Genomic DNA, 110,944 nt, shown 5'->3' with positions numbered 1-110,944 from the left:
GACGGTGTTTAATTGCAGAGGCGTCCGCTTTTGGGCGGGAAGCCAAAGCGTGCTTTCGACCCATTGCGGACCTTGGCCGCTCCGCTACGGTCGAGCGATGAGCACCGCATACGATAAGCTGCTGGAAGACGTCTGCGTCCGCCTCGGGTTCTGCGGGTCCGTGGTCGATAACCAGCCACTGCACGTCGATCAGTTCATCCCTCAAACCGGCCCCCTGACCGATCAGGACTTCGCCGACGCCCTATTCAAGGCGGAAGGATGGGACCCGGATAGTTCAGAGGCTCGAAAGTTCGGTCCCAGCGTGCGCGATGCCTTCGTTCGACATATGGGCGGGTCGGAGATCGACTCCAGCTTGGCTGCCCGAATGGTCACGGAAGAAGACCTTCGTCTCGACCGGGAGCATGTGGCGCACCTGCTCTACGAGTGCCGCGATGGCCGCCATCCCGCCACGCAAGAAAAAGAGGCGGACCTTCTGCGCGAGTTGGCGGAGCTGGATGCGAAAATCGCTCGCGTGAGCAGCCAAGCCTAAGGTCAGTTTCCCACCCTAGTCGGACCTTGAAAGCGCCCGCGACCCGGCCCAAACCTTGTGTCTCGGAGGGTGCATGAAGTTTCTCGAGCTGCAAAATGTCGGTCTAATCGCCTTCACTGGCCTAGCAGCTGTCGGCTTTGCAGGCGCTGCGCTAACCCGCGTCAGGCTCGCGATGCATAGCCATCGTTCTGGCAATCGGACGGAGCTAATCCGCTCGTCCGCCGTGGCGCTCGTCATGTCGCTATTCACCGCACTCGCAGCCTACACAACGATAGCTCGCATTGTAGTTTCTCTCGGCGCGAACCGCTGAACGTCCGCAACCCACCCCAAACCGACCCCGGGCATGTCCGCTTCCGGAGCGCGCTGCGCCAGCCCCGGACGGTTTGTGCGGGCAGGCGCCGCAAAGGCCTGCGCCTGATGTCCTAAGCCGCCGCGATGATCGCCAGAAAGTCAGCAGCCTTCAGCGACGCCCCGCCGACCAGCGCCCCGCCGACCTCGGCCGCGCGCAGGATCTCCACCGCGTTGTCGGGCTTGACCGAACCGCCATACAGGATCGGCGGCGCCTTGCCGGCTTCACCGAACATCGAGACCAGCTGGGCCCGGATCGCCGCATGCATCTCTTCGATGTCGGCGACCGTGGCGGTGCGACCGGTGCCGATGGCCCAGATCGGCTCGTAAGCCACCGAGAAGGCCTGGCCCGCCAGAACGGCCGGCAGTGATTCGCGCACCTGGGCCGTCACGACCTCGAGCGCCGAGCCGGCTTCGCGTTGCGCCAGGCTTTCGCCGACGCAGATGATCGGCTCCAGCCCCGCCGCCAGGGCGGTCTCGACCTTGGCGGCCACCAGGGCGCTGGTCTCGCCATGATCGTCGCGGCGTTCGGAGTGGCCCAGGATCACCAGCGCGGCGCCGGCGTCGACCAGCATGGCCGCGGCGATATCGCCGGTATGGGCGCCGCTGGTCTTTACATGGCAGTCCTGTCCGCCGGTCAGCACGCTGGAGCCTTCCAGCGCCTGGCTCAGGCGATCCAGCAGGGTCGCCGGCGGGCAGATCGCCACGCGGGCGGCCGCCGGCGCGGCGTCCAGGCCGGCGACGATCGCGCGAGCCTCGTCCAGGGCCTGGGCGAGGCCGTTCATCTTCCAGTTGCCGGCGATCAACGGCCGGGGCGTCAGGCTCGAAAGGGTCATAATGGGGTGTTGAGCTTGCGGTCCTTCGGGAAGTCAAGGCCGCCGTGGCTTGCCCCCCCACCATAGGCTCAACTATACCCGCTGCTCGCGTCCGCCGCGTCGCCTTCAGGGCCGCGCGGAGACGTCACGTCAGGAAGGTCTTCGCAAGTATGCTCGCCGGTTTCCGCACCTTCGCCAAATCGCCCTTCGCGGTGATCCTTTTCGGCCTGCTGATCCTCAGCTTCGCTGTGTTCGGGATCAGCGACGTGTTCAACGGACCGCGCCTGTCGGGCGTCGTCGCCGCCGGATCGCGTTCCGTCTCGGCGGCGGACTTCAAGACCCGCTACGAGAACTACCGCAAGGAAACCGAGCGTCGCTCGGGCGAGAGCCTGACGCCCGACCAGGCCGTCGAGCGCGGCGTCGACCGCCAGATCCTGCAGGAAGTGGCGCTGCAGGAATCGATGTCCGAGGTGATCCGCAAGTTCGGCATCCTCCCGTCGGACAAGCTGATCGGCAACGTCGTGCGCGAGCAGATGAGCAACCTGCATCCCAACCAGCGCCCGTTCGACCCGATCACCGGCAAGTTCGATCCGAAGATGTATGAGGCCCTGCTGCGCGAAAACGGCATGACGCCCGACAGCTATCAGGCCTCGCTCAGCGACGAGATCGCCCAGACCCACGTCTTCACCGGCGTCGCCAATGGCCTGCATGCGCCGCGCATCTATGGCGCCCTGCAGGCGGCCTATGGCCTGGAAAGCCGCGACCTGGCGGCCTTCGCGATCAATCCGGCCACCGTCGAGCGTCCGGCCGATCCGACCGACGCCCAGCTGAACGCCTTCATGAAGCAGAACGCCGAGCGCCTGACGCGCCCCGAGACCCGCGTCCTGTCGATCATGCGCGTCAGCGCCCAGGCGCTGGAGCCGTCGGTGACCATCAATCCCGCCGACGTGCAGAAGACCTTCGATTTCCGCAAGGACACCCTGGCGACCCCGGAGACCCGCTCGCTGGTCCAGATCGTCGCCCCCGACGCCAAGGCCGCCGCCGTCATCGCCCAGCGCCTGGCCAAGGGCGACCAGCCGGCCGTGGTGGCCAGCGCCTATGGCCAGCAACCGGTGATCATCAACGACAAGCCCAAGTCCGCCCTGCCCGACCGCAAGGTCGCCGACGCCGCCTTCAGCCTGGCCGCCGGCCAGGTCAGCGCGCCGATCACCGGCAGCCTGGGCATCTCGGTGGTCAAGGTGACCAAGGTCACCCCCGGCGCCGGCGCCAGCCTGGACAGCGTTCGCCCGCAGATCGAGGCCGAACTCCGGGTCCAGGGCGCGCAGGCCAAGGCCTATGACCAGACCCAGACCTATCAGGACGCCCACGACGCCGGGTCCGACCTGATCGCCGCCGCCACCAAGGCCGGCGCCATGGTGATGACCACCTCGCCGATCACCGCCCAGGGAACGGACCAGACCGGCCAGCCGATCCCCGGCCTGACCCCCGACATGCTCAAGACCGCCTTTGACCTCAGCTCGGGCGGCGAGAGCGAACTGGTCGAACTGGGCAAGGGCGAATATTACGCCGTCAAGGTGGAGAAGGTGATCCCGGCCGCCCTGCCCGCCCTGGCCGATGTCCGTCCGCAACTGGCCCAGGCGTGGCTGCAGAACGAGATGACCACGCGCCTGCAGGCCAAGGCCGAGGCCTTCGCCGCCCGCGTCAAGAAGGGCGAGTCGATGGAAGTCGTCGCGGCCGCCGCCGGTTCAAAGGTCCAGCGCGTGCCGGGCATCAGCCGCGAAAACGCCCAGCAGCATCAGGGCCTTGGCCGTGACCTCCTGCTGGCCACGTTCAACGCCAAGCCGGGCGAGGTGTTCAGCTCGCGGGCCGGTCAGATGGCCTTCGTGGTCGCCAAGCTGGAAACCGTTCGCCCCGGCAAGATCGCCGACATGGCCCGCATCACCCAGATGATGCGTCCGCAGGTCGATCAGGGCCTGATGCGCGACCTGGGCGAAGCCGCCCGTCTGGGCGCCCAGGCCAGCCTGAAGACCAAGACCAACCTGACCCTGGCCCGCCAGACCATCGGCGTCGACACCGACGCCCTGGCCAAGGCGGAAGCTGCCAAGACCGGTGCGACCAAGAAATGAGCCTTGAGCCCGCCTTCGACGCCTTCGCCCAGACCTATGACGCCGGTCAGCCCCAGGTCGTCTGGACCCGGCTGATCGACGATCTCGAGACCCCGGTCTCGGCCTATCTGAAGATCGGACAGGGCAAGCCCTACGCCTTCCTGTTCGAAAGCGTCGAGGGCGGCGCCTGGCGCGGCCGCTATTCGATCGTGGCGATGAAGCCGGACTTCGTCTGGCGCTGTCGCGGCGACCAGGCCGAGGTCGCCGAGGGCGACGCCATCGCCCGCGGCGACTTCACGCCCCAGGCCGGCGGCGCGCTGGACAGCCTGCGCGACCTGATCGCCCGCTCGCGCATCGAGCTGCCCAAGGGCCTGCCGCCCATGGCCGCCGGCGTGTTCGGCGCCCTGGGCTATGACATGGTGCGGCTGGCCGAGCGTCTGCCCGACATCAACGAGGACACCACCGGCCTGCCGGACGGGATCATGACCCGGCCCTCGATCGTGTCCGTGTTCGACGCCATCGCCCAGGAGATCATCCTGGTGACGACCGTGCGTCCGGTCGCCGGTGTCTCGGCGCAGGACGCCCACCACGCCGCGCGGGCCCGCATCGAGACGGTGATGGCCGACCTGCGTCGTCCCCTGGCCCACGACGCGCCCCGCACGGGCCACGCGCCGATCGAGTTCACCACGCCCGTCAGCCGCGAGGACTATGCGGTCGTGGTCGAGAAGGCCAAGGAGTACATCCGGGCCGGCGATATCTTCCAGGTGGTGCCCAGCCACCGCTTCCGGGCGCCGTTCGACCTGGATCCGTTCGCGCTGTACCGCTCGCTGCGCCGGACCAACCCGTCACCGTTCCTGTATTTCCTGAACCTGGACGGCTGCCATCTGGTGGGCTCCAGCCCCGAGATCCTGGTGCGGCTGCGCGACGGCAAGATCACCATCCGCCCGATCGCCGGCACCCGTCCCCGCGGCGCGACTCCGGAAGAGGATCTGGCGCTGGAAGCCGAGCTGCTGGCCGATCCCAAGGAGCGCGCCGAGCACCTGATGCTGCTGGACCTGGGCCGCAACGATGTGGGCCGCGTCTCGATGCTGAAGGAGCCGGGCAAGAACGAGCCCGCCAAGCCGCACCAGGGTCCGCGCGTCAAGGTCACCGAGAGCTTCAAGGTCGAGCGCTACAGCCACGTCATGCACATCGTCTCCAATGTCGAGGGCGTCGCGCCCGAGGGCGTGGATCCTGTCGACGTGCTGATGGCCGCCCTGCCCGCCGGCACGCTTTCCGGCGCGCCCAAGGTGCGGGCCATGGAGATCATCGACGAGCTGGAGATCGAGAAGCGCGGCCTCGGCTATGCCGGCGCGGTCGGCTATATCGGCGCCGACGGCTCGGTGGACACCTGCATCGTGCTGCGCACGGCGCTGGTCAAGGACGGCATGATGTACGTGCAGGCCGGCGGGGGCGTGGTCGCCGACAGCGATCCCGACGCTGAATATGACGAGACCCTGCACAAGTCCCGCGCCCTCAAGCGCGCGGCCGAAGAGGCCTGGCGTTTCGCCTGACGGCAAGCGTGACAGCCGAAAGTGGATGCCGGTTTCGGCGCCTGTCACGCGCCAAGTATCAGTACCCGAGGCGGTCGGCCGGCAGATGCTGAGTGACCGCCGGCGGGGCCAGCACCATCACGGTGGCGAAGCTGAGCGCGCAGAAGGCCGCGAAGGCCGCCGCCGCCAGGACGGGCGCCATCTTCTGGCGACGCTCCCGAGGCCGCAGCAGGGCGCGGGCATAGGCGATGGCGACCGGATCGAGGGCGGAATCAGACGAGACCATGGATCAACCATGCCCCACGCCAAGCGATCTGTAATCGCCTTAAGCCTTTCTCGCGCTCAAATGCCGCAAACCCCCTCCCACTCCGGCCCTGCCCGTTCTAGAAGCTAGATCATGATCCTGGTCATCGATAACTACGACAGCTTCACCTACAATCTCGTCCACTACCTGAACGAGCTTGGGGCCGAGACGCTGGTCCATCGCAACGACGACCTGACGGTGCAGCAGGCCCTGGCCCTGCGCCCGTCCGCGATCCTGCTGTCGCCCGGCCCCAAGGCCCCAGACCAGGCCGGCATCTGCCTGCCCCTGCTGCGCGGCGCGCCGGAAGACATGCCGATCCTGGGCGTGTGCCTGGGCCATCAGGCCATCGGCCAGGCCTATGGCGGCGAAGTGATCCGCGCCAAGGAAGTGATGCACGGCAAGACCAGCCCCATCCGCCACGCCGACAAGGGCATCTTCAAGGGCCTGCCCAACCCCTTCACCGCCACCCGCTATCACAGCCTGGCCATCCGCCGCGAAGACCTGCCGCCCGAGCTGGAGGTCACCGCCTGGACCGATGACGGCGAGATCATGGGCGTGCAGCACAAGACCCGCCCGGTGCACGGCGTGCAGTTCCACCCCGAGTCGATCGCCACCGAGGGCGGCCACCAGATGCTGGCCAACTTCATCGACCTGGCCGGCGTGAAACGCGACGCGGCGATCTGGGTCTAGGCCGAGCGCATGTCCGACACCTTCAAGCCGCTGCTGGCCAAGCTGGCCGACGGCCAGAACCTTTCCGAGGATGACGCCGAGGTCTTCTTCAGCGCCTGCCTGCGCGGCGAGCCGACCCCGGCCCAGGTCGGCGCGGCGGTCACCGCCATGCGCCTGCGCGGCGAGACGGTGGGCGAGATCGCCGCCTGCGCCCGCGCCATGCGTCGCGCCGCCGTCATGCTGGACCATCCCTATGACGTCATCGACGTCTGCGGCACCGGCGGCGACGGCCTGCACACGCTGAACATCTCCACCGCCGTCGGCTTCGTGGCGGCGGGCGGCGGGCTGAAGGTCGCCAAGCACGGCAACCGGGCCGTGACCTCGAAATCCGGCACCGCCGACGTCCTGGCCGCCCTGGGCGTCAATATCGACGCCAGCCGCCAGCAACAGCGCAAAGCACTGGACGATGCGGGGATCTGCTTCCTGTTCGCCCAGAGCCATCACGGAGCGATGAAGCACGTCGCGCCCATCCGCCAACAGCTGGGCTTTCGCACGATCTTCAACCTGCTAGGCCCGCTGACCAATCCGGCCGGCGCCCGGCGCCAGGTGGTGGGCGTCTCGGCCCCGCGCTTCGTCGAGCCCATCGCCCGGGCCCTGGGCGCCCTGGGCGCCGAGCGCGCCTGGTCGGTGCATGGCCAGGGCATGGATGAGCTGACCACCACCGGCGAGACCGAAGTCGCCGAATGGCGCGACGGCGTCGTGCGCTTCTTCACGATCACCCCGGAAGCCGTGGGCCTGCCCCGCGCGTCGCTGGCCGACCTGACCGGCGGCGAGCCCGATTTCAACGCCGCCGCCCTCACCCGCCTGTTGGACGGTGAAAAGGGCGCCTATCGCGACATCGTCCTGCTGAACGCCGCCGCCGCCTTCCTGGTCGCCGACAAGGTCGAGACCCTGGTCGAAGGCATCGAGGCCGCCGCGGCTTCCATCGACAGCGGCGCGGCCAGGGCGGCCCTGGCCGGTCTGGTCAAGGCCACCAACACCGAACTGGCAAGCGCATGACCGACATCCTGGCCAAGATCGCCGCCTACAAGCGCGACGAGGTCACCGATCGCAAGCGCCGCCGCACCCAGGCCGCGCTCGACAACGCCGCGCGCAACGCCTCGTCGCCGCGCGGCTTCAAGGCGGCGCTGAAGCACGGTCATGCTCCCGGCAGGCTGGCCCTGATCGCCGAGATCAAGAAGGCCTCGCCGTCCAAGGGCCTGATCCGCGCCGACTTTGATCCGCCGGCCCTGGCCCGCGCCTACGAGACCGGCGGCGCGTCCTGCCTGTCGGTGCTCACCGACGGGCCCAGCTTCCAGGGCGCCGATCCCTATCTGATCGACGCCCGCGCCGCCGTCAGCCTGCCCTGCATCCGCAAGGACTTCCTGGTCGATCCCTGGCAGGTCTCGGAAAGCCGCGCCCTGGGCGCCGACGCCATCCTGGTCATCCTGGCCATGATCGACGACGTCCTGGCCGCCGAACTGATGAGCGAAGCCGAGCGCCTGGGCATGGACGCTCTGGTCGAGGTGCACGACGAGGCCGAAATGGCTCGCGCCGGCGAGCTGGGCGCGACCCTGGTAGGCATCAACAACCGCGACCTCAAGAGCTTCATCGTTGATCTGGCCGTCACCGAGCGTCTGGCCGCCCAGGCGCCCAGGGACGCCCTGCTGGTCACCGAGAGCGGCCTCTTCACCCACGACGATGTCGTGCGGATGGAAGCGGCCGGCGCCACGGCGATGCTGGTCGGCGAAAGCCTGATGCGCCAGGCCAATGTCGCCGAAGCCACCCGCGTCCTGCTGGGCTGACACCACACCGGGTAAGGCCGGTCTGGCGTTTTGACGCCGCCCCGCCCAAAGTCTCTTCACTGAAAACCGGCCCGCCAAAGCGGCCGGAGCCACTCCGGGAGGATCTCGAATGCACTGGATCGCCCGGGTCGTGAACTGGTCGCTGGTCGCCTTCTTCAAGCACGAAGGCTGGACCATCGAGGGCGCCGCCCCGACGACGACCCGCAAGTTCGTGATCATCGCCGCGCCCCATACCAGCAACTGGGACTTCGTCTATTTCCTGGGCGCGGCCGACGCCCTGAACCTCAAGCTCAGCTTCATGGGCAAGATCTCGCTGTTCCGCTGGCCGTTTGCGCGCCTGATGCGGGATCTGGGCGGCGTGCCGGTCGACAGGTCGCGCTCGGGCGACACCGTTCAGGCCATGGCCGACGAATTCGCGCGCCGGGACGAGTTCATGCTGACGATCGCGCCGGAGGGCACGCGCGGCAAGGCTGCGCAGTGGAAGACCGGCTTCTACAACATCGCCCTCAAGGCCGGCGTGCTGATCGTGCCGGCCAAGATGGACTACAGGCGCAAGGTCGTGGCCCTGGGCCAGGCGATCATGCCCTCGGGCGACTATGACAGGGACATGGCGCCCCTGACCGCCTTCTATCGTGACTGCACCCCCAGGCATCCAGAACGGGCGACCGCGCTCTAGGACGCCCCGCCACGATTTGGCCAAGCTCCGCCGTGCATTCTGAGACCGATCTCAGCCACAGGGGTGATCATGGACTCGCGGCGCAACACGACCTTCCTGGCCGAGGCCCTCGACTGGGCGCGCTTCGTCGCCCTGACCGTGGTCATCCTGCTGGTGCCGCGCACGGTGCTAGCCCAGCCCTTCATGATCCCGTCCGGCTCGATGGAGCCCACCCTCGAGGTCGGCGACCGGATTCTGGTCGCCAAATACGCCTATGGCTGGAGCCGCCACTCCATCCCGTTCAGCCCCCCTGTCGGTCATGGCCGGCTCCTCGGCCACGCCCCCGAGCGCGGCGACATCGTGGTGTTCAAGAAGCCTGGTGATGGCCGCACCGACATCATCAAGCGCCTGATCGGCCTGCCTGGCGATCAAATCCAGATGCGCGGCGGCGTCGTCCTGATCAACGGCAAACCGGTCAGCCAGGAGCCGCTGGGGGTGCGGGTAACGAACGATCACGGCTATCCAGTGGTGTTCGAAGAGGTCGCCGAGACCCTGCCGAACGGGCGAACCTATATCACCCACGCCGAGGGGCCGCGCACGGCGGCGGCCAATACGGGCGTCTATGTCGTACCGGCCGGCTGCTATTTCATGATGGGCGACAATCGCGACAACTCTGTCGACAGCCGCTTCGATCCCGGTCCGATCCGCCAGGGCGACGCCGCCTGCGCCTGGAACAGGGACCTGGATCGCCACCTGCCGCCTGGAACCGGCATGGGCTTTGTGCCGGCCGAAAATCTGGTCGGTCGCGCAGAGCGCGTGCTGTTTTCCTGGGACGCCAGCAAGGGACCGCGCTGGGGCCGCACTTTCAAAAGCCTGATCGCGCCGGTTGCCTGATCCGAATCACGAGGACGATTCGGGGTCTTCCGGCCTCAACCCGCCGCGGCGGCCGCCGTTCTGAGCGGTTCGACATTGGTCGGCGGCGCAATCTTGCGGCCCATGGTCCAGTTGGACTGCACGCGAACCTTGGGATTGGGCGCCGACCAGATCTCGCCCGTGCCGTCGATGGCGACGACCCAGATCAGGTGATGTTCCTGACCGTAGTCGATGACCGCAAAGGCAAATCCGGTTCCCTTGCCCTCGACCGACACCGGCATGGTCGGATTCAACTGCTGGAAGCTCATGGCTGACGCCCCTGTGAAAATCGTCAGCCACCAACGAATGTCGAGCCGTTCGCGTTCCTCGGTCGTCAACTTGACATTAAGGAAGAACGCCTAGAGAACATTCGCAAGGTTTGCGGTTTGTTCCGCGTCTTCGTCGAGGTCGAGATGCTCACGCGCAAGCAGCACGAGCTGCTGATGTTCATCCACGAACGCATCAAGGAGAGCGGCGTATCGCCGTCGTTCGACGAGATGAAAGAGGCTTTGGACCTCGCATCGAAGTCGGGCATCCACCGTCTGATCACGGCGCTGGAAGAGCGCGGCTTCATTCGCCGCCTGGCCCACCGCGCTCGGGCGCTGGAAGTGGTCAAGCTGCCGCAACAGGCGACGACCGCCTCGCCGCCCAAGGGGCGCGGGACGTTCAAGCCGCAGGTGGTCGAAGGCGGTGGCGGTGCGACCCCATCGAGCAGCGGCGCCATGTCGGCGCCGGCCAATGACAGCCGCGAGCTGCCGATCCTGGGCAAGATCGCCGCCGGCACGCCCATCGACGCCATCCAGCACGAACGCGACCGCCTGCCGGTGCCGGAAAGCATGCTGGGCGGCGGCGAGCACTATGTGCTCGAGGTGCAGGGCGACTCGATGATCGAGGCCGGCATCCTCGACGGCGACTATGTGATCATCAAGAAGGGCGACACCGCCACCTCCGGCGAGATCGTCGTGGCGCTGGTTGGCGAAGAAGCCACGCTGAAGCGCCTGCGCAAGAAGGGCGGCTCGATCGCCCTGGAAGCGGCCAACCCGAAGTACGAGACGCGGATCTTTGGTCCGGATCAGGTCGAGGTGCAGGGCAAGTTGGTGGGGCTGATCCGGCGGTACCACTAGGCGCTGGGTAAGTGCGGGAGATTTCAGGCCGTCCCGGCAATGCCGGGGCGGCCTTTTTCGTTGATATGATTTGCAATCCACTTGCTCGACCCTGGCGAGCTTTTCGTGCTTCACTCCCCTTTAGAAAAAGGGGAAGCAAAATGCGCTACCACGTGGACTTTCAACACCTTTCACGCGGCTCAATACGCCCTACGGACGACGGTGAAATTATTGGCATCGACACTGATGACAAAGGCTTCACAATGCTCCCGAGCGTCGGGGACTACATACAAATCGCCAACGATACTTCTCGCTCGAGCTTCGACGGCCGCGTTAAGACTCGTCTATTCCGCTATACTAGAACGTCGGATGAGATTTGGTGTAGCGTAAACATCGTTGTTGAAGAGCTCAGCGATGACGCTGAAATTTGGGGAACTTTGATCAAGGAGTGAAATCTTACACTTTCGAAGAAGCCCCTTCGCCAACTGCGACGGAGGGGCTTCTTCGAAAGTACGCCCTACTCCTTGGCGATCCGCGCCAGGTGCCCCAGAATCTTCTCCGCGGCATCCAGCCGCTGCGCCGGGGTGTCCCACTCGCCCTTGATCACCACCTTCTGGTCGGGGCGCACCTTCCAGACCAGGCTGTTCTTGGCGACGTACTGCATCAGCCCCAGAGGGTTGGCGTAGGTGTCGTTTCGGAAGCTGGCCACCGCGCCCTTGGGCCCGACGTCGATCTTGGCGACATTGGCTTCACGGCAGAGGCCCTTGATCGCGACGACCTTCAGCAGGCTGTCGGTCTCGGGCGGCAGCGGGCCGAAGCGGTCGATCAGTTCGGCGGCCAGGGCTTCGCGGTCGGCGGACTTCTCGGCTTCCGACAGACGGCGATACAGCGACAGGCGCACATTGAGGTCCGGGACATATTCGTCGGGGATCATCACGGCCGCGCCGGTGTTGATCTGCGGCGACCAGCCGCGATCCTCCAGCAGCGCCTCGGCGCCCTGGCGCTGGCGCAGCTCGGCGACGGCGTCTTCCAGCATCTGCTGGTACAGCTCGACGCCGATCTCCTTGATATGACCGCTCTGCTCGTCGCCCAGCAGGTTGCCGCCGCCGCGCTGGTCCAGGTCGTGGCTGGCCAGCTGGAAGCCGGCCCCCAGGCTGTCCAGGGACTGCAGCACCTGCAGGCGCTTTTCGGCCGACAGCGTGATGGTCTTCTCGTTGGGCGTGGTCAGATAGGCATAGGCGCGGGCCTTGGAGCGGCCGACCCGGCCGCGGATCTGATAGAGCTGGGCCAGGCCGAACATGTCGGCGCGGTGGACGATCAGGGTGTTGGCCGACGGGATGTCGAGCCCGCTCTCGACGATCGTGGTCGCCAGCAGCACGTCGTACTGGCCCTCATAGAAGGCCGTCATCACGTCTTCCAGCTGGGTCGGGGCCATCTGGCCGTGACCGACCACATATTTGACCTCGGGCACCTGGGTGCGGAGGAACTTTTCGATCTCCTCCAGGTCCTTGATGCGCGGCACGACGTAATAGGCTTGGCCGCCGCGATACTTCTCGCGCAGCAGGGCCTCGCGCAGGGTCACCGGGTCGAACGGGCTGATATAGGTGCGCACCGCCAGGCGATCGACCGGAGGGGTGGCGATGATCGACATCTCCCGAATGCCCGACAGCGCCATCTGCAGGGTGCGCGGGATCGGCGTCGCGGTCAGGGTCAGCATGTGCACGTCGGCGCGAAGCTCTTTCAGCTTCTCCTTGTGCTTGACCCCGAAGTGCTGCTCCTCATCGACGATGACGAGACCCAGGTCCTTGAACGAGACCTGCTTGCTGAGCACCGCATGGGTGCCGACCACGATCTCCAGCTGACCATTGGCCAGGCCCTCGCGGGTCTCGGCGGCTTCCTTGCCGGTGACCAGGCGCGACAGGCGCGTGACCTTGACCGGCCAGCCCTGGAAGCGGTCCTTGAAGGTCTTGTAGTGCTGGCGGGCCAGCAGGGTCGTCGGGCAGACGATGGCCACCTGCTTGCCGCTCATCGCCACCACGAACGCGGCGCGGAGAGCGACTTCCGTCTTGCCGAAGCCGACGTCGCCGCAGATCAGGCGATCCATCGGCTTGCCGGAGCCCAGATCACTGAGCACGTCAGCGATGGCCGACAGCTGGTCGTCGGTCTCCTCGTACGGGAAGCGGGCGCAGAACTCGTCGAACACGCCATGGGGCGGGTCGGTCTCCTCGACGGACTTCAGCTGGCGCGCCGCGCAGATCTGAATCAGGCCCTCGGCCATGACCCTCAGGCGTTCCTTGGCCTTGGACTTGCGGCTCTGCCAGGCGGCGCCGCCCAGCTTGTCCAGCTGGACGTTCTCGCCGTCGGTCCCGTAGCGGGTCAGCAGGTCGATGTTCTCGACCGGCAGATAGAGCTTGCTGTCACCGGCATACAGCAGGTCCAGGCAGTCGTGCGGCGCGCCCTGGACGTCGAGGGTCTTCAAGCCCTCATAGCGGCCGATGCCGTGGTCGATGTGGACGACCAGATCGCCCTGGGTCAGGGCCGAAGCCTCGGCCAGGAAGTTGGCGGCGCGGCGCTTCTTGCGCGGCCGGGCTAGGCGGTCGCCCAGGATGTCGGTCTCGGAAATGACCGCCAGGTTCTCGGTCTCGAAGCCGTGATCCAGCGGAAGGACCACGCGCTGCGGGGTCTTGGGATCGTTGGCCTTGGCGGCCTGCCAGTAGCCGGCATAGGGGATCTTCTTCAGGCCGTGATCGGCCAGCATCATGCCCAGGCGCTCGGACGAGCCTTCCGACCACGACGCGAACAGCACGCGCTTGCCCTCGGCCGCCAGCTTGCTGGCATGGGCGGCTGTGGCCTCGAACAGATTGACGCTGTCCTGGGCCCGCTCGGCGGCGAAGACGCGGCCCAGCTTGGCGCCCATGTCGATGACGTCCAGCCCTTGAGGCTGGAACGGCGTGAACTGGCGGTGCGGACGATCGCTGAGCGCCTCTTCCCACTCCTGGGTGGTCAGATAGAGCGCGCTCGGCTCCAGCGGACGATAGGCCGACTTGCGGTCGGCGCTGGCCCGGGCCTGATAGGCGTCCTCAATCATCGACAGGCGCTCGTCGCGCGCTTCGGAGGCCTGGTGGTCGACGCCGATCAGCGACCCGGCAGGCAGATAGTCGAACAGGGTCGCCATCCGCTCGTAGAACAGCGGCAGCCAGTGTTCGAGACCGGCGCGACGGCCCCCTTCGCTGACGGTGTTGTAGAGCGCGTCGTCGCCCGGCGCGCCGAACTTGGCGACATAGCCGCGGCGGAACCGCGAGATGCCGTCGGCGTCCAGCAGGGCCTCGCTGACCGGCAGGAGATCGATCTCCTTCAGCTGCTTGGTCGAGCGCTGGGTCTCGGGATCGAAGGCGCGGATGCTTTCCAGCGTGTCGCCGAACAGGTCCAGGCGCACCGGCTCCTCGGCGGCCGAGGGATAGACGTCGATGACGCCGCCCCGGATCGCGAACTCGCCCTTCTCGGAAACGGTGGAGGCGCGGACATAGCCGTTGACCGCGAAATAGCGCTCCAGGTCCTTGATATCGACGCTGTTTCCGACCTTGGCCGAATAGCTAGCGCGCATCAGCACGCTCTTGTCGGGCACGCGCTGCAGCAGCGCCGGCGCGGCGATCACCAGGATGGCGGGCTTGGCCGAGCCCAGCCCCCGGGCCAGACGCGACAGGGTCGCCATGCGCTGGGCCGCGACGCCGGCCGAGGGGCCGACGCGGTCATAGGGCAGACAGTCCCACGACGGAAAGATCACCACCTCGATCTCGGGGGCGAAGAACTTCAGGGCGTCGGCGAAGGCGTTGGCCCGGGCCGTGTCGCGGGCCACGAAGGCGGTCAGGCCGCCGCGCGCACGCGCGATGTCGCCCATCACCAGGGCGTCGAAGCCCTCGGGCGCGCCGGCCAGGGTCAGGCCGCCGGCGGCCTTGGCGATCTGCTTGGCGTCGTAGGCCATGAAACTCTCTTAAGCGCCGTCGCCGATCGGGCGGACCGCATGGGCCTCGAATCGGAACTCGCGGATCATCGCCAGTACGTCCGTCTCGAACTCAGCGGGCGTGGCTTCCTGCCCGACGATCCAGGCGTAGATCTCGCGATCCGGATTTTCCAGAAGCGCTTCGAGCGTATCCAGCTGCTGCGGGGTCAGCTTGTGACCATGGTTGTCCGCGAACGGCCCCAGAATGAGGTCCGCTTCCCGAAAGCCGCGATGCCAGGCGCGGAAACGAAGCCGCCGAAGGCGGGAGTCTTGATCTATGGTCATGTGCCTGGCGGATATAGAGCGCCCCAAGGGCCGGCGCCAGCACTCAGGACGGTTTGCGCCATTCCATGACCACGTACCAAGGCGCGCGATTGTAGCGGTCGGCCTTGGCTGGGTCGCCGCCCGTCGCGGCGGGCTCATCGAAATGCGTGAGGATAAGGCCTGAGGTCAAAAAACAGCGCATGTAGTCGCTGAGCGGCCTGTGCCAGTTGCGGATGGAGATCCCGCGCCAGCTTTCCCAGGTGCTCCTCGTCTCCAGATAGCGGTCCATCGCAAAATGGCTCAGGCGTCCCAGCCAATCGCGCTGCCAGCCGCCATTGACGGCGGCGGTCTTGAAGCTGGCCAGATTGGCGACCAGCAACGTCCCGCCCGGCTTAAGCACCCGCGCCATCTCGGCTATGGCGGCCTGGGCGTCCTCGATATCGATCAGACTCAGATAGCTGACCACCAGATCGAAGCTGGCCTCGCCGAACTCCAGCGTTTCCGCGCGTCCCTCGACATAGAGGCCATCCGGGTCACGCGCTCGCGCTGCGTCGAGCAGCTCAACAGTCGGATCCAGACCCACCGTCTCGAAACCTTGCCCCCGCAGGATCCTGCAGAATCGCCCTTCCCCGCATCCGACATCTAGGGCTGTTCCCCGACCCAGCCCGGACAGACGCTCGGCCATGACTCTGTCGAGCACATGCTGACGGCCGAAGTCACCGTTCTCGCCCATGTCGGCGATCCAAGCTTTTGCGGAGCTCTTCCAGCCGCTTTCGTCCATCTTGGTCTCGCCCCCTCGACCGCTTGCCATCATTGACTTTGCCTCCGTTCAGCCTATTTATCCCCAGCTTCGGAGCAGGTCAGGCGAATCCGCGCCGCCCGTTCGCCCAAACACGGGCGGCTCTGAATTCAGCCAGATTGATATGACAGAATTTTCCGAACTCGGGCTGTCGCCCACGACCCTTCAAGCGGTCGCAGACACCGGCTACACAACCGCCACCCCCATCCAGGCCGCCGCCATTCCGGTCGCTCTCGCCGGGCAGGACGTTCTGGGCATCGCCCAGACCGGCACCGGCAAGACCGCCGCCTTCACCCTTCCGCTGATCGACAAGCTGATGACGGGCCGCGCCAAGGCCCGCATGCCACGCGCCCTGGTCATCGCCCCCACCCGAGAGCTGGCCGACCAGGTCGCCTCCAGCTTCGAAAAGTACGCCAAGGGCACCAAGCTCTCGTGGGCGCTGCTGATCGGTGGCGTCTCGTTCGGCGACCAGGAAAAGAAGCTGGATCGCGGCGTCGACGTGCTGATCGCCACCCCCGGCCGCCTGCTCGACCATTTCGAGCGCGGCAAGCTGCTGATGACCGGCGTGCAGTTCCTGGTCGTCGACGAAGCCGACCGCATGCTGGACATGGGCTTCATCCCGGACATCGAGCGCATCTTCAAGATGACGCCGCCCAAGAAGCAGACCCTGTTCTTCTCGGCGACCATGCCGCCGGAAATCACCCGCCTGACCAAGCAGTTCCTCAAGGATCCCGTGCGGATTGAGGCGGCGCGCCCGGCGACGACCAACGAGAACATCACCCAGCTGCTGGTCAAGGTGCCCTCCTCCGATCCCAAGGCCAAGCGCCTGGCGCTGCGCGCGCTGATCGAGAAGGCCCAGATCGAGACCGGCATCGTGTTCTGCAATCGCAAGACCGAGGTCGACGTGGTGGCCAAGTCGCTGCGCTCGCACGGCTTTGACGCCGCCGCGATCCACGGCGACCTCGACCAGAGCCAGCGCATGAAGACCCTGGCGGCCTTCCGCGACGGCTCGCTGAAGATCCTGGTGGCCTCCGACGTCGCCGCGCGCGGCCTGGATATCCCGGCCGTCAGCCACGTCTTCAACTATGACGTCCCGCACCATGCTGACGACTATGTGCACCGTATCGGTCGCACGGGCCGCGCCGGTCGCTCGGGCATCACCTACATGCTGGTCACCCCGGCCGACGACAAGGGCTTCGACAAGGTCGTCAAGCTGATCGGCTCGACCCCGAACGAAGAAAAGCTCGACCTCGACTACTCGCAGGCCGTCACCGTCCATCGCGACGGCGACAAGAAGCGCGGCGGTCGTGGCGCACCGCCCAGCCGTGATCGTGGCGGTGAGCGCGAGCCGGGCGAACGCTCGGCCCGTGGCGGCCGTGGCGCTCGCACCCGCGACGCCGAGGCCGCTCCGGTCGACGCCGCGACGCCCGTCGACGGCGTGGTTGAAGCGACGCCCGCCGCCCCCGTGGAAGCTCGCCCCGCCCGTACCCGTGGCGAGCGCAAGCCGCGCGAACGGGGCCCGCGCGCCGATCGTCCCGAACGCGCCGCTGAACCGGACGTCGTCGAGGACGTCGCCCCCGTTCAGGTCGAATCCGACATTGAAGTTGAAGCCGAAGCACGCCCGGCGCGGGAACGCGGCCGTGATCGCGGTCGCGGCCGTGATCGTGACCGTTCGGAACGCGGCCCGCGTCCTGAGCGCGTCGAGGCCGCAGCTCCGGTCGAGGCTGAAGAAGCCCCCGCTCCACGCGAACGCGGTCACGACCGAGCTCGCCCCGAGCGCGCCGCCGCTCCCGAACGCGAAGCGCGTCCAGCCTCGCCCGTGCGCGGCGTTCAGCCGGTGCGCGGCCGCGAAGATGATGACGACCGCCGCGTCGTAGGCTTTGGCTCCGACACCCCGGCCTTCCTGATGCGCGCTCCGCCGCGTCTGCCCAAGGTCTCGTCTGACGACTGATCGGGACGGCGACGCGCACGCGTCGCCATTCCTCTTGAATGAGCGTAGGATAACGGCGTTCTCGGCTCTGGCCGAGGCGCCGCCCGCGCGACGCCGTGGCCGATCCGAGCCCTCTCGGAGGTCCTTGGCATGCAAGCCGCAAACGACTCTGAAATCTCAGCCGACCTGCTGGCGCATGAGCGCACCTATCATGCGTTCAACATGCTGCTGCGCTGGTCGATGCTCGGCCTGGCGACGGGCCTCACCAGCCTGACACTCTGGTTCGCGACGCCGATCGGCTTCATCGGCGGCCTGATCGTCGGTATCATCGTTTGGGTCGCGGGCTATTACGGCCTTGTCCGCCACGAGGCGCGACAGCCGCTGGATCCCTGGGCGATGGGGCGCTGAGGCCTTCCACCGCCCAGGCTCCGGGTCAGCGCTTGATCTGGCCGGCCAGATACTTGCGGATGCCTTCGCCATAGGGCGGACGCAGGCCCAGCATCGGCGCGATGTCCTTCTTCAGCTGCTGGAAGACCGCCTTGCGGTGGCTGAATTCCAGGAAGCCGTCGTGGCCGTGATAGGCGCCCATGCCGGCCGGGCCGACGCCGCCGAACGGCAGCTCTTCCTGGGCCACGTGGAAGATCACATCATTGACCGTGACGCCCCCGCTGGTGGTGCGCTCCAGCACCCGATCCTTCTCGGCCTCATCGGTCCCGAACCAGTAAAGAGCCAGGGGGCGGTCATGGGCGTTGATATAGTCCACCGCCTCCTCGACGCGCTGATAGGTCTTCACCGGCAGCAGTGGGCCAAAGATCTCCTCTTGCATCACCGCCATGTCGTCGGTGGGATTGAGGATCAGGGTCGGGGCGATCTTGCGATGCGGCTGTTGTGACAGGTCCTCGCCGGCCGGATTGATCTCGACGATGGTCGCGCCCTTGGCCCGGGCGTCCTCGACATAGCCGGCGATGCGGTCGAAGTGGCGCTGAGCGACCACGGCGGTGTAGTCGGGATTGTCCTTCAGGGTCGGGAAATAGCGGCCGACGGCGGCCTTCGCCTCGGCCACGAAGCTGTCGACCTGGTCAGCGGGCGCGAAGACATAGTCGGGCGCCAGGCAGATCTGGCCGGCGTTCAGGGTCTTGCCGTTCATGATCCGGGCCGCAGCGGTGGCCATGTCGGCGCCGCGCGACAGGATGACCGGGCTCTTGCCGCCCAGCTCCAGCGTGACCGGCACCAGATTGTCGGCCGCGGCGCGCATCACGTGGCGGGCCACCGAGGTGGCGCCGGTAAAGACCAGATGGTCGAAGGCCAGGCCGGAGAAGGCCTGCCCCGCCTCGGCGCCGCCGACGAAGACCGCGATCTCTTCCTCGGTGAAAGCCTTGGCGAACATCGCCTTCATCAGATCCGACGTCGCCGGCGTGAATTCCGACGGCTTGATCATCGACCGATTGCCGGCGGCCAGTATCCCGGCCAGGGGCGCAAAGGTCAGATTGACGGGAAAGTTCCAGGGGCTGATCACCCCGACCACGCCCTTGGGCTGGTACTGGATCCCCGCCTTGGCCCCGAACAGGCCCAGGATCGCCGGCGTCGTCTTGCGCTTCTGCGGCTTCATCCACTTGGTGAGATTGTCGCGCGCGAACTTCAGCGGCCCGATGGAGCCCGCCACGTCGGTCAGGGAGGTCGCCTCCGGCGAACGAGACCCAAAATCGGTACTGACCGCTTTGGCGATCTCCGCCTGATGGCCGATCAAAAGGTCGATGCAGCGGTTGAGACGCTCGATGCGCTGCTCGGCCGTCCAGGGTCCATCGCGCAAATGCGCCGCTTTCTGGCGCTCAAGCACGAGATTCATCGCGGCTTTGTGGGTTTCGAGGGTCAAATTTGTCGGCGCATTCATGGATGTGATCCTCCCGGCGGCCCGCTGAGGGCTCATCTTATCAGTGTTCACAATGAAGGTCGAAAAACGCAAGCGCAAGAGAACCTTGTTCGCTCTTAACGCCTCGTTTGAACTCTCGGAGCTAAAGTGGACATCCAAGCGATCGGCATTCTCGCTACGGGAAAGCGCCGACGGGGGAAGAAAAGATGTCGGACGTCGAAACCACGCTGCGCGGCCCAGAGGCCTACAAGATCGCGAAACGCGCTCTGGAACTGATGGAACGCCATCAGGTTTGGCCAACCGCACTGAATTTCGAACTCTGGACCCACTATGTCGCCGACCCAGAGGGCGCGCTGGCGCGCGAACTCACCCGACTGATCTCCCTGGGCGAACCGATGACCGAAATGGTCAGCGAGGAACTCGCCGCGGCCTACCTCCCCAAGGCCAAGCTGAATGAACAGATCCGCGACGCCGGCGACCTGCTGAGCAAGGAACTGGAGTCGGTCTCCAAGGCCATCCAGAACGCCCAGAAGACCAACGCCGCGTTCGGCAAGCAGCTGGATGGTGTTTCGAAGGATCTCGATGGCAGCGCCGATGTCGGCGCCATCAAGACGGTCGTCACCAGCCTCGCCCAGGCCACCCGCCGTGTTCACAAGGAAAACCAGTCGCTGGAAGCGCGGCTGGCCGCTTCGACCGCCGAGGTCGATCGCCTGCGCGAGCATCTGGAACAGGTGCGCCGCGACGCCACCACCGACGGCCTGACCAATCTGGCCAACCGCAAGGCCTTCGACGAGGAGCTGGACCGCGCCTGCTCCGAGGGCGACGAGGCCGGAACCAGCCTGTGCCTCGCCGTGCTCGACATCGACCATTTCAAGGGCTTCAACGACACCTGGGGCCACCAGACGGGCGATCAGGTCATCCGTTATGTCGCGTCGGTTATCGGCCGCGTCGCCGCCATGCCGCGCTTCGCCGCTCGCTACGGCGGCGAAGAGTTTGCGATGATCTTCCCGCGCGAATCGTCGGCCGTCGTCGCCAGCTGCCTGGAAGAGATCCGCCTCGAGGTCTCCTCGCGCATGCTCAAGCGCCGCTCGACCAATGAGGACCTGGGGACCATCACCATTTCGTCGGGCTTTGCCGAACGTCAAAAGGCCGAGAGTGGCCACTCGCTGATGGAACGCGCCGACGCGGCCCTCTACGCTTCCAAGCGCGGCGGGCGCAACAAGGTCAGCTCCGCCGAGGGCAAGCCGGCTTCGGCCAACGCCGCCTAGGTTTCACGCCTTCCGACTCTCGAGCGCCGCCGTTTTCGCGAACGGCGGCGTTTTCGTGTGAAAAACCCTCTGGCCTTCCGCCGGGTTAGCGGCGCCTAGCTATATCCCAAGAGCGCCAAACCTTGGGAGGACGCCATGGACTATCAAAAAATTCGCCTGACCGCCGAGGACGGCGTCGCGACCATCACCCTGTCCGACCCGACCACGCTGAACGCCGCCAGCATGGATCTCGCGCGCGAGATCACCCATGCCCTGGCGGCGATCGCCCACGGCAAGGTCGTGGCGCGCGCGCTGATCATCACCGGCGAAGGCCGCGGCTTCTGCTCGGGCGCGAACCTCTCGGGCGGGGGTCCCGCGGCTCGCGAACTCGACGTGGACGGCAAGCCCGACGCCGGCTCGGCGCTGGAAAGCGTCTATAATCCGATGATGACCGCCCTGCGGGACTTCCCCTATCCGATCGTCACCGCCGTGAACGGCGCTGCGGCCGGCGTCGGCTGCTCGCTGGCGCTGATGGGCGACATGATCGTGGCCGGTGAAAGCGGCTATTTCCTGCAGGCCTTCCGCCGCATCGGCCTGGTGCCCGACGGCGGCTCGACCTATCTGCTGCCCCGGCTGGTCGGCAAGGCGCGGGCCATGGAAATGATGCTGCTGGGCGACAAGATCCCGGCCGCCAAGGCCTTCGAGTGGGGTCTGGTCAATCGCTGCGTGCCCGACGGCGAACTCATCGCCACCGCCACGACCATCGCCAGGGAACTCGCCAACGGCCCGGTGGCCCTGGGCGCGATCCGCAAGCTGGTCTGGGAAAGCCTCGACGCCGACTGGAACGGCCAGTTGCACGCCGAGCGCAAGGCCCAGAAGTTCGCAGGCAAGACCGAGGACTTCATCGAGGGCGTCAGCGCCTTCCTTCAGAAGCGCGCGGCGGCCTTCAAGGGGCGTTAGCCGGCCAGATAGGGCTTGTAGCTCTTTTCCTCGACGATATCGGAGCCAGCCGCCGCATTGATCGCCCGCTTGATCGCGGCGCGCTGGTCGTTCTCGATATAGACGCGGCGCGCCAGGGCCACGAAGTCGGGGCCAAAGTCCTGGCGACGCTCGCAGTCGCGCTTGCCGTCCTCGACGTCCCACAGGGCGGCGTTGACGGCCATCAGTTCGGCGGTCAGGCGCTCCATCTCGGCGCTGGGCGGGATGTGCGACAACGCGGTGGCTTCCAGCAGGGCCAGCTCCTTGCGGACATTGGCCTCCTTGGCCGGGTCGCCGATGCGCTGGGCCTTCACGCGCAGGATGGTGATCTTGTCGATCAGTTCGCCAGCCGAGATGGGCGCGAGGATAGGCATTCTAGGCGACTCCGGACATCAGGCGCGGCCCATCAATCTTGCGAGCGCGGCCTCGACCGCCTCACTGGGCAGGGCGGCCATGTCGTCTCCGTAGTCGCCCGCGACCAGCATCTCAAGCTTCGCGGCGGCCGGGCGGAATTTCACGGCCTTGCGGGCGTCCTTCTGCAGGGACAGCAGCGGCGCGCCGCCGGCGGCCAGCATGTGGCCGGGACCGGCGTCATTGGCCACGGCGGCGCTCAGGCGGCCGGCCAGGGCGATGACCAGCAACGGCCCTTTGACATGCGGATAGGCGTCGCGACGATCCAGCTCCGGATACCGCGCCGCCGGAACCTCGCGTCGCGTCGTGGCGGCGTCCTCGGCCTCATCAGGACCAAAGAAGAATACGGGCGTCGCGCCAACGGTCTCCAGATGACCGGCTAGAGCGATGTAACGCTCCAGTGGCCAGCGCTTGTCCTGCCCGCCGGCGCCGGGCGCCAGACCAACATAGGTTGGCCCATTGGGCAGCAGCGCCTTGGCGGCGTGCAGAGCGTCGGGATGTGCCAGCGTGATAGGCGTCGGCGCGCCCTGCCCGTCCGACGCCAGGGCCAGCAGCCTTGCCAGGCGATCCGTGACGGCCACCGGCCAGTCCCTGGTCCGCGCAAGCCGCGCCGCCGAGATGAAGGTCCCCGCCGCGCGACGCGCCACGGCGCTGCGGCGCAGGTTCTCCTGGGTGTCGATCACGAGGTCGAACTTTCGACCTCCGAACGGCCGTACCCACGGCAGGATGTCTGCCGGCTTCGCGCCGGTGGCGCCCTCGGTGATGATCTCGTCGACATAACCCTCGACCACGACCTTCAGCGGCCCGGCATAGACGGTCTCGCCCTTGGCCGCGCACCAGGTGATGCGGGCGTCCGGAAAGGCGGCGCGCAGACCAGCGATGAAGGGCAGCTTGATCAGCCCGTCACCGATCACCTCACCCATCGAATAGACCAGGATCGTTTTGACCATGGGCCGGATTAGGCCGGCGGACGGGGCCGGGTCAATGTTCACGAAAATGTATGTGAGTGTTCACTTGCATCCTTGAGGCGCCGGTGTAGCCTCCTCTCATGAGCGCCAAACCCCGTATCGAACGCGCCGCCCTTGCGGTCTTCGTCAGCGAAGGCGTCGATGCGGCCACCACCAAGGCCATCGCCGCCAGGGCCGGCGTTTCGGAGGGCGCGATCTACCGACACTGGAAGAGCAAGGACGAACTGGCCCTTGGCCTGTTCATGGCCACGCACCGGCGCCTGTCGGACCTGATCACCGCCAAGGCAGAGGCCAGCCGGGGCATCCACGCCAAGGCCGCCGCGCTGGTCTCGGCCTATTGCACGGTGGCCGATGAGGACTGGTTGCTGTTCTCGTTCCACCTGCTGCATCTGCACCACTTCCTGCCCTACTATCAGGAAGATGGCCGCGATCCGGTGACCCTGGTCGAGGACGTGATCAAGCGCGCCATGCTTGGAACCGAACTGCCGCCGGGCGACCCGCGCGTCATCGCCGCCATGGCCATCGGCGTGATCACCCAGACCGCCCAGAACAAGGCCTATGGCCGGCTTGGCGACGACGCCCTCTCCGCCCACGCTCCCCTGATGACCGCCGCCGTCCAGGCCGTGCTCGTCGCTCGCTGAAGGATCGCAACAACATGCGCAGTGCGCTGTTCAACGCCTACTACTGGGTCCTGTCGATCTTCTACGGCCTGTCGGCCGCCCTCTCCGCCCTGCTCCCGGGCCGCCGACCCATCGCCTTCGCCCTGCGGCTCTACAGCCGCCGGATGCTGTGGGCGCTGAGGACTTTCGCCGGCGTGAAGGTCGATCTGAAGGGCCAGGAGAACCTTCCCAAGGGCGCCTTCATCATCGCCGCCAAGCACCATAGCTGGGGCGACGGCTTCGTGATGTTCGCCAATGTCGAGAACCTCAGCTTCGTGACCGGCGACCATCTGGAACGCTTCCCGCTGGTCGGCGGCATCCTGAGAAAGCTCGGCGCCATCGTCGTCGACAGCTGCGGCGGGCCCGAGGCGCGCAAGGCCCTGTCCGAAAGCGCCGCCCAGGTCGCCGCCGAGGGGCGCCGCATCCTGATCTATCCCGAGGGCCATCTGGCCGCGCCCGGCGAGCGGTTCCGCTATCGCACCGGCGTCTACTACATGAGCCAGGATTTCAACCTGCCGGTCGTGCCGGTGGCGACCAATCTGGGCTGTTTCTGGAAGCAGCAGGAGAAGGCCAAGACGCCCGGTCAGGCGACGGTCGAATTCCTGCCCCCGATACCGCCGGGGCTGGGCAAGGACGCGTTCATGGCCCGCATGGAGCAGGTTATCGAGACCCGCACCAACGAACTGATCGCTCAGGCGACGGGGCAGCCTGTGAGGCCGTCGGTGCTGGTGGAATGGAACGGGCGCGACAACGTGGCGGCCGCCCCAGTCGAAGTCCCTGCGACCTAGGCCTCGACGTCGACCGGGCAATCCACCGGAATGGTAATGAAGGTCCGGTCGGCCTTGCGCTTGCGGAAATGCTCCGACGCGCAACCCACCGAGCAGAGAATACCGCGATCCGACCAATAGGCCGGGCCATGCTCGCGTATGCCGGCATGCGCCGTGAAACCCGGAGCGCCCCACGGCAAGCCGCATTCCAGACAAACCGCCTTGGGCGTCCGCGCCAGCATCCTAGTGCTCGGTCTCTATCGCGGGCTGGATCGTCACGCTCTCGCCGCAACCGCAGGCGTCGGTCTCGTTGGGATTGTTGAACACGAACTTCGACGACAGCTTGGTGGTCTCGTAGTCGATCGTCGTGCCGATCAGGAACAGCACCGCCTTGGGGTCGATCAGGATGGTGACGTCCTTGTCCTCGACCACCTCGTCCAGCGGGTTCTTTTCGGCGGCGTATTCGAAGACATATTCCGAACCGGCGCAGCCGCCGTTCTTCACGCCGACCCGCAGGCCGGCATAGGGCTGATCCGGCTCCTCAAGCGCTTTCCGGGCCATGATCTCCTTCACACGCGCGGCCGCGGCGTCGGTCAAGGTGACGACCTTGGGACGGGGGCGACGAACGCGGGGGGTGATGGCGGCTTCCATGGCGTTTGAACCGATCAGAACATGTTCAGTTGCAGCTTGGCCTCGTCGCTCATTCGCGACGGGTCCCAGGCCGGGTCGAAGACCAGGTCGACGGTGCACGACTTCAGACCCGGGATTTCCATCACCGCGTCCCTGACCCAGCCGGGCATTTCGCCGGCCACCGGGCAGCCCGGCGCGGTCAGGGTCATGTCGATGGCCACGTCCTTGTCGTCGCTGACGTCGACCTTGTAGATCAGGCCCAGCTCATAGATGTCGACCGGGATCTCCGGATCATAAACCGACTTCAGCTTCTCGATCAGCAGATCGGTCAGCTTGGCCAGCTCCTCCTTGGGAAGGGCTGAGGCGGTCTCGGGAACGGCGGCGTCGGTCATGAAGGGCTCAACTGAAGAAACTGCGGGCCTTGGCCAGAGCGTCCACGAACGCATCGGCCTCGGCCTGGGTGTTATATAGGGCGAAGGAAGCGCGCGCGCTCGAGGTGACGCCAAAGCGTCGCATCAGGGGCTCGGCGCAATGGGTTCCGGCCCGCACGGCCACGCCGTAACGATCCAGAACCTGGGCGATATCGTGGGCGTGGGCGCCTTCAACCGTGAAGGTCAGCACCGCGCCCTTTCCGGGCGCCGTGCCGAGGATCCGCAGGCCGTTGACGCCCTGAAGGCGCTCGGCGACCCGATCATAAAGCGCGTGCTCGTGAGCGAAGATGGCGTCGCGATCCAGGCCGTTCAGCCACTCGACCGCCGCGCCCAGACCCACGGCCTCGAGGATGGCCGGCGTGCCCGCCTCGAACCGATGCGGCGGGTCGGCATAGGTAATGACATCCATCGACACCGAGCCGATCATCTCGCCACCGCCCTGGTAGGGCGGCAGGGCGGCCAGGCGCTCGGCCTTGCCATAGAGCACGCCGATGCCGGTGGGTCCGTACAGCTTGTGGCCGGAGAAGACGTAGTAGTCGACGCCTAGCGCCTTCACGTCGACCCTGGAGTGCACCACGCCCTGGCAGCCGTCGATCAGCACCTGGGCGCCGGCCGCGTGGGCCAGACGTACGATCTCGGGCACGTCATTGACCGTGCCCAGCACGTTGGACATCTGGGTCAGGGCGACCATTCTCGTGCGCTCGGACAGCAGGCCCTTATAGGCCTCCATGTCGAGCTGACCGTCGTCCAGCACCGGCACGAACTTCAGGACCACGCCCTTGCGCTCGCGCAGGAAGTGCCACGGCACGATGTTGGCGTGGTGCTCCATCTCGGAGATGACGATCTCGTCGCCGGCGTTCAGCGACAGGCCAAACGAGGCCGCGACCAGGTTCACCGCCTCGGTGGCGCTCTTGGTCCAGACAATTTCCGTCGGTTCGGCGTTGATGAATCGCGCTACGCTTTCGCGGGCCTTTTCATAGGCTTCCGTCGTTTCATTCGCCAACGTGTGCAGGCCGCGATGGACGTTGGCGTAAGACGTGCGAGCCAGGCTCATCATCGCGTCCAACACCGCGTCGGGCTTCTGGGCGCTGGCGGCGCTGTCCAGATAGATCAAGGGCTTGCCGTGAACAGTTCGCCCAAGGATCGGGAACTGGGCGCGGATCGCCTCGACATCGAAGGGGGCGTCAAATGCCATCAGACGATGCTCCGTCCCAGGCGCTGGGCGACCCAGGCGCGGGCGATCTCGCGGGCCCCGTCGTGCTCGATGCGCTCGACCACCTCGCCGACAAAGGCCTCGGTCAGCATGGCGCGGGCTTCCATTTCGGGGATGCCGCGCTGACGGGCGTAGAAGATCGCCTGCTCGTCCAGGGCGCCGATCGTGTTGCCGTGGGCGCAGGACACGTCGTCGGCGAAGATCAGCAGCTCGGGCTTGGCGTCGACCTCGGCCCTGTCCGACATGATCAGGGCGTGATGGCCCATGCGGGCGTCGGTCTGGTCGGCGCCCGGCTGGACGATGATCCGGCCCTGGAACACGCCGCGCGCCTGGTCGGCGACCATGCCCTTGGTCAGTTGCGAGGTGGTCCCGTCGACGCCGCCGTGGGTGACCTGGGTGGTCAGGTCGGCATGGCGCTGGTCATCCAGCAGATAGATACCGTCGAGCCGAAGGTCGGCATGGGCGCCGGGATGGGCGACGCGAGTCTCAAGACGCTGGCGACGGGCGCCGGAGGTCAGGATGGTTTGCGAATACCGTGCGCCGAGTGCCAGCGCGACGTCGGCCGTGCTCACCGTCACCGCATCGGCCAGGTCATCGACGAGGACGATCCGCTCCAGACGAGCGCCTTCGCCAACCGACAGGTCGAGACCGATATTGGCGAGATAGCCGCCTGCTCCCTGACCTTCGTAGCTTTCCAGCAAAGTCAGCGTCTGGCCGGGCGCAACCGTCACCGCAAACTCGGCGTCATGCGCCGTGGCGTCGGCGTGGGACACGAACCGCAAAGCCAATACCCCGGCCTCGGGCGCCGGGTCACCTTCGCGCACCCATCCATTGACGATCAGGACTGTAGCGTCGGCCAGCGCGTCGAACGGACCCGCGCCGACGTCGCCGAGAAACGCCGGTGACTCAGCCGGGATTGTCCGGATCAGCCCGCGCAGATCCGTCCAGCGCCAGTCCTCATCGCGTCGCGACGGCAGGCGGCTGGCGTCTCCGGTCTTCAGGGCGAGAGCCAGGCTCATGCCGCAGCGCTCGCATACTTGTCGTAGCCTTCGGCTTCCAGCTGCAGGGCCAGCTCCGGACCGCCCGAGGCGACGATGCGGCCGGCGGCCAGCACGTGGACGCGGTCGGGTTTGATATAGTCCAGAAGGCGCTGATAGTGGGTGATCACCAGCATGCCGCGCTCGGGGCCGCGCAGGGCGTTGACGCCTTCGGAGACGATCTTCAGGGCGTCGATGTCCAGGCCGCTGTCGGTCTCATCCAGGATCAGGAACTTCGGCGAAAGCATCGCCATTTGAAAGATTTCCATCCGCTTCTTCTCGCCGCCCGAGAAGCCGACGTTCAGGCCGCGCTTGAGCATCTCGAAGTCGATCTTCAAAGACGCCGCCTTCTCCTTGGCCAGCTTGAGAAAAGCCGGCGCGGCGATCTCGTCCTCGCCCCGCGCGCGGCGCTGGGCGTTGAGGGCGGTGCGAATGAAGGTCAGGGCCGGAACACCCGGGATTTCAAGCGGATACTGGAAGGACAGGAACAAACCCTTGGCGGCCCGCTCATTGGCGTCCAGAGCCAGCAGGTCCTCGCCATTGAGGCTGGCCGAGCCGTCCGTGACCTCATAGCCGCTACGGCCTGTCAGCACGTAGGACAGGGTCGACTTGCCCGCCCCGTTCGGCCCCATGATGGCGTGCACCTCGCCGGCCGGGACGTCCAGCGTGACGCCCTTCAGGATGGCCTTGTCTTCGACGCGGGCGTGGAGGTTCTGGATATTAAGCATTGAAAGCCGTGATCTTTTCGAGCGTCTGGATAGCGAACGAGGTCGGCTTGCCGGTCAGGGCCGGCGCCTCCCATTCATGTTCGGGGCTGTAGGCGGCGAGTTTCAGCAGTTCGGTCAGCAAGGCGCGCTCGGCGTCGGCGTCCGCGTTACCCTTCGCCAGCAGCTTGGCGCAGCGGTCGATCAGTGGGGCCTCATCGCCATACGGATTGATCCACGTGCCGTGCGCCGCCTGATAGGCCAGCTGACGGGCGTATTTGTATTCCTTGTCGTTCAGCCCGAAGCGGACAGGGATCATCCCACGCTCCCCTCAAGACTGATCGCCACCAGCTTCTGGGCCTCGACGGCGAATTCCATCGGCAGCTGCTGCAGCACGTCCTTGACGAAGCCGTTGACCAGCAGGGCCACGGCCTCTTCCTGGCTCAGACCGCGCTGCTGGCAATAGAACAGCTGGTCGTCCGACAGGCGGGTGGTGGTGGCCTCGTGCTCGAACACCGACTGGCCGTTGCGGGCCTCGATATAGGGGATGGTGTGGGCCGCGCAGGTCTTGCCGATCAGCAGGCTGTCGCACTGGGTGAAGTTGCGGGCGCCCTTGGCCTTGGGGTGGGCGCTGACCAGGCCGCGATAGGTGCTGGTCGACTTGCCGGCGCTGATGCCCTTGGCGACGATGCGCGACTTCGTATTGGCGCCCAGATGGATCATCTTGGTGCCGGTGTCGGCCTGCTGGTGACCGTTGGTCACGGCAATCGAGTAGAACTCGCCCGAGCTTCCCTCGCCGCGCAGCACGCAGGACGGATATTTCCAGGTCACGGCCGAGCCGGTCTCGACCTGCGTCCACGAGACCTTGGAGCGATCGCCCCGGCAGTCGGCGCGCTTGGTGACGAAGTTGAAGATGCCGCCCTTGCCGGTTTCCGGATCGCCCGGATACCAGTTCTGGACGGTGGAATATTTGATCTCGGCGTCGTCCAACAGCACCAGCTCGACCACGGCGGCGTGCAGCTGGTTCTCGTCGCGCATCGGGGCTGTGCAGCCCTCGAGGTACGAACAATAGGCGCCCTTATCGGCGATGATCAGGGTGCGCTCGAACTGGCCGCTGTCCTTGGCGTTGATCCGGAAATAGGTCGACAGCTCCATCGGGCAACGCACGCCCGGCGGGATGTAGACGAAGCTGCCGTCGCTGAAGACCGCGCTGTTGAGGCAGGCGAAATAGTTGTCCGAGGTCGGCACCACCGAGCCCAGATACTGCTTCACCAGATCGCCGTGCTCGCGGATCGCTTCGCTCATCGAGCAGAAGATCACGCCGACGGCGGCCAGCTCCTTCTTGAACGTCGTGACGACGCTGACGCTGTCGAACACGGCGTCGACGGCATAGCGCGGCGCGCCTTCAACGCCGGCCAGAACTTCCTGCTCTTTCAGCGGGATGCCCAGCTTTGCGTAGACGGCCAGGATGTCGGGATCCACCTCGTCCAGGCTCTTAGGCCCCTCCTTGGTCTTGGGGGCGGCGTAGTAGTAGGAGTCCTGGTAGTCGATCTTCGGATAGCTTACTTTTGCCCAATCGGGCTCTTCCAGCTCGAGCCAGCGGCGATAGGCGTCCAGGCGCCAGTCCAGCATCCACTGCGGCTCGTCCTTCTTGGCCGAGATGAAGCGCACGATGTCCTCGGAGAGGCCCTTGGGGGCGAACTCCTGGTCGATATCGGTGGTGAAGCCGTGCTCGTATTTCTCAAGCGATGCTACGGTTTCGACGGTTTCTTTAACTGCGGCCATCAAGCCACCTCCCGGCGCCGTGCGCCGATACGCTTCCAGGCGGCGAGCCAGGCGTCGCCGCATTTGATCCAGTCGTCTTGCGTGCTCGCCCAGCCGCCGCTGACCCGCAGGGCGTAGGGGGCGAGATCGGACCGGCCCATGGCTTCCACCACGCGGCTGGCCTTGACCTTGCCCGACGAGCAGGCGCTGCCGGCGCTGACCATCACGCCCGCCAGATCCAGGTTCATCACCTGAATCTCGGAGCCGAAGCCTTCGCCTGCGAAACATAGGGTCTGCGGCAGGCGATCAGCGCCCTCGCCCAGCACGACCGCGCCCTCCGCCTTGACGCGCTCAGCCAAGGCATCGCGCCAGTGGGCCTGTTCGGACATCGCCGCTAGGTCGCGCGAGGCCGCATCGGCCGCCGCGCCGAAGGCGGCGATGCCCGCGACATTCTCGGTGCCGGCCCGGCGGCCGCGCTCCTGCCCGCCGCCATGCTGGCGACGGTGCAGGGTGGCGCGCGTGCCGGCGACCAGGGCGCCGACGCCCTGCGGCCCGCCCAGCTTGTGCGCCGACAGCGCCATCGTGTCGGCGCCGAGTGCGGAAAAATCGATGGCGATCTTGCCGGCCGCCTGCACCGCGTCGACATGCAACCAGCCGTCGGCGGCGCGCACCAGGGCCGAAGCCTCGGCGACGGGCTGGATGACGCCGGTCTCGTTATTGGCCAGCATCAGGCAGACCAGCGCGCGGCCGGGGGCTTTCAGGTCGGCCTCCAGCCAAGGCAGGTGCGCCACGCCATTGGCGTCGACCGGCCAGGTCTCGACCGGCAGGCCGCTGGCCTTGGCCGTCTCGATAACCGCGTCGTGCTCGGTAGCGCCGACGACAATGCGCGTAAAGCCGGCGGCCTTGGCGCTGTCGATGGCCAGGGCGTTGGCCTCGGTGCCACCACTGACGAAGGTGACCGAGCCGGACGGCACGCCGACCAGGGCGGCCACCTGGGCGCGGGCCGTCTCGACGACATCGCGGGCGGCGCGGCCGGCGGCATGGACCGACGAGGGATTGGCCGGCGCCTCCAGGGCGCGCAGCAACGCCTCGCGCGCTTCCGGACGGATGGGCGCGGTGGCGTTGTAGTCGAGATAAACGGAAGCGCGGGACATGCTCACTCCGCCGCGATCTCCAGGGCCTTGGAATCGGGACGCAGGCGGCCCTCCAGCACATCGGCGATCGAGACCGAGGCGAGATAGCCGTGAATCTGGCGACCCATCTCCTCCCAGAGGTCGTGGGTCATGCAGCGCTCGCCGCCGGCCATGCAGCCCTTGGGGCCGCCCTTGGTCATGCCGCAGCGGGTGGCGCGCAGGGGCTCGTCGACAGCCAGAACGATCTCGGAAATCAGGGTCGTCTCGGCGGCCAGCGCCAGGCGATAGCCGCCGCCGGGACCGCGAGCGCTTTTGACCAGGCCCTTGCGACGCAGGCGCGCGAAAAGCTGTTCGAGATAGGAAAGAGAAATCTGTTGGCGGGCGGCGATCTCGGCCAGGGCGACGGCGCGGCCCTCCCCCTCGTCCTGACGCTTGGCCAGGTCGGTCATGGCCATTACGGCGTATCGTCCCTTGGTGCTCAGGCGCATGCGCCTTACTCCTTGCAGATTCCGCGCGCATCGGCTTTTGCGTGTGCTACAAGCCGCGACCTCGCGCCGGACCCTCGGGTCCGCGTCGCTGGTTGCGATTTAGGAAGACCAAGCGCAGCGGTCAAGTATTCCATCGGTCGAAAGACCCGGAATCGTCCGCCGCTTCGAACCGATGAGGACGATATGCCTGATGTGATTTTGACCGGCGCGTCCGGACGGATCGAAGGTCGCTACTCGCCCGGCAAGACCGAGACGGCGCCGATCGCACTGATCCTGCACCCCCACCCCAAGGCGGGCGGGCACATGAACCACCCGGTTTCGGTGCAGCTGTATCACCTGTTCATGAAGCGCGGCTTCGCGACGCTGCGCTTCAATTTCCGCGGCGTGGGCCGCAGCCAGGGCGAATTTGACGCCGGAATCGGCGAACTGGCCGACGCCGCCACCGCGCTGGACTGGCTGCAGACGTCCAACCCGGCCGCCAGCCAGACCTGGGTCGCCGGTTTCGATTTCGGCGCCTATATCGGCATGCAGCTTCTGATGCGTCGTCCCGAGACGGATGGCTTCATCAGCGTTTCGCCGCCGACCAACATGTACGATTTCAGCTTCCTGGCGCCCTGCCCGGCCTCGGGCCTGTTCCTGACCGGCTCGGCCGACAGCATCACCCCGCCGGTGGAAGTGGAGCGCGTCGTCTCCAAGCTGCGCACCCAGAAGGGCATCGTCATCGACTACGAAGTCATCGACAAGGCCAGCCACTTCTGGACCGAGCATCTGCCGTTCGTGGAAAAGAGCGTCGGGGACTATCTGGACAAGCGGATCGAGATGAACCCGATCTGATCCATCAAAGGCCTCCCTTCGGGGAGGCCTTTTTCGTTTACGGCCTCACGATCCGTCCGCCCGTCATCGGCTGGGTGACGCCCGTCGTCCCCGGAAAGCTGATCGGAAGCCCCATCGCCGTCCGCGCGGCGAGATAGGCGAAGGCCTCGGCCTCGATGGCGTCTCCGCGCCAGCCGAACGCCTCGGCGGTCTTGACCGGCACCGGAGCCCGTTCGGCCAGGACCCGCATGATCTCGGGATTGTGCCGGCCGCCGCCGCAGATGATCAAGGCGCTGGGCCGCGCGCCCTTGTCGAACGCCTTGACCACGGCTTCGGCCGTGAACGCCACCAGGGTGGCGGCGGCGTCCTCGGCGGAAAGATGCGCTACGGCGTCGAGGGTGAAGTCGTAGCGGTCCAGCGACTTGGGAGCCGGCGCGTCGAAATAGGCGCCTGACAGCAGGCTGCCCAACGCCGCCTCGTCGGCCCTGCCCGCCGCGGCCAGCCGGCCGTTTTCATCGAAGCGTCCAAGCCCTCGGGCCTGAAGCATCAGGTCGATCATGCCGTTGCCTGGCCCCGTATCGAACGCCAGCAGGGTTCCGTCGGCGTCGATCAGGGTGATGTTGGCGACCCCGCCGACGTTCAGCGCCGCCACCGGCGCGGCCAGACCCGAGGCCCGGGCGCGGGCGGCGTGATAGATCGGGGCCAAAGGCGCGCCCTCGCCGCCAGCCGCGACGTCGGCGGTGCGGAAGTCGAAGGCGACTGGTCGGCCTGAGGCCTTGGCCAGCCGCTCGGCGTCCAGCAGTTGCACGGTCCGGCCGATCCGGCCGGGCTGCGGACGCTCGTGCAGAACGGTCTGACCGTGCACGCCCAGGAGGTCGAAGTCGCCCCAAGCCAGGCCATGCTCAGCAATAAAGCTTTCCGCCGCGTACATGTGCTCATCGGCGACGGCGCGGCGGGCGTCTTCGAAGATCGACGGCTCTGGTTCGCCTCGCACCCAGGCCCGAGCCTGGTCGGTGGCGGCCAGCAACAGGTCGCGGGTCGGCTCGCGCAGCTTTCGCTCGCCCGCTGGGCCAAAGGCCTGGATGTCTTCGCCGTCGGTCTCCAGCACCGCCATGTCGACAGCGTCGAGCGAGGTGCCGGTCATGAATCCCAGGATGCGCATCGTCGTTGACTGCCATGCTCGCGGACCTGTAGCTAGACCCCATGATCGCCGCCCGCCTCCCCGTCCGCGTCTATTACCGCCCGCTGAAATAGCGGGAGGCCGGCCTGACACGTCGCCACCCTGCCGGGGTCGCGTCTCACAAGATCATGGCGCTCCGGCCTTATCCGGAGACTGACCTTATGAAACCCTCGCCACATACAGCCCCGCCCGTGCTAGACGGCCCACCGTCTCCGCAAGAGTCGTCCCATCCAGAGAGTCGATCCATGTCCGCGCCCGCCTCGTTCAAGTCGGAATTCCTGCAGACCCTGCAGGCGCGCGGCTACATCCACCAGATCACCCACCCGGACGAACTGGACGCGGCGACCGCCGGCGGGATCGTCACGGCCTACATCGGCTTCGACGCCACGGCGCCCAGCCTGCACGTCGGCTCGCTGATCCAGATCATGATGCTGCGCCGCCTGCAGCAGGCCGGCCACAAGCCGATCGTCCTGATGGGCGGCGGCACCACCAAGGTCGGTGATCCCACTGGCAAGGACGAGAGCCGCAAGCTGCTGTCGGACGCCGACATCGCGGCCAACATCGCCGGCATCAAGTCGGTGTTCGCCAAGTTCCTGACCTTCGGCGACGGTCCGACCGACGCCGTCATGGTCGACAACGACGCGTGGCTCAGCAAATTTGGCTACGTGCAGTTCCTGCGCGACTATGGCGTGCACTTCACGGTCAACCGGATGCTGGCCTTTGACTCGGTCAAGCTGCGCCTCGAGCGCGAGCAGCCGATGACCTTCCTCGAATTCAACTACATGCTGATGCAGGCGGTCGACTTCCTGGAGCTGAACCGCAAGTTCGGCTGCGTGCTGCAGATGGGCGGCTCGGACCAGTGGGGCAATATCCTCAACGGCGTGGAGCTGACCCGGCGCGTGGATCAGAAGGCCGCCTACGGCCTGACGACGCCGCTGCTGGCGACCGCCTCGGGCGCCAAGATGGGCAAGACCATGTCGGGCGCCGTGTGGCTCAATGCCGAGCAGCTGAGCCCGTATGACTACTGGCAGTTCTGGCGCAACACCGAGGACGCCGACGTCGGCCGCTTCCTGAAGCTGTTCACCGACCTGCCCCTGGACGAAATCGCCCGCCTGGAAGCCTTGCCGGGCGCCCAGATCAACGACGCCAAGAAGGTTCTGGCTGACGAGGCCACCCGCATGGCGCACGGCGAAGACGCCGCGCGTTCGGCGCGCGACGCCGCCGAGAAGGCCTTCGAGCAGGGTGTGACCTCGGCTGACTTGCCGACCTTCGAAGTGCCCGCTGCGGATCTGAAAGCCGGGATCGTGCTAGCCAATCTGTTCGCCGACGCCGGTCTGGCCGCTTCGCGCGGCGAAGCCCGTCGCCTGGCCCAGGGCGGCGGCGTGAAGGTCAACGACCAGGCCGAGCCCGACGCCAACCGCGTGATCACCGAAGCCGACCTGATCGACGGGGTGGTCAAGCTGGCGGCCGGCAAGAAGAAGATCGTTCTGGTCAAACCCATCTGACCGGTGGCATCCCGGACGCCTCAGAGAGGCAGTCCGGGCCCGCTGGAAATATCGACGTAGAACTGAGTTACGGAGAAAGACGATGCTTCAAGCCGGTGACAAGGCCCCCGCGTTCGACCTGCCCACCGACACCGGTCGGGTCAGTCTTGCGAGCCTGAAGGGCAAGAAGATCGTCCTCTACTTCTATCCCAAGGACGACACTTCGGGATGCACCTCCGAGGCGCTGCAGTTCTCGTCCGAGGTCGAGGAATTCGCCAAGGTGGGTGCGGTGATCATCGGCGTTTCCAAGGACAGCGCCGCCTCGCACGCCAAGTTCCGCCTCAAGCACGACCTCACCGTCGAACTGGCCGCTGATACGACCGGCGAAATCGTCGAGACCTATGGGGCCTGGGTCGAAAAGAGCATGTACGGCCGCAAATACATGGGCATCGATCGTTCGACCTTCCTGATCGACGCCGACGGGGTGATCCGCGAAGTCTGGCGCAAGGTGAAGGTGCCCGGCCACATCAAGGCGGTGCTCACGGCGGCCAGGGCCCTGAAGTAAGGGGACGGAACAAGTCGCATCCGCGGTGTTGTATTTGCGCCGCGCGCCTCATCCAAGTGGCGGCTACCCGACCCACGGCCTTGCCGATCGCGTTCAGGTGACGTTAACGCTTGAGGCCGCATGCTCAATTTTCCGACTCACGCTCCCTTGGAGCGCGAAGAGCCTTGCGCGGCTGCGGAATATCGTTGCATATCCCCGTGTTCTAAAAACGGGGGTTTCGTGAGCGATGGCCATCAAACGCTTCAAGCGACTGCGGCAATCCCTCGAAGGTCTTTTCCCTGAAAGACATCTCTATATCCGCTCCGGCGGGGAGATGCGGGGCTACGTTTTTTCCACCAACAAGCAACTTCTGGCCGCGACGGTTGTCGGGTGCGCCGCCCTGTGGATGGGTGTCTGCACGGCCGCTATGATGGTCAATGCGCTGGCTGTCAGCTCGACCGACCAGCAGGTTATCAAGCAGCGCGCCTATTACGAGCGCCTCAACGCTGACCGTCAGGCGCGCCTGAACAGCGCCGTCGCCCAGCTCTCGGCCACCAACGGTTCGCTCGACGAACTGGCCGCCTCGGTTGAAAAGCGCCACTCTGCCCTGGCCATGCTGGTCAGTGACTTCAAGGGCGTGCCCGGCGCCGCCCAGGCCCTGCAGACCTCCAAGCCCCGCCTGCTGGCCGCAACGCCGGTCCAGCGCATCCAGGCCACCCGGATGGATCAGGAGCGCCTGATCGACGCCGCCGAGACCTTCGCCAAGAGCCGCGCTGAACGCCTTCGCCTGGCCATGCGCATGGCCGGCCTCGACGCCGGCAACTATACCGGTCGGGGCGTCTCGCTCGGTGGTCCGCTGATCGAAGCCCGGGATCCGCGCGCCCTCGCCGCCGTGCTCGACGTCGATGAAGAATTCGCCACCCGCATTCACCGCGCCGCCACCGACATGTCGGACATGCGCTCGCTGAACGCCGCCGCCCAGAAGCTTCCCTTCTTCCGCCCGACCAGCAATCCGGCGATGAGCAGCAGCTACGGCGTCCGCTTCGACCCCTTCACGCGCCGGCCGGCCTTCCATTCGGGCCTGGACTTCCCGGGCGCGTTCTACACCCCGATCATGTCGACCGCGCCGGGGGTGGTCTCGTTCACCGGCGTGCGATCGGGCTACGGCAACACCATCGAGATCGACCATGGCGGCGGCTTCAAGACGCGCTATGCTCACCTTCAAGCGATTTCAGTGCGCGTCGGCGAACGAGTCGCGATTGGTCAGCGCGTTGGGGCCATGGGCTCGACGGGTCGGTCCACCGGCCCGCACCTGCACTATGAAGTCTGGGCCAATGGCAGGGCGCAGAACCCAAATCGCTTTTTGAAGGCTGGTGAGTATGTTCAGCAAGCAAACTAAGACCCCGGCGCGCGGCCCGAGCAAGATCGAGCCCCTGCCCATGCCCGTCGCCTCCGTAGACTCAACGCGCAAGGTCGCGCCCAAGGTCGCTTCGCTGATCTCGGCTGATATCACCATCGAAGGCGGCGTCACCGGCGACGGGGAACTGCAGATCGACGGCGTGGTCCGAGGCGATGTCCGCGTTGGCCGCCTGACCGTCGGCGAAACCGGCCATGTCGAAGGCTCGGTCTATGCCGAGGCCGTCGAGGTTCGCGGCCGGGTGGTGGGCGCGATCACCTCCAAGCAGGTCCGCCTTTACGGCACCTCCTATATCGACGGTGATATCACCCACGAGCAGTTGGCGATGGAAACCGGCGCCTTCTTCCAGGGCCGCAGCCTGAAGTTCCAGCGCCCTGCGCCTCAGCCGGCCCCGACGCCGGTGCTTGCAGCGACGGCCGAGGCGCAGGCCAAGCCGGCCTGAGCCTGCCATAGAGATCAAAGAAAAACGCCCCGGATCACTCCGGGGCGTTTTGCATTCCGGCTGCGCTGCTAGGCGTCGCGCGTGGCGCCGACGCGTTGGGCCAGCGAGGCGCCCATGAACTCGTCCAGATCGCCGTCCAGCACGCCCTGGGTGTCGGAGGTCTCGACGTTGGTCCGCAGGTCCTTGACCATCTGGTAGGGCTGCAGGACGTAGCTGCGGATCTGGTGACCCCAGCCGATATCGGTCTTCTGGTCTTCCAGCGCCTGCTGGGCGGCTTCCCGCTTCTGCAGTTCGGCCTCGTAGAGGCGCGCGCGCAGCATCTTCCAGGCTTCTTCGCGGTTCTGGTGCTGCGAGCGACCGGCCTGGCAGGCCACGGCGATGCCGGTCGGAATGTGCGTCAGACGCACCGCCGAGTCGGTCTTGTTGATGTGCTGGCCGCCGGCGCCGCTGGCGCGATAGGTGTCGGTGCGCACGTCTGACGGATTGATCTCGATCTCGATGGTGTCATCGACCACCGGATAGACCCAGGCCGAGGCGAACGATGTATGGCGCTTGGCGGCGGCGTCATAGGGGCTGATGCGCACCAGACGGTGAACGCCGGCCTCGGTCTTCAACCAGCCATAGGCGTTCTGGCCCTTGATCAGCAGGGTCGCGGACTTGATGCCGACCTGATCGCCGGAGGTTTCTTCAACCAGCTCGACCGTCATCTTGTGGGCGTTGGCCCAGCGGGAATACATCCGCAGCAACATGCCGGCCCAGTCACAGGACTCGGTGCCGCCGGCCCCGGAATTGATTTCCACATAGCAGTCGTTGCCGTCAGCCTCGCCCGAAAGCAGGGCTTCCAGCTCGGCGCGACCCGCGCGGTCCTTGAGGTCCTTCAGCTGGGCGCGGGCGTCCTCCAGAAGGGCGTCGTCGCCCTCCATGTCGGCCAGCTCGGCATATTCCAGCGCGTCCTTCAGGCCCTGCTCAAGCACCTGCACGGCCTCGACGCGCGCTGACAGGCTGGCGCGCTCGCGCGAGACGGCCTGGGCTTCGGCGGGTTTGTCCCAAAGGGTCGGGTCCTCGACCCGGGCATTCAGCTCATCGAGCTTTCGAAGTGCGGCATCCCAGTCAAAGACGCCTCCTGAGCAGTCCCACGGACTGCTCGATGTCGGCCGCAGAGGCCTCAACATCCGGTCGCATCACGTTACTCCGTGACAAAAAGAAAGGGCGCGGGAGATAGCCCGCGTCGGAGATCGGCGCAACGCCGATGATGGATCAGTACAGACCGCTGAGCGGGTCAGGAGCCTTTGGCGGTGGCCTTGCGGCGTCGGCGGCGTTGTTGGCGCCGGTGGGCACGCCATTGGGCCAGGCGTCCGAATAGGGTTGCGGTCCTGCCGCTGCGGCCGGCGTCTCGGTCTTGGGCTCGGTCCCCGGTCGGAAGGCTTCCCGTATCCCGCGCACCATGGCGAACTTGGCGGTCTTGGGTGGCTTGAAGTCAACCACGGGCTGGCCCTTCAGCGCTTCGCGCATGAAGTCCATGAACACCGGCACAGGACCGGCGGCCCCGGTCTCGCCTTCGCCCAGCGAGCGGTTGTCGTCAAAGCCGATGAAGACCCCGACGACCAGGTTAGGCGAATAGCCGACGAACCAGGCGCTGCGGTACTCGTTGGTGGTTCCCGTCTTGCCCGCCAGGGGACGCCCCAGAGAACTGACCGCCGCCGCCGTGCCGCGCTGAACCACGCCCTGCAGCATCGAGGTGATCTGATAGGCCGTGACCGGATCCATGACCTGCTCGCCCGGCGCGTCGAAGCGCGGGCTCTCGTCGCCGTTGAAGCCGGCCGTGCAGCGGACGCAGTCACGCTTGTCGGCGCGGAAGATCACCTTGCCTTCGCGGTCCTGCACCAACTCGATCAGGTGCGGCTCCACGCGGCGACCGCCATTGACGAACGGCGCATAGGCCGAGGTCAGCTTGAAGGGCGTGGTTTCTCCCGCGCCCAGCGCCATGGCCAGCACCGGCTGCATGTCGCGCACCACGCCGGTGCGCTTGGATAACTCGATGATCTTTTTCATGCCGACGCTTTGCGCCAGGCGCACGGTCATGGCGTTGATCGACTGCTCCAGGCCCTTGCGCAGGGGCTGAGCCCCGTAGAACTCCTTGTGATAGTTCTCCGGGCTCCAGTCCTCGCCGTTCGCCCCCTTGAAGGTGATGGCGCTGTCGACCACGACGCTGGCCGGCGTGTAGCCATTTTCAAGAGCGGCGGCATAGACGAACGGCTTGAAGGCCGAGCCCGGCTGACGCATCGCCTGGGTGGCGCGATTGAAGTTGGAGAGCGAGAAGCTGTAACCGCCGACCAAGGCGACCACGCGGCCGCTATAGGGCTCGATGGCCACCAGGGCGCCGTTGACGGCGGGCACCTGGCGCAGGCGGTAGCTTGACGCCCCCTCAACCTTCTCGACGAAAACCAGGTCGCCGGGCTTCAGACCCTTGCCCGCACGGGCCCAAGTCATGTCTTCGCCGACGATGGCGCCTTCGCCCTCATTCTTGACCAGTCGTACCCGGCCATCGCCTGAAACGACCACGGCGGCCCGCCAGCCCTGGCGTTCGGCCGGCGGGCTCTTGGCGCGGGCGGCCTTTTCCCAGTCGGCGTCACTGGCCTCGACATGTCCCCAGGCGCCACGCCAACCGTGGCGACGGTCGTACTTTTCGAGACCATCCATCAACGCGACGCGGGCGGCGGTCTGCATCCGCGGATCCAGCGTCGTGCGCATGTAATAGCCGCCCTCGCTGAGGCGCGGGCCGAGGGTGGCGACGCCGCGCTGGCGCACTTCCTCTACGAAATAGTCGGCGTCACGATAGGCCGCGCGCTTGGGCGCGGCCTGGACGACCAGATCCTCGGCCATGGCCTTCTGCGCGTCGGCCTGGGACACCCAACCCAGTTCGGCCATCTGGCCCAGGATCCAGTCACGCCGGGCCTTGGCCTTGGCCTTGTTGCGGATCGGATGATAGTTGTCAGGGCCCTTGGGCAGCGCCGCCAGATAGGCGCATTCGGCCAGGGTCAGTTCGGGCAGGGACTTGCCGAAATAGTTGTACGAGGCCGCGCCGACGCCGAACGAGCGGTAGCCCAGCCAGATTTCATTCAGGTACAGCTCAAGGATCTGCTGCTTGTCGAGCGACTGCTCGAGGCGATGCGCGAGGATGGCTTCCTTGAACTTGCGACCGACCGTGGCGTCGCTGGTCAGCAGGACATTCTTGGCGACCTGCTGGGTGATCGTCGATCCGCCCTCAAGGCGCTTGCCGCGCGCGGCATTGCCTACATTCTTGAGCATGGCGCGCGAGAAGCCGCCCACGTCGACACCGCTGTGGCGGAAGAAGTTGCGATCCTCGGCGGCCATGAAGGCCTGGGCCAGTTGGGGCGGGATCTGGTCATAGGGAACGAAGATCCGGCGTTCCTTGGAGTACTCGCCGATCAGAGTGCCGTCCCACGCATAGACGCGCGTCGCCGTCGGCGGACGATAGTCCTGCAGCTCGCCGGCGTCGGGCATGTCGTGAAACAGCCACGCCGCGTAGATCGCGATCGCGAAGCCCGCCACGGCGATCGCGGAAAGCACCGCTACGCCGGCGATGGCCATCCATCGTTCGGTGGGTTTCAGATCCACGGGGCCTCCGTCGGACGACGCACACTCGCCCGCCCTGCTCTCATCCTCTAGAGCCCGTTCCACAAAAGTGTAAGCGGTTTTGCGGCCGCACCCTCGCGCCCGGACTCTGCCTCAAGCCTCTAGCCTGCATCGCCACGGGCGCCAACGGCGCGCACGTGTCAGGATTTGCGGATCTGGGCGGCGAAATAGGACTCGATGGCGTCGCCGACGGCATTGACCACCCGGGCCCGGCTGGCGGGATTGCTCAACAGACGCTCGTCGTCGAGGTTGGTGATGAAGCCCATCTCCAGAAGCACGGCCGGAACATCGGGCGCCAGCAGCACGATGAAGCCCGCGTCGCGATGGCTGCGACGCAGCAGCGGCGTCTCCTCGCCCACCCGCTCCAGCAGAAGCTGGGCGAAGGCCGCCGAGCGATTCTTGGTGGCGCGCTGCGACAGGTCCAGAAGGATCTGGCTGACGGCGCGATCGCGGCCCGGCAGGCTGGCTTTCATCAGCCAGTCGTCCTTTTCCAGCACCCGCGCCACGCGCTCGGTGCCCTTTTCCGACAGCGTGTAGACGCTGGCCCCGCGCGTTGCGACGTCGGGACCGGAATCTGCGTGCATGGAGATAAAGAGATCAGCGTCAGCGCGACGGGCGATCTGCACGCGCGCTTCCAGCGGAATGAAGGTGTCGGTCTCGCGGGTCATCACCACCTGGAAGCGGCCGGACTTCTCCAGACGAGTCTTCAGCGCCTTGGCGGCGGCGAGCGTGACATCCTTCTCATAGACCGATGCGCCCAGCGAGCCCGGATCCTTGCCGCCGTGACCGGCGTCGATGACGATCACCTTCTTCAGCCGTAGCGGCGCGGCCTTCACCGGGTTGGAAACCAGGGTGAGCTTCGGCGCTGCCACAGGCGCGGCGCCGTCGGTGGCTTTCAGATCGATGACATAGCGATAGGCCGTGGCGCCGTCGCCGGGCGGCAGCAGGAAGCGTCGACGAACCTCGGCCCGGCCGGACAGGTCCAGACGAAGGCGCGCGCCGCCGCCGGCCTCGTCGATGACCCAGCGCTTGACCAGGCCCTGGCCCGCACCCTGCAGGTCACCCGAGACCGAAACATTGGGCAGTCCGATGACAATACGTTGATCCAGAGCGCCGTCGGCGATCAGACGCCCCACGGCGGCGCGATCAAGATCAATGACAACGCGGGTTTCAGCCCGATCGCCGCCGAAGCGGACTTTCTGAACGCCAGCGGCTGGCGCGGGGCCCTGAGCGGTAGCCACAGCGACGCCAGCCACGGTTAGGCCGCCGACGATTAACGCCGCCCTCAACCAGCCCGTTCGCGCTAACCCGATGAGAACTCTACGCATCCCTCGCCCAAGCAATCCGGAGCCGGTGAACCAGCCGTCAATATCCGTCACGCCGGGTAGCGAAAGCGTTAAACCTGACCTTGTTGTCCAGCGCTTTCCTTTTGCCTCGCGATGTTGCTACAATTCACCTGCGTGCGAGCGACGTGATCGTCATGGAAGCTCGCGCGAGCGACCGCGAGACGATCGAAGCCTTTCGCCTCTTTCGTTCCGTGCGCCGCGACTAGACGAGTTATCCGAGGATCGATCCTTCGTTCGCAGGCAGACGCCTGCCGCAGGGCCGGTCCGCAGAGCCCGCGTCGGGCTCTCCGCCTTCCCGGCGACGACGCGCCCTCCGATCAGCGTCATTCCGGCGCGACCCGGTAAACCATCCAGTCCGCGCCTCACGGCGCGGTGGAGAGAACAGAAACCTCATGGGCTGCGCCGCACCCGTCCGCCATTGGCATCCGACCTCTCGCAACCGCACTGGCGGAGCGACGGGCGGTGACGCGCGCGCCTGTCTTTCATTTCGGCGACCGGGCCAAGAGCCCGCCGTGCGCCGTGGAGATTCCCTTAATGTCGAAGAAGATGCTGATCGACGCAGCACACGCCGAAGAGACGCGTGTGGTCGTCGTGGACGGAACCCGGGTTGAAGAATTCGATTTCGAAAGCCAGACCCGCAAACAGCTTCGCGGAAATATCTATCTCGCCAAGGTGACCCGCGTTGAGCCCAGCCTCCAGGCTGCGTTCATCGAATATGGCGGCAACCGCCACGGGTTCCTCGCCTTCAACGAGATCCATCCGGATTACTACCAGATTCCGGTCGCCGACCGCGAAGCGCTGATGCGCGATGATTCGCACGACGACGAAGACGACCACGTCTCGACGCGCCGCGATGACGAGGACGGCGATCACGTCGACGACGAGGAAGACGCCGTCGAGGAAGAACTGGCGCGCCGCAAGCGCCGCCTGATGCGCAAGTACAAGATCCAGGAAGTGATCCGCCGCCGGCAGATCATGCTGGTCCAGGTGGTCAAGGAAGAGCGCGGCAACAAGGGCGCGGCGCTCACGACCTATCTGTCGCTGGCCGGTCGCTATGGCGTCCTGATGCCCAACACCGCCCGTGGCGGCGGCATCAGCCGCAAGATCACCACGGTGACCGACCGCAAGCGCCTCAAGAGCGTCGTTCAGAGCCTGGATGTGCCGCAGGGCATGGGCCTGATCATCCGCACGGCCGGCGCCAAGCGCACAAAGGCCGAGGTCAAGCGCGACTACGATTACCTGCTGCGCCTGTGGGAAAACATCCGCGAGACCACGCTGCACTCGGTGGCGCCGGCGCTGATCTACGAGGAAGAAGACCTCGTCAAACGCGCCATCCGCGACATGTACGACAAGGAGCTGGAAGGCATCTGGGTCGAGGGCGAGGCCGGCTTCAAGGAAGCGCGCGACTTCATGCGCATGCTGATGCCCAGCCAGGCCAAGAAGGTCTTCCACTACCGCGATCCGGCGCCGCTGTTCGTCAAGCACCGCATCGAGGACCACCTGGCGCAGATCTATTCGCCGGTCGTGCCCCTGCGGTCTGGCGGCTATCTGGTGATCAACCAGACCGAAGCCCTGGTCGCCATCGACGTCAACTCGGGCAAGGCGACGCGCGAGCGCAACATCGAAGCCACGGCGCTGAAGACCAACACCGAGGCCGCCGAGGAAGCCGCTCGCCAACTGCGCCTGCGCGACCTGGCCGGCCTGATCGTCATCGACTTCATCGATATGGATGAAGGCAAGAACAACCGCTCCGTCGAGAAGGTCCTCAAGGACGCTTTGAAGGACGATCGCGCCCGTATCCAGATGGGCAAGATCAGCGGTTTTGGCCTGATGGAAATCAGCCGCCAGCGTCGCCGTACCGGCGTGCTGGAAGGCACTACCCACGTCTGCGAACACTGCGAAGGCACCGGCCGCGTCCGCTCTGTCGAGTCCAGCGCCCTGGCCGCTCTGCGGGCTGTCGAGGTCGAGGCCCTGAAGGGCAGCGGCGCGATCACCCTGAAGGTCTCGCGCGCCGTCGGCATCTACATCCTCAACGAAAAGCGCGCCTATCTGGTTCGCCTGCAGCAGACCCACGGCCTGTTCGTGACCGTGCTGGTCGACGAGAGCCTGCACGCCGCCGAGAACGAGATCGAGCGCACCGAGCTTGGCGAACGCATCGCCATCGCCCCGCCGCCCGTGTCGGACGACGACTTCGAAGACGAGGTCTATGACGACGAGGACGAAGATGAAGACGAGGAAATCTTCGACGACGAGGCGGTCGAACGCGAAGACACCGACGATGACGCCTCGGCCGTTCGCGCCGCGCCGCGCGGCAAGCCGGGTGTCGAAGCTGCGGAAGACGAAGGCGATCGCAACCGCAAGCGCAAGCGCCGCCGTCGCGGACGTCGCGATGACGTCGACGCCGCGCCCGAGGGCGAGGTCGAAGCCGCCGACGACGCCGAGGGCGACGAGGACGGCGATGCCGATCGCGGTGACTTCGCCGTGGAAGGCGAGGACGAGGAAGCCCGTCGCCGCCGCCGCCGCCGTGGACGTCGTGGCGGCCGTCGTGGCGGTCGCGAGGACGGTGATCGTCCGACCGACGCCTTTGTCTGGATCCGTCCCCGTGTCCCGTTCGGCGACAGCGCCTTTGCCTGGCACGATCCGGCCGCTCTGGATGGTCGTGGCGGCGAACAGCGCCGTCCTGCACCCGAACAGTCGGCGCCCGCGCCGCAAGCCGAGCGACCGGAACGCGCCGAGCGTCCCGAGCGTGCGGAACGGGCCGAGCGCGGTGATCGCTCGGAAGGTCGTTCCAGCCGCAACCGTGGTCGCGGCCGTGGCGAGCGTGAAGCGCGCCCCGCGCCGGTCGAAGCCCTGGCCGACGTCGAACTGCCGCCCATCCCGGCGGTCGTGGCGGAAGCTCCGCCCAGCGACATCTGGGTCGAACTGCCCGCTCCGGGTGACGAAGCTCCCAAGAAGGCCCGCCGCCCCCGCACGCGTGGTCGCAAGGGCGACGCTCCGGCCGCTGACGCCGTAATCGAGTCCGCCGCCGAAGAAGCGGCCGCCCCTGAGGTGGTCGCCGAACCGGTCGTGGTCGAGGCGCCCGTCGAGGTCGTGGCCGAAGCACCCGTCGCCCCCACTCCCATCGCGGCGTCCGCGCCGCAACTTGCCCCCGAACCGGCGCCGGTCGCGGAGAAGGTCCTGGAGCCGGCTGAGCCGGACCCGGCCGAGATCCTCGCGCCGCCCGCCAAGCCGCGCGGCGGCTGGTGGCGCCGGGGCTGATGAAAGATCGTGGACGGTCGGACACTGGTCCGGCCGTCCACGACGCCTATATGCGAGTGACGCGGAATGACGGCGGTGGTTCACAGGCCGCCAAATTCCACGCTACACTCGCCTCGATCGCGGGGGCGCGACTGGAGACGTTGGATGACCTCCCGCACGCCGTGGGCTGAAAAAAGGTTTCGAGCCCTCTGCTCCGTTGCGATGATCGCAACAGTCAGTGTCTCGACGCCTCTCCCCGCCGCGGCTCAGGACGGCCCGTCCCTGATCCGCGACACCGAAATCGAGGAAATCCTCCTCAAGGACTCGACACCGATTTTTCAGGCCGCCGGCCTGGATCCGAAATCCGTGCATATCCTTCTGGTCGGCAGCAAGGATCTGCAGGCTTTCGCCGCGCCGGGCACCATGGGAATCTATACCGGCCTGATCCGCCAGTCAGAGAACCCCAACCAACTGCGGGGCGTGATCGCTCACGAAGTCGGCCACCTTCAGGCAGGCCACTCGTTCCGCTCCGGCGACATGATGAGGGCCGGCCTTAAGCCCATGATCCTGACAATGGGTCTGGGGGTTCTGGCCGCCCTGGCCGGTGCGCCCGACGCTGGCGCAGTGCTGCTGGGCAACGCCAGCTATTTCGGCCAACTCGGCGCGCTGGGCTACAGCCGCGAGCAGGAAGGCCGCGCCGACCAAGCAGGCGCTACACTTCTGGAAGCCACCGGCCAATCGGGTCGAGGCCTCGTCGAGTTTTTCGACAACTTCCGTTATCAGGAGGTATTCGACCAATCACGGCGGTTCGCCTATTTCCGCAGCCATCCCCTGTCATCGGAGCGGATTGAGACCTTGCGCAGCCGCGTAGAGCGTCTCCCCCACTATGAACAGGTCGATAGCCCAGACGACTTGGCCCAACACCAAATCATGAAGGCCAAGCTGGAGGGGTTCATGAACCCTCAGTCGGCGCTGATCAAATACAAGGAGAAGGATCGCAGCTATCCGGCTCGTTACGCCCGCGCCATCGCCTACTACCAGATGAAAGAGCCCGATCGGGCTCTGAGCCAAATCGATGCCCTTTTGACGGAGCAGCCGGACAATCCCTACCTGTGGGAGTTGAAAGGGCAGATCCTGTTTGAGTTCAACCGCGTCGATCTAGCTGAAGAGCCACAACGCAAATCCGTGGCGCTCAAGCCTGACGCGCCGCTGCTGCGCATCAATCTTGGCCAGACCCTGATCAATCAGAAAGAGCCCGCCAAGGTCGAGGAAGGCGTGCGCGAACTGAAGCGCGCCTTGCTGAACGACAACGACAACGCCGTGACCTGGCGTCTGCTGGCCCAGGCCTATGACAAGCAGGGCAAGGACGGCGACGCCCGCCTGGCCACGGCAGAGCAGTACTTCTCCATGGGCGCGCCCCAGGAAGCCCGGGTCTTCGCCATGCGCGCCCGCGAACTTCTGACCAAGGACACGCCCGAATGGCGGCGCGCCACCGACATCGTCCTGGCCTCACGTCCCAGCAACCAGGACCTCAAGGATCTGGCCAAGGAAGGCGCGACCCAGTCCGTCTTCCGCCGCTGATCCAGAACCCCGATTTCGAGACCGTCATGACCCTGTCCCGCCGCGCCGGCGCCCTCGCCGCTTCGCTCGCCCTGTCGGGCCTGCTCCTGGGCGGCTGCGCGCCGGCCAAACCCGACAAGGAATTCGGCGACAAGGTTCGCGCCTATCTTCTGGAGCATCCCGAGGTGCTGCTTGAGGTCAGCGCAAAGCTGGAACAGAAGCAGGCGGCCAAGACGGCGGAGGCTGGTCGCAAGGCCATCGGCCAGTATCGTCAGGCGATCGAGCGAGACCCGCGCGACTTCGTGGCCAATCCCAACGGGTCGGTCACCGTCACCGAGTTCTTCGACTACAAGTGTGGCTATTGCCGGGTCGCCGCCCCCGAGGTGCTCACGCTGATCGCCGAAAATCCGGACGTGCGTTTCGTGTTCAAGGATTTCGTGATCTTTGGTCGCGATTCCGAAGCCGCCGCGCGACTGATGCTGGGCGCCAGGCAGCAGGGCAAGGCGCTGCAACTGCACCAGGCGCTCATGGCCGAGAAGAGCCTGGACGAGGCCGGCGCCTACCGCATCGCGGCGGGCCTTGGCATCGATGTCGCCAAGGCCCGCGCCGTTGGCGCCTCTGCCGGCGTCACGCAGCATCTGGCAGACACCCATGGTCTGGCCCAGTCCCTTGCGATCGAAGGCACCCCCGCCTTCATCATCGGCGATACGGTGATCCCCGGCGCGGACATGCAAGCTCTGAAACTGGCGATCGCCAAGACCCAGGCCGCGACGCTCAAGAAGGGCTAGGGCATCATCGGAGCAGCCGGCATGATCTGCATGGCAAACCTTGCCGAGATCTGGTCTTACGCCGGGAGGACTTCAGCAAGGCTCTGAAATTTAAGGCTTAAATTCAGACCAGACTTGCATGAAGCTTGCGAAGAAAATCCTACCTTTGTTGAGGTGGGAGTTCCCATGCTTGTTTCCGGTTCCACCAGCATCCTGGCCTCGCTCGGCGCATCGGCCTTGGCGCGGCTCAACGCCGCCACCGCGCCGACGGCTTCGACCAGCCCGATCGAAGGAGTCAGCGCCGCAGGTCCGAAGTCGGCCAAGGACGAATTCCTCGACTACGCCAAGCTGACCCCGGCGCAGAAAATGCGAACGGCCATGCTCAGCAAGCTCGGGGTAACCGAGGAGGAGCTGAAGGCGATGGACCCCAAGGAGCGGCAGAAGATCGAGGATCAGATCAAGGAAATGGTCAAACAGCAGGTTCTGGGCGACGACAAGGACAAGATCCAGAAAGGCGCATTGGTCGACGTTAAAGCCTAGATCAGCCCCGCCAGCGGCGAGCTGGGATCAGCGTACATCCGCTTGGGCATCCGGCCGGCCAGATAGGCTTCCCGGCCTGCGATGACGGCATGCTTCATCGCACGCGCCATCCGAATCGGATCCTTGGCCTCGGCGATCGCGGTGTTCATCAGGATGGCGTCGCAGCCCAGCTCCATGCCAATCGCGGCGTCCGAGGCCGTGCCAACCCCGGCGTCGACCAGCACGGGCACGCCAGCGTTCTCGATGATGATCCGCAGGTTGACGCGGTTCTGGATGCCCAGGCCCGAGCCGATCGGCGCCCCCAGCGGCATGATCGCCACGGCGCCGGCCTCTTCCAGCTTGCGGCAATAGACCGGATCGTCCGAGCAATAGACCATCACCTGGAAGCCCTCGGCGACCAGCAGCTTCAGCGAGCGCAGGGTCTCTTCCATGTCGGGATAGAGGGTCTTGGGATCGGACAGCACTTCCAGTTTCACCAGATCCCAGCCGCCGGCCTCGCGGGCTAGGCGCAGCGTCCGCACGGCGTCCTCGCCGGTGAAACAGCCCGCCGTGTTCGGCAGATAGGTGAAGCGGTCCTGCTTGATGTAGTCGACCAGCAGCGGCTGGGTGGGGTCGGTCAGGTTCACGCGGCGGACAGCCACGGTCACGATCTCGGCTCCGGCCGCCTCGGCGGCGGCGGCGTTGGTCGCATAGTCCTTGTACTTGCCCGTGCCGACAATCAGGCGCGAGGTGAAGGTGCGGCCAGCGACGGTCCAGCTATCGTCGGACGTCAGGGCGGAGTCGTGGGAAATATGCGCGTTCATGCGGCTGGTTTACGCCCCGTCAGGCGCGGTTTCAAACCTCGAGGTCAGCCGCCACCGATAAATGTAACGATCTCGATGCGATCGCCATCGGTCAGCGCCGTTTCGGCATAGGTGGACCGCGGCACGATCTCCAGATTGCGTTCCACGGCCACCTTTCGCGAGTCGAGACCCAGCGCGGCGACCAGATCGGCGACGCTGGAAACCTCGGAGATCTCCCGCTCGTCCCCATTCAGAAAAAGCTTCATCTCACCTCCTGAGCGAGCGCTGCTTGTGACCCGGCAGAACCGGCTATACAAGACCTTCGGAATCGACGGCGGAGCCGAATGGTAAACCCGATCCATGTGCTGAGCGGCCCCAATCTCAACCTGTTGGGAACGCGTGAGCCCGAGATCTATGGCAAGGACACGCTGGACGATGTCCGGGCGCGCTGCGATGCGCGTGCGGCTTTGCATGGCCATTCGGTGGTCTTCCGGCAATCCAACCATGAGGGCCAACTGATCGACTGGGTTCAGGAGGCGCGTCTGTCTGCCTCCGCCCTGATCATCAACCCGGCAGGCTATGGCCACACCTCGATCGCCTTGCTGGACGCGCTCAAAACCTTGAGCATTCCGGTGATCGAGTGCCACCTGTCCAACCCGGCGGCGCGGGAGGAATTCCGTCGCCATACGTATGTCTCGCTGGCGGCCACAGGGATCGTCTCCGGTTTCGGCGCGGCGAGTTATGAACTGGCGATCGAGGCCGCTATCGGCCTGATCGGCGCGAACTAGGTCCAGCCCGCCGGCGTTCAGTCGCCGCGAGCCAAGAGAACAAGGTAGCTTCAATGTCCAATCCCAAGGCTTCCGCCGATCCGGTCGAGACTCCGTCGATCGACGCCCGCCTGGTCCGCAAACTCGCTGACATCCTGAAGGACACCGGCCTGAGCGAAATCGAGGTCGAGCATGCCGGCCTCAAGATCCGCGTGGCCCGCGAACTGACCGTGGCCGCCGCAGCCACCACCTATGTCCAGGCCCCTCAGGCCTATGCCCCGCAGGCCGCGCCCGCGCAGGTTGCCGCTCCGGTCGCTGAAGCCGCTGCTCCGGCAGCGCCCGCCGCTCGCGCGGCGGGCGATCTGGTCAAGTCGCCGATGGTCGGCACCGTCTACATGTCGCCCCAGCCGGGCGCCGACGCCTTCATCAAGGTTGGCGACACCGTCGCCGCAGGCCAGACCCTGCTGATCGTCGAAGCCATGAAGACGATGAACCCGATTTCGGCCCCCAAGGCCGGCAAGGTCGTCGAAATCCTCGTCGGTGACGCCCAGCCCGTCGAGTTCGGCGAGCCGCTCGTCGTCATCGAGTAACGATCATGTTTGACAAGATCCTGATCGCGAACCGGGGCGAGATCGCGCTCCGGGTTCACCGCGCCTGCAAGGAAATGGGCATCGCCACCGTGGCGGTCCACTCCGAGGCCGACTCCAACTCCATGTGGGTGCGCCTGGCCGACGAAAGCGTCTGCATCGGCCCCGCCCCCGCCGCCAAGAGCTACCTGAACATCCCGTCGATCATCGCCGCCTGCGAGATCACCGGCGCCCAGGCGGTCCACCCCGGCTACGGCTTCCTCTCCGAGAACGCCCGCTTCGCCGAGATCGTCGGCGCACACGGCTTCACCTTCATCGGTCCCAAGCCGGAACACATCCGGATGATGGGCGACAAGATCACCGCCAAGCAGGCCGTGAAGGACGCCGGCATCCCCGTCGTTCCCGGTTCCGACGGCGGCGTGGCGACCGAGGAAGAGGCCTTTGCGGCCGCCGACATGATCGGCTTCCCCGTGCTGATCAAGGCCGCCTCGGGCGGCGGCGGTCGCGGCATGAAGGTCGCCCAGACGCGTGAAGATCTGGCCGAAGCGGTTTCCACCGCTCGCTCGGAAGCGCGGGCGGCCTTCGGCGACGACACGGTCTATATGGAGCGCTACCTCCAGAAGCCGCGCCACATCGAGATCCAGGTCATCGCCGACAGCCATGGCAACGTGGTGCATCTGGGCGAGCGCGACTGCTCGCTGCAGCGCCGCCACCAGAAGGTTCTGGAAGAAGCCCCCTCACCCGCTCTTGGCGCGGCCGATCGCGCCAAGATCGGCAAGATCGTCGTCGATGCGGTCAAGGCCATCGGCTATCTGGGCGTCGGCACCATCGAGTTCCTGTGGGAGAACGGCGAGTTCTTCTTCATCGAGATGAACACCCGTCTGCAGGTCGAACACCCGGTCACCGAAGCCATCACCGGCATCGACCTGGTGCGCGAGCAGATCCGCATCGCAGCGGGCCTGCCGCTGTCCTTCACCCAGGCCGAGGTGGTTTTCGAAGGCCACGCCATCGAATGCCGGATCAATGCCGAGAACGCGCGAACCTTCACACCTTCGCCCGGCACGATCACTGACTTCCACGCACCGGGTGGACTGGGTGTTCGCCTGGATTCGGCGATCTATACCGGCTATGCGATCCCGCCCTATTACGACAGCCTGATCGGCAAGCTGATCGTCCACGGCCGCGACCGTCAGGAGTGCATCGCGCGCCTGAAGCGTTGCCTGGGCGAGATGGTCGTCGGTGGCATCGAAACCACGATCCCGCTGTTCCAGGACTTGCTGGTGCAACCGGACATCCTGGCGGGTGACTACGACATCCACTGGCTCGAGCGCTGGATCAAGGCGCAGGGCTAGGGCTGGCAGGGCGCGCATGGACGCCTTCACGGTCGATGATCTGATCAGTTGTTACGAGCGCGGCGTCTTTCCGATGGCCGATGCGCGTCATGACGAGAGCATCTTCCTGATCGATCCCGAGCGACGGGGCGTGTTGCCGCTGGACAGCGTGCACATTCCCCGTCGGCTCGCGCGCACCGTTCGTTCCGACATCTTTCAGGTTCGCGTCGACAGCGCCTTCGACGCCGTGGTCGAGGCCTGCGCGACGTCTCGTCCAGGCCGACTGGAGACCTGGATCAATGCGCCGATCCAGCAGCTGTATGGCGAACTTTTCGCCCGCGGCTTGGCCCATTCCGTCGAATGCTGGCGAGACGGCCAGATGGTCGGCGGCCTCTATGGCGTATCACTGGGCGCGGCGTTCTTCGGCGAGAGCATGTTCTCCACTGAGCGCGACGCCAGCAAGGTGGCGCTGGCCCACCTGGTGGCGCGACTCAAGGTTGGCGACTATCGGCTGCTCGACACCCAGTTCATCACCGATCATCTGCTGCAGTTTGGCGCGGTTGAGATCGCTCGCGCCGACTATCGGCGTCGCCTGGTCAAGGCCTGGCCGGCCCAGGCCGACTTCTACCGCTTCTCGGCCGGCGCGACGGGCGCTGACGTTTTGCAGGCGATCAGCCAAGCGTCATAGACCGGATGCTGCAGCGGGTTCATGCCCGGCGAATTGGCGTACATCCAGCCCTTGTAGACCTGACGTCCCGGAGGGGCGACCCGTCCGGCCACGGCCTTGGGCTGGGTGTCGACCATCACATAGGCCGTCGACTCCGGCGCGACCTCGTCTGAAGCCGAGGTTTCGCACGCCCGAACAGTGAAGATCAGGGTCTTGTAGCGAATGGGCTGACCGACGGGCGCTTCGAAGCGCATCGTCTCGGTCGTCACCTTGTCCAGCGCCTGGATGATGGCGACTGACGAGCGGCCACGCTTGGCCGGTTCAGCAGGCTTGGCCGGCGTGACTGCCTTGGTGGTGGCGGGTTTGACGACCGGTTGCTGGACCTGGGGATCGGACTGCGGGGCCGGAACGGCCGCGCGCGGCTGGGGCGCGTCCGGCGTCGGCGCGACCGGAGCCGTCGGCGCTTGCGGGGCGATCGGCGCGGTCGACTGACGCGCGGACGCGACGCCGACCATCGTCAGGCTGATTGCCAGAACCGACGCGCTGAGGATCGCTCCGCGCCGCATCGGGCCTATTCCGGCTTCCAGGGCTGGTAGTCGCTGGTCGCCACGGCGCGCTTGCCGCCGCGGGTCAGGGAGCCCTTAGGACGCCAGGCGTGAACCGTCCCGGTCAGGTTGGGAATGTGATCCTTTTCCCAGCTGCGGCGGGGCAGCGGGTTCGTGGTCGGCGGCTCGTCGAACGTGTAGTGCAGCCAGCCGCTCCACTCCGCCGGAACCTTGGAGGCCTCGGCGTAGCCATCATAGATCACCCAGCGGCGCTTATGAGCGTCATAGCTGTCGCTGGCGTCGCGGGCCTCGAAGTAGCGGTTGCCGAAATCGTCCTGGCCCACGAACACGCCGCGACGGCCAATGTGGAACCGCTGACCCAGGGTCGCGCCGTTCCACCACGTGAAGATCGCTTTCAGCACTACGTTTGCACCCGAATTTGCAAGGACTTCCCTGTCGCGGTGAACGCGACGAAGCGGCCGGACTATAGGGCGGCCAGCCCGTAGCGTCCAGCATCTGACCCATCGCCTGAAATTCAACATCTTGTGGACCGTATGCTTGCTGGCCCCAACATCTATTGAAGGGCGTCAGCCAGCGATCTAGATTGGGTCTCTCTTGGCGCCCAGCCGCGGAATCGCCCATGCGCAGTCAGTCCGGATATGTCGATCAGCCCCTGCGGGCGGAACGACGCGAGCTTGAGCGCAGCAACTCTGTCGTCGAGGTCATGGCCCCGACGACCTGGACCGATGCGCGTGTTGAGGCCTGGCTGGACTGGGCCGGTGAACCGATCGATCCAGACACTCCGCTGGGCGGCGGACCCGCCCGATATGCCGAACGTCTCGCCAAGCTCGGGCTGGCCAAGGGTCTGTTCGCGGACGCTGCAGACGCAGGGGCGTTCCGTGACGCTCTGCTGGCGACGATGCTGAGTGGCGTCGCGACGCCGACCACGTCGGTTCCAGCGCTGGAGCACCTGCCCGACATCGCCGAGATCGAATTCCGGCAGGTCGCTGATGACCAGCTGGGTCGCCGGCGCAGTCATGCACTATCCCGCATGGCCGCCGCGCGTCTGGATGTCGCCCTCGCCCAAGTGGGTGACGCCGTGCAGCGTTGCCACGGCGACGCTCGGGCTTGCGCAGATCCGCACAAGAACAGCGCCCTGGCCCGCGCCGCCCGTCGCGCCCGGGATCTTGGCGCCGATGACCGGATGATCTCGGACGCCATTGCGCTTGTCGGCGCGCCCCGGACGCCTCTGGTCGACAGCATCCCTCAACCAGAGACCCGCATGGTCGCCTCGGGTTCGCGGGCGACGGTGTCGGCTGGAGACGACAACGCCAGCTTCGCCGCCCAGGTCGGCTGGGAAACCAACGCCCTGACGCTGACCTTGTCGCTGGAAGACGCCGAAGCGCTGTCCAGGGGGGCGGCATTCGGAGCAGCCATCGACGCCTCCGCCTTTCAGTCTGACGAAGCCTTCGACATTCAGGGCTTCACCTACGCCGTGCACATCTGGGCGACCGCGCTTGAGATCGAGCGCAGCGATCGCCCCGCCTTGCTGGGCCTGGCCGGCGTCGGCGACTGGCTGCTGGCCCAGGGACTTTCGCTGGCGAGCAGCGATGGCCGGGATGGCGCCGCGGCGCTTTGGGCCCTGACCGTCGGCTCGGCCCTGGCCGCCAGCGCCGAAGCTGCCGCGAGCCTGGGCGCCGAGCCCGCTTTCACCCAGGATCGACAGGTCGTGCTGCGCAGCCTGGCCGAACGGCGGGTGCGCGCCGCCGCGCTCCGCTCGCCCCTGGCTTCGGAAGCCGCCACGGCCCTGGCCATGGCCCACGGCCTGGCCAAGAAACACGGCCTGAGGTCATGCGCTCTGGTCGCCGCCTTCGAGGATCCGGAAGCCGCTCTGCGGCTTGGCGGCCGACCGATGGGCTGGGCGGGCGTCGCCGCGCCCGTGTCAACGACCCAGACGGCTGATGGACTGCTGGTGCCCTCGTTCAGCGCCGCGGCGTTCGACTGCCTCTCTGGCGCGAAGGCCGATCTAGACGCCGCCCGCCGCCATGCGCTGGGCCATGGCTCGCTGATCGACTCGCCCGCCATTGATCACGGCATCCTGCAAGCGCGGGGCTTCACGGCCCACGAAATCGAACAGGTCGAGGACGCGCTCCGCTCGGCAGGCGGCCTGCGACAGGCTTTCGCTCCCGCTGTTGTCGGCGCGGGCTTCCTCGGCGACGTGCTGGGCGCGCCCGCGCGGGCCATGGCGCAAGCTGATTTCGACACCCTGGCCTTCGCCGGCTTCTCGCCCGCCGAAATCCTCGCCGCCGAACACCATGCGCTTGGGACCGGACTGCTCTCGGATTGCGAGGCCCTCAGCGCAGAAGTCCGGGCCGTGTTTCTCTCGGCGGAGGCGCCGGTCCTGGCCGACCGGCTGGCCATGGTCGCCGCTGTGGAGACTTTTGCCTGCCTGCCGGTCCCGGTTGTCCTGCATCTGCCGTTCGACGCCCGCCCCGTCGACGGCGCCCGACTTCAGGCCGCCGCCGCCCGCGCCGGTGTGCGCGCCTTGCGTCTGCACCGCGCCGATCCGCCTGCCGACTTCCGTCTCGACCTGCCTGAAGAGCCCGTTGAGGCGCCGCGCCAGCCGGCTCGAGACCCGATCGTTACCGAGCGGGTCGTCGAGAAGATCGTCGAGCGCGACCGCTCGCGTCGCAAGCTCCCGGATCGCCGCAAGGGCTACATCCAGAAGGCGGCGGTCGGCGGCCACAAGGTCTACCTGCACACCGGCGAATACGATGACGGCGAGGTCGGCGAGATCTTCATCGACATGCACAAGGAAGGCGCCGCCTTCCGCAGCCTGATGAACAATTTCGCGATCGCGGTGTCGCTGGGCCTGCAGCACGGCGTGCCGCTGGACGAATTTGTCGACGCCTTCGTCTTCACGCGTTTCGAGCCGGCCGGGCCCGTGACAGGCAACGACTCGATCAAGTCGGCGACCTCGATCCTCGACTACGTGTTCCGCGAGCTGGGGGTTTCGTATCTGGGCCGCGACGATCTGGCCAACGCCGATCCGCAGGAGTTCAACGCCGACGGCCTGGGCCACGGCAAGGCCGATGCGCCCGACCTCGAGACCGAGCCCCTGCCCGCCAGCAAGTTCATCTCCAAGGGCTTCTCGCGCGGCGCGGCCACGGACAATCTGGTGTTCCTGCCGTTTGGCGGTCGCAAGGCCGAGGAGACCGGACGGGCCGCCAGTAGCCAAGCCGACTTCTGCCCGGCGTGCGGCGACATCGCCTTGACCCAGCGCGGCGCCATCACCGTCTGCGACAGCTGCGGGGCGCAATCCAACCGCTCCGAGCCGGCGACCTGAGCCCGCCCATGCGGGCTTGTTCGTCTGGCCTTAAGGTTGCTGGGCCATTGTCCTTGCGTCGATAGTCGCCAGGATGCGTTTCAGAATGACACCGATCGCCCGCCTCGCCGCCCTGGCCATGAGCGCCGCCGCCCTCGCGAGCGCCGCGCCGGCCGTGGCCCAGAACGCCGGCCAGATCGCCCGTGTTCGCAACGGCGCCAGCTGCCCCGGCTGCAATCTCTTCCAGGCCGACCTGTCGAACCTGACCCTGCGCGGCGTCAATCTGTCCAAGGCCCGTTTGCGCCAGGCGGATCTCTCGACCGTGGTGATGAACCGGGCCAGTTTCGCCGGCGGCGACCTGCGCGACGTCAACGCCTATGGCGGCGTGTTCGGCGGCGCCAGCTTCGCCCGGGCCGACCTGACCCATGCGAGCTTCGTGGGAGCCTTCCTCGAAGGCGCCAATTTCGCCGGGGCCAATCTGACCGGCGTGAACTTTTCAGGCGCCGAGATGGACCGCGCCACCGGCCTGTCCCAGGGCCAGCTGAACCGGGCCTGCGGCGACGATTCCACCCGTTTGCCGCGCGGTCTTTCCATCCCCGGTTGCCGTTAAGTTGCTGTCATTACCGCGATTTAAGTGGCGCCCGGTCGCTCGCGGCCCCAAATCGTAACTCATGCAGTCGCGTATTGGCTGGTAGGAGATTTCGATGTCCCGCATGGGCGCCTCACTCGCGGTTCTGACGCTGGCCTTCGCGGCCCTGGCCGGACAGGCCCAGGCCGGTCCCGAGGACAAGGACGTCGCCCGTCTGGTGTCGTTCGGCGGCATGTGCGTCAGCTGCGAGCTGTCGGGCCGCAAGCTGACCGGCGCCAAGTTCACCGGCGCCAATTTCGCCAAGGCCATCCTGATCGGCTCCGACCTGCGCGGCGCGGCCTTCTACGGCTCCAACTTCCAGGGCGCCGACCTGACCCGCTCGGACATGCGCGGGGCCGAGATGCGCGGCGCCAACTTCCAGAACGCCAACTTCACCGACGCCCGGCTGTCGGGCGTCGAGAGCAGCGGCGCCAACTTCCAGAACGCCAACCTGACCCGAGTCGACCTGTCGTCGTCCGAGCTGCACGGCGCCAACATGGTTTCGGCCAATCTGTCCAAGGCCAACCTGTCCACCTCCGAACTGAACGGCGCCAACATGGAGGCGGTCAACGCCCGTGGCGGCAACTTCCGCAACGCCGAGTTCAACGGCGCCAGCCTGGTCAACGCCCGTTTCGACGGCGCGGACATGCGCGGCGCCGAGTTCAACAATGCCGCCCTGCGCGGCGCCACCTTCCATGGCGCCAATCTGAGCGGCGCGGATCTGTCGGGCTCCGTGCTCGGAGGAGCCGACCTGTCGGGCGCCGTGGGCCTGGACCAGGACCAGCTGGACGAGGCCTGCGGCGACGCTTCGACCCGCCTGCCCCGCGGTCTCAGCGTCCATCGCTGCGACGGACGCGGCCGCCAGATCCGGGTCATCGTCGACTTCAAACGCGCCCAGGCCGAGGCCGCCCGCGCCCAGGCCGAGGGCGAGAAGGCCATGTCCTCCTGGGCCGCGCCGAAGCCGCCCAAGCCGCCAGCCCCGCCCGCGCCGGCCAAGCCACCGAAATACTGAGCGCGACGCGACCCTGAAAACTCAAAGGCCCCGGTCTCGCGACCGGGGCCTTTTTCTGTGTCCTACACCTTGATGGGGGGCGCCGAGCGGATGTGGAGTTCCTTGTACTGGCGGTCCTGGGCCTCGGCCGGGGCGTTCATCAGGAGGTCCTGGCCCTGCTGGTTCAGCGGGAAGGCGATGACCTCGCGGATGGCGACCTGCTCGGCCAGCAGCATGACGATCCGGTCGATGCCGGGCGCCAGGCCCCCGTGCGGCGGGGCGCCGAAGCGGAAGGCGTTCAGCATGCCGCCAAACTGCTCTTCCACCACCTCGGCGCCATAGCCGGCGGTTTCGAAGGCCTTGAGCATGATCTCGGGCTTGTGGTTCCGGATCGCGCCCGAGCACAGCTCATAGCCGTTGCAGACGATGTCGTACTGATAGGCGCGGATGGTCAGCGGGTCCTGGGTCTCCAGGGCCTCCAGACCGCCCTGCGGCATCGAGAACGGGTTGTGCGAGAAGTCGACGCGCTTTTCGTCCTCGTTCCACTCGAACATCGGGAAGTCGACGATCCAGCAGAACTTGAACTGGTTCTCGTCCACCAGCTTCAGCTCGGTCCCGACGCGGGTGCGGGCGAGACCCGCGAACTTGGCGAACACGGCCGGATCGCCGGCCACGAAGAAGGCGGCGTCGCCCTTGCCCAGGCCCATCGACTCCATCAGCGCCTGGGTCGGCTCGCCCAGGTTCTTGGCGATCGGGCCGCCCCACGAGCCCTGGTCTTCCGACCAGAACACGTAGCCCAGGCCCGGCTGGCCTTCGCCCTGGGCCCAGCTGTTCATGCGGTCGCAGAAGGCGCGGCTGCCGCCGGTCGGCGCGGGGATGGCCCACACCCTGTTCTTGGCGTCCGCGCCGAGGATCTTGGCGAACAGGCCAAAGCCGCCGTCGCGGAAGTGCTCGGAGACGTCGGCCATCTTGATCGGATTGCGCAGGTCGGGCTTGTCGCTGCCGTACCAGGCCATCGACTGGGCGTAGGTCAGGCGCTCGAAGCCCTGATGCTCCAGCGTCGCGCCGAAGTCGTTGGTGAAGGTGTGCGTGCCCGAAATCGGCGACACCGGCTTGCCGCCCGAGAATTCCTCGAACACGCCGTGCATCACCGGCTCGATGGCCGCGAACACGTCTTCCTGCGTCACGAAGCTCATCTCGACGTCGAGCTGGTAGAACTCCAGCGAGCGGTCGGCGCGCAGGTCTTCGTCGCGGAAGCACGGGGCGATCTGGAAATAGCGGTCGAAGCCCGACACCATCAGCAGCTGCTTGAACTGCTGCGGGGCCTGGGGCAGCGCATAGAACTTGCCCGGATGCAGACGCGAGGGCACCAGGAAGTCGCGCGCGCCTTCCGGCGACGAGGCCGTCAGGATCGGGGTCTGGTACTCCAGGAAGCCCTGTTCGACCATGCGGTGACGGATCGAGTGGATCACCTTGGAGCGCAGCACGATGTTCTTGTGCAGGGTCTCGCGGCGCAGATCCAGATAGCGGTGCTTGAGGCGGATCTCTTCGGGATAGTCCGGCTCGCCAAACACCGGCAGCGGCAGCTCGGCGGCTTCCGACAGCACTTCCACGGCGGTGACGTGGATCTCGACCTCACCGGTCGGGAGGTTGGGGTTCACGGCCGCCGGATCGCGGGCCAGCACCTTGCCGTCCACCTTGATCACGCTCTCGGCGCGCAGGCGCTCGACGATGGCGAAGCCCGGGGTCTCGGGGTGCAGCACCAGCTGGGTCAGGCCGTAATGGTCGCGCAGGTCGATGAAGACCAGGCCGCCATGGTCGCGCTTGCGGTGGATCCAGCCCGACACCCGGACATCGGCGCCGGTGTCGGAAGCCCGAAGGGCGCCGCAGGTGTGGGTGCGGTAGGCGTGCATCGTCGTCATGAACAGGTCTTCGAAAGTCGCGGGAACGCGTTGATTTGCAAGGCGCGGAAAGGCGCATGGGGGGGCGTGGATGTCAAGGATTCTGCACCTGAAACTCCCTTCCCCCTTCGATGGGGGAAGGGTTGGGGATGGGGGTGACAGAGGTCCAGGATGGGGCGCGGCCCGCGTGCAATCGTCCGGCGGCGCCACCCCCAACCCCGCCCTTCCCCCATCCAAGGGGGAAGGGAGAAGACATGCGTTCACACCCCCGCGCTTTCGCTGCGATGGCGATGGAAAGGGTCGCGGAGCGTCCGGACCACGTCCGGAGGAAAATAGAATAACCGTTTCGACGAAGCCGTTCGCTCCGCGTGGTCGTTTTCCATCAGCGTCCCAGCGGGTGGCCCAGTTGGGGCCTTACCGGAACCCGGACGCTTCGGTTTCCCGAAGTCCCGGAGGTCGGGGGGCGTGGGGCCAATCCTGACCAACACTCGCCTTGATCCCCATCCACGCCGACGGCGGGCGGGTCCTGCAACGCCAGGATCCCCGGACCGGTCGAGTATCCCCCTCGACCCCAGCCCCGCTCGATCACCCCCCGCCGCCGCAATGGTCGCTGGCCTTGCGCCCTTTCCTCGCGACGAGGTGGGACAAGAATACGGGAGGTTTGGGCGCGTCGGATAAGTTTGCTGGACGCCCGCGCCGGTCCCCGTTCTATCGACCCTCTCCCAGAGGGAGAGGGAGGGGCCCACGCTTGCGTGGGAGGGTGAGGGGTTACGCCGCAAACCGTTGTCGCACCTGAGATTTTTACCTTGTCCGGAAGGGCTTCGCAAACCCCTCACCCTCCCACCGCTTCGCGGCGGGCCCCTCCCTCTCCCTCTGGGAGAGGGTTTCTAATCCCCCTCCCCATCGGGGGACCGCGCGATCGCAATCCCCGTGGTGGGGCCCGTGCCCGCACCCTCCTCCCGCATCCGGTAGGCCATCACCGCCGTCACGCCCAGGTGCTCGACCAGCCGCCAGTTGACGATGGCGCCGACCGGCGCGCCGACCACGGGCAGCATCTGGGCCAGTTTGGCGAGATCGATATGGTCGCGATACTGCTGCTGGAAGGCCCGCCAGTCGAAGGCCTCCAGCGTGTCGGGACGCTCGCCGCGCCGCGCGTCCCAGTCGTCCATCGCCGCCAGCACCCGGGCCCGGTGCGTCGCGTCGGAAAAGGCCAGCTCGAAGATGTGCAGGATATAGAGCCGCTCATCCAGGTCGGTCCCGTCATGGCCGAAAATGGCGGCGATCTCGAACAGCAGCTTGATCTTGAAGCTCATCAGCAGCGGGAAATCGGCCGCCGCCGCCAGAAAGCCCCCGGCCCCGGTGATCCCGCCCTCGACGCTGGCGGTCTTCTTCCAGCCGTCGATGGCGGCGGCGGCTTTCGCGCGCTTTTCGTCCAGGGTCAGGCCGTGCTGGGGCGAGCCGGTGGCGAAGTCGGCTCCGGTCAGGATGCCCCGCGTCAGGCCCTCCATGGCCGTGGTGATCGCGGCGTGGACCTTCTCGGGGATGATCTGGTTGATCCTGACCTGCGCCTTGCGCGCGAGGCCGCCGAGGGGCCCGGCGGGCTTGGTCATGGCGGCGCGCCAGGCGGCGAGGTCGGGGGGTGGTGAGGTCATGGGTCTGAGATAGTCCTTCTCCCCCTGCGGGAGAAGGTGGCGGCCGCAGGCCGACGGATGAGGGGTCGCACCGGCGGCGCCGAACCCGGCCTATCCGCCCGTCGCGGCGGCCCTCGCCATCAACCCCTCATCCGACCCCGGACTTCGCCGGGGCCACCTTCTCCCGCAAGGGGAGAAGGGAGGCTAAGCTACACCCCATGACCGACGCCCAACGCCTGACCCTGGTCCGCGCCCTGCACACGGTGATCTATGTCGTGATGGCCAGCGCCAGCCTCGTCGTCCTCTATGCCGGGATCACCGGCGCGCACGGCCCCTGGCTGTGGGTGGCGGCCGCGCTGGTCGCCGTTGAGAGCGTGGTCTTCGCCGCCTTCGGCCTCAAATGCCCCCTGACCGCCATCGCCGTGAAGTATGGCGCGAGCAAGGACGGCGCCTACGACACCTTCCTGCCGGAGCGGATCACCCGCTGGACCTTCGCGGTGTTCGGGCCGGTGATCGTGCTGGGGTTTGGGTTGTTGGCGGTGCGGTGGGGGTGGAAGTAAGTCTAGGCGTTAGCCACTGTCACAATCGCACTAGGGGACGATAATCGAGATAAGCGTCCTGTACACTTATGTCATTGACGGCGGCGATCTGACCGCGCGCGACAAAGAGGGCAAGCACAGCGACGGCAGCGGCAACGATAGAGGCGGCGGCGACAATCAGAGCGCTGATATCTTGGATGGACATTTCAGCTTTTCCGCTTCGGGCGATCGGTCCCAGTCTGCGTGCGAGCCCCGAACCTTCTGAGGCGTTTTAGCAATCCTGCATTCAGCGTGGTTCGATAGATTGTTCCGCCTTGAATGGAGGCCACCAAGGTTTCAAATCCGAGATTTTCGCATAGGTTCTGCCCCTCGCGTGAAACCGCATCAGCGTAGACTGCCTCAACTTCAACGCCACTACGGATCAGTTCGTCTAAGCTATCTGCGAGAGAGCGCATAAGAAGTTGAAATATAACACCGCCGGTAGCAGAAAAGTCCGGATGGCGCGCCAACATCACAAAGTAAAGATTGTGCCGCCCTGGTTCATTTATACGCCTAATATCTGAGTCCGTCAGACGAGAGTCGTAGAGCTTTCCCGCCCTCAGCGCGGAGATCAATTTTGGCGAGAGCGAGAAAAATGACCAGTAACCAACTACAACCTTGTCGCGAAATACAACAAGAGACCAAGTTTCAGGAGATTTGGCAAATACCGGAGCCCACTGACTTCCACTACCTTCAGTCTTGTCATCAAGCTCGGAGATAGTGGCGTGGTCGAGACTTATCAGTTTTTGAAGTAAATCTCGGTATGTCAGCCCAGCCTCGAGAACCCAGTCGGCCCCTTCGACCGTAAATTCCTGGGCATCTGCGACTTGCGCATGTCTGCGCCGTTCCAGCAGCCATAAGGCAACGGGTACTGCGATTGCAGTCAGGACGCCCGCCACCGTCCAGAAGAGATCCCAGTCCAAAACGCCCACCCAGGACAGCATCGTTCAGGTGAAATAACATCGTTCTCCATATTTTGTCATGCAAAGATCGATGATACATATGGTTTGCCCCCTCATCGTTGTCGACGTTCGTTGAGGCTTGGATCGCGGCGCAAGTCGAGCATGGTTTAGGTTACACGACCGCCCCATCCACACCCTCTTCCCCTCCATCCCCACCTTCCCTCACCCGCCCCGCTCGCGCTTCCGCCGCACCCGGCCTATATCCTGCACACCCAGTAACCACGCCGGACGCCGCCGACTTGTCCCGTCAGTTCAGACTGCCGCTGCACAGCCCGCCGTCGTTCGCGCGGGAGCACTTCGCGGCCTCGCCGACCAACGCCCAGGCGATCGCGGCGATCGACGCCTGGCCGCGCTGGGGCGACGGGCGGCTGGCCCTGATCGGGGCCGCCGGGGCGGGCAAGACCCATCTGGCGCGCGACTGGGCCCTGAAGGCGAACGCCGTGGTGGTCGAGGCCGCCAATCCCCTTGCCGCGCCGCTGGACCTGGCCGCCCTGCGCGGCCGCGCCGTGCTGGTCGATGACGCCGACCGGCGAGCGGAAGGCGGGCATCTGGACGACGAGGCCCTGTTCCACCTGATCAACATGGCCGGGGTCGACGGCGGCACCCTGCTGCTGACCGGCCGCCTGGCGCCCGTGGCCTGGGACTGCGCGGTGCCCGACCTGCGCTCGCGGCTCAACGCCCTGACGGCCGCCATCATCGACGAGCCCGACGACATCGTGCTGGAGGCCGTGCTGCGCCGCGCCTTCGCCCAGCGGGCCATGACCCCGGCCCAGGACGTCTATCCCTACCTGCTGCGCCGCATCCCCCGCTCGTCGCTGGAGGCCATCGCCGCCGTCGACCTGCTGGACGAGGCGGCGAGCGCCGAGGGCCGGGCCATTACCCGGGTGCTGGCCGGCCAGGTGCTGTGGGGCGAGGGGGATGAGGCGGAATAGCCCCCTTCCCCCATCCGCCAACGGGAAGGGCTTTGTCTGTCTTGCCCACGTCACCCCACGCGTTCACCATGCGACAATCCAGTTCGCCTATGGTTCCCCGCATGCCCAACGCCGCGCCCCTGCCGACCCCCGTCACTGAAGCTGACACCACCTGCCGCCTGGACAAGGCGCTGCTGGCCTCGCCCGAGCGCTTCATCAACCGCGAGACCTCGTGGCTGGCCTTCAATGAACGGGTGCTGGAGGAGAGCTGCAATCCGCGCCATCCGCTGCTGGAGCGCCTGCGGTTCCTGTCGATCTCGGCCAACAACCTCGACGAATTCTACATGGTGCGCGTGGCCGGCCTGAAGGGCCAGGTGCGCGAGGGCGTGCGGGTGGTCAGCCAGGACGGCCTGACGCCGGGCGAGCAGCTGGCGCGGATCAACGCCTCGGCCTCCGACCTGATGACCGAGCAGCAGAAGATCTGGCGCGATGTGCGGGCCGAGCTGTGGGCCGAGGGCCTGAAGCTGCTGGACGCCAAGGACATCGAGGGCGAGGACAAGATCAAGGCCGAGGAGCTGTTCCTGACCCGGATGTTCCCGGTGCTGACGCCCCTGGCCATCGACCCGGCCCACCCGTTTCCGTTCATTCCCAATCTGGGCTTCTGCCTGGCCCTGAAGCTGCGCCGGATCGCCGACGACAAGCACCTGTACGCCCTGGTGCCGGTGCCCAGCCAGGTGCAGCGGTTCTGGGAGATCGGCTCGGTCACCACGCGCGGCAAGAAGCGCGAGCGGCGGATCGTGGCGCTGGAGAGCTTCATCATCCTGTTCCTGGGCCACCTGTTCCCCGGCTACGAGGTGGAAGGCCGCGGCCTGTTCCGCCTGATCCGCGACAGTGACCTCGAGATCGAGGAAGAGGCCGAAGACCTGGTGCGCGAGTTCGAGGCGCGGCTGAAGAAGCGTCGCCTGGGCCAGGTGGTGCGGGTCAAGATCCAGACCTCCATGCCCCAGGACCTGCGCGACTTCATCGTCGAGGGCCTGCGCGCCGAGCCCGACGACATCATCCTGGTGGACGGCAAGCTGGGCCTGGCCCAGATGGACGAGCTGATCCCGCCCGACCGTCCGGACCTGAAGTTCAAGCCCTACAACGCCCGCTTCCCCGAGCGGGTGCGCGACCACGGCGGCGACTGCTTCGCGGCGATCCGCGAGAAGGACATCCTGGTCCACCACCCCTTCGAAAGCTTCGACGTGGTGGTGCAGTTCCTGCGGCAGGCGGCGCGCGATCCCAATGTGCTGGCGATCAAGCAGACCCTGTACCGCACCTCCAAGGACAGCCCGATCGTGGCGGCCCTGATCGAGGCGGCCGAGAACGGCAAGAACGTCACCGCCCTGGTCGAGATCAAGGCGCGCTTCGACGAAGAGAACAATCTGAAATGGGCCCGCGACCTTGAGCGCGCGGGCGTCCACGTGGTGTTCGGCTTCGTCGACTGGAAGACCCACGCCAAGCTGTCGGTGGTGGTGCGGCGCGAGGGCGAGGCCCTGCGCACCTACTGCCACTTCGGCACCGGCAACTATCACCCCCAGACGGCGCGGGTTTATACCGACCTGAGCCTGTTCACCTGCGATCCGGCCCTGGGCCGCGACGGCGGCAAGCTGTTCAACTTCATCACCGGCTACGCCCAGCCGCACGGCCTGGAAAAGCTGAGCTTCTCGCCCGAGACGCTCAAGCCCGACCTGCTGAAGATGATCGCCCTGGAGGCCGACAACGCCCGCGCCGGCAAGCCGGCCGGCATCTGGGCCAAGATGAACGCCGTGGTCGATCCCCAGATCATAGACGCCCTCTACGCCGCCAGCCAGGCCGGGGTCAGCATCGACCTGGTGGTGCGCGGCATCTGCTGCCTGCGTCCGGGCGTGAAGGGGCTGTCGGAGAACATCCGGGTCAAGAGCATCGTCGGCCGCTTCCTGGAGCACGCCCGCGTGGTCGCCTTCGCCAACGGGGCCACCCTGCCCAGCGCCCAGAGCCGGGTGTTCATCAGCTCGGCCGACTGGATGCCCCGCAACCTCGACCGCCGCGTCGAGAGCCTGGTGCCGGTCGAGAACCCCACCGTGCACCAGCAGGTGCTGAGCCAGATCATGGTCGCCAACCTCAATGACGAGGCCCAGAGCTGGAACCTCGACAGCGAGGGCGGCTATGCCCGCGACCCGGCCTGGGACAAGAAGGGCGCCTTCTCGGCCCACGACTACTTCATGACCAATCCCAGCCTGTCGGGCCGCGGCCACAAGGTGAAGGACCTGCCCATGGCCTTCGATCATGTGGGACCGCGAAAAGGCAAGGGTTGAGGCGTCTAGCCCTTCTGGCGGTGCTGCTCCTGGCCGGCTGCGGTCCAGGGCCGGCCGAACAGGCCCAGATCTGCGCCATCCTGGCCCAGCCCGGCGTTCCGGGCGTCGACCGGATCGGCGACGGCGACGCCCTGGCGCCGGTGGACCGGCAGTTGCAGGCGAAGGGCCGAATCTATGGCCCCGGCCTGCGTCTGGGCCAGATCCGCTCGTGGGGCTCCTGCCCGAAACAGGCGCCGACCGTCGAGATGCTGCTGCTGGACGGCAACCACGCGGCCACCAAGGGCGGCCTTCGCGCGAACGGGGCGCAGAAGACTTTCGGCACCTGCTTCTACGTAAGAACCGAAACCCGCTGGCGCTTGCTCGCGTGCCGGATTAATGGCGCGTCCTGACGTCCCGCGCGATTTTCGTACGGCCCCGCTTTCTCCCGCGTCTCAATAGGCTAAACCAAGCTCATGCCTTTCCCGGCGCCGCGCGACGCGGCCGTGATCGATATCGGATCCAACTCGGTGCGCCTCGTGGTGTACCGGCTGGAAGGCCGCGCCATCTGGACCGTGTTCAACGAGAAGGTGCTGGCCGGCCTGGGTCGTGACCTCGGCGACAACGGCCGCCTGTCGCCCGACGGCGTGCAGCAGACCCTGGCGGCCCTGAAACGCTTCCGCGCCGTGCTGGAGGCCGTGTCCCCGGCCGAGGTCTTCGTGGTCGCCACCGCCGCCGCCCGCGAGGCCAGCGACGGCGCCGCCTTCGTGGCCCGGGTCAAGGCGGAGACCGGCCTGAATGTTCGCGTGCTGTCCGGCGAGGAGGAGGCCCGCTACGCCGCCCTCGGCGTGCTGGCCGGCGCGCCCCAGGCCACCGGCGTCGTGGGCGATCTGGGCGGCGCCAGCCTGGAGCTGATCCGGCTGGAAAGCACCGGCGCGGGCCTGGGCGTCACCCTGCCCCTGGGCCCCTTCAGCCTGGGCCTGTCGGAAGGCTTCGACGCCGACCGCGTCCGCCGCCTGTGCGCCCAGCGCCTGGCGCCCGTGACCAGCGCCTTCCGGACCGACAGCTTCCACGCCGTGGGCGGGGCCTGGCGCAACCTGGCCCTGCTGCACATGCGGATGTCGGGCTATCCGCTGCATGTCGTGCACCAGTACGAAATCAGCGCCAGCGAGGCCCTCGACGCCGCGCGCCTGGTCTCGCACCAGTCGAAGAGCTCGCTGGAACGCATCGAGGGCATGAGCAGGAAGCGCTCGGAGACCCTGCCCTACGCCGCCGTGGTGCTGGAAAGCCTGATCGAGAGCCTGGCCCTCAAGCGCATCGAGATCTCGGCCTATGGCGTGCGCGAGGGCCTGCTGTTCGAGGCCATGCCGCCCCGCGTCCGGGGGCTGGACCCGCTGATCGAGGGCTGCGCCTCGCTGGGCGCCCGCCAGGGCGTGGCCGACGAGTTGGGCGAGGGCCTGAACGCCTGGATCGCCTCGGCCTTCACCAGCCTGCCGCCGCTGTTCGACGAGGGCCGCGACGCGGTGCTGATGTCGGCCGCCTGTCGCCTGGCCGACCTGGGCGCGCGCCTGCACCCCGACCATCGCGCCGACCTGGTGTTCGAACAGGTGCTGCGGGCGCCCATCGCCGGCCAGGGCCACGCCGAACGCGCCTTCCTGGCCACGGCCGCCTATGCCCGACACTCCACGGCCTTCAACCCGCCCGAACTTGAGGTGCTGGAGCGCCTGCTGACCCCGGCCCGCCTGAAGCGCGCCCGGGCCCTGGGCGCGGCGATCCGGCTGGGCTGCGACCTGTCGGGCCGCAGCGCGCCCCTGCTGGCCCGCTCGCGCCTGGCCATCGACAAGACCCAGCTGATCCTGACGGCCGAGCCCGGCTATGCCGACCTCCTGTTGGGCGAGCAGACCAGCAAGCGCGCCGGCACGGCCGCACACCTGCTGGGCCTGAAACTGAAGATCTCAACATCCTAAACAAGAGATTGATCAGGAATAGACGTGCTTAATGCAGTCTAAATAAACTCAATCTGAGACTGATACAGGATGACGCAGTCATAGTTTCGATTGTTGAGTACGTTTTGTTAGCTTGATCTCTTTAGTGTTCCTGGAAACACATAAGGAGGCCAGTGATGCTGCAGCGTAAAGTGGACTACCTGGACGCCATCGCACCGAACCCGCGCAAGCGTCCCGTGCTTCGCCTCGCCAATGACAACGACGCGCCGGTGCAAAGCGCCGCGCACAGCCTCCAGCATGAGATCGCCCGCGTCTTCGCCCAGGAATCGACCTGGTCGGTCCGGCGCACGGTGGCGATCGGCATTGTCTTCCATCTTGCCGTTTTCGGCGCTCTGGGCCTTGCGGCCGGCGGCGCGGTCCTGCCCCACTAGGCCCCAGCCCCCTTTCCCTTGCCCTCCCCGAGGGAGGGGGGGCTCGCCAAGGCCTAGTCTTCAGCGTCGCCAAAGAGAGCGGCGTACAGCTCGCGGGGAGCGACAGGCTTCCCGATCACGCCCGTCATGCCCGCGCTTCGGCAGGCCTCCATGTCCTGGGCCGAGACCGCCCCGCTGACCGCGATCACCGGCGTATCGCGGTTCAGACCCGAGGCGCGCAGGCGTCGGGTCGCCTCGAGGCCATCAACGCCCGGCATCCGCACATCCATCAGGATCGCGTCGAACACCCGCGCCTGCGCCGCCTCAAACGCAGTATCCGCGTCCTCGGCTGTTTCCACACGCGCGCCAAAGGCTTCGAGCATGCCGCGCAGGGTGCGGCGATTGATGTCATGGTCGTCGACCACCAGGATCAGCGGCGCCTGCGCCTGACGACCCAACGTCGGCGCGCCCGACAGATCGACGCACGGCGGCGCCGCGCCATCCGGCGCGGGCAGGGTCAGGGTAAAGCGCGCCCCGCCGCCGGCGTCGCTGGCCGCGGTCAGGGAGCCGCCCATCAGCCGCGCCAGATCGTGGCTGATCGCCAAGCCAAGGCCCGTGCCGCCAAAGGCCCGCGCCGTGCCGACCCCCAGCTGGTCATAGGCGCTGAACAGCCGACTGATCTGGTCTGATGTCAGGCCGGGTCCGGTGTCGATAACCTCGATCACCACATCGCGCGCCCCGGGCCGCTCGTGCAGGGCGATGATCAGGGTGACGCCGCCCTGCGCCGTAAACTTGATGGCGTTGGACAGCAGGTTGTTGAGGATCTGCCGCAGCCGCATCGGATCACCCCGCACCCAGCTGGGCAGGGTCTTGATCCCTTTCAGTTCCAGCTTGATGCCCTTGGCGCGGGCCTCGCCGCGCCACAGCAGCACGCTGTCGCGCACCAGGGCGGGCAGATCATAGTCGACGATCTCGACCCCCATCCGTCCGGCCTCGATCTTGGAATAGTCGAGCAGATCGTTGAGCAGGGTCTTCATCATGGTGCCGGCGTCGGCGATCAGCCTGGCCGCGTCACGATCGGCGCCCACCTGGCGTTCAAGCGTGTTGGCGCCGTTCAGCAGGGCGTTGATCGGCGTGCGCAGCTCATGGCTGACCATGGCCACAAAGGCCGATTTGGCGGCCGTCTGCGCCTCCGCCGCAAGCCGCGCGGACCGCTCGGCCAGCATGGCGCGCCGCGACCAGGTGAAGACCATGGCCAGCACCAGGCTGAACAGACCCGCCCCGATCAGGAGATAGGGTGTCACCGGATCCTTCGCGGACCCGCCAACGAACGGCAGGATGAACAGATAGGCCATGTGGGGCGTCACCGCCGACAGGAAGGCCGTGAAGCAACCCTCGGCGCCCATGAGCGCCGTCAGAATGGAGCCGGAAATAAGCAGGGTGGCCGCAGCGGCCGCGGCCGGCGTGCCCACCTGCCAGAGCGGGATCGCCACCCAGCCAAAGACCGTCGCCATCAACAGGTCTGTCACCAGGTTGAAGCCAACCGTCGAGGCAGGCTCGGGAGTCGCCAGGAAGCGGCGGAGCGCCAGCAGTTCCGCGATCTGGGCGAAGAGGTAGGCGACCGTCCAGCCGATGAGAAAGCCAAACCCCGGCCGCCAGGCCATGGACAGGCACAGCACCAGAATGACGAAAAGCCGCAAGGGGATCTGGCTGCGCCTTGATACCGCCGCCGGCCGATAGGCGACCGCCAGATTTTCCCGGTAACCCGCCAAAGCCGCTCCCCCTACTCGCCGCCGGGCGCCGCCTCGCTCCCCCAAGCGAAACTCGTAGCCGGCGTCAGCCTGCGATCGATTCTATAAAAGCGGCACGATCGATAGCAGAACGGCCAAGCTTGCGTATGACCGTCTGATAACCCCAAACTTCAACTTGCTCATTTTGAGTTGAAAAACCCCGTGAGCGTCCGCTGTCCGCTCAGGCGTCGGCCTTGGCCGCCCGCCGCACTTCGACCACCCGCACCCGCGCGCCGTCCAGCACCAGGGCCAGTTCGCCGCGCTTGATCTTCAGGGCGTCGGCCCCGAAGGCGTCGCGCCGCCAGCCCGTCAGCGCCGGGGTATTGGCGTTGTCGTCGGCGGCGATCTTTTCCAGGTCCGAAACGGTGGCGATCAGCTTGGAGGCGACGCCGGCTTCTTCGGCGCGCGCCTTGAGCAGCACCTTCAGCAGCTCGACGACGGCGCCGGCCGAGGCCGGCGGCGGCGGACCGGGCTTTTCCAGCACCGGCGCATAGGCTTCCGGATCGGCCAGGGCCGCCTTGATGGCCGCCAGAAGATCGGGGCCAAACTTGCTGCCGCCAAAGCCCTTGGGCACGCCGCGCAGGGTGTTGAGCGCGTCGACCGTGGTCGGCGCCTGGGTGGCCAGCTCGTCGATGGCCTCATCCTTCAGGATGCGGCCGCGCGGTTGGTCGCGCTGCTGGGCGGTGCGCTCGCGCCAGGCGGCGACGGCCTGGAACACGGCCAGATACTTTTGCGCCGTCTTGCGCGGACGCAGGCGACGCCAGGCCTTTTCGGGATCGACGTCATAGAACGCCGGATCGCACAGGGCCTGCATCTCTTCCTCGACCCAGGGCAGACGGCCGGCGTCCTGCAGCCGCTGACGCAGCATCGGAAACAGCGAGGCCAGATGGGTGACGTCGGCCAGGGCGTAGGTCAGCTGGGCCTCGGACAGCGGGCGACGGGCCCAGTCGGTGAACCGGCTGGACTTGTCGAGCTCGATCTTGAGCATCTGTCGGACCAGGGCGTCATAGGCGATCTGCTCGCCAAAGCCGGCGGCCATGCCGGCGACCTGGGTGTCGAACAACGGCCGGGGCATGGCGCCCAGGTTGTTGAAGATTTCGACATCCTGCCTCGCGGCGTGGAACACCTTCAGCACGCGCTCGTCGCGCATGAGATCCAGCAGTGGCGTCATGTCGAGACCCTCCGCGAGCGGATCGATCACGGCCTCGACGTTGGGCGCGCCAACCTGGATCAGACAGAGCTTTGGCCAGTAGGTCGTCTCGCGCATGAACTCGGTGTCCACGGCGACGAAGGGCTGGCCCTGCAACTCGTTACAAAACGCCGCCAGTTCGGCGGTAGTGGTTATCGGCTTCATCGGCTGCTAATAGCCTCGCGCACCCCCGAGTCTGCAAGCGTCAAGCGGCGCCGGGGCGCAGATTTCCGCGAGTTGAAGGCGCCAAAGCGTCCTCAAACAGACCAGAGCGAGCGAATGAGCGATCTGCCCAACGGCCTCACCTACGCCCAGGCGGGCGTCGACATCGATGCCGGCAACGCCCTGGTCGAGGCGATCAAGCCCCTGGCCAAGGCCACGCGACGCCCAGGCGCGGACGGCAGTCTGGGCGGCTTTGGCGCCCTGTTCGACCTCAAGGCGGCCGGTTACGACGACCCGCTGCTGGTCTCCACCACCGACGGCGTGGGCACCAAGCTGCGCATCGCCATCGACGCGAAGATGCACGCCACGGTCGGGATCGACCTGGTGGCCATGTGCGTCAACGACCTGCTGGCCCAGGGCGCCGAGCCGCTGCTGTTTCTCGACTATTTCGCCACCGGCAAGCTGGACATCGAGGTCGCCAAGAGCGTCGTCGCCGGCATCGCCGAGGGCTGCAAGCTGGCCGGCGCGGCCCTGGTGGGCGGCGAGACCGCTGAAATGCCCGGCATGTACAGCGACGGTGAATACGACCTGGCCGGCTTCTCGGTCGGCGCGGTCGAGCGCGACGGCGTGCTGCCCAGGCTGGACAAGCAGCGGGCCGGCGACCTGATCATCGGCGTCGGCTCCTCGGGCCCGCACTCCAACGGCTACTCGCTGGTGCGCCGCGTGGTCGAGCGCTCGGGCCTGGCCTGGGACGCCCCTGCCCCGTTCGCGCCCGGCCTGACCCTGGCCGAGGCCCTGATGGCTCCGACCCGCATCTATGTGAAGTCGATCCTGCCGCTGCTGCAGTCGGGCCGGATCAAGGGCGGCGCCCACATCACCGGCGGCGGCCTGATCGAAAACCCGCCACGTTGCATCGCCAAGGGCCTGGTTCCCGAGTTCGACTGGAACGCCTGGCCGCTGCCGCCGGTGTTCTCGTGGCTGCAGGAGGTGGGCGGCATCTCCGATCACGAACTGCGCCGCACCTTCAACTGCGGCGTCGGCTTCATCCTGTTGGTGGCGGCCTCGGACGCCGAGCCGGTGCTGGCCGCCCTGCTGAACGCCGGCGAGGACGCCTTCATCTGCGGCCAGTTGGTCGCGGGCTAAATGTCGACCAAGATCAAGGTCGCCGTCCTGATCTCGGGCCGGGGCTCCAACATGGAGGCCCTGGTCCGCTCGGCCCAGGCCGACGACTGCCCGTTCGAGATCAGTCTGGTGCTGGCCAACAAGCCTGACGCCGGTGGGCTTGAAACCGCTCAGGCGGCCGGGATCGAGGCGCTGTGCGTCGACCAGAAGCCGTTCGGCAAGGACCGCGAGGCGCACGAGCGCGCCATCGACGCCGCCCTGCGCGAGCGCGGCATCCAGGTCATCGCCCTGGCCGGCTACATGCGGATCCTGACGCCCTTCCTGGTCGATGCCTGGGAGGGCCGGATGCTGAACATCCACCCCTCCCTGCTGCCCAAGTATCCGGGCCTCGACACCCACGCCCGCGCGATCGCCGCCGGCGAGACCGAGGCCGGCTGCACGGTGCATCTGGTGACGGCGGGAGTCGACGAGGGCCCCGTGCTGGGCCAGGCCCGCGTGCCGGTCCTGCCGGGCGATGATGAGCACGCCCTGAGCCTGCGGGTGCTGGCGCAGGAGCACCGGCTGTATCCCGCGACCCTGGCGACCTTCTGTCGGAGCCTAGGCTAGGCGCTTTTCCTCGACGTGCCGGGCCGCGGCCAGCGCCGCCACGACCAGGGCCGCGCCCCACAGCGCCATGACGCCGAACTTCAGATAGGCCGCAGCGCCCAGCGCTCCGCCCAGGGTCAGGCCGGCCCACAGCAGCACGAACGGCCGCCAGGCCCAGCGATCGCCGCCGGTCAGGGCCGCCGCGATCCGCTGCCCGGCCTTGACCAGCGCGCCGGTCATGTAGGTCAGCCCCACCCCGACATCGCCATTGCGCTGGAACACCGCGTTCTCGGCCCCCATGGCCAGGACCATGGCCGCCACGCCAGGACCATCGAAACCCGCCATGATCAGCGCCGCCGCGCTGGCCAGCAGGACGGCCTCCAGCGCCATGACCATGGCCCGTCGATCCTCGCCCGCCCGACGCGCCACCAGCGCGCCCAGCACGACCCCGGCCACGAACAGCGCGATCAGCGTCAGGGCGGTCAGGGCCGCGCCGACATGGCCGGTGGCCAGTCCCACGCCAAGACGGGTCGAGTTGCCGCTCATGAACGAGACAAAGAAGCCGCCCAGCTTCAGAAAGCCGATGGCGTCGACATAGCCGGCCACGCCCGAAAGCACGGCGGCAAGCGCCACGTCGCGTCGGCCATAGTCCTTCACCAGCGGTCTCCAGAGACGACAAGGACCGGATCGTCACCGATCGGACACCCCTGTGTCATCCGAAAACGCCCGGATGGTCCGGCGAGACCGATTGTCGCGTTCGAAAGAAATAACCATCTCGGGTCAGGGTCCTGTCACTATTCGTCCGCAAATTGCCGCCCATGGAATCACTTCTGCCCCAGCTGACCGAGACGATCGCCCAGAACAGCCACTGGGCGGGCGTGGTCCTGTTCGTCCTGACCCTGCTGGAAGCCCTGCTGCTGGTCGGGCTGCTGATCCCGATCGTCGGGGTCATGGTGATGGCGGGCGCGCTGGTCGCCCAAGGCGTCCTGCATCCGGCCGAGGCCATCCTGTGGTGCAGCGCCGGCGCGATCATCGGTGACGCCATCTCCTTCCTGCTGGGTCGCGGACTGGGCGCGCGTAGGCTGGCCAGCGGCCTGCTGGCGGGGCATCGCCGCCTGTTCGCCCGCGCCCGCCTGCTGTCGCGCCGACATGGCGTCATCGCCATCGCCGCCGCGCGCTTCATGGGTCCGGTTCGCCCCTTCATCCCCATGGTGGCCGGCATGTCGCGCTCGCGCCCCTGGGCTTTTCAGGCCGCCAGCGCCCTGACGGCCCCGCTGTGGGTGATCTCGATGCTGGCGCCCGGCTATCTGGCCGCCCACAACCTGCACCTGCTGACCTCCGATCCCGTCGCCGGGGCGGCCTTCGCGGCCGGCGCGGCGGTTCTGGTGATCGCGGGCTACATCGCCTGGAAGCGACTGACCCCCGTGTCGGCGCGCGCCGCCCGACTGGCCGTCTGAAAACCAAAAGGCCGGAGCGTCCTGGCGCGCTTCTCGCGTAAGGCGCTTCAGGACGCCGACAGCGCGTCCGCGCGGGTGAAGACGATCGTCACGCGCATCCCGCCGCCGGGTTCGGACCCGACCTCGACCCTGGCCCTGGCGTTCTGACGCAGGGATTGGACGATCATGTTGCTGAGCTTGCCAGGCCTGGGCCAGACATAGCCCTCCGGCAGCCCCAGGCCATCGTCCGACACGACCACCCGACACCCCTCTTCATCGACCAGACTGTGCAGGGTGATGGTCCCCCCATCACGCCCCTTGAAGGCGTGTTTGAGGGCATTGGTCAGCAGTTCGTTGACGACCAGGCCGGTCGGCATCGCCACATTGATCGAGACGGGCCAGGTATCGACCTGGAGATTGAGGTGAATGCCCTCCACCGCATGAGCCCGCATGACGGCCGAGGCGATCTCGCTGAGATAGACGCCCAGATCGACGGTCTCGGCCTGGCTTTCCTCGGACAGCGAGCGATAGAGCAGACCCAGGGCCTCGACGCGCCCGGCCAACCGGCTGAACCGTTCATCCCGGGCCTCTTCGGGCGCATTGCGGGCCTCGATCCGGATCAGGGCGGTGATCATCTGCAGATTGTTGGCCACGCGATGCTGCAGTTCGCGAAGCAGGACGTCCTTGTCGAGGATGCGCTGCTCGAACTCGCTGCGATCGGCGTCACGGCTGGTCGCGCCGACCAGGGCGAGCATGCGAAACACCGGCGCGCCGGCATTGTCCTGGATGAGGTTCGACCAGGCGTCGACAGCCTCGACGCCCTGACTGTGGGCGAAGGAGAAGACGCCGATATAGTCCTGATCATCGACGACCGCGTCGCTCAGCGCGCCGTCATCGTCCGCGTTCGCGGACCGTCCAAGCAAGGCTCTCCAGGACTGGCCCTCGAGATCCGCGCCCGTCTGACCGCTCAGACGTTCGAACTCGACATTGGCGTAGACGATGCGCTCCATCGGATGCAGTTCCGACACCGCGATGGCGATCGGCACCTGGTCGAGAAACTGTCGGAAGCCGTCGCTTTCCAGCACGCTGGCCAGATCAGGGGTATTGAGCAGCTGATCAACCTGCTCGCCGTTTTCGGTCATGGACTATGGACTCCGCCCTTGCGGTCTCCAGACGACGCCGGGGGAGCGGAAGACGGCCCGTATACGCTGAATAGGCGGCCAGGCATAAGAAAAGCGGCGCGGCCATAGGCCACGCCGCTTCTCAAGATCTATTCGGACCAGCGAAGCTCGCCGGTCTGAAAACCTTTAGCCGACGATCTCTTCGTCCTTGAAGAACTGGGCGATCTCGATCGCGGCGTTCTCCAGGCTGTCCGAACCGTGGACCGAGTTTTCGCCGATCGACAGGGCAAACAGCTTGCGGATCGTGCCTTCAGCGGCGTCCTTCGGGTTGGTGGCGCCCATGACGTCGCGGTACTTGGCCACGGCGCCTTCGGCTTCCAGGACCTGCACGACGACCGGCTCGGCGATCATCTGGCCGACCAGTTCGCCGTAGAACGGGCGCTCGGCGTGGACTTCGTAGAACTTCTTGGCTTGAGCTTCGGTCAGCTTGACGCGACGCTGGGCGACGATGCGGAGGCCGGCGGCCTCGATCACCGCATTGATGGCGCCGGTCAGGTTGCGACGCGTGGCGTCCGGCTTGATGATCGAGAAGGTGCGTTCGGTCACGAAGATATCTCACACATAAAGTTGTGAATTGGGAGGTTGCGGGCTTATAGCCGGGCGCTCCCTCCCCGCCAACCCGCCGCGTACCTTCAAAATCAAATGCTTCAGATCAAAGACCTGACCTTCAACGCCTGGGGACGGAAGTTCTTCGACCACGCCAGCGTCAGCCTGCCGCCCGGCGCCAAGGTCGGCCTGATCGGTCGCAACGGCGTGGGCAAGTCCACCCTGTTCAAACTGATCCTGGGGCAGCTGCACGCCGGCGACGACGAGATCAGCCTTCCCAAGTCGGCCCGCATCGGCTCGGTGGACCAGGAACACCCCGCCACGCCCGTCAGCCTGCTGGACACCGTCCTGGAAGCCGACGAGGAGCGCCACAGCCTGCTGACGCGTCTGGAAGACGCCGACCCCGAGGACATGGGCGAGATCTGGGCCCGGCTGATCGAGATCGACGCCGACGCGGCGCCGGCCAAGGCCTCGGAAATCCTGTCCGGTCTGGGCTTCAGCCAGGAAGACCTGCAACGGCCGATGGCCGAGTTCTCCGGCGGCTGGCGGATGCGCGTGGCCCTGGCGGCGGCGCTGTTCGCCGAGCCCGACATGCTGCTGCTCGACGAACCGACCAACTATCTGGACCTGGAAGGCGCCCTCTGGCTTGAAGCCCGCCTCCAGAAGTACCCGCACACCGCCCTGATCGTCAGCCACGACCGCGAGCTGCTCAACAACAGCTGTACGCACATGCTGCACCTGGCCGGCGGCAAGCTGGAACTCTACACCGGCGGCTACGACGACTTTGAAAAGCGCCGCGCCGAGAAGGCCCGTCTGCAACTCTCCGCCAAGGCCAAGCAGGACGCCGAGCGCGCCCACCTGCAGTCCTTCGTCGACCGCTTCAAGGCCAAGGCCTCCAAGGCCGCCCAGGCGCAGTCGCGCATGAAGCGTCTGGCCAAGATGGAGCCGGTGGCCACCACGATCGAGGAGCGCGTCGCGCCCTTCACCCTGCCCTCGCCGCCGCGTCCGCTGCCGCCTCCACTGATCCGGCTGGAACGGGCCAATGTCGGCTATGAAGAGGGTCGCCCGATCCTCAAGAACCTCAACTTGCGCATGGACCTGGACGACCGCATCGGTCTGCTGGGCGTCAACGGCGCCGGCAAGTCGACCTTCGCCAAGATGATCGCCGGCGCCCTGGGCGTGCAGTCGGGCGAATTCCATCGCGACCGCAAGATGAAGGTCGGCTGGTTCCACCAGCACCAGATCGAGGCGATGGACCCCGTCGACACCCCGCTGGAGATCATCCGTCGCGCCATGCCGGACGCTTCGGAATCCTCGCGACGCTCGAAACTGGCGCAGTTTGGCCTGAACTTCGACAAGCAGGAGACCACGGTCGCCAACCTGTCGGGCGGTGAGCGGGCGCGCCTGCTGCTGAACATGGTGGCGATGGACGCGCCGCACATGCTGATCCTCGATGAGCCGACCAACCACCTGGACATCGACAGTCGCCGCGCCCTGCTGGACGCCCTGAACGACTACGACGGGGCGGTGATCCTGATCACCCACGACCGCTCGCTGATGGAGCTGGTCGCCGACCGCCTGTGGCTGGCCGCCGACGGCACAGTGAAGCCCTTCGACGGCGACATGGACGACTACGCCAAGTTCGTGCTGGACCGCGCCAAACAGGCCGTGAAGCCTACCCAGGTAGCCCGTGAGCCGGCCAAGGCCGAAACGCCCGCCGCAATGGCTTCTGGCGCGCCGCGCAAGACCGTCGCCATCGAGCCCCTCAAGCGCAAGATCGAGGCCGCCGAGCAGGTGGTTACCCGCACGACGCGGCAGGTGGCGGAACTGGAAACCCAGCTGGCCGATCCGCAACTCTACAAGAACCCGACCAAGGTCGCCGAGCTGAACAAGCGCCGCGACGCCGCCAAGGCCAAGCTCGACGAGGCCGAGGCGACGTGGATGGGGCTGGCTGAAGACCTGGCGGCGGCCGAGGCCTAGCGGTTCAGGCCGGCAGAAGCGCCGAAATCGCGCCGACCAGCGACACGACGGTCATCGGCTTTGACACCGAGCCGTTGAACACCGCCCCGGGCGATCCCGAACCGACGTCCGCCGAGAAGGCGATGATCGGCGCGCCGGCGCTCGGTCCCTCGCCGCCTCGGATGCGCTCGGCCGCCTGGGCGCCGTCAAGGCGCGGCATGCGCAGGTCCATCAGAATGACGTCGAACTGCTCGGCCTGGGCGGCCATCACGCCCTCCTCGCCGTCGACCGCCTCTGACACCTGGGCGTCCAAGGCTTCCAGAACCGTGCGCACCAGCTCGCGATTGGCCGCGTTGTCATCAACCACCAGCACCCGGCAACCCGTCGGCAGGCTGGGCGTCGGCGCCGCGTCCTCGATCTCATCCAGGGCCTGAACGGGCGCGTGCAGGTTGAAAAAGAATCTCGCGCCCTCGCCCAGCCGACTCTCGACGCCGATCCGGCCGCCCATGGCCTCGACCAGACCCTTGGAAATGGCCAGGCCCAGCCCCGTGCCGCCATGCTGGCGGCGGATCGAGGCGTCCACCTGCGAGAACCGCATGAACAGCAGGCCCAGATCCCCCTCGGCTATGCCCCGACCGGTGTCGACGACCGCGCCGCCAAGGCGCTGCTCTCCTGCGTCATAGGCCAGGCTGAGGGTCACGCTGCCCGTCTCGGTGAACTTGACCGCGTTGCCGACCAAATTCAGCAGCACCTGACGCAGCCGCTCGGGATCGAGCCAGAGATTGGCCGGCAGGGCGTCCAGGCCCTCGCAGGTCAGGGTCAGCCCCTTGGCCGAGGCCTGCAGGGCGAAGATGGCCAGAACATCGCGCGCCAGTTCGGCCACGTCCACGGCGCGCGGCCGGATCTCCATGTGACCGGCGTCGAGCTTTGAGAAGTCCAGAATGTCGTTGATCGTGGCCAGCAGGGAGCGCCCCCCGTCAACGATCCTGGCGACATGACGACGGGTTTCGGCGGACAGTTCGGGCTGGTCATCGACCAGATTGGCGAAACCGATCACCGCCGTCAGGGGCGTGCGCAACTCGTGGCTCATATTGGCCAGGAACTCACCTTTCGCGGCGGCGGCGGCTTCGGCCGTGGCCCGCGCCTCGCGCAACTCCTGCTCCAGAATCTTGCGCGCGGTGATGTCGCGAACCACGTCCGTGAAGCCGACCTTCTCGCCGGTCACGGGATCAAGGGCCAGTGTCGGACGCGACTCCAGCCAGATCACGGCGCCGTCCTTGCGATAGGCCTGGTATTCGATGCGGTCCGCGGCGCCTTGGTTCTCGCCGTTGACCAGGCGCAGGCTGATGGCGATCACCCCGTCCACATAGTCAGGATGCACGAATTCGATCGGACGCTCCCCGGTCAGTTCTTCAGGCGCGTAGCCCAGAACCGCCAGGACAGAGGGCGAAATATAGGTCACCCGCCCGTTCAGGTCGCTGTGCAGGATCACATCAAGGGCGTTTTCGGTCAGCAGACGATAGCGGGCCTCGCTGCGCGCCGCCGCCTCCCCGGCCTGGGCCATCTGATCCAGAATATAGCGCCTCTGCCTCTGGAAGGCGGCCACCGGCAGGCTGACAAAGATCGACACCGCCAGAAAGGCCTGCAGGACGATCGACTGTTCGATCGCTGTGTCCTTGACCAGAAGTATGGGCCCGACGCCGGCCATCGTAAAAAGCACGGCGATGGTCGCGACCATGGCCGCGCCGATCACGCCGCCCAGCACCTCGAGCCGCGACGCCACCAGCAGCATGGCCGGTGGCACCATGAACAGCAGCGGGTAGCGCCCCTGGGCGAACACCACCGTGGTGACGACGAACAGCCCCAGAAGAGCCAGCAGGCCGTCCCGCGTCACCCCCTGCTCGGCCAGATAGGTCCTGGCCTTGACCAGGACCAGGACACACGGCGTCACCGTCAGGATGCCCAGAATGTCGCCCAGCACCCAGACGATCATGTTGGCCCAGACGTCCCCACCCCGGGTCGATGTATGGATGAGGGACGACAGGACGCCGGTGATCAGGGGGGCGGCGAACCCGGCCAGTCCGACGAAGGCGATCATGTGCTTGGGTCTGCCCAGGTCGATCTCTCGCCCCAGAACCCGGCGCGTGGCCCAGGCGCACAGCCAGATCTGCAGGATATTGCTGGGCGCCAGCGCGAAGTTGACGAGCAGGGCGTCGCCCGCGTGCGCGCCGGCCAGTAGCGCGCCGACGAGGGAAGCGGCCAGCATCCAGGTCCAGCGGCGGGTCTCGACCGCCAGCAGGCAGGCCACGACAAAGCCGTTGGACAGCCAGATCGGCGTCACTTGATTGTAGGCGCGGGGAACCTCGACACCGACATAGGCAAACAGCGCAAAACCCAGCCCCGCGATCAGCGAGGCCAGGGCCGTCCGCCCCATGTCTTGTCGGTCTAGCCGCACTTGACCTCTTTCACCGTGCCGGTGTCGGCGTCGAACAGAATGTTCAGGCGATCGGGCCGGAAGTCCATGGTCACCGGACAGGTGGTGCAGGCGACCCGCCATCGCGTGGGGTCTACCGCGGCGGGCAGTTCGGTGCGGTTCCTGCCGACATAGGCCTTGGCCTCGTCCATGCCGCACTGGTCCTTGGGCTGCGGCGGCGCGATGGCGACCGGCGGCGGAGCCACGGGCGTTTCCGGCGGCGGCAGGGGCGCCGGCGGCGGGGCGCTGGAGCAGGACACCACCAGAACGGCCGCGGCGAGCGCGCCGCCCAGAACGATCAGCGTCTTCATGCCTGTTTCTCCCATCCGCGTTCAGCGCCCTGACGCCAGTACGACACCGGGTGCCCGGCCTTCTTGAAACCCGCCCAGCGTCCGCGCGCCTGGGCCAGCGCCGACTCGTCGCGGCCATCGAACAGTAGGACACAACGCGAGAAACCGGCCAGATCGCCGGGTTCGGCGCCATCCAGCAGAAACAGCGCGTCGCCGCCGTTCGGGTTGTCCAGCCCGTCGGTCAGCAGCACCGGCTGCCGCTCGGCCATCGGCTCGCTGGCCAGGCCGTGCGGCAGGAAGGCGTCGTCGCGCCAGGTCCACAGATGACCGTCCAGGCTTTCCAGGCGGCCGGCGTCGCTGCCGCGCACCAGCGCCTTCCAGCCCCGCCCCAGGGTCTTTTCCAGCAGCTCCGGCAGCACCTGCTCGGCGCTGCTCCGCTCCAGATGGTAGAACCAGACCTCGCAGGGCGTGTCGGACATCGGCGCGATCAGCCTTCGTAGGCGTCGGCGACCAGGCGGTTGAGCAGCCGCACGCCAAAGCCCACCGCGCCGTCGGGCACGGTCGGATCGGTCGACGGCTTGCGCCAGGCCACGCCCGCGATGTCCAGGTGCGCCCAAGGCACGCCGTTGACGAACTTCTGCAGGAACAGGCCCGCCGTGATCGAACCGGCGGGACGGCCGCCGATGTTCTTCATGTCGGCGATCGGGCTTTCGATCTGCTTCTCGTAAGAGGCGGGCAGCGGCATGCGCCACAGGGTCTCGCGCTCGGCCTTGCCGGCCGCGAGGAGTTTCTCCGACAAGCCGTCGTTGTTGCTGAACAAACCGGCGTAGTCATGACCCAGCGAGATGATGATCGCGCCGGTCAGGGTGGCCAGGTCGATCATGAACTTGGGCTTGAAGCGTTCCTGCGTGTACCAGAGGGCGTCGGCCAGCACGAGGCGGCCCTCGGCGTCGGTGTTGATGACCTCGATGGTCTGGCCCGACATCGAGGTGACCACGTCGCCGGGGCGCTGGGCGTTGCCGTCGGGCATGTTCTCGACCAGGCCCAGCACACCGATGGCGTTGACCTTGGCCTTGCGCCCGGCCAGGGCGTGCATGACGCCGGTCACGGCGGCCGCGCCGCCCATGTCCCACTTCATGTCTTCCATGCCGTCGGCCGGCTTGATGCTGATGCCGCCGGTGTCGAAGGTGACGCCCTTGCCGACGAAGGCGATGGGCTGGGCGGTTTTGTCGGCCGCGCCGTTCCACTTCATGATCACCAGCTGGCTCTCGCGGACCGAGCCCTGCCCGACGCCCAGCAGGCTGCCCATGCCGAGCTCGGCCATCTGGGCCTCGCCCAGGATCTCGACCTCAAGACCCAGGCTTTCCAGGCTCTTGGCGCGGGCGGCGAACTCTTCGGGGTGCAGGATATTGGCCGGCTCGGACACCAGGTTGCGGCTGAACAGGATGGCCTCGGCCAGGGCGTTCAGGCTTTCGAAAACCTTGGCGGCCTTGACCGGATCGGCGGCGGCGACCTTGACCACGGTGACCGAAGGCTTCTTCTCGGCCTTCTCGGTGGTGCGGTACCGGTCGAAGCGATAGGCGGCCAGCTTGACGCCGAAGGCGGCGCGGGCGGCGGTCTCGGCGTCGGCGCCCAGCTTCAGCACCAGCTCGGTGACGCCCGAAGCCTTGACCGCCTGGAAGGCGGCGGCGGCGGCGGTTTCGATCGCCTCCGGCTCGACCGCGCCCACACCGTCGACGCCGACCAGCACCACGCGGGCGGCTTCCAGGCCGTGCGGAGCGACCAGATCCAGGATCTGGCCCTTGGCGCCGGTGAAGCGACCGCCGGCGATGGCGCGCGCCAGGGCGCCGCCCGTGGCCTCGTCGATCACCCGGGCTTCGGGCGAAAGGGCGGCGGCTTCATGGGCCAGAACCGCCACGGCGGCCGTGGCGCCGGCATGAAGGTCGGCGGGGACGAACTCGATACGCATCGCACGCTCCTGAATTGGCTTGGCGCCTTAACCATCCCGACCGCACGCGCGACTCAGGATGCGGCCCTTTGATCGGCCGTCTCGCCTTGATCAGGCGGCATAGTCCAAGCCTCGTCGAGAGAAAAGACTTCCGACGCCGCACGGCGCGCGGTCTTCGGTTGTGCGGGGGGGAAACGGCCGTGTAGAACAGCCCTCTTCCCTGGGGTTCGCCGTTTTCCGAATCCGCCGCCCGAACCCCCTTTTTGATGCGCCTGATCGAACGCTACCTCTTTCGCCAATTGCTGGGTCCGACGCTGTTCGCGGCGGCGGCCCTGGCGGCGCTTGCGCTGCTGGCCCGCAGCCTGTCGGAGTTCGACATCCTGGTCACCCAGCGCCAGAGCGCGTTGGTTTTCCTCAAGATCATCCTGCTGGCCCTGCCCCAGCTGCTCAACATCATCCTGCCGATCGCCCTGTTCGTGGCGGCCCTAGTGGCCCTCAACCGGCTGCACACCGAGCAGGAGATCGTGGTCTGTTTCTCGGGCGGCATGAGTCGCTGGCGAGTCATCTCGCCGGCCATGCGGCTGGCGGTGTTCGCGGCCCTGTTCTCGCTGTTCCTGGGCCTGTGGGTGCAGCCGTGGAGCGCCCGTCAAATTCGCGAGACCGCCTTCACGGTGAAGACGGATGTGGCCTCGACCCTGGTCCAGCCCGGGCAGTTCACCGAACCTGGCCCCGGCCTGACGGTCTATGCCCAGTCGATCGACCGCAACAACCTGATCCACAATCTGTTCATTCACCAGGAACGCCCTGACGGCGGCGCCTCGACCTATTCGTCGCGCGAGGCGGTGATCGCCACCCGCAACGGCGCGCCCGTGCTGATCATGCTGAAGGGCTCCAACCAGCAGTTCTCGAACGCCGGCGTGCTGCAATACACCTCGTTCGAGGAATACACCTTCGACCTGTCGTCGCTGTTCCAGAGCGATGAACTGCTCCACTACAAGATCGCCGACCGCTACCTGCACGAGCTGTTCTATCCGGACCTGACCCAGGAGTGGGAGCAGAAGAACCGGGTCGGCCTGCTGGCCGAGGCCCATTCGCGCTTCGCCAGCCCGCTCTACAACATCGCCCTGATGGCCATGGCCCTGGCGGCCGTGATCGGCGGACAGTTCAGCCGCATGGGCTATGGCAAGCGCATCGCCGCCGTCGGCGCGGCCGCCGCCGTCGTTCGCATCGTCGGCTTCGGCGTCCAGGCGGCGTGCGAGGACAACGCCTGGCTCAACATCATGCAATATGCCGTGCCTTTGGCGGCCCTGTGGTGGGGCATGGCCCAGATCTTCCGCCAGAAGGTCTCGCGCCACGTCGCCATCAGCCGTCGCAAGGCCGCCTATGCCGCCCAGGCGGGTGCGGCGTGAGTTTCGGCGTGGGCATGGTCGAGCGCTACGTCCTGAAGCGGACGATGGCCTCGCTGGGCGCCGCCCTGGCGGTGCTGGGCTCGATGGTGATGCTGATCGCCTTCGTCGACATCGCCCGCAATGTCGGCACCCGGGCCGATGTGGGCTTTCTTGAGCTGCTGTACCTGACGATCCTTCAGGCGCCGGCCACCATCCTGGTGCTGACGCCCTTCATCTTCCTGTTCGGCACCCTGGGGGCCTTTGTCGGCCTGAACCGGCGCAGCGAGCTGATCGCCATGCGCGCCGCCGGCGTCTCGGCCTGGCGGTTCATCCTGCCGGCGGCCGCAGCCGCCTTCGTGATCGGCGTCCTCACCGTCACCCTGCTCAACCCGCTGAGCACGGCCATGACCGCCCAGTACGAAGTCACGCGCGACGCGATGATGGAGAACTATCTGAAGGCCGCGCCCAAGGGCACCTGGCTGCGCCAGGGCGACGACAAGACCCAGATCGTGATCCGCGCCCGGGCCCGCGACCAGATCGACGGCTCGGTGCGCCTGCGCGGCGTGTCGCTGTTCGTCTACACCCTCAACGCCAAGGGCGTGATGGACTTCTCGCGGCGTATCGAGGCCAACGAGGCCCGGCTGGAGCCCGGCTTCTGGCGCCTGATCGGCGTGCGCGAGGCGACTCCCGGCGCCGGGGCGATTCGCTCCGAGAGCCTGTCGATCCCGTCCAATCTCGACGATCGCACCGCCTCAGAGCGCTTCAACTCGCCCCAGGCGGTGGCCCTGTGGCGCCTGCCCACCACGATCAAGCGGACCGAGGAGGCCGGCTTCTCGGCCACGCCGTTCCGCCTGCGCTACCATCAGATCCTGGCCACGCCGCTGCTGTTCGCCGCCATGTCGGTGCTGGCGGCGGCGTTCTCGCTGCGCCTGATGCGCCTGGGCGGGCTGGCGGCCCTGGCCGGATCGGGCGTCGCCCTGGGTTTCGGATTTTTCTTCTTCAACGAGCTATGCAGCGCGCTCGCGAAGGCAGAGGTTCTGCATCCAGCGATCGCCGCCTGGACTCCCCCGCTCGTCGCGCTTTTGGCGGGCTTCACTCTGCTTTGCTATACCGAGGATGGTTGAGTCCGTGTCTCCGAGGTCGTTCATGAAGGATCAGCGTCAAGGCGCGTCGTCCCCGCGGGGTCGCCTGCGTCTGCTCGGCGGCGTCGCCTCGCTGGTGCTGGCCGCCACGGCGGCCCACGCCCAGCAGGCGCTGGTCGCGGTTCCGCCCGTGCCCGTGGTCAAGGCCCCGCCGTCCGACGGCCTGGGCGATGAGGGCTACTATCTCGAATCCGACCTGCTGATCCGCGACGACAAGACCGAGATCCTGACCGCGCGCGGCGACGTCGAGGCGCGCTATCAGGGCCGCACCCTGCGCGCCGAGGAAGTGGTCTATGACACTAAGGCTGGCGTCATCACGGCCAAGGGCAAGGTTGCGCTGATCAATGGCGACGGCACCGCCCAGTTCGCCGACGAGATGACACTGGACAAGGACCTGAAGGCCGGCTTCGCCCTGGGCTTCTCGGCCCGCATGGACAAGGACGTCAAGATCGCCGCCGTCTCGGCCATCCGGCGTAACGACAACATCCAGGAGCTCAACCAGGCGATTTATACGCCGTGCGAGATCTGCGCCGAAAAGCCGACTCCGACCTGGTCGGTCGCCGCCGACAAGGTGGTGCAGGATAAGGATCGCCAGCTCGTCTATTACAAGAACGCGGTCATCCGCCTGTGGGGCGCGCCGCTGATGTACCTGCCGGTGTTCTGGCACCCGGACCCGCAGGCGACCCGCAGCTCGGGCTTCCTGACCCCCAAGCTGGGCGCTTCCAAGCGGCGCGGCATGTCCTACCAGCAACCGTATTTGCACGTGATCTCGCCGTCTCAGGACATTGTCTTAAGCCCCCAGATCAATTCGAGTGTGAACCCGTTCCTCAACGCCCACTGGCGCAAGCGGTTCTATTCCGGCACCGCCGAGATCCGGGGCGGCTTCACCTACGAAAAGGACATCGACAACCGTGGCGAACGCTTCGGCGAAGCCACGCCGCGCAGCTACATCCTCGCCCGCGGCATGTTCGACATCAACGACAAGTGGAAGTGGGGCTTCAGCGCGGAACGCACGTCCGACAAGCTGTTGTTCGACAACTATACGATCAGCGACGTGTACCAGCAGCGTGGTCTGTTCACGAGCGAGGACCGCCGGCTCAGCTCGCAGATCTACACCACCCGCCAGGACAAGCTGTCGTACCTGTCGCTGTCGGCCGTCTCGGTGCAGGGCCTGCGGGTCTCGGGGATCGATGCGGTCACGGGCTTGGCCAGTTTCGAAAACAGCGACGTCTTCCCGCTGATCGGGCCGGTGGTCGAAGGGCGCTGGCAGCCGAAGGATCCGGTGCTGGGCGGACGCCTGCGCCTGCAGGGCACGGGCGTGATCCTGACCCGCGCCGAGTCGCCGTATGGCGCGACTCTGGACGGCGTCGACAGCCAGCGCGGCAGCGTCAGCGCCGACTGGCGCTCGACCCTGACCCTGAAGTCGGGCATGCGGGTCTCGCCCTTCGCCCAGGCGCGCGGCGACGCCTATCGCGTCTCCGACCTGCCCGGGACAGACGACAGCCAGACCTATTCGCGCGCCCTGGGCGTAACCGGCGTCGACTTCAGCTATCCGTTCTTCAAGGCGCTCAAGGGCGGCACCGTGGTGCTGGAGCCCCTGGCCCAGGTCGCCGCCGGCTCCGACAGCCGCCGCGTGCCGATCGTGGTCGGAACCAGCGGGGCGACCACCTATCTCTATAACGAGGACAGCACCTCGTTCGAGTTCGACGAGACCAACCTGTTCCGCGCCAACAAGTCGCCCGGCTTCGACCTCTATGAGGGCGGCCAGCGCCTGAATGTGGGTGCGCGCGCGACCGTCAAGTACAACGACACACGCGGCGCCAGCATCCTGGTCGGCCGCAGCTTCCGCTCGGAATTCGACCCGCTGCTGCCCGCCCGTTCGGGCCTGCAGACCAAGTCGTCGGACTGGATCGTGGCGGCCACGGTCACGCCGGTGCGCGGCGTCAACGCCTTCGTCCGCACGCGCTATGCACCAGATCTGGCCAGCAACAAGTTCCGCCGCATCGAGGCCGGGGTCGACGCCTTCCACAAGGTCGCCAACGGGTCGGTGCGCTACATCAAGGACCAGCAGGACGCCGGCGGCTTCCCGCTGGAGACCTTCGAAATGCGCGGTCAGCTGAACATCACCAAGAAGTGGGGCGTCACCGCCTATGGCCAGCAGGACCTCGTGGCCGGGGTCTGGCGTCGTCGCGACCTGGGCGTTGTCTATGCCGACGACTGCATCCGCATCGACGTCATCTACCAGAACGAAGACCGTTTCAGCCAGGCTTCGACCGGCGGTCTGAAGCTGCAGGCTGACGAGTCCATCGTGTTTCGCCTAACCCTCGCCACATTGGGTGATACAGGGTACAGCCAGTAAATTAATCCCGCGTCGCCACCGGTTCGCGTGATTTTCGCGCGCGTGATCGGCACGTCGCGCCTAGAGGAACGACACTACCCATGCGGCCTGCGCGTAGCGTGAAGACCCTTGCCGCGGCTGGAGCCGCGTCCATTATCGCCCTGTCCATGGCGAGCTTTGGCGCGCCTGCCTTCGCTCAAGACGCAGCGCCTGTCGTGGCCGCTCCGCCCGCCTTGGCGGCGCCACCGCGCGGCCTGTCGGAAAGCGTCTCGGCGGTGGTCAATGACGACATCGTTTCCAGTTACGACCTGATGCAGCGCATGCGCCTGCTGATGGTCAGCTCGGGCGTGCAGCCGACCGAGGAAAACCTGCCCCAGCTTGAGCAGGAAGCCCTTCGCTCGCTGATCGACGAACACGTCCAGCTACAGGAACTGCGTCGGGTCGAGAAGGCCCAGAAGATCACGATCATTTCGACCGACAAGGAAGTCGACGAGCAGATCGACGACATCGCCAGGGGCAACAACGCCAACATGACCGGGGCCCAGCTGCTGGCCCAGCTGGCCGCCCAGGGCGTCGGCGCCGAGACCTTCCGCTCGCAGATCCGCATCGACAGCAGCTGGCAGAACTGGATCAGCGGTCGCTATGGCTCGCGCCTGCGGATCGGTGAAGACCAGATCAAGGCCTTCCAGCGCCGCATGGCCGAGTCGGCCAGCAAGCCGCAGTATCAGGTCAGCGAAGTGTTCATCGACGCCGTCCGCGTCGGCGGCATGGAAACGGCCGTCAATGGCGCGACCCAGCTGGTCGCCCAGATGCAGCAGGGCGCGCCCTTCCCCGCCGTCGCCCGCCAGTTCTCGTCGGCGGCCACGGCGGCCAACGGCGGCGACGCCGGCTGGATCGGTCCCGGCGAAATGCCCCCCGAGGTCGACGCCGCCCTGGAAGATCTGCGCCCCGGCCAGCTGTCGCGCCCGATCCCGGTGCGGGACGGCGTCTACATCATCTACCTGCGCGACAAGCGCGCGGGGGCCAAGACCGCCCTGGTCGACCTCAAGCAGGTCGCCTATCCGCTGGCCGCCGACGCCACCGCCCAGCAGGTCGAAGCGGCCAACGCAGCCCTTCTGACCTTGAAGCCGCAGATCACCAGCTGTTCGACGCTGGAGGCCGCCGTCGGCAAGGTGGATGGCCTGGTCGCCGGTGATCTTGGCGAAGCCGAAATCACCGACCTGGCGCCCGCCTTCCAGGCGGCCGCCACGGCGCTGGAAATCGGCCAGGTTTCGGACCCGATCCGCACCGACGCCGGCCTTCACCTGATCGCCGTCTGCGGCAAGCGCCAGTCCGGCGCCAGCGCGCCGTCGCACGACCAGATCGAGAACCGCCTGCGCGGACAGCAGCTGGCCCTGATCTCCAAGCGCTACCTGCGCGACCTCCGTAACTCGGCGACCATAGAAACCCGGTGAAGACCACACCCCTGGCCCTGAGCGCCGGCGATCCCGCCGGCATCGGGGCCGAGATCATCGCCAAGGCCTGGGCGGCGCTCCGATGGGAGGGGCCGCCCTTCATGGTCGTGGGCGATGCTCGGCTTCTGGCCTCGGCCGGCTCGGGCGTGAAGGTCAAGACCATCACCGGTCCGTCCGAAGCCCTGGATGTCTTTCCCACCGCCCTGCCCGTGCTCGACACGCCACTGCTGAGCCCGGTGATCGCCGGCCAACCGTCCAGCGCCCACGCCGCCCAGATCATCCGCTGCATCGAGACGGGCGCCGGCCTCGCCCTTTCAGGGGCGGTCTCGGGACTGGTCACCGCGCCGATCGCCAAGGCGCCGCTCTATGATGCCGGCTTCAAGTTTCCCGGCCATACCGAATTCCTGGCTGAACTGACCGCTGGCGCGGCTCACGAGGGCGTGCGCGGTCCTGTGATGATGCTGGCCGCCGGCAACCTGCGCGCCACCCTGGTGACGATCCACAAGGCGCTGAACGACGTCTCGGCCGCCCTGTCGGTCGAGGCCATCGTCACGGCCGGCATGGTGACCCACCAGGCCCTCAGGCGCGACTTTGGCGTGGCCCGGCCGCGCCTGGCCCTGGCCGCCCTCAACCCCCACGCCGGCGAAGGCGGCGCGCTGGGTCGGGAGGAGATCGAGATCATCGAACCCGCCGCTCGGGTGCTGCGCGACCTGGGCGTCGAGGTGATGGGCCCCGCGCCCGCCGACACCCTGTTCCACGCCGAGGCGCGCGCCCGCTACGACGCGGTGCTGTGCATGTATCACGACCAGGCCCTGATCCCGGTCAAGATGCTCGACTTCTGGGGTGGCGTGAACGTCACCCTGGGCCTGCCGATCGTCCGAACCTCGCCCGACCACGGCACCGGCTTCGACATCGCTGGACGCGGCCTTGCCCGAGCCGATAGCCTGATCGCCGCCATCAAGCTGGCGGCCCAGATCGCCGCCCGCCGCGCGGCCTGAACCCTTTCGAGACGAAACGACCATGAGCCTGGCCGACATGCCGCCGCTGCGCGACGCCCTGGAGCGTCACGACCTTCTGGCCCGCAAGAGCTTTGGTCAGCACTTCCTGCTGGACCTCAACATCACCCGCAAGATCGCGCGGCTGGCGGGGATCGGCCCTGACGATGTGGTGGTCGAGGTCGGCCCCGGTCCGGGCGGCCTGACCCGCGCCCTGCTGGAAACCGGCGCCCGCGTGGTAGCCATCGAGATGGACACGCGCTTCATGCCGATCCTGGCCGAGCTGTCGCAAGCCGCCGACCAGCGGCTTGAGGTCGTGCAGGGCGACGCCCTCAAGGTCGACGCCAGCAAGGCCGTCGGCGGCGTTCCGGCCCATGTGGTCGCCAACCTGCCCTACAATGTCGGCACGCAGCTGCTGATCAACTGGCTGACCGGCCCGTTCCTGCCGCTGTCGATGACCCTGATGTTCCAGAAGGAAGTCGCCGAGCGCATCGCCGCCCACGTCAATGACGACGCCTATGGCCGCCTCGCGGTGATCTCCCAGACGGTCTGCGAGACCAAGGTGGTGATGGACCTGCCGGCCCGCGCCTTCACCCCGCCGCCCAAGGTCAATTCGGCCGTCATCCGGCTGATCCCCCGCGCCGTCATCCCGCCCGCCAACGAACTGGCCGCTCTGGAACGCGTCACCGCCGCCGCCTTCGGCCAACGCCGCAAGATGCTGCGCTCCAGCCTGAAAGCCCTGGGCGGCGGAGAGCTCTGCGAGAAGGCGGGCATCAGCCCCGACATCCGCGCCGAGAACGTGCCGATCGAGGGTTTTCTGGCGCTGGCGCGGGCGACGCTGGCCTAGATCTCTTCGGCCAGCAGATCCGCCACCAGATCCCCGATCCACGGGTTGCGCGCACGCTTCTGGCGCTCGGCGTGATAGATGTGGGCGAGGTCGGCATAGGCCTTGTCGAAGTCATCGTTGAGGATGACGTAGTCGAACTGCTCCCAGGCGGCGACCTCGTCCTTGGCGCGGGACAGCCGGCGGTGGATGACCTCTTCACTGTCCTGGCTGCGGGCGTGCAGGCGACGGCTCATCTCGGCCAGGGACGGCGGCAGGATATAGACCAGCACGCTGTCGGGGCCGGCCTGCTTGTGCACCTTCATCGCGCCCTGGAAGTCGATGTCGAACAGCGCGCTCTCGCCGCGATCCAGCGCGTCCATGATCGGCGGCTTGGGGCTGCCGTAGAAATTGCCATAGACCTCGGCCCATTCCAGGAACGCGTCCGCCGCGATCATCTCCTGGAACTTGTCGTGGCTGACGAAGTGATAGTCGCGGCCGTCATGCTCGCCCGGGCGCGGCGCGCGGGTGGTGGCGCTGATCGACAGGTGCAGGTCGTTGTGGTCGGCGACAAGGCGGCGGGTCAGCGAGGTCTTGCCGACGCCCGAGGGCGCGACGACCATCAGCAAAAGGCCGCGAGTCTTGTGATGGGGCTTATTCAACGTTCTGAACCTGTTCGCGGAACTGCTCGATGGTGGCCTTCAGCTCCAGACCGATCGCGGTCAGGCTGCTGAGGGCCGATTTCGAGCAGAGGGTATTGGCTTCGCGCATGAACTCCTGGGACAGGAAATCCAGGCGGCGGCCGGCGGCGGCTTCGCCGGTCAGCAGGGTGCGGGCGGCGACCACGTGGCCGGCCAGGCGATCGAGTTCCTCGCGCACATCAGCCTTCACGGCCATGGCGGCGGCTTCCTGGACGATGCGCTCTTCGGGAGCGGCCTCGCCCAGCAGTTCGGTCATGCGTCGCGCGAAGCGGTCCTTCAGCACGGCGGGCTGGCCGGCGGCCTCGACGCCAGCCTCGGTCGTCAGACGCTCGATGGTGTCGATCTGGCCGTTGAGCACGGGGGTCAGGGCGATCCCCTCCTCCAGCCGCGCGATCTTCAGGGCGTCCAAGGCCTGGGCGATCGAGACGGCCATGGCGGCCTCGACGGCGGCGCGGGTCTCGGCGTCGTCGTCTTCCTCGCGCACCTCGATGACGCCGCGCAGGGCCAGCAGGCCATCCAGGGACGGCTTGGTGACCATGCCGGTGGCCACATAGGGCCCGCCGGCCTTCAGATAGCGCTCCAGGGTCTCGACGCTGACCTGGGTCTGGCCCACGGCCTCGGCGCGCTTGCCCTGGACGTTCACGGTCAGCTGACCACGCTGGAAGCGGCTCTGGGCCCCGTCGCGGGCCGCGCGGTCCAGGCTGTCGAAGCCGGGCGGACCCCGAAACCGGGTCTCAAGATTGCGGCCGTTGACGCTGCGGGCCTCCACGGCCCAGGACCAGGCCCCGTGCGCGCCTTCGACGCGCGCGAAGCCGGTCATGCCCGACAGCGCCACCTCAGCCCCCGCTCAAGGGCGTGGTGGCCGGCTTCTTGGCCGCGCGGCTCCGCTCGACCTGCCGCCATTTGACGACATTGGCGTTGTGCTCTTCGAGGGTGCGCGCAAACACGTGGCCGCCGGTGCCATCGGCGACGAAATAGAGCTCGTCAGTCTTGGGCGGATCCAGCACGGCGGCAATGGCGGCGCGGCCGGGGTTGGCGATCGGCGTCGGCGGCAGGCCGTCGATCAGATAGGTGTTGTACGGCGTCTGGCGCTGCAGCTCCGACAACAGGATGCCGCGTCCCAGCGGCCGCCCCCGGGTCAGGCCGTAGATGATCGTCGGGTCGCTGCCCAGCCGCATGCCCGTGCGCAGGCGATTGACGAACACCGCCGCCACGCGCGGACGCTCCGAGGCGATGCCGGTTTCTTTCTCGACGATCGAGGCCAGGGTCATGGCTTCGTCCTTGGTCGAGAACGGCAGGCCCTTCTGCCGCTGCGGCCAAAGCTCGTCCAGCAACTGATCGCGGTCGTCCATCATCCGCTGCAGGACGGCGGCGCGATCCTCGCCGCGCTCGACCTGATAGGTCTCGGGCAGGACCGCGCCTTCCGGCGGGGTCGGCGCAACGCCCGTCAGGACCGGCGAGCGCATCAGGATGTCGACGGCCATGTCCGAGGTCACGCCCTCGGGAATGGTCACGAAGTGGCGAACCACCCTGCCCTTGCGGATGGCTTCGAGAACCTGCGCCATCGAGGCCCGGCTCTTGAACTCGTATTCGCCAGCCTTAAGCGACCGCGCCGCGCCGGTGAGTTGGGCGGCGGTCATGAAGATCGACGAGGAGCGAATCACGCCGCCGCTCTCAAGGCTGGCCGCGATCTCCGGCACGCTGGCGCCCCGGCGCAGAACCACCGAGGTGACGTCGCCGCCCTTGGCCGCGGGTCCTGGCCCCTGGTAGAGCCAGATCGCCCCGAACACGAAGACCATGCCGATGACGACCAGGGTGGCGCCGGCGGCGAAGATCATCGCGATCAGCCGGCGTCCAATCGACGCCGACTCGCGTTTGCGGGCTTTGCGGGGCGGAGCGGCTTTTCGGCTCACGAGATTTTACGGAACACGACGGAGGCGTTGGTGCCGCCGAAGCCAAAGCTGTTGGAGACGGCGACGTCGATCTTCATCGGCACGGCCTTGTTGGGCGCCAGGTTCATCGCGACGTCCACATTGGGATTGTCGAGATTGATGGTCGGCGGCGCGATCTGGTCGCGGATCGCCAGGATCGAGAAGATGGCCTCGATGGCGCCGGCCGCGCCCAGAAGGTGGCCGGTCATCGACTTGGTCGACGACATCACCACATTGGCGGCGTGATTGCCCAGGAAGCGCTCGACGGCCTTGGCCTCGATGCCATCGGCCATGGTCGAGGTGCCGTGGGCGTTGACATAGTCGATGTCCGACGGCTGAAGGCCGGCGTCCTTGACGGCTGCCGACAGGGCCCGGAAGCCGCCGTCGCCGTCCTCGGAGGGGGCGGTGATGTGGTAGGCGTCGCCCGACAGGCCATAGCCGACGACCTCGGCGTAGATCTTGGCGCCGCGCGCTTTGGCGTGCTCGTACTCTTCCAGCACCAGGGCGCCGGCGCCCTCGCCCATCACGAAGCCGTCGCGGTCCTGGTCATAGGGGCGCGAGGCCTTTTCCGGGGTGTCGTTGAAGTCGGTCGAGACGGCGCGGCAGGCGATGAAGCCGGCGATGCCGACCTTGCAGACCGCCGCTTCCGCGCCGCCGGCCACCATTACGTCAGCGTCGCCGTACTTGATCAGGCGCGCGGCGTCGCCGATGGCGTGGGCGCCGGTGGCGCAGGCCGTGACCACGGCGTGGTTGGGGCCCTTGAAGCCGTAGCGGATCGAAACCTGACCCGAGATCAGATTGATCAGGGCCGAGGAGATAAAGAACGGGCTGACCTTGCGCGGCCCCTTGGCTTCGAGCTCAAGGGCGGTGTCGGCGATGGTCGACAGGCCGCCGATACCCGATCCGAGGATCACGCCGGTGCGATAGCGGTCTTCCTCGGTCTCGGGAACCCAGCCGGAGTCCTTCACGGCTTCATCAGCGGCGGCGATGCCGTACAGGATGAAGTCGTCTACGCGCTTCTGGTCGCGCGGGCTCATCGTCAGGTCGGGATTAAAGGCGCCCTCGACATCGGGGCCGCCGCCGCCGCGTCCATCGACGCGCGGAACCTCGCAGGCCACCTTGCAGGCATAGTCGGTGGGATCGAAGGCCGAGATGCGGTTCGCGCCGGATTTTCCGGCGAGGATGTTCTTCCAGGACACATCGACGCCATGACCCAGGGGGGTCAGCAGGCCCAGTCCGGTGACAACAACTCTACGCATGGATCACTCCCAACCTTCGGATCGCGATGAATATGGGGACGCGGATGACTATGCCACGCCGCTCAACTCGCGAATCTTGGCCACATACGAAAACCGCCGCGCGCACGATGGCAAGAGCCCGTGCTGCGCGGCGGTGATAGACCTGTTCGCAAACAGCGAACCGGAGCCCTTAGGCGCCGGTCTTTTCCGTGATGAACTTCACGGCGTCGCCAACCGTCTGGATGTGCTCGGCGGCGTCGTCCGGAATTTCGATGTCGAACTCTTCTTCGAACGCCATCACCAGCTCGACGTTGTCGAGGCTGTCGGCGCCCAGGTCATCGATGAAGGAAGCCTTCTCGGTGACCTTCTCGGGATCGGCATCCAGATGCTCGATGACGATCTTACGCACGCGCTCGAGAATGTCGGACATTCTGTTAGTCCCTCAGTTTTGAATCTGTTGTCCGCCAACGGTTTGGCCGAGGCCACTCCATTCACGGGAATTGTCGGCCTCCGCCTATCACGTTCCTTTTCGGGTGACCAGCGGGTCCCCCGCGAAGAAACGTGGCGGGGCTAGATCATGGCCATGCCGCCGTTCACGTGCAAGGTCTGGCCGGTGACATAGGCGCCCTGATCGCTGGCCAGGTAGACGCAGGCGGCGGCGATATCGCTGCCTTCACCCAGCCGGCCCGCCGGAATTCCCGACAGGATGCCGGCCTTCTGGGCGTCGGTCAGGGCGTCGGTCATCGGGCTGGCGATGAAGCCCGGCGCCACACAGTTGACGGTGACGTTGCGGCTGGCCAGTTCCTGGGCCAAGGCCTTGGAAAACCCGATCATTCCGGCCTTGGAGGCCGCATAGTTGGTCTGTCCGGCATTGCCGGTCACGCCGACCACCGAGGTGATGCCGATGATGCGGCCAGAGCGGCGCTTCATCATGCCCTTGGCGGCCGCGCGGGCCAGGCGGAAATAGCCTTCCAGGTTCACCTTGATGACGGTGTCCCAGTCTTCGTCCTTCATCCGCACGATCAGGCCATCGCGGGTGATCCCGGCATTGGCGATGACGATGTCGAGCGGTGCGCCGGCGGCTTCCTCGGCCTTGGCCACCAGACCATCGACCGCATCGGAATCAGACAGGTTGGCGACAACGAACGAGGCGCGATCGCCCAGTTCGCCCTTCAGCTCGGTCAGAGCTGATTCGCGAGTACCCGAGAGCACGACATGGGCGCCTTGCTCGTGGAGCGCCCTGGCGATGGCCCCGCCAATGCCGCCGGTGGCGCCGGTGACGAGGGCGGTCTTGCCGGTGAGATCGAACATGATGGTTCTCCGTTCGGAGTCGTTAGAGCGATTTTGCGAAGGCTTCGAGGTCGGCCGGGCTGTTCAGCGGCGTAGCCTCGGCGTCCGGCGCGATGCGCTTGGCCATGCCCGACAGCACCTTGCCGGCGCCGGCTTCGGCGAAGCGGGTGACGCCGCCCTCGCCGGCCAGCCAGATCATGCTCTCGCGCCAGCGCACACGGCCGGTGACCTGCTCCACCAGCAGCCCACGAATGACGTCCGGATCATGGACCGGGCCGGCGGTGATGTTGGCCACCAGCGGCGCGCGCGGCGAGATGATCGTGGTATTGGCCAGCGCCTCGGCCATCTCGTCAGCCGCCGGCTGCATCAGCGGGCAGTGGAAAGGCGCGGAGACGTTCAGCGGAATGGCGCGGGCGCCCAGTTCCTTGGCCTTTTCGATGGCCTTGTCGACCGCGGCCTTGTCGCCCGAGATCACGACATTGCCGTTGTTGTTATCGTTGGCCACGACGCAGACGCCGACCTCGGAACCGGCGGCGGCGGCGGCTTCGGCCAGGGCCAGGTCGGTCTTGGGACCGATCAGCGAAGCCATGGCGCCCTCGCCCACCGGCACGGCGCGCTGCATGGCCTGGCCACGCAGCTTCAGCAGGCGGGCGGTGTCGGCCAGGGTGATGGCGCCGGCGGCGGCCAGGGCCGAATATTCGCCCAGGCTGTGACCGGCGACGAAGGCGGCGCGGTCGATGCCGATCCCGAATTCCTTTTCCAGCACGCGTGACACGGCCAGGCTGACCGCCATCAGGGCGGGCTGGGCGTTCTCGGTGAGGGTCAGGTCGCTTTCGGGACCTTCCTTCATCAGGGCGAAGAGCTTCTGCCCCAGGGCGTCGTCGACCTCCTGGAAGACCTCACGGGCGGCCGCGAAGGCCTGGGCCAGATCGGCGCCCATCCCGACAGACTGGCTGCCCTGACCGGGGAAAATGAAGGCGATGCTCATGGAAGCCCGCTCCGTCGCTAGAGATTCAAAGTCATTCTTGGGGGCGGAGGGTTAGGCCAAAGGTCGTCGGGCGGCAAGTCGGCCCGGTCCGACTCAACCGCGCCAGGGTCCGCCGGGTGGGCCCCAGCCCCAGACGGGCATGGGCGGATCACCCTCCGGCGCCGCGACGCCCTCGGCCGAGTTGATCACGGCCAGGCGCGTGCCCCACTCCAGGTAGCCGACAAAGGCGGCGCGGAACTCGGGATCACCCGGCAGGCCGACCGCGTCGGCGGTGTCCAGCATGAGTGAAACCCAGGCCCGGCGCTGCGTCTCGGTGAGGTGACGGCCCAGGTGGTGACCGATCATCGAAGCATGCCCACCGCCGCTTTCCGTATAGGCCTTAGGACCGCCGAACACCTCGCCGACAAAGGCCGCGACGTGCTCGGCATGTTTCGGATTCATCCCGGCGAAGACTGGCGCCAGGATCGGATCGTTCGGAACCTTGGCGTAGAAGGCGTCGAACAGCGCCCGCAGCCGTTCCGGACCGCCGGCCCATTCCGCCAGGGTTGGAATTTCATCGTCGCGCTCGGTCATGCCGCCCTCCCGGTTCGCCCTCGCAGGTAGCGATGCAACAGACGGTTTGGAAGCTGGGAGAATACGGTTATTCATGACGGGCATTCGCATCCACCGCCAGAGCGCAGGCGTAGCTGCGCCGCTGCTCATAGCCTGGAGTTTCCCATGAACCGCCTGACCGCCGGCCTCGCGGCCTTCGCCGTACTCGCCGCCACGCCCGCCCTGGCCGCCCTGAAGCCAGGCGACAAGGCCCCCGACTTCACCGCCCCCGCCGCGCTGGCGGGCGCCGACTACAGCTTCAGCCTGTCCAAGGCGCTGAAGAAGGGACCGGTGGTGCTCTACTTCTTCCCGGCCGCCTACACCGCCGGCTGCACCGCCGAGGCGCACGAATTCGCCGAAGCGACGCCTGACTTCGAAAAGCTGGGCGCGACGGTGATCGGCGTGACGGCCGGCAATGTCGACAAGATCAAGGCCTTCTCCAAGGAGCACTGCCGCGACAAGTTCGCCGTGGCCGCCGCGCCGGACGGGCTAGTCAAGGCCTATGACGTCGCCCTGCCGATGCCGGGCGGCTGGTCCAACCGCACCTCTTACGTCATCGCGCCCGACGGCAAGATCCTGATGGCCTATACCGACGGCAACTTCGTCGGCCACGTCACCAAGACCATGGACGCGGTGAAGGCCTACAAGGCCAAGAAGTAGCCAGCACTTTCCGGTTTCGACCAGCCTCGCGGCTTGAATGTCGCGAGGCTGACGGAGACGATCGGCCATGACCGATCCCGCCCAGATTCCGTTCGCCGCCCTCGAGATCGGGGTCCGTGGCGTCGCCGTCGGCGCCTTCGCCGCCACGGCCGTCGCCCTCGGCGCCAGCCGCAAGATGACCCCAACCCGCTGGGTCGGCGTTCTGATGATGGCCTGCGCCATCGCTCACGTCATCGACAGCCATTTCTTTTACACTGAAAGCCGGCACCACGGCGTTGTGACCTGGGCCCTGTCAGCGTCGGCGGCCGGCGTGTTCTGGCTGTTCTGCTCGGTGCTCTTCGAGGATGAACCTTCCATCCCGCTCTGGCGCTTCTCTGTCCCCGGGGGCGTCCTGGCCCTGTGGGCGGCAGGCGCGTTTTTGCCCCCGTCTCCGGCGCGCGCAGCCATATGGTGGCTGTTCGCCGCCGCCTCGGTGGGCATCCACTGCCACATCCTGCTGACCGCCTGGCGGGGCTGGCGCATCGATCTGGTGGAGCGTCGCCGCCGCCTTCGCGCGCCGCTCGCCGCCGCGGCGACCGGCTACATGTTCATCCAGAACCTCTGCGACTTCGGCTTCGGACAGGGCCCGGTGCTGCCCAGCCTGGTTCAGGCCCTGGCTCTCGCCGCTCTGGGGATAGGGGCGGCCCTGGCGTTGTTGCGCGCCGAACCCATGCTCGTGCAGGCGGCCGTGGCATCCGACGTCACGCCCACGCCCAAGCCTGCCGAAGCGCTTGATCTGACGCCCGCTGATCGCCTGGTTCTGGCCCGCCTGGAAAAGGCCATGACCGAGAACGAAGTCTGGCGCGGCGAGGACCTGTCGATCGGCGCCCTCGCCGCCCTGGTCGGCGCGCCGGAGCATCGCCTGCGCAGGCTGATCAACGGCGTGCTGGGCCATCGCAATTTCGCCGACTACGTCAACGGCCGGCGGGTCGAGTCGGCCAAGGTCGCGCTCGCCGATCCGGAACAGGCCCTGAAGTCTGTCTCGACCATCGCCTATGAGCTGGGCTTTGGTTCTCTGGGCCCCTTCAACCGCGCCTTCCGGGCCGCCGTCGGCGTTCCACCGACCACCTGGCGTCAAGAGGCGACGCCGGCCCTGCCGCATCTGCGACTGGTCGAAACCGCGCAAGCCGCGTCGAAAGCCGACAAACGCGCCTGATTTCGAGAACGGCGCGACCTGTCGCTCCCCAACAGCTTCCCTGGTGGCGTTCACCCCCAAGGAGCCACCCATGTCCGATGCCCTACTGCCCTTCGCCCACAGCTGGCTGACCGCCATGCAGGCCGATGTCACCCGCTATGTGCTGTTTTCAGTCGGCGTCTGGCTGATCCTTTGGGTCGTGCTGGCCCGCCCCCTGGCCGGACGCAAGATCCGCGATACGCGGCCGCCGGCCCGCCAGCTGGTCCTTGAGTTCCTGATCTCGATCCGCTCGATCATGATCTTCTCGACAATGGGACTGCTGACCTTCGGCCTGTTTCGCGCCGGCCTGATGCAGGGCCCTTACATCGCGCGCGACCTGGGACCCGTCTGGTTCTGGACCAGCCTTGTCCTGATGATCATCGGCCACGACGCCTGGTTCTACTGGACCCACCGGCTGATCCATGACCGGCGGCTGTTCCGGACCTTCCACCGCCGGCATCACAGGTCGAACAATCCCTCGCCCTTCACCGCCTATAGCTTCGATCTGGGCGAGGCCGTGATCGCCGCGCTGTTCGTGCCGCTGTGGATGCTGATCGTCCCGACCCAGTGGCCGGTCATCGGGCTGTTTGTGCTGCACCAGATCGCCCGCAACACCATCGGCCACAGCGGCTATGAGCTGTTTCCGGCCCGCGGGGACGGCCGCCCGCTGCTGCCCTGGCTGACCACCGTGACGCACCACGACCTGCATCACGCTCAGGCCGGCTATAACTACGGGCTCTATTTCACCTGGTGGGATCGCCTGATGGGCACCGAGCACCCGAACTATCTGGCGAGGTTCGCCGCCGTCACGGCGGCGAAGCGACAGGCTACCAGTTCGCCTTCACCAGCTTGACCATGAAGCGGCTGTCCTGGACCCGCCATTCTTCATGGGTGGCGGCGGCCCGCAGGCTGACGGTGAACTCGGCGGGAATGTCGAACGGACGCGTGAAGCTGAGATCGACGCCCTCGTCGCCCATCGAGCCGCCGCCGACGGCGATGGACCCGATCGGCTTGCCATCCAGGGTCAGGGCCGAGCGCACATTGGCCCGCGCCACCGGGATCTGGCCGGGGACGGCGATGACCTGGCTGGCGTTCATGTCCATCGAGACGCTGACATAGTTGGCGCGCGGCAGGACGCCGAAACCAAACATCTTCGACATCGAGGAGCGCAGCCGGGCCTCGCGGTCGTTCCACGAGGCGCCCAGGGCCAGGGAGCGCTTGCCGGTCCGCGCCTCATCGGGCTTCTGGCTCAGGTTGAGATCCAGATCGTAGGTCGGACTTTCCAGAGTCCCCGCGACCCTGGCGGTGAACCGGGCGCTCTCGGTGTCGGTGGAGAGATCCAGCGGCAGGGCGGCCGAATAGCCGGTGAAGCGGCCGTCGCTGGCGGAAACCGACAGGTCGGGCTTCTGAATCGCCTGGGCCGCAGCTGGAGCGGCGAAACTCGCCGACAGCGCAAAGGCCCCGAGGGCGCTGATGACAGCGCTAGACTTCATGCCCTGCTTCCTAGCACAAGCTGTCCTTGCGGCAAGGTGAAGCTGTCCGCTTCGCCCGCCGGTTTCGCCACGGCCTCCCGAATGTCGAAAAATGCGGCGGGACAAAGCAATCTTGCTTCGCCGCGCCTTCTCCTGTAGTAGCGCGCGTTCTCACGGATGGCGGTCTTTGGCGCAGCCCTCACGGGTACGGGATTTCCCGCTCGGCGCTCTGGAACCATCGTGGTCGTCGGACTTCCGCCTTCGATCGCGCCGCTGTCCAAACCGGAAGAAGGAAAACATGGCGTTCTACGAACACGTGGTCATCGCGCGGCAGGATATCTCGCCGCAACAGGCCGAAGCTCTGAACGAGCAAATCAAAGCCCTGATCGAAGAAGGCGGCGGTCACATCGCCAAGATCGAATACTGGGGCCTGCGTAACCTCACCTATCGCATCAAGAAGAACCGCAAGGGCCACTATTCCCTGCTCGCCATCGACGCTCCGGCGCCGGCCGTCAAGGAAGTCGAGCGCCAGCTGCTGATCAATGAAGACGTCCTGCGCTTCATGACCATCCGCGTGGAAGAGCTGGACCTGGAACTGTCGCCGGTTCTGGCCCGTCGTGACCGCGAACGTAGCGAGCGCCCCGAGCGTTCGGACCGTCCGCGCGACGAATTCGCGGCCGCGTAAGGGAGAAGAGAGATCATGACCGATACCACTGCTCCCGAAGCCGGCGCTGGCGCGCCCGCCGCTGGCGGCGCCCGCCGCCCGTTTTTCCGCCGCCGCAAGGTGTGCCCGTTCTCCGGCGCCAACGCTCCGAAGATCGACTACAAGGACGTCAAGCTCCTGCAGCGCTACGTTTCCGAGCGCGGCAAGATCGTTCCGTCGCGCATCACCGCGGTGTCGGCCAAGAAGCAACGCGAACTGGCCAAGGCCATCAAGCGCGCCCGCTTCCTGGCTCTGCTCCCCTACGTCGTGAAGTAAGGGAGACACCACGATGAAAGTCATTCTGCTCGAACGCGTTGAAGGCACTGGCACCCTCGGCGACGTCGTCACCGTGAAGGACGGCTTCGCCCGTAACTTCCTGCTGCCGCGTCACAAGGCCCTGCGCGCCAACGCCGCCAACCTGAAGTCCTTCGAAGTTCAGCGCGCTGAAATCGAAGTGCGCAACGTGAAGAACCGCGAAGCCGCCGGCGCTGTCGGCGAGACCCTCGACGGCACGCAATACGTGATGATCCGTCAGGCTGGCGAAAGCGGCCAGCTGTACGGTTCGGTCGCGGGTCGCGATGTCGCCGACGCCATCAAGGCCGAAGGCGGCAAGGTCGATCGCTCGATGATCGTCCTGGACAAGCCGATCAAGACGCTGGGCGTTCACGAAGTGAAGGTGAAGCTGCATGCTGAAGTGACCGTTACGGTCACCCTCAACATCGCGCGCAGCGCCGACGAAGCCGAGCGTCAAGCGCGCGGCGAAAACGTCATCGCCGCACAATTCGAAGAAGACCGCGCGGCTGACGCCGAAGCGGCCTCGGACATGGCCGCCGGTGGCGCCGGTTCGTTCGAAGGCGACCACTACGAGTCCTGATCCTTTCCGGATCGGTGATCTATCGAGAAACGGCGCGGAGCAATCCGCGCCGTTTTTTTCTGCACTGACGGCCAGAAATGCTCAGCTTGTAGGCGCCGCCCTTAATTCCCATCTTTCCGATAGGGGAGACTGCACTCCCCTGCTCCGGGGCAAAAGAGCGTTCACCGCCTCCCGGAGACATCCGAGGGGACACACATGCGCTATAGAAACCTGCTCCTGGCCGCCGTCTCGTTCACGGCCCTGTCCGGCGTCGCCAACGCCCAGACCGCCCCGTCCGCCGACAACGCCATCGTCGAGGAAGTCGTTGTCACCGGCACCCGCGCCGCTGGCCGCTCGCGCCTCGACACCGTGTCACCTGTCGATGTCGTCGACAACAAGGCCCTGGCCCGCCAGGGCACCACGGAGCTGGCCCAGGCGCTGTCGAACCTGGCTCCCTCGATCAACTTCCCGCGTCCTTCGGCCGTGGACGGCACCGACTCTGTGCGCCCCGCCACCCTGCGCGGCCTGGCGCCCGACCAGACCCTGGTGCTGATCAATGGCAAGCGCGGCCACGCCGCCGCCCTGGTCAACATCAACGGCGCGGTCGGCCGCGGCTCGGCCGCCTTCGACCTCAACACCATTCCGACCGCCGCCCTTGAGCGCGTCGAAATCCTGCGTGAAGGCGCGGCGGCCCAATACGGCTCGGACGCCATCGCCGGGGTGGTCAACCTGCGTCTGCGCGAGGCCCGCAGCGGCGGCGGCGCCAGGGCCAGCTACGGTCTCTACAATTCCGAAGTGAAGACCTCCCGCGACCTCGACGGCCGCAAGGCCCATGACGGCGTGACCTACACCGCCTCGGTCTGGCAGGGCTTCAGCCTGCCCAATGACGGCTTCCTGACCCTGACCGGCGACGTCTCGCACCGCAATCCAACCAACCGCAGCGACGTCAGCTCGGCCTTCAGCCCCGGCATCGTCACGGGTCGTTATGGCGACGCCCAGGTCGAGAGCAAGGCGATCTACGCCAATGCCGGCCTGGCGCTGAACGAGACCTGGAGCGCCTACGGCTGGGCCGGATACCAGAACCGCAAGACCCAGAGCGCGGCCTTCCCGCGCCTGGCCAACGCCTCCACCAATGTCGTGGCCATCTATCCCAACGGCTTCCTGCCCAAGATCACCACCGACATCGACGACTACAACCTGGCCCTGGGAACCAAGGGCGAACTGGGCGGCTTCACCGTCGACGCCAGCGTCACCTACGGCGCCAACAAGATCCACTACGGGGTGCGCGACTCGCTCAACACCTCCTACGGCGCGGCCTCGCCAACGCTGTTCGACGCCGGGGTCATGGAATATGGCCAGTTCGTCGGCTCGGTGGACTTCACCCGGCCGCTGACGCTGTTCAACTTCGCCAAGCCCTCGACCCTGGCGTTCGGCGTTGAATATCGGGACGAGACCTACAAGATCACCGCTGGCGACCTCTATTCCTATTCCAACGGTGGGCTGAGCAGCAATGTCGGCTCGCAAGGCTTCCCGGGCTTCCGCCCCAGCAACGAAGTCGACAACAGCCGGCACAACTACAGCCTGTACGTCGACCTCGATAACCAGGTCACCGAAAAGCTCGACGTCAGCGTCGCGGCCCGCTTCGAGGACTATTCGGACTTTGGATCGACGACCACGGGCAAGATCGCCGCGCGCTATGACTTCATCGACAGCTTCGCCCTGCGCGGCGCCGTGTCGACTGGCTTCCGCGCTCCGGCCCTGCAACAGCAATACTTCACCGCCACCTCGACCAACATCATCGGCAGCACGCCGACCGAGGTCGGGACCTTCCCGGCCACCAGCGCCGTGGCCGCCGTGCTCGGCGCCAGGCCGCTGGAACCGGAAGAAAGCACCAACTATTCGCTGGGCCTCGTCTATCATAAGGGCCCGTTCGAACTGACGATCGACGCCTATCAGATCGACATCGAAAACCGCATCGTGCTGTCGGAGAACATCCAGGGCAGCGCCACGGGCACCGCCACCCAGCGGGCCATCTACAACCTGCTGTTCCCGTCGTTCGGCGTGACCACGGCGCGGTTCTTCATCAACGGCGTCGACACCACCACCAAGGGCGTCGACGTGGTCGGACGCTACCGTCTCAACGCCGAGACGGCCGGGCGCTTCGACTTCACCCTGGCGGCCAACTTCAACGACACCGAAGTCACCCGCCTGCCGACCACCAACACCCTGTCGTCCCTGCCCGTGCCGCCGACCCTGTTTGGCCGCGTCAACGTGCTGACCTTCGAGGAAGGCACCCCGAGCCACAAATACGTGGCGGCCGCCGATTGGTCCAAGGGCCCCTGGGCCGCCACCCTGCGGGTGACCGCCTATGGCTCGGTGCTGCAGCCCAACGCCACCGCCAGCCTGGACTACGAGACCGGCGAGAAGGCCGTGGTCGATCTGGAGGCCCGGCGCGCCTTCCTCGATGACAAGCTGAGCTGGGCGGTCGGGGCCAACAACCTGCTGGACGAATATCCCAACCGCACGCCGGCCGCCAACAACAGCACCAGCGGCGTGGTCGGCTTCCCCAACTACTCGCCGTTCGGCTTCAACGGGCGATTCCTCTACACCCGGGTGAGCTACAACTGGTGATCTGACCCAGCATGAGCTTGGAAAGGCGCGGAGAGCGATCTCCGCGCCTTTCTCGTGCGACATCGACGACCCGGAACATACATAAAACATCCCCACTCATGTGAAGCGCGCGCCCACACGGCGCGCGCGCGATGCGTTAACCTGCGACGATGTCTCTGGTCCCTGCTCTCGATCTGCGTCCGCCGCATGCGGACATCACCATCGCCGTCGCGCCGCACAACCTGGAAGCCGAGCAGGCGCTGTTGGGCGTGCTGCTGTACGACAACGCGGCCTATGAGCGGCTGACCGACGCGCTGAACGGCCGCCATTTCTACGAGCCCTTTCACCAGCGGCTGTTCCAGTCGATCGAGACCCATATCCGCAAGGGCCAGCTGGCCGAGCCGATCCTGCTGGCCGACGAGTTCAAGAAGGACCCCGCCTTCGAGGAACTGGGCGGTCTGCGCTATCTGGCCGACCTGGTCGACCGCGCGCCGCCGGCCGCCAATGTCGGCGACTATGCCCGCGCCGTGTTCGATCTGGCTCTGCGCCGCGACCTGATCCGCATCGGCGGCGAGATCGCCTCGGTCGCCCACGGCGGCGGCGACGAGGTCCGCCCGGCCCGCGATCAGATCGAGTCGGCCGAGCAGCAGCTCTACACCCTGGCCGAAAGCGGTACGGCATCCTCCGGCTTCGTCACCTTCGGCGACGCGCTGCGCGGCGCGGTCGAGATGACGGCCGAGGCCTATAGCCGCGACGGCGGCATGTCCGGTGTCGCCACCGATCTGACCGACCTCGACCAAAAGGTCGGCGGCCTGCACCCTTCCGACCTGATCGTCCTGGCCGGCCGTCCTTCGATGGGCAAGACCGCCCTGGCCACCAACATCGCCTTCAACATCGCCCGTAAATACGCCTACGAGATCCAGCCGGACGGCACCAAGAAGACCGTCCAGGGCGGCGTCGTGGCCTTCTATTCGCTGGAAATGAGCGCCGAGCAGCTGGCCCTGCGTATGCTGGCCGACGCCTCGGGCGTCTCGGGCGACCGCCTCCGCAAGGGCGAGATCGACGCCTCGGAGTTTGGCCGCGTGCGCGACGCGGCCATGGAGCTGCAGGAAGCGCCGCTCTATATCGACGCCACCGGTGGTATCTCGATCGCCAAGCTGACGGCCCGGGCGCGACGCCTGAAGCGCCAGGTGGGCCTGGACCTGGTGGTCGTCGACTACCTTCAGCTGGTGACCGGCTCCGACCTTGGCTCCAACGCCAACCGCGTTCAGGAAGTCAGCCAGATCACCATGGGCCTGAAATCCCTGGCCAAGGAGCTGGGCTGTCCGGTCATCGCCCTGTCGCAGCTGTCGCGCCAGGTCGAGCAGCGCGAGGACAAGCGCCCGCAACTGTCCGACCTTCGTGAATCCGGCTCGATCGAGCAGGACGCCGACATGGTCTGGTTCGTTTATCGCGAAAGCTACTATGTCGGCCGCGCCGAACCGCGCGAAGGCACGCCCGAACACCTGACCTGGCAGGAGGATATGGACCGCCTGCAGGGTCTGGCCGAAGTGATCATCGCCAAGCAGCGCCACGGCCCCATCGGCACGGTTCGGCTGTCGTTCAACAGCGACACCACCCGCTTCGGCAACCTGGCGCGCGATCACTATTTCGCCCAGGCGCGGAATATTCCGTCGGACGAGTAAGCGCCGGTTTGACCTAGGAAGCCGCATCGGGCGAGGGTCTCCCGCCCGCCCTCCTGATCGACGAGTCGCCCGTGGATTTCAGCCCCCTGCCCGTCTCCAGCCTGATCGGCGCCTTCCTGCTGGCCTTTCCGGCCCTGTTCTCGATCGTCAATCCGGTCGGCGCCTCGCTGATCTTCGACCAGGCGATGGGCAGTCGGGGTCAGGAGGAACGTCGCAAGCTGGCCCGCAGCATCGGCTTCTACTCCTTCCTGGTGCTGCTGGGGTCGCTGCTGCTGGGCGGCTATATCCTCAACTTCTTCGGCGTCAGCCTGGGCGCCCTGCGGGTGGCCGGCGGCCTGGTGGTGGCGATCCGGGCCTGGGGCCTGTTGATGGACCCGCAGGAGCACGAAGACCGCAAGACCAGCGACACCGAACCGGCCAAGCGCCAGGAAGACATCGCCTTCTTCCCGATGACCATGCCGTTCACGACGGGACCCGGCTCGATCTCGGTGGCCATCGCCCTGTCATCACAGCGCCCCACCCAGGGCAGCGCCGTGGCCTTCTTCCTGGGCGCGGGACTGGCGGCGGCGGGGGTGGCGATCCTGGTCTGGCTGCTCTACCGCGCCTCGGGCCGTGTTACGCGTCTACTGGGCCAGTCCGGCGCCCGGGTGCTGTCACGGCTGGTGGCGTTCCTGCTGCTGTGCATCGGCGTGCAGATCACCGCCTCGGGGTTCGAGAACCTGGTCTCGGTGTTCCTGGCGACCCATCCCGGCGCGTTCTAGCTGGAAAAGCCCGGCCGGCTCCGCTACGCCCTGAACCGCCGCTTCCCTGCTTGCCGAGCCCTCGTGACCGATCCTTCCGACAGCCGCCTGACGATCGACCTTGAGGCTCTGGCCGCCAATTATCGCGCCCTGCGGGACACTGCCTGCGGCGCGGAGATTGCCCCGGCGGTGAAGGCCGACGGCTACGGCGTGGGCGCGTCGATCGTCGCCGATCGTCTGTGGGATGAAGGCGCGCGCAGCTTCTACACCGCCCGCCTTTCCGAGGGTCTGGCCCTGCGCCAGAGCCTGGGCGACCGCGACGCCACCATCCACGTGCTGGACGGCGTCCCGCCGGGTTCGGCCGCCGCGATGGAAGCGGCGCGTCTGACGCCCGCGCTCAACAGCCTGCCGCAGATCGAAGCCTGGAACAGCCACGCGCGCGGCGGCCGTCTGACCGCGACGCTGCATGTCGACACCGGCATGAACCGCCTGGGCCTGCGTCTGGAAGAGGTCCGCGTCCTGCTGGGCGCCATGGACCGGCTCAAGCATGTCGAGATCACCCAGGTGATGAGCCACCTGGCCTGCGCCAACGAGCCGGGACATCCGCTGAACGTGAAACAGCTGGAGCGCTTCCACGAAGCCGCCACCCTGTTCCCGCACGCTCGCCGCAGCCTGGCCAATTCGGCGGGCATCTTCCTGGGCGGCGCCTACTGCTTCGATCAGGTCCGCCCCGGCGTCAGCCTGTATGGCGGCGGCCCCCGCGATGTCCCCGATGCGCGGATCAAGGCCGTTGTCACCTTTGAGGCCCCGATCCTCCAGACCCGCAACGTGCCGCGCGGCGAAAGCATCGGCTATGGCGCGACCTATACGGCGACCGACAATACCCGGGTCGCCATCCTGGCGGCCGGCTATGCCGACGGCGTACCGCGCTCGGCCCATCCGCGCGGCGCGGTGTGGTTCGACGGCCAACGCCGTCCGATGCTGGGCCGGGTCTCCATGGACCTGATCGCCGTCGACATCACCGACTGCGACTCCGCCCGGCCCGGCGCGATGATGCAGCTCATCGGCCCGGACCTGCCCGTCGACGACGCGGCGGCGGCGGCGGGCACCACGGCCTATGAGCTGCTGACCCGTATCGCGCCCCGGGCCCGGCGAGTGATCGCTTAAACCCACGTCCGCCTTTGGCGCACGGCCCCGTCACCCTGTAGTCTCCACTCATCCGAGAATCAGGAGCTTCCATGGCCCGTGACGGCGCCGTTTACGCCTGCCAGTCCTGTGGGGCGGTCCAGACCAAATGGTCGGGACAATGCCCGGCCTGCCAATCCTGGAATACCCTGGCCGAAGAAGTCGGCGCGCGAGCGCCCGGCGCGCTTTCCGTCACCAAGGCCACTCGCACGCGCGGCCTGCAGTTCACCGATCTGGAAAGCGACACCCCCGCCCCGCCTCGCATCATCACCGGGGTCGACGAGTTCGACCGCGTCTGTGGTGGCGGGGTGGTGCCCGGGTCAGCCATCCTGATCGGCGGCGACCCTGGCGTCGGGAAATCGACCCTGTTGCTGGAGGTGGTGGCCCGGGCTTCGATGAAGGGCGTGTCCTGCGCCTACATCTCCGGCGAGGAGGCCGTGGCGCAGATCCGCGGGCGCGCCCACCGGATGGGCTTCGAGAAGGCGCCGGTCAAGCTGGCGGCCGAGAGCAGCCTGCGCGACATCCTGGACGGGCTGAAACGCGACAATTTCGACCTGGTCGTGATCGACTCGATCCAGACCATGTGGAGCGACGCCCACGAGGCGGGCCCCGGCACGGTCACCCAGGTCCGCGCCTGCGCCCAGGAACTGGTGCGCCTGGCCAAAAAGAAGGGCGTGGCGATCCTGATGGTCGGCCACGTCACCAAGGACGGCCAGATCGCCGGTCCGCGCGTGGTGGAGCACCTGGTCGACGCCGTGCTCTCGTTCGAGGGCGAGCGCGGCTATCCGTTCCGCATCCTGCGCGGCGCCAAGAACCGTTTCGGGGCCACCGACGAGATCGGGGTCTTCGAGATGGGCGATGTCGGCCTGCGCGAGGTCAAGAACCCCTCGGCC

At 66.9% G+C, this 110,944-nt stretch carries 109 protein-coding genes and 2 pseudogenes (2 of these 111 running past the window's edge); 61 read left to right on the top strand and 50 right to left on the bottom strand.

Going from position 1 to position 110,944, the window contains the following annotated elements; genetic code table 11:
- Window positions 1-5: pseudogene (locus tag ACW17V_RS09520) on the bottom strand (hypothetical protein); its annotated part reaches 135 nt to the left of the window's first position; the annotation flags it as partial.
- A 92-nt stretch (window positions 6-97) separates the two neighbouring features.
- On the opposite strand from ACW17V_RS09520, the gene ACW17V_RS09515 reads away from it, so the two are divergent.
- Entirely contained in the window at window positions 98-529 is a 432-nt protein-coding gene (locus ACW17V_RS09515) for a hypothetical protein (RefSeq protein ID WP_492108573.1), read from the top strand.
- A 422-nt stretch (window positions 530-951) separates the two neighbouring features.
- On the opposite strand, the gene tpiA is transcribed toward ACW17V_RS09515, so the two are convergent.
- A complete protein-coding gene (tpiA, locus tag ACW17V_RS09510; RefSeq protein WP_492108572.1) occupies window positions 952-1,713 on the bottom strand; it encodes a triose-phosphate isomerase in 762 nt (253 codons plus the stop codon).
- Between the two features lie 149 nt (window positions 1,714-1,862).
- Here tpiA and ACW17V_RS09505 point away from each other — a divergent pair, with 149 nt between their 5' ends.
- Together ACW17V_RS09505 and trpE are read left to right on the top strand one after the other, a co-directional pair.
- On the top strand, window positions 1,863-3,818 hold the full coding sequence (locus ACW17V_RS09505) for a peptidylprolyl isomerase (protein ID WP_492108571.1): 1,956 nt from the start codon (window positions 1,863-1,865) through the stop codon (window positions 3,816-3,818).
- On the top strand, window positions 3,815-5,350 hold the full coding sequence (gene trpE / locus ACW17V_RS09500) for an anthranilate synthase component I (RefSeq protein WP_492108570.1): 1,536 nt from the start codon (window positions 3,815-3,817) through the stop codon (window positions 5,348-5,350). Before ACW17V_RS09505 ends, trpE begins: the two co-directional genes overlap by 4 nt.
- A 58-nt stretch (window positions 5,351-5,408) precedes the next feature.
- Here trpE and ACW17V_RS09495 read toward each other — a convergent pair whose 3' ends face one another.
- Entirely contained in the window at window positions 5,409-5,615 is a 207-nt protein-coding gene (locus tag ACW17V_RS09495; RefSeq protein ID WP_419255584.1) for a hypothetical protein, read from the bottom strand.
- Between the two features lie 111 nt (window positions 5,616-5,726).
- Here ACW17V_RS09495 and ACW17V_RS09490 point away from each other — a divergent pair, with 111 nt between their 5' ends.
- The 5 genes from ACW17V_RS09490 (at window position 5,727) to lepB (ending at window position 9,695) form a co-directional block, all read left to right on the top strand.
- Window positions 5,727-6,323 (top strand): anthranilate synthase component II, encoded by a 597-nt coding sequence (locus tag ACW17V_RS09490; protein WP_492108569.1) that lies wholly within the window; start codon window positions 5,727-5,729, stop codon window positions 6,321-6,323.
- A gap of 9 nt (window positions 6,324-6,332) precedes the next feature.
- Window positions 6,333-7,361 (top strand): anthranilate phosphoribosyltransferase, encoded by a 1,029-nt coding sequence (gene trpD / locus ACW17V_RS09485; RefSeq protein ID WP_492108568.1) that lies wholly within the window; start codon window positions 6,333-6,335, stop codon window positions 7,359-7,361.
- A complete protein-coding gene (trpC, locus tag ACW17V_RS09480; RefSeq protein ID WP_492108567.1) occupies window positions 7,358-8,146 on the top strand; it encodes an indole-3-glycerol phosphate synthase TrpC in 789 nt (262 codons plus the stop codon). Before trpD ends, trpC begins: the two co-directional genes overlap by 4 nt.
- 109 nt (window positions 8,147-8,255) lie before the next feature.
- A complete protein-coding gene (locus ACW17V_RS09475; RefSeq protein ID WP_492108566.1) occupies window positions 8,256-8,822 on the top strand; it encodes a lysophospholipid acyltransferase family protein in 567 nt (188 codons plus the stop codon).
- A 69-nt stretch (window positions 8,823-8,891) separates the two neighbouring features.
- Window positions 8,892-9,695: a signal peptidase I gene (lepB, locus tag ACW17V_RS09470; RefSeq protein WP_492108565.1), complete on the top strand. Its 804-nt coding sequence runs from the start codon at window positions 8,892-8,894 to the stop codon at window positions 9,693-9,695.
- 35 nt (window positions 9,696-9,730) lie between these two features.
- On the opposite strand, the gene ACW17V_RS09465 is transcribed toward lepB, so the two are convergent.
- Window positions 9,731-9,982 (bottom strand): hypothetical protein, encoded by a 252-nt coding sequence (locus tag ACW17V_RS09465; RefSeq protein ID WP_492108564.1) that lies wholly within the window; start codon window positions 9,980-9,982, stop codon window positions 9,731-9,733.
- Window positions 9,983-10,126: 144 nt separating this feature from the next.
- On the opposite strand from ACW17V_RS09465, the gene lexA reads away from it, so the two are divergent.
- Window positions 10,127-10,837, top strand: a complete 711-nt coding sequence (gene lexA / locus ACW17V_RS09460; protein ID WP_492108775.1) for a transcriptional repressor LexA — start codon at window positions 10,127-10,129, stop codon at window positions 10,835-10,837.
- A 496-nt stretch (window positions 10,838-11,333) separates the two neighbouring features.
- On the opposite strand, the gene mfd is transcribed toward lexA, so the two are convergent.
- From mfd to ACW17V_RS09445, 3 genes are read right to left on the bottom strand one after another with little or no spacing between them, the layout of a single operon-like run.
- Window positions 11,334-14,798, bottom strand: coding sequence for a transcription-repair coupling factor (gene mfd / locus ACW17V_RS09455; protein WP_492108563.1), 3,465 nt, complete (start codon window positions 14,796-14,798; stop codon window positions 11,334-11,336).
- A 9-nt stretch (window positions 14,799-14,807) separates the two neighbouring features.
- Window positions 14,808-15,101, bottom strand: coding sequence for an FAD assembly factor SdhE (locus tag ACW17V_RS09450; protein WP_419255576.1), 294 nt, complete (start codon window positions 15,099-15,101; stop codon window positions 14,808-14,810).
- Window positions 15,102-15,144: 43 nt separating this feature from the next.
- Window positions 15,145-15,861: a class I SAM-dependent methyltransferase gene (locus tag ACW17V_RS09445; protein ID WP_492108562.1), complete on the bottom strand. Its 717-nt coding sequence runs from the start codon at window positions 15,859-15,861 to the stop codon at window positions 15,145-15,147.
- Window positions 15,862-16,003: 142 nt separating this feature from the next.
- On the opposite strand from ACW17V_RS09445, the gene ACW17V_RS09440 reads away from it, so the two are divergent.
- Both ACW17V_RS09440 and ACW17V_RS09435 read left to right on the top strand, forming a co-directional pair.
- Window positions 16,004-17,830: a DEAD/DEAH box helicase gene (locus tag ACW17V_RS09440; RefSeq protein WP_492108561.1), complete on the top strand. Its 1,827-nt coding sequence runs from the start codon at window positions 16,004-16,006 to the stop codon at window positions 17,828-17,830.
- A 129-nt stretch (window positions 17,831-17,959) separates the two neighbouring features.
- A complete protein-coding gene (locus tag ACW17V_RS09435; protein WP_492108560.1) occupies window positions 17,960-18,217 on the top strand; it encodes a hypothetical protein in 258 nt (85 codons plus the stop codon).
- Between the two features lie 25 nt (window positions 18,218-18,242).
- Here the strand turns inward: ACW17V_RS09435 and ACW17V_RS09430 are convergent, their stop codons facing one another.
- Window positions 18,243-19,655 carry a coniferyl aldehyde dehydrogenase gene (locus ACW17V_RS09430; RefSeq protein ID WP_492108559.1) on the bottom strand — a complete coding sequence of 471 codons (1,413 nt, stop codon included), beginning with the start codon at window positions 19,653-19,655 and terminating at the stop codon, window positions 18,243-18,245.
- Here ACW17V_RS09430 and ACW17V_RS09425 point away from each other — a divergent pair.
- The 3 genes from ACW17V_RS09425 (at window position 19,545) to ACW17V_RS09415 (ending at window position 21,886) form a co-directional block, all read left to right on the top strand.
- The gene (locus tag ACW17V_RS09425; protein WP_492108857.1) at window positions 19,545-19,799 is read left to right on the top strand and encodes a hypothetical protein; all 255 of its coding nucleotides are present in this window, start codon (window positions 19,545-19,547) and stop codon (window positions 19,797-19,799) included. The two genes, ACW17V_RS09430 and ACW17V_RS09425, sit on opposite strands and share 111 nt — an antisense overlap.
- An 86-nt stretch (window positions 19,800-19,885) precedes the next feature.
- The gene (locus ACW17V_RS09420; protein ID WP_492108558.1) at window positions 19,886-20,947 is read left to right on the top strand and encodes a GGDEF domain-containing protein; all 1,062 of its coding nucleotides are present in this window, start codon (window positions 19,886-19,888) and stop codon (window positions 20,945-20,947) included.
- Between the two features lie 135 nt (window positions 20,948-21,082).
- Complete coding sequence (locus ACW17V_RS09415; RefSeq protein WP_492108557.1) at window positions 21,083-21,886, top strand: enoyl-CoA hydratase/isomerase; 804 nt, start codon at window positions 21,083-21,085, stop codon at window positions 21,884-21,886.
- Here ACW17V_RS09415 and ACW17V_RS09410 read toward each other — a convergent pair.
- Window positions 21,883-22,278, bottom strand: a complete 396-nt coding sequence (locus tag ACW17V_RS09410; protein WP_492108556.1) for a DUF6165 family protein — start codon at window positions 22,276-22,278, stop codon at window positions 21,883-21,885. The two genes, ACW17V_RS09415 and ACW17V_RS09410, sit on opposite strands and share 4 nt — an antisense overlap.
- An 18-nt stretch (window positions 22,279-22,296) precedes the next feature.
- Window positions 22,297-23,265, bottom strand: coding sequence for a glycosyltransferase family 9 protein (locus tag ACW17V_RS09405; RefSeq protein ID WP_492108555.1), 969 nt, complete (start codon window positions 23,263-23,265; stop codon window positions 22,297-22,299).
- 98 nt (window positions 23,266-23,363) lie between these two features.
- On the opposite strand from ACW17V_RS09405, the gene ACW17V_RS09400 reads away from it, so the two are divergent.
- Both ACW17V_RS09400 and ACW17V_RS09395 read left to right on the top strand, forming a co-directional pair.
- Entirely contained in the window at window positions 23,364-23,924 is a 561-nt protein-coding gene (locus tag ACW17V_RS09400) for a TetR/AcrR family transcriptional regulator (protein WP_492108554.1), read from the top strand.
- 14 nt (window positions 23,925-23,938) lie between these two features.
- Window positions 23,939-24,730, top strand: a complete 792-nt coding sequence (locus tag ACW17V_RS09395) for a lysophospholipid acyltransferase family protein (protein ID WP_492108553.1) — start codon at window positions 23,939-23,941, stop codon at window positions 24,728-24,730.
- Here ACW17V_RS09395 and ACW17V_RS09390 read toward each other — a convergent pair.
- Genes ACW17V_RS09390 through ACW17V_RS09345 form a run of 10 tightly spaced genes read right to left on the bottom strand, consistent with a single transcriptional unit; the run spans window position 24,727 to window position 32,109 of the window.
- A complete protein-coding gene (locus ACW17V_RS09390) occupies window positions 24,727-24,951 on the bottom strand; it encodes a hypothetical protein (RefSeq protein ID WP_492108552.1) in 225 nt (74 codons plus the stop codon). The genes ACW17V_RS09395 and ACW17V_RS09390 overlap by 4 nt on opposite strands.
- A gap of 1 nt (window position 24,952) precedes the next feature.
- Window positions 24,953-25,360: a HesB/IscA family protein gene (locus tag ACW17V_RS09385; RefSeq protein ID WP_492108551.1), complete on the bottom strand. Its 408-nt coding sequence runs from the start codon at window positions 25,358-25,360 to the stop codon at window positions 24,953-24,955.
- 14 nt (window positions 25,361-25,374) lie between these two features.
- Complete coding sequence (locus ACW17V_RS09380) at window positions 25,375-25,731, bottom strand: SUF system Fe-S cluster assembly protein (RefSeq protein WP_062146525.1); 357 nt, start codon at window positions 25,729-25,731, stop codon at window positions 25,375-25,377.
- Window positions 25,732-25,738: 7 nt separating this feature from the next.
- On the bottom strand, window positions 25,739-26,965 hold the full coding sequence (locus tag ACW17V_RS09375; RefSeq protein ID WP_492108550.1) for an aminotransferase class V-fold PLP-dependent enzyme: 1,227 nt from the start codon (window positions 26,963-26,965) through the stop codon (window positions 25,739-25,741).
- A complete protein-coding gene (gene sufD, locus ACW17V_RS09370; RefSeq protein ID WP_492108549.1) occupies window positions 26,965-28,002 on the bottom strand; it encodes a Fe-S cluster assembly protein SufD in 1,038 nt (345 codons plus the stop codon). Before sufD ends, ACW17V_RS09375 begins: the two co-directional genes overlap by 1 nt.
- A complete protein-coding gene (sufC, locus tag ACW17V_RS09365) occupies window positions 27,999-28,748 on the bottom strand; it encodes a Fe-S cluster assembly ATPase SufC (protein ID WP_492108548.1) in 750 nt (249 codons plus the stop codon). Before sufC ends, sufD begins: the two co-directional genes overlap by 4 nt.
- Window positions 28,741-29,043: a hypothetical protein gene (locus ACW17V_RS09360; RefSeq protein WP_421737776.1), complete on the bottom strand. Its 303-nt coding sequence runs from the start codon at window positions 29,041-29,043 to the stop codon at window positions 28,741-28,743. The genes sufC and ACW17V_RS09360 overlap by 8 nt, the downstream gene beginning before the upstream one ends.
- Window positions 29,040-30,509, bottom strand: a complete 1,470-nt coding sequence (gene sufB, locus ACW17V_RS09355; protein WP_492108547.1) for a Fe-S cluster assembly protein SufB — start codon at window positions 30,507-30,509, stop codon at window positions 29,040-29,042. The genes ACW17V_RS09360 and sufB overlap by 4 nt, the downstream gene beginning before the upstream one ends.
- A complete protein-coding gene (locus ACW17V_RS09350; RefSeq protein WP_492108546.1) occupies window positions 30,509-31,648 on the bottom strand; it encodes a cysteine desulfurase family protein in 1,140 nt (379 codons plus the stop codon). Before ACW17V_RS09350 ends, sufB begins: the two co-directional genes overlap by 1 nt.
- A complete protein-coding gene (locus tag ACW17V_RS09345; protein ID WP_492108545.1) occupies window positions 31,645-32,109 on the bottom strand; it encodes an Rrf2 family transcriptional regulator in 465 nt (154 codons plus the stop codon). Before ACW17V_RS09345 ends, ACW17V_RS09350 begins: the two co-directional genes overlap by 4 nt.
- Window positions 32,110-32,292: 183 nt before the next feature.
- Between ACW17V_RS09345 and ACW17V_RS09340 the strand changes: the two genes are divergently transcribed.
- Window positions 32,293-32,943: an alpha/beta hydrolase gene (locus ACW17V_RS09340; RefSeq protein WP_035046771.1), complete on the top strand. Its 651-nt coding sequence runs from the start codon at window positions 32,293-32,295 to the stop codon at window positions 32,941-32,943.
- Window positions 32,944-32,980: 37 nt separating this feature from the next.
- Here ACW17V_RS09340 and ACW17V_RS09335 read toward each other — a convergent pair whose 3' ends face one another.
- Complete coding sequence (locus ACW17V_RS09335; RefSeq protein WP_492108544.1) at window positions 32,981-34,084, bottom strand: anhydro-N-acetylmuramic acid kinase; 1,104 nt, start codon at window positions 34,082-34,084, stop codon at window positions 32,981-32,983.
- A gap of 179 nt (window positions 34,085-34,263) precedes the next feature.
- On the opposite strand from ACW17V_RS09335, the gene tyrS reads away from it, so the two are divergent.
- From tyrS to ACW17V_RS09315, 4 genes are all read left to right on the top strand, one after another.
- The gene (tyrS, locus tag ACW17V_RS09330) at window positions 34,264-35,607 is read left to right on the top strand and encodes a tyrosine--tRNA ligase (RefSeq protein ID WP_492108543.1); all 1,344 of its coding nucleotides are present in this window, start codon (window positions 34,264-34,266) and stop codon (window positions 35,605-35,607) included.
- An 82-nt stretch (window positions 35,608-35,689) separates the two neighbouring features.
- Window positions 35,690-36,151, top strand: coding sequence for a peroxiredoxin (locus ACW17V_RS09325; RefSeq protein WP_492108542.1), 462 nt, complete (start codon window positions 35,690-35,692; stop codon window positions 36,149-36,151).
- A 226-nt stretch (window positions 36,152-36,377) separates the two neighbouring features.
- Window positions 36,378-37,529, top strand: coding sequence for a M23 family metallopeptidase (locus ACW17V_RS09320; protein ID WP_492108541.1), 1,152 nt, complete (start codon window positions 36,378-36,380; stop codon window positions 37,527-37,529).
- A complete protein-coding gene (locus ACW17V_RS09315; protein WP_492108540.1) occupies window positions 37,510-37,989 on the top strand; it encodes a bactofilin family protein in 480 nt (159 codons plus the stop codon). Before ACW17V_RS09320 ends, ACW17V_RS09315 begins: the two co-directional genes overlap by 20 nt.
- 68 nt (window positions 37,990-38,057) lie before the next feature.
- Here the strand turns inward: ACW17V_RS09315 and prfB are convergent.
- The 3 genes from prfB to ACW17V_RS09300 all read right to left on the bottom strand — a co-directional run bounded on the left by prfB (window position 38,058) and on the right by ACW17V_RS09300 (window position 42,974).
- Window positions 38,058-39,171, bottom strand: a protein-coding gene (prfB, locus tag ACW17V_RS09310) for a peptide chain release factor 2 (RefSeq protein ID WP_492108539.1) whose coding sequence is annotated in 2 segments (ribosomal slippage) — window positions 38,058-39,101 and window positions 39,103-39,171 — 1,113 coding nt in all. Because the reading frame shifts where the segments join, the coding sequence is not laid out codon by codon here.
- 75 nt (window positions 39,172-39,246) lie between these two features.
- The gene (locus tag ACW17V_RS09305) at window positions 39,247-41,628 is read right to left on the bottom strand and encodes a penicillin-binding protein 1A (RefSeq protein WP_492108538.1); all 2,382 of its coding nucleotides are present in this window, start codon (window positions 41,626-41,628) and stop codon (window positions 39,247-39,249) included.
- Window positions 41,629-41,786: 158 nt separating this feature from the next.
- The gene (locus tag ACW17V_RS09300; protein ID WP_492108774.1) at window positions 41,787-42,974 is read right to left on the bottom strand and encodes an N-acetylmuramoyl-L-alanine amidase family protein; all 1,188 of its coding nucleotides are present in this window, start codon (window positions 42,972-42,974) and stop codon (window positions 41,787-41,789) included.
- A 410-nt stretch (window positions 42,975-43,384) separates the two neighbouring features.
- Here ACW17V_RS09300 and ACW17V_RS09295 point away from each other — a divergent pair, with 410 nt between their 5' ends.
- From ACW17V_RS09295 to ACW17V_RS09275, 5 genes are all read left to right on the top strand, one after another.
- Complete coding sequence (locus ACW17V_RS09295; protein ID WP_492108537.1) at window positions 43,385-43,603, top strand: hypothetical protein; 219 nt, start codon at window positions 43,385-43,387, stop codon at window positions 43,601-43,603.
- On the top strand, window positions 43,527-46,250 hold the full coding sequence (locus ACW17V_RS09290) for an Rne/Rng family ribonuclease (protein WP_492108536.1): 2,724 nt from the start codon (window positions 43,527-43,529) through the stop codon (window positions 46,248-46,250). The genes ACW17V_RS09295 and ACW17V_RS09290 overlap by 77 nt, the downstream gene beginning before the upstream one ends.
- Before the next feature lie 144 nt (window positions 46,251-46,394).
- A complete protein-coding gene (locus tag ACW17V_RS09285; protein ID WP_492108773.1) occupies window positions 46,395-47,810 on the top strand; it encodes a M48 family metalloprotease in 1,416 nt (471 codons plus the stop codon).
- 26 nt (window positions 47,811-47,836) lie between these two features.
- Complete coding sequence (locus ACW17V_RS09280; protein WP_492108535.1) at window positions 47,837-48,577, top strand: DsbA family protein; 741 nt, start codon at window positions 47,837-47,839, stop codon at window positions 48,575-48,577.
- A 114-nt stretch (window positions 48,578-48,691) separates the two neighbouring features.
- Window positions 48,692-49,096, top strand: coding sequence for a hypothetical protein (locus ACW17V_RS09275; RefSeq protein ID WP_492108534.1), 405 nt, complete (start codon window positions 48,692-48,694; stop codon window positions 49,094-49,096).
- Here ACW17V_RS09275 and ACW17V_RS09270 read toward each other — a convergent pair.
- Window positions 49,093-49,899, bottom strand: coding sequence for a thiazole synthase (locus tag ACW17V_RS09270; RefSeq protein WP_492108533.1), 807 nt, complete (start codon window positions 49,897-49,899; stop codon window positions 49,093-49,095). The two genes, ACW17V_RS09275 and ACW17V_RS09270, sit on opposite strands and share 4 nt — an antisense overlap.
- A gap of 44 nt (window positions 49,900-49,943) precedes the next feature.
- Window positions 49,944-50,144, bottom strand: coding sequence for a sulfur carrier protein ThiS (gene thiS / locus ACW17V_RS09265; RefSeq protein WP_419255542.1), 201 nt, complete (start codon window positions 50,142-50,144; stop codon window positions 49,944-49,946).
- Window positions 50,145-50,222: 78 nt separating this feature from the next.
- Here thiS and ACW17V_RS09260 point away from each other — a divergent pair, with 78 nt between their 5' ends.
- The 4 genes from ACW17V_RS09260 to aat are packed head-to-tail and all read left to right on the top strand — an operon-like array spanning window position 50,223 to window position 53,251.
- Window positions 50,223-50,666, top strand: a complete 444-nt coding sequence (locus tag ACW17V_RS09260) for a type II 3-dehydroquinate dehydratase (RefSeq protein WP_492108532.1) — start codon at window positions 50,223-50,225, stop codon at window positions 50,664-50,666.
- Window positions 50,667-50,719: 53 nt separating this feature from the next.
- Complete coding sequence (gene accB / locus ACW17V_RS09255; RefSeq protein ID WP_492108531.1) at window positions 50,720-51,235, top strand: acetyl-CoA carboxylase biotin carboxyl carrier protein; 516 nt, start codon at window positions 50,720-50,722, stop codon at window positions 51,233-51,235.
- 5 nt (window positions 51,236-51,240) lie between these two features.
- Window positions 51,241-52,584 carry an acetyl-CoA carboxylase biotin carboxylase subunit gene (gene accC / locus ACW17V_RS09250; RefSeq protein WP_492108530.1) on the top strand — a complete coding sequence of 448 codons (1,344 nt, stop codon included), beginning with the start codon at window positions 51,241-51,243 and terminating at the stop codon, window positions 52,582-52,584.
- Window positions 52,585-52,600: 16 nt separating this feature from the next.
- On the top strand, window positions 52,601-53,251 hold the full coding sequence (gene aat, locus ACW17V_RS09245; protein WP_492108529.1) for a leucyl/phenylalanyl-tRNA--protein transferase: 651 nt from the start codon (window positions 52,601-52,603) through the stop codon (window positions 53,249-53,251).
- Here the strand turns inward: aat and ACW17V_RS09240 are convergent.
- Window positions 53,188-53,796, bottom strand: a complete 609-nt coding sequence (locus tag ACW17V_RS09240; protein WP_492108528.1) for a DUF2155 domain-containing protein — start codon at window positions 53,794-53,796, stop codon at window positions 53,188-53,190. The genes aat and ACW17V_RS09240 overlap by 64 nt on opposite strands.
- 5 nt (window positions 53,797-53,801) lie before the next feature.
- Window positions 53,802-54,197 carry an NADH:ubiquinone oxidoreductase subunit NDUFA12 gene (locus ACW17V_RS09235; protein ID WP_492108527.1) on the bottom strand — a complete coding sequence of 132 codons (396 nt, stop codon included), beginning with the start codon at window positions 54,195-54,197 and terminating at the stop codon, window positions 53,802-53,804.
- Window positions 54,198-54,415: 218 nt separating this feature from the next.
- Between ACW17V_RS09235 and ACW17V_RS09230 the strand changes: the two genes are divergently transcribed.
- From ACW17V_RS09230 to ACW17V_RS09220, 3 genes are all read left to right on the top strand, one after another.
- Window positions 54,416-57,121: a TSCPD domain-containing protein gene (locus ACW17V_RS09230; protein ID WP_492108526.1), complete on the top strand. Its 2,706-nt coding sequence runs from the start codon at window positions 54,416-54,418 to the stop codon at window positions 57,119-57,121.
- An 85-nt stretch (window positions 57,122-57,206) separates the two neighbouring features.
- Window positions 57,207-57,710: a pentapeptide repeat-containing protein gene (locus ACW17V_RS09225; RefSeq protein ID WP_492108525.1), complete on the top strand. Its 504-nt coding sequence runs from the start codon at window positions 57,207-57,209 to the stop codon at window positions 57,708-57,710.
- Window positions 57,711-57,804: 94 nt separating this feature from the next.
- A complete protein-coding gene (locus tag ACW17V_RS09220; RefSeq protein ID WP_492108524.1) occupies window positions 57,805-58,740 on the top strand; it encodes a pentapeptide repeat-containing protein in 936 nt (311 codons plus the stop codon).
- 62 nt (window positions 58,741-58,802) lie between these two features.
- Here the strand turns inward: ACW17V_RS09220 and aspS are convergent, their stop codons facing one another.
- Window positions 58,803-60,641: an aspartate--tRNA ligase gene (gene aspS, locus ACW17V_RS09215; RefSeq protein ID WP_492108523.1), complete on the bottom strand. Its 1,839-nt coding sequence runs from the start codon at window positions 60,639-60,641 to the stop codon at window positions 58,803-58,805.
- Window positions 60,642-61,157: 516 nt separating this feature from the next.
- Here aspS and ACW17V_RS09210 point away from each other — a divergent pair.
- Window positions 61,158-61,282, top strand: a pseudogene (locus ACW17V_RS09210) (hypothetical protein); the annotation flags it as partial.
- Between the two features lie 225 nt (window positions 61,283-61,507).
- Here ACW17V_RS09210 and ACW17V_RS09205 read toward each other — a convergent pair.
- Window positions 61,508-62,272 (bottom strand): EcsC family protein, encoded by a 765-nt coding sequence (locus ACW17V_RS09205; RefSeq protein ID WP_492108522.1) that lies wholly within the window; start codon window positions 62,270-62,272, stop codon window positions 61,508-61,510.
- A gap of 197 nt (window positions 62,273-62,469) precedes the next feature.
- Between ACW17V_RS09205 and ACW17V_RS09200 the strand changes: the two genes are divergently transcribed.
- Complete coding sequence (locus ACW17V_RS09200; protein ID WP_492108521.1) at window positions 62,470-62,811, top strand: hypothetical protein; 342 nt, start codon at window positions 62,470-62,472, stop codon at window positions 62,809-62,811.
- Between the two features lie 19 nt (window positions 62,812-62,830).
- On the opposite strand, the gene ACW17V_RS09195 is transcribed toward ACW17V_RS09200, so the two are convergent.
- Window positions 62,831-62,995, bottom strand: coding sequence for a hypothetical protein (locus tag ACW17V_RS09195; protein ID WP_492108520.1), 165 nt, complete (start codon window positions 62,993-62,995; stop codon window positions 62,831-62,833).
- Window position 62,996: 1 nt separating this feature from the next.
- Complete coding sequence (locus tag ACW17V_RS09190) at window positions 62,997-63,752, bottom strand: hypothetical protein (protein ID WP_492108519.1); 756 nt, start codon at window positions 63,750-63,752, stop codon at window positions 62,997-62,999.
- Between the two features lie 278 nt (window positions 63,753-64,030).
- On the opposite strand from ACW17V_RS09190, the gene hdaA reads away from it, so the two are divergent.
- The 5 genes from hdaA (at window position 64,031) to ACW17V_RS09165 (ending at window position 69,391) form a co-directional block, all read left to right on the top strand.
- On the top strand, window positions 64,031-64,723 hold the full coding sequence (gene hdaA / locus ACW17V_RS09185) for a DnaA regulatory inactivator HdaA (protein ID WP_492108518.1): 693 nt from the start codon (window positions 64,031-64,033) through the stop codon (window positions 64,721-64,723).
- A gap of 101 nt (window positions 64,724-64,824) precedes the next feature.
- Window positions 64,825-67,038, top strand: a complete 2,214-nt coding sequence (locus tag ACW17V_RS09180) for an RNA degradosome polyphosphate kinase (RefSeq protein WP_492108517.1) — start codon at window positions 64,825-64,827, stop codon at window positions 67,036-67,038.
- Window positions 67,035-67,427 (top strand): hypothetical protein, encoded by a 393-nt coding sequence (locus ACW17V_RS09175; protein ID WP_492108516.1) that lies wholly within the window; start codon window positions 67,035-67,037, stop codon window positions 67,425-67,427. The genes ACW17V_RS09180 and ACW17V_RS09175 overlap by 4 nt, the downstream gene beginning before the upstream one ends.
- Window positions 67,428-67,490: 63 nt before the next feature.
- A complete protein-coding gene (locus tag ACW17V_RS09170) occupies window positions 67,491-68,981 on the top strand; it encodes a Ppx/GppA phosphatase family protein (RefSeq protein WP_492108515.1) in 1,491 nt (496 codons plus the stop codon).
- A gap of 152 nt (window positions 68,982-69,133) precedes the next feature.
- On the top strand, window positions 69,134-69,391 hold the full coding sequence (locus tag ACW17V_RS09165) for a hypothetical protein (RefSeq protein WP_492108514.1): 258 nt from the start codon (window positions 69,134-69,136) through the stop codon (window positions 69,389-69,391).
- 53 nt (window positions 69,392-69,444) lie between these two features.
- On the opposite strand, the gene ACW17V_RS09160 is transcribed toward ACW17V_RS09165, so the two are convergent.
- Both ACW17V_RS09160 and rnd read right to left on the bottom strand, forming a co-directional pair.
- Window positions 69,445-71,070 (bottom strand): ATP-binding protein, encoded by a 1,626-nt coding sequence (locus tag ACW17V_RS09160; protein ID WP_492108513.1) that lies wholly within the window; start codon window positions 71,068-71,070, stop codon window positions 69,445-69,447.
- 271 nt (window positions 71,071-71,341) lie between these two features.
- Window positions 71,342-72,514, bottom strand: coding sequence for a ribonuclease D (gene rnd, locus ACW17V_RS09155; RefSeq protein WP_492108512.1), 1,173 nt, complete (start codon window positions 72,512-72,514; stop codon window positions 71,342-71,344).
- Window positions 72,515-72,628: 114 nt separating this feature from the next.
- Between rnd and purM the strand changes: the two genes are divergently transcribed.
- On the top strand, window positions 72,629-73,654 hold the full coding sequence (gene purM, locus ACW17V_RS09150) for a phosphoribosylformylglycinamidine cyclo-ligase (RefSeq protein WP_492108511.1): 1,026 nt from the start codon (window positions 72,629-72,631) through the stop codon (window positions 73,652-73,654).
- Complete coding sequence (gene purN, locus ACW17V_RS09145) at window positions 73,655-74,239, top strand: phosphoribosylglycinamide formyltransferase (RefSeq protein WP_492108510.1); 585 nt, start codon at window positions 73,655-73,657, stop codon at window positions 74,237-74,239. It abuts the gene before it with no gap.
- On the opposite strand, the gene ACW17V_RS09140 is transcribed toward purN, so the two are convergent.
- A complete protein-coding gene (locus tag ACW17V_RS09140) occupies window positions 74,231-74,875 on the bottom strand; it encodes a YoaK family protein (protein WP_492108509.1) in 645 nt (214 codons plus the stop codon). The two genes, purN and ACW17V_RS09140, sit on opposite strands and share 9 nt — an antisense overlap.
- 161 nt (window positions 74,876-75,036) lie before the next feature.
- Between ACW17V_RS09140 and ACW17V_RS09135 the strand changes: the two genes are divergently transcribed.
- Window positions 75,037-75,675, top strand: coding sequence for a DedA family protein (locus tag ACW17V_RS09135; RefSeq protein WP_492108508.1), 639 nt, complete (start codon window positions 75,037-75,039; stop codon window positions 75,673-75,675).
- Between the two features lie 47 nt (window positions 75,676-75,722).
- Here ACW17V_RS09135 and ACW17V_RS09130 read toward each other — a convergent pair whose 3' ends face one another.
- A complete protein-coding gene (locus ACW17V_RS09130; RefSeq protein ID WP_492108507.1) occupies window positions 75,723-76,796 on the bottom strand; it encodes a sensor histidine kinase in 1,074 nt (357 codons plus the stop codon).
- A gap of 165 nt (window positions 76,797-76,961) precedes the next feature.
- Window positions 76,962-77,381, bottom strand: a complete 420-nt coding sequence (gene ndk / locus ACW17V_RS09125; protein ID WP_492108506.1) for a nucleoside-diphosphate kinase — start codon at window positions 77,379-77,381, stop codon at window positions 76,962-76,964.
- Between the two features lie 96 nt (window positions 77,382-77,477).
- Between ndk and ACW17V_RS09120 the strand changes: the two genes are divergently transcribed.
- Window positions 77,478-79,361, top strand: coding sequence for an ABC-F family ATP-binding cassette domain-containing protein (locus tag ACW17V_RS09120; RefSeq protein ID WP_492108505.1), 1,884 nt, complete (start codon window positions 77,478-77,480; stop codon window positions 79,359-79,361).
- A 4-nt stretch (window positions 79,362-79,365) separates the two neighbouring features.
- On the opposite strand, the gene ACW17V_RS09115 is transcribed toward ACW17V_RS09120, so the two are convergent.
- Genes ACW17V_RS09115 through ACW17V_RS09100 form a run of 4 tightly spaced genes read right to left on the bottom strand, consistent with a single transcriptional unit; the run spans window position 79,366 to window position 84,072 of the window.
- Complete coding sequence (locus ACW17V_RS09115; protein ID WP_492108504.1) at window positions 79,366-81,774, bottom strand: MASE1 domain-containing protein; 2,409 nt, start codon at window positions 81,772-81,774, stop codon at window positions 79,366-79,368.
- An 11-nt stretch (window positions 81,775-81,785) separates the two neighbouring features.
- A complete protein-coding gene (locus tag ACW17V_RS09110; RefSeq protein WP_492108503.1) occupies window positions 81,786-82,124 on the bottom strand; it encodes a peptidase inhibitor I78 in 339 nt (112 codons plus the stop codon).
- Window positions 82,121-82,582 (bottom strand): DNA polymerase III subunit chi, encoded by a 462-nt coding sequence (locus ACW17V_RS09105; protein ID WP_492108502.1) that lies wholly within the window; start codon window positions 82,580-82,582, stop codon window positions 82,121-82,123. Before ACW17V_RS09105 ends, ACW17V_RS09110 begins: the two co-directional genes overlap by 4 nt.
- Before the next feature lie 8 nt (window positions 82,583-82,590).
- On the bottom strand, window positions 82,591-84,072 hold the full coding sequence (locus ACW17V_RS09100) for a leucyl aminopeptidase (protein WP_492108501.1): 1,482 nt from the start codon (window positions 84,070-84,072) through the stop codon (window positions 82,591-82,593).
- Between the two features lie 245 nt (window positions 84,073-84,317).
- On the opposite strand from ACW17V_RS09100, the gene lptF reads away from it, so the two are divergent.
- The 6 genes from lptF to rsmA all read left to right on the top strand — a co-directional run bounded on the left by lptF (window position 84,318) and on the right by rsmA (window position 92,215).
- A complete protein-coding gene (lptF, locus tag ACW17V_RS09095) occupies window positions 84,318-85,460 on the top strand; it encodes an LPS export ABC transporter permease LptF (protein ID WP_492108500.1) in 1,143 nt (380 codons plus the stop codon).
- Between the two features lie 14 nt (window positions 85,461-85,474).
- Window positions 85,475-86,563 carry an LPS export ABC transporter permease LptG gene (gene lptG, locus ACW17V_RS09090; RefSeq protein WP_492108772.1) on the top strand — a complete coding sequence of 363 codons (1,089 nt, stop codon included), beginning with the start codon at window positions 85,475-85,477 and terminating at the stop codon, window positions 86,561-86,563.
- A 22-nt stretch (window positions 86,564-86,585) separates the two neighbouring features.
- Window positions 86,586-88,940: an LPS-assembly protein LptD gene (locus ACW17V_RS09085; RefSeq protein ID WP_492108499.1), complete on the top strand. Its 2,355-nt coding sequence runs from the start codon at window positions 86,586-86,588 to the stop codon at window positions 88,938-88,940.
- Between the two features lie 98 nt (window positions 88,941-89,038).
- Window positions 89,039-90,373, top strand: a complete 1,335-nt coding sequence (locus tag ACW17V_RS09080; protein ID WP_492108498.1) for a peptidylprolyl isomerase — start codon at window positions 89,039-89,041, stop codon at window positions 90,371-90,373.
- Window positions 90,370-91,371, top strand: coding sequence for a 4-hydroxythreonine-4-phosphate dehydrogenase PdxA (pdxA, locus tag ACW17V_RS09075; RefSeq protein ID WP_492108497.1), 1,002 nt, complete (start codon window positions 90,370-90,372; stop codon window positions 91,369-91,371). The genes ACW17V_RS09080 and pdxA overlap by 4 nt, the downstream gene beginning before the upstream one ends.
- 22 nt (window positions 91,372-91,393) lie before the next feature.
- Window positions 91,394-92,215, top strand: coding sequence for a 16S rRNA (adenine(1518)-N(6)/adenine(1519)-N(6))-dimethyltransferase RsmA (rsmA, locus tag ACW17V_RS09070; RefSeq protein WP_492108496.1), 822 nt, complete (start codon window positions 91,394-91,396; stop codon window positions 92,213-92,215).
- Here the strand turns inward: rsmA and gmk are convergent.
- From gmk to ACW17V_RS09030, 8 genes are all read right to left on the bottom strand, one after another.
- Window positions 92,212-92,853 carry a guanylate kinase gene (gene gmk, locus ACW17V_RS09065; RefSeq protein WP_492108495.1) on the bottom strand — a complete coding sequence of 214 codons (642 nt, stop codon included), beginning with the start codon at window positions 92,851-92,853 and terminating at the stop codon, window positions 92,212-92,214. The two genes, rsmA and gmk, sit on opposite strands and share 4 nt — an antisense overlap.
- Complete coding sequence (locus ACW17V_RS09060) at window positions 92,846-93,727, bottom strand: YicC/YloC family endoribonuclease (RefSeq protein WP_492108494.1); 882 nt, start codon at window positions 93,725-93,727, stop codon at window positions 92,846-92,848. Before ACW17V_RS09060 ends, gmk begins: the two co-directional genes overlap by 8 nt.
- Window position 93,728: 1 nt before the next feature.
- Complete coding sequence (mltG, locus tag ACW17V_RS09055; RefSeq protein ID WP_492108493.1) at window positions 93,729-94,730, bottom strand: endolytic transglycosylase MltG; 1,002 nt, start codon at window positions 94,728-94,730, stop codon at window positions 93,729-93,731.
- Window positions 94,731-94,801: 71 nt separating this feature from the next.
- On the bottom strand, window positions 94,802-96,082 hold the full coding sequence (fabF, locus tag ACW17V_RS09050) for a beta-ketoacyl-ACP synthase II (RefSeq protein WP_492108492.1): 1,281 nt from the start codon (window positions 96,080-96,082) through the stop codon (window positions 94,802-94,804).
- A gap of 169 nt (window positions 96,083-96,251) precedes the next feature.
- On the bottom strand, window positions 96,252-96,491 hold the full coding sequence (locus ACW17V_RS09045; RefSeq protein WP_007672577.1) for an acyl carrier protein: 240 nt from the start codon (window positions 96,489-96,491) through the stop codon (window positions 96,252-96,254).
- Between the two features lie 140 nt (window positions 96,492-96,631).
- A complete protein-coding gene (gene fabG / locus ACW17V_RS09040; protein ID WP_492108491.1) occupies window positions 96,632-97,372 on the bottom strand; it encodes a 3-oxoacyl-[acyl-carrier-protein] reductase in 741 nt (246 codons plus the stop codon).
- Between the two features lie 22 nt (window positions 97,373-97,394).
- On the bottom strand, window positions 97,395-98,339 hold the full coding sequence (gene fabD, locus ACW17V_RS09035) for an ACP S-malonyltransferase (protein ID WP_492108490.1): 945 nt from the start codon (window positions 98,337-98,339) through the stop codon (window positions 97,395-97,397).
- A 93-nt stretch (window positions 98,340-98,432) separates the two neighbouring features.
- Window positions 98,433-98,912, bottom strand: a complete 480-nt coding sequence (locus tag ACW17V_RS09030) for a group II truncated hemoglobin (protein WP_492108489.1) — start codon at window positions 98,910-98,912, stop codon at window positions 98,433-98,435.
- 144 nt (window positions 98,913-99,056) lie between these two features.
- Here ACW17V_RS09030 and ACW17V_RS09025 point away from each other — a divergent pair, with 144 nt between their 5' ends.
- The 3 genes from ACW17V_RS09025 (at window position 99,057) to ACW17V_RS09015 (ending at window position 101,656) form a co-directional block, all read left to right on the top strand.
- Entirely contained in the window at window positions 99,057-99,590 is a 534-nt protein-coding gene (locus tag ACW17V_RS09025) for a peroxiredoxin (RefSeq protein WP_492108488.1), read from the top strand.
- A gap of 67 nt (window positions 99,591-99,657) precedes the next feature.
- A complete protein-coding gene (locus ACW17V_RS09020; RefSeq protein ID WP_492108487.1) occupies window positions 99,658-100,785 on the top strand; it encodes a helix-turn-helix domain-containing protein in 1,128 nt (375 codons plus the stop codon).
- A 70-nt stretch (window positions 100,786-100,855) separates the two neighbouring features.
- The gene (locus ACW17V_RS09015) at window positions 100,856-101,656 is read left to right on the top strand and encodes a sterol desaturase family protein (RefSeq protein ID WP_492108486.1); all 801 of its coding nucleotides are present in this window, start codon (window positions 100,856-100,858) and stop codon (window positions 101,654-101,656) included.
- On the opposite strand, the gene ACW17V_RS09010 is transcribed toward ACW17V_RS09015, so the two are convergent.
- Entirely contained in the window at window positions 101,631-102,296 is a 666-nt protein-coding gene (locus tag ACW17V_RS09010; RefSeq protein WP_492108485.1) for a hypothetical protein, read from the bottom strand. The genes ACW17V_RS09015 and ACW17V_RS09010 overlap by 26 nt on opposite strands.
- A 277-nt stretch (window positions 102,297-102,573) precedes the next feature.
- Between ACW17V_RS09010 and rpsF the strand changes: the two genes are divergently transcribed.
- The 8 genes from rpsF to radA all read left to right on the top strand — a co-directional run.
- A complete protein-coding gene (gene rpsF / locus ACW17V_RS09005) occupies window positions 102,574-102,960 on the top strand; it encodes a 30S ribosomal protein S6 (protein WP_035048307.1) in 387 nt (128 codons plus the stop codon).
- Window positions 102,961-102,975: 15 nt separating this feature from the next.
- Complete coding sequence (gene rpsR / locus ACW17V_RS09000; protein ID WP_419255182.1) at window positions 102,976-103,254, top strand: 30S ribosomal protein S18; 279 nt, start codon at window positions 102,976-102,978, stop codon at window positions 103,252-103,254.
- A gap of 13 nt (window positions 103,255-103,267) precedes the next feature.
- Entirely contained in the window at window positions 103,268-103,852 is a 585-nt protein-coding gene (rplI, locus tag ACW17V_RS08995) for a 50S ribosomal protein L9 (RefSeq protein ID WP_062146216.1), read from the top strand.
- 195 nt (window positions 103,853-104,047) lie between these two features.
- Window positions 104,048-106,462, top strand: coding sequence for a TonB-dependent receptor plug domain-containing protein (locus ACW17V_RS08990; RefSeq protein WP_492108484.1), 2,415 nt, complete (start codon window positions 104,048-104,050; stop codon window positions 106,460-106,462).
- A gap of 149 nt (window positions 106,463-106,611) precedes the next feature.
- On the top strand, window positions 106,612-108,126 hold the full coding sequence (locus ACW17V_RS08985; RefSeq protein WP_492108483.1) for a replicative DNA helicase: 1,515 nt from the start codon (window positions 106,612-106,614) through the stop codon (window positions 108,124-108,126).
- A 71-nt stretch (window positions 108,127-108,197) separates the two neighbouring features.
- On the top strand, window positions 108,198-108,887 hold the full coding sequence (locus tag ACW17V_RS08980) for a MarC family protein (protein WP_492108482.1): 690 nt from the start codon (window positions 108,198-108,200) through the stop codon (window positions 108,885-108,887).
- A 63-nt stretch (window positions 108,888-108,950) separates the two neighbouring features.
- On the top strand, window positions 108,951-110,033 hold the full coding sequence (gene alr / locus ACW17V_RS08975) for an alanine racemase (RefSeq protein WP_492108481.1): 1,083 nt from the start codon (window positions 108,951-108,953) through the stop codon (window positions 110,031-110,033).
- Window positions 110,034-110,104: 71 nt separating this feature from the next.
- Window positions 110,105-110,944, top strand: partial view of a DNA repair protein RadA gene (radA, locus tag ACW17V_RS08970; RefSeq protein WP_492108480.1) — the 5' portion only. The gene runs 543 nt beyond the window's last position; only the first 840 of its 1,383 coding nucleotides appear in the window; its start codon is at window positions 110,105-110,107; its stop codon lies off the right edge, out of view.

This window comes from Caulobacter sp. FV2ye17ST (genome assembly GCF_058680955.1).
Note: the sequence above shows the minus strand (reverse complement) of the source record. Positions and strands in the feature narration are given on the sequence as shown.

Excerpts from the sequence above, each read along its gene's own strand:
- ACW17V_RS09285 (WP_492108773.1), top strand. The coding sequence starts at position 46,395 with ATGACCTCCCGCACGCCGTGGGCTGAAAAAAGGTTTCGAGCCCTCTGC.
- mfd (WP_492108563.1), bottom strand. The coding sequence starts at position 14,798 with ATGGCCTACGACGCCAAGCAGATCGCCAAGGCCGCCGGCGGCCTGACC.
- rpsR (WP_419255182.1), top strand. The coding sequence starts at position 102,976 with ATGACCGATACCACTGCTCCCGAAGCCGGCGCTGGCGCGCCCGCCGCT.
- tpiA (WP_492108572.1), bottom strand. The coding sequence starts at position 1,713 with ATGACCCTTTCGAGCCTGACGCCCCGGCCGTTGATCGCCGGCAACTGG.
- ACW17V_RS08990 (WP_492108484.1), top strand. The coding sequence starts at position 104,048 with ATGCGCTATAGAAACCTGCTCCTGGCCGCCGTCTCGTTCACGGCCCTG.
- ACW17V_RS09495 (WP_419255584.1), bottom strand. The coding sequence starts at position 5,615 with ATGGTCTCGTCTGATTCCGCCCTCGATCCGGTCGCCATCGCCTATGCC.
- ACW17V_RS09430 (WP_492108559.1), bottom strand. The coding sequence starts at position 19,655 with ATGAATCTCGTGCTTGAGCGCCAGAAAGCGGCGCATTTGCGCGATGGA.
- ACW17V_RS09220 (WP_492108524.1), top strand. The coding sequence starts at position 57,805 with ATGTCCCGCATGGGCGCCTCACTCGCGGTTCTGACGCTGGCCTTCGCG.
- trpD (WP_492108568.1), top strand. The coding sequence starts at position 6,333 with ATGTCCGACACCTTCAAGCCGCTGCTGGCCAAGCTGGCCGACGGCCAG.
- ACW17V_RS09180 (WP_492108517.1), top strand. The coding sequence starts at position 64,825 with ATGCCCAACGCCGCGCCCCTGCCGACCCCCGTCACTGAAGCTGACACC.
- fabD (WP_492108490.1), bottom strand. The coding sequence starts at position 98,339 with ATGAGCATCGCCTTCATTTTCCCCGGTCAGGGCAGCCAGTCTGTCGGG.
- fabF (WP_492108492.1), bottom strand. The coding sequence starts at position 96,082 with ATGCGTAGAGTTGTTGTCACCGGACTGGGCCTGCTGACCCCCCTGGGT.
- ACW17V_RS09260 (WP_492108532.1), top strand. The coding sequence starts at position 50,223 with ATGGTAAACCCGATCCATGTGCTGAGCGGCCCCAATCTCAACCTGTTG.
- ACW17V_RS09435 (WP_492108560.1), top strand. The coding sequence starts at position 17,960 with ATGCAAGCCGCAAACGACTCTGAAATCTCAGCCGACCTGCTGGCGCAT.
- ACW17V_RS09225 (WP_492108525.1), top strand. The coding sequence starts at position 57,207 with ATGACACCGATCGCCCGCCTCGCCGCCCTGGCCATGAGCGCCGCCGCC.
- thiS (WP_419255542.1), bottom strand. The coding sequence starts at position 50,144 with ATGAAGCTTTTTCTGAATGGGGACGAGCGGGAGATCTCCGAGGTTTCC.
- ACW17V_RS09390 (WP_492108552.1), bottom strand. The coding sequence starts at position 24,951 with ATGCTGGCGCGGACGCCCAAGGCGGTTTGTCTGGAATGCGGCTTGCCG.
- sufB (WP_492108547.1), bottom strand. The coding sequence starts at position 30,509 with ATGGCCGCAGTTAAAGAAACCGTCGAAACCGTAGCATCGCTTGAGAAA.
- ACW17V_RS09415 (WP_492108557.1), top strand. The coding sequence starts at position 21,083 with ATGGACTATCAAAAAATTCGCCTGACCGCCGAGGACGGCGTCGCGACC.
- rpsF (WP_035048307.1), top strand. The coding sequence starts at position 102,574 with ATGGCGTTCTACGAACACGTGGTCATCGCGCGGCAGGATATCTCGCCG.
- ACW17V_RS09335 (WP_492108544.1), bottom strand. The coding sequence starts at position 34,084 with ATGCGCATCCTGGGATTCATGACCGGCACCTCGCTCGACGCTGTCGAC.
- accC (WP_492108530.1), top strand. The coding sequence starts at position 51,241 with ATGTTTGACAAGATCCTGATCGCGAACCGGGGCGAGATCGCGCTCCGG.
- ACW17V_RS09345 (WP_492108545.1), bottom strand. The coding sequence starts at position 32,109 with ATGCGCCTGAGCACCAAGGGACGATACGCCGTAATGGCCATGACCGAC.
- mltG (WP_492108493.1), bottom strand. The coding sequence starts at position 94,730 with ATGATCTTCGCCGCCGGCGCCACCCTGGTCGTCATCGGCATGGTCTTC.
- ACW17V_RS09105 (WP_492108502.1), bottom strand. The coding sequence starts at position 82,582 with ATGTCCGACACGCCCTGCGAGGTCTGGTTCTACCATCTGGAGCGGAGC.
- ACW17V_RS09170 (WP_492108515.1), top strand. The coding sequence starts at position 67,491 with ATGCCTTTCCCGGCGCCGCGCGACGCGGCCGTGATCGATATCGGATCC.
- ACW17V_RS09425 (WP_492108857.1), top strand. The coding sequence starts at position 19,545 with ATGGCCGATCAAAAGGTCGATGCAGCGGTTGAGACGCTCGATGCGCTG.
- ACW17V_RS09395 (WP_492108553.1), top strand. The coding sequence starts at position 23,939 with ATGCGCAGTGCGCTGTTCAACGCCTACTACTGGGTCCTGTCGATCTTC.
- ACW17V_RS09200 (WP_492108521.1), top strand. The coding sequence starts at position 62,470 with ATGACCGACGCCCAACGCCTGACCCTGGTCCGCGCCCTGCACACGGTG.
- ACW17V_RS09015 (WP_492108486.1), top strand. The coding sequence starts at position 100,856 with ATGTCCGATGCCCTACTGCCCTTCGCCCACAGCTGGCTGACCGCCATG.
- ACW17V_RS09465 (WP_492108564.1), bottom strand. The coding sequence starts at position 9,982 with ATGAGCTTCCAGCAGTTGAATCCGACCATGCCGGTGTCGGTCGAGGGC.
- ACW17V_RS09205 (WP_492108522.1), bottom strand. The coding sequence starts at position 62,272 with ATGACCTCACCACCCCCCGACCTCGCCGCCTGGCGCGCCGCCATGACC.
- tyrS (WP_492108543.1), top strand. The coding sequence starts at position 34,264 with ATGAAACCCTCGCCACATACAGCCCCGCCCGTGCTAGACGGCCCACCG.
- ACW17V_RS09325 (WP_492108542.1), top strand. The coding sequence starts at position 35,690 with ATGCTTCAAGCCGGTGACAAGGCCCCCGCGTTCGACCTGCCCACCGAC.
- ACW17V_RS09010 (WP_492108485.1), bottom strand. The coding sequence starts at position 102,296 with ATGAAGTCTAGCGCTGTCATCAGCGCCCTCGGGGCCTTTGCGCTGTCG.
- ACW17V_RS09110 (WP_492108503.1), bottom strand. The coding sequence starts at position 82,124 with ATGAAGACGCTGATCGTTCTGGGCGGCGCGCTCGCCGCGGCCGTTCTG.
- ACW17V_RS09295 (WP_492108537.1), top strand. The coding sequence starts at position 43,385 with ATGGGCTGCGCCGCACCCGTCCGCCATTGGCATCCGACCTCTCGCAAC.
- ACW17V_RS09135 (WP_492108508.1), top strand. The coding sequence starts at position 75,037 with ATGGAATCACTTCTGCCCCAGCTGACCGAGACGATCGCCCAGAACAGC.
- ACW17V_RS09445 (WP_492108562.1), bottom strand. The coding sequence starts at position 15,861 with ATGGACGAAAGCGGCTGGAAGAGCTCCGCAAAAGCTTGGATCGCCGAC.
- ACW17V_RS09440 (WP_492108561.1), top strand. The coding sequence starts at position 16,004 with ATGACAGAATTTTCCGAACTCGGGCTGTCGCCCACGACCCTTCAAGCG.
- ACW17V_RS09045 (WP_007672577.1), bottom strand. The coding sequence starts at position 96,491 with ATGTCCGACATTCTCGAGCGCGTGCGTAAGATCGTCATCGAGCATCTG.
- ACW17V_RS09240 (WP_492108528.1), bottom strand. The coding sequence starts at position 53,796 with ATGCGGCGCGGAGCGATCCTCAGCGCGTCGGTTCTGGCAATCAGCCTG.
- ACW17V_RS09360 (WP_421737776.1), bottom strand. The coding sequence starts at position 29,043 with ATGATCCCTGTCCGCTTCGGGCTGAACGACAAGGAATACAAATACGCC.
- ACW17V_RS09130 (WP_492108507.1), bottom strand. The coding sequence starts at position 76,796 with ATGACCGAAAACGGCGAGCAGGTTGATCAGCTGCTCAATACCCCTGAT.
- ACW17V_RS09320 (WP_492108541.1), top strand. The coding sequence starts at position 36,378 with ATGGCCATCAAACGCTTCAAGCGACTGCGGCAATCCCTCGAAGGTCTT.
- aat (WP_492108529.1), top strand. The coding sequence starts at position 52,601 with ATGGACGCCTTCACGGTCGATGATCTGATCAGTTGTTACGAGCGCGGC.
- accB (WP_492108531.1), top strand. The coding sequence starts at position 50,720 with ATGTCCAATCCCAAGGCTTCCGCCGATCCGGTCGAGACTCCGTCGATC.
- ACW17V_RS09270 (WP_492108533.1), bottom strand. The coding sequence starts at position 49,899 with ATGAACGCGCATATTTCCCACGACTCCGCCCTGACGTCCGACGATAGC.
- ACW17V_RS09410 (WP_492108556.1), bottom strand. The coding sequence starts at position 22,278 with ATGCCTATCCTCGCGCCCATCTCGGCTGGCGAACTGATCGACAAGATC.
- ACW17V_RS09385 (WP_492108551.1), bottom strand. The coding sequence starts at position 25,360 with ATGGAAGCCGCCATCACCCCCCGCGTTCGTCGCCCCCGTCCCAAGGTC.
- lptG (WP_492108772.1), top strand. The coding sequence starts at position 85,475 with ATGGTCGAGCGCTACGTCCTGAAGCGGACGATGGCCTCGCTGGGCGCC.
- ACW17V_RS09340 (WP_035046771.1), top strand. The coding sequence starts at position 32,293 with ATGCCTGATGTGATTTTGACCGGCGCGTCCGGACGGATCGAAGGTCGC.
- purM (WP_492108511.1), top strand. The coding sequence starts at position 72,629 with ATGAGCGATCTGCCCAACGGCCTCACCTACGCCCAGGCGGGCGTCGAC.
- sufD (WP_492108549.1), bottom strand. The coding sequence starts at position 28,002 with ATGAGCCTGGCTCTCGCCCTGAAGACCGGAGACGCCAGCCGCCTGCCG.
- lexA (WP_492108775.1), top strand. The coding sequence starts at position 10,127 with ATGCTCACGCGCAAGCAGCACGAGCTGCTGATGTTCATCCACGAACGC.
- ACW17V_RS09025 (WP_492108488.1), top strand. The coding sequence starts at position 99,057 with ATGAACCGCCTGACCGCCGGCCTCGCGGCCTTCGCCGTACTCGCCGCC.
- ACW17V_RS09375 (WP_492108550.1), bottom strand. The coding sequence starts at position 26,965 with ATGGCATTTGACGCCCCCTTCGATGTCGAGGCGATCCGCGCCCAGTTC.
- aspS (WP_492108523.1), bottom strand. The coding sequence starts at position 60,641 with ATGACGACGATGCACGCCTACCGCACCCACACCTGCGGCGCCCTTCGG.
- ACW17V_RS09420 (WP_492108558.1), top strand. The coding sequence starts at position 19,886 with ATGTCGGACGTCGAAACCACGCTGCGCGGCCCAGAGGCCTACAAGATC.
- ACW17V_RS09020 (WP_492108487.1), top strand. The coding sequence starts at position 99,658 with ATGACCGATCCCGCCCAGATTCCGTTCGCCGCCCTCGAGATCGGGGTC.
- ACW17V_RS09120 (WP_492108505.1), top strand. The coding sequence starts at position 77,478 with ATGCTTCAGATCAAAGACCTGACCTTCAACGCCTGGGGACGGAAGTTC.
- ACW17V_RS09380 (WP_062146525.1), bottom strand. The coding sequence starts at position 25,731 with ATGACCGACGCCGCCGTTCCCGAGACCGCCTCAGCCCTTCCCAAGGAG.
- ACW17V_RS09400 (WP_492108554.1), top strand. The coding sequence starts at position 23,364 with ATGAGCGCCAAACCCCGTATCGAACGCGCCGCCCTTGCGGTCTTCGTC.
- ACW17V_RS09280 (WP_492108535.1), top strand. The coding sequence starts at position 47,837 with ATGACCCTGTCCCGCCGCGCCGGCGCCCTCGCCGCTTCGCTCGCCCTG.
- ACW17V_RS09450 (WP_419255576.1), bottom strand. The coding sequence starts at position 15,101 with ATGACCATAGATCAAGACTCCCGCCTTCGGCGGCTTCGTTTCCGCGCC.
- ACW17V_RS09230 (WP_492108526.1), top strand. The coding sequence starts at position 54,416 with ATGCGCAGTCAGTCCGGATATGTCGATCAGCCCCTGCGGGCGGAACGA.
- ACW17V_RS09085 (WP_492108499.1), top strand. The coding sequence starts at position 86,586 with ATGAAGGATCAGCGTCAAGGCGCGTCGTCCCCGCGGGGTCGCCTGCGT.
- ACW17V_RS09515 (WP_492108573.1), top strand. The coding sequence starts at position 98 with ATGAGCACCGCATACGATAAGCTGCTGGAAGACGTCTGCGTCCGCCTC.
- ACW17V_RS09195 (WP_492108520.1), bottom strand. The coding sequence starts at position 62,995 with ATGTCCATCCAAGATATCAGCGCTCTGATTGTCGCCGCCGCCTCTATC.
- ACW17V_RS09490 (WP_492108569.1), top strand. The coding sequence starts at position 5,727 with ATGATCCTGGTCATCGATAACTACGACAGCTTCACCTACAATCTCGTC.
- ACW17V_RS09030 (WP_492108489.1), bottom strand. The coding sequence starts at position 98,912 with ATGACCGAGCGCGACGATGAAATTCCAACCCTGGCGGAATGGGCCGGC.
- ACW17V_RS09290 (WP_492108536.1), top strand. The coding sequence starts at position 43,527 with ATGTCGAAGAAGATGCTGATCGACGCAGCACACGCCGAAGAGACGCGT.
- trpC (WP_492108567.1), top strand. The coding sequence starts at position 7,358 with ATGACCGACATCCTGGCCAAGATCGCCGCCTACAAGCGCGACGAGGTC.
- ACW17V_RS09300 (WP_492108774.1), bottom strand. The coding sequence starts at position 42,974 with ATGCGTAGAGTTCTCATCGGGTTAGCGCGAACGGGCTGGTTGAGGGCG.
- ACW17V_RS09100 (WP_492108501.1), bottom strand. The coding sequence starts at position 84,072 with ATGCGTATCGAGTTCGTCCCCGCCGACCTTCATGCCGGCGCCACGGCC.
- lptF (WP_492108500.1), top strand. The coding sequence starts at position 84,318 with ATGCGCCTGATCGAACGCTACCTCTTTCGCCAATTGCTGGGTCCGACG.
- purN (WP_492108510.1), top strand. The coding sequence starts at position 73,655 with ATGTCGACCAAGATCAAGGTCGCCGTCCTGATCTCGGGCCGGGGCTCC.
- lepB (WP_492108565.1), top strand. The coding sequence starts at position 8,892 with ATGGACTCGCGGCGCAACACGACCTTCCTGGCCGAGGCCCTCGACTGG.
- rnd (WP_492108512.1), bottom strand. The coding sequence starts at position 72,514 with ATGAAGCCGATAACCACTACCGCCGAACTGGCGGCGTTTTGTAACGAG.
- rplI (WP_062146216.1), top strand. The coding sequence starts at position 103,268 with ATGAAAGTCATTCTGCTCGAACGCGTTGAAGGCACTGGCACCCTCGGC.
- ACW17V_RS09405 (WP_492108555.1), bottom strand. The coding sequence starts at position 23,265 with ATGGTCAAAACGATCCTGGTCTATTCGATGGGTGAGGTGATCGGTGAC.
- fabG (WP_492108491.1), bottom strand. The coding sequence starts at position 97,372 with ATGTTCGATCTCACCGGCAAGACCGCCCTCGTCACCGGCGCCACCGGC.
- trpE (WP_492108570.1), top strand. The coding sequence starts at position 3,815 with ATGAGCCTTGAGCCCGCCTTCGACGCCTTCGCCCAGACCTATGACGCC.
- sufC (WP_492108548.1), bottom strand. The coding sequence starts at position 28,748 with ATGCTTAATATCCAGAACCTCCACGCCCGCGTCGAAGACAAGGCCATC.
- ACW17V_RS09475 (WP_492108566.1), top strand. The coding sequence starts at position 8,256 with ATGCACTGGATCGCCCGGGTCGTGAACTGGTCGCTGGTCGCCTTCTTC.
- rsmA (WP_492108496.1), top strand. The coding sequence starts at position 91,394 with ATGAGCCTGGCCGACATGCCGCCGCTGCGCGACGCCCTGGAGCGTCAC.
- ACW17V_RS09315 (WP_492108540.1), top strand. The coding sequence starts at position 37,510 with ATGTTCAGCAAGCAAACTAAGACCCCGGCGCGCGGCCCGAGCAAGATC.
- ACW17V_RS08985 (WP_492108483.1), top strand. The coding sequence starts at position 106,612 with ATGTCTCTGGTCCCTGCTCTCGATCTGCGTCCGCCGCATGCGGACATC.
- ACW17V_RS09115 (WP_492108504.1), bottom strand. The coding sequence starts at position 81,774 with ATGGGGCGGACGGCCCTGGCCTCGCTGATCGCGGGGCTGGGTTTTGCG.
- ACW17V_RS09505 (WP_492108571.1), top strand. The coding sequence starts at position 1,863 with ATGCTCGCCGGTTTCCGCACCTTCGCCAAATCGCCCTTCGCGGTGATC.